General features: G+C 52.9%; 104 protein-coding genes (1 of these 104 cut by a window edge). 56 read left to right on the forward strand and 48 right to left on the reverse strand.

Annotated features, from left to right (window positions below):
* Nucleotides 1–42 precede the first annotated feature (42 nt).
* Nucleotides 43–333, forward strand: a complete 291-nt coding sequence (locus tag AACY82_RS02725) for a hypothetical protein (RefSeq protein WP_339615220.1) — start codon at nucleotides 43–45, stop codon at nucleotides 331–333.
* A 236-nt stretch (nucleotides 334–569) separates the two neighbouring features.
* Here AACY82_RS02725 and AACY82_RS02730 read toward each other — a convergent pair whose 3' ends face one another.
* Nucleotides 570–809: a DNA-binding protein gene (locus AACY82_RS02730; protein ID WP_339615221.1), complete on the reverse strand. Its 240-nt coding sequence runs from the start codon at nucleotides 807–809 to the stop codon at nucleotides 570–572.
* A gap of 129 nt (nucleotides 810–938) precedes the next feature.
* Here AACY82_RS02730 and AACY82_RS02735 point away from each other — a divergent pair, with 129 nt between their 5' ends.
* The 5 genes from AACY82_RS02735 (at nucleotide 939) to AACY82_RS02755 (ending at nucleotide 3,362) form a co-directional block, all read left to right on the forward strand.
* A complete protein-coding gene (locus AACY82_RS02735) occupies nucleotides 939–1,289 on the forward strand; it encodes a helix-turn-helix transcriptional regulator (RefSeq protein WP_339615222.1) in 351 nt (116 codons plus the stop codon).
* Between the two features lie 77 nt (nucleotides 1,290–1,366).
* Nucleotides 1,367–1,696 (forward strand): hypothetical protein, encoded by a 330-nt coding sequence (locus AACY82_RS02740; RefSeq protein WP_339615223.1) that lies wholly within the window; start codon nucleotides 1,367–1,369, stop codon nucleotides 1,694–1,696.
* Between the two features lie 150 nt (nucleotides 1,697–1,846).
* Nucleotides 1,847–2,500, forward strand: coding sequence for a hypothetical protein (locus AACY82_RS02745; protein ID WP_339615224.1), 654 nt, complete (start codon nucleotides 1,847–1,849; stop codon nucleotides 2,498–2,500).
* Nucleotides 2,501–2,545: 45 nt separating this feature from the next.
* Nucleotides 2,546–2,899 (forward strand): DUF2513 domain-containing protein, encoded by a 354-nt coding sequence (locus AACY82_RS02750; protein ID WP_339615225.1) that lies wholly within the window; start codon nucleotides 2,546–2,548, stop codon nucleotides 2,897–2,899.
* Nucleotide 2,900: 1 nt separating this feature from the next.
* Nucleotides 2,901–3,362 carry a hypothetical protein gene (locus AACY82_RS02755; RefSeq protein WP_339615226.1) on the forward strand — a complete coding sequence of 154 codons (462 nt, stop codon included), beginning with the start codon at nucleotides 2,901–2,903 and terminating at the stop codon, nucleotides 3,360–3,362.
* Here AACY82_RS02755 and AACY82_RS02760 read toward each other — a convergent pair.
* Nucleotides 3,354–3,746 carry a hypothetical protein gene (locus tag AACY82_RS02760; protein WP_339615227.1) on the reverse strand — a complete coding sequence of 131 codons (393 nt, stop codon included), beginning with the start codon at nucleotides 3,744–3,746 and terminating at the stop codon, nucleotides 3,354–3,356. The two genes, AACY82_RS02755 and AACY82_RS02760, sit on opposite strands and share 9 nt — an antisense overlap.
* Before the next feature lie 148 nt (nucleotides 3,747–3,894).
* Here AACY82_RS02760 and AACY82_RS02765 point away from each other — a divergent pair, with 148 nt between their 5' ends.
* From AACY82_RS02765 to AACY82_RS02910, 30 genes are all read left to right on the forward strand, one after another.
* Entirely contained in the window at nucleotides 3,895–4,275 is a 381-nt protein-coding gene (locus AACY82_RS02765) for a putative holin (protein WP_339615228.1), read from the forward strand.
* A 2-nt stretch (nucleotides 4,276–4,277) separates the two neighbouring features.
* The gene (locus tag AACY82_RS02770) at nucleotides 4,278–5,027 is read left to right on the forward strand and encodes a lytic transglycosylase domain-containing protein (protein WP_339615229.1); all 750 of its coding nucleotides are present in this window, start codon (nucleotides 4,278–4,280) and stop codon (nucleotides 5,025–5,027) included.
* A complete protein-coding gene (locus tag AACY82_RS02775) occupies nucleotides 5,024–5,434 on the forward strand; it encodes a hypothetical protein (protein ID WP_339615230.1) in 411 nt (136 codons plus the stop codon). The genes AACY82_RS02770 and AACY82_RS02775 overlap by 4 nt, the downstream gene beginning before the upstream one ends.
* A gap of 86 nt (nucleotides 5,435–5,520) precedes the next feature.
* Complete coding sequence (locus AACY82_RS02780; protein ID WP_339615231.1) at nucleotides 5,521–5,724, forward strand: hypothetical protein; 204 nt, start codon at nucleotides 5,521–5,523, stop codon at nucleotides 5,722–5,724.
* Complete coding sequence (locus tag AACY82_RS02785) at nucleotides 5,712–6,041, forward strand: hypothetical protein (RefSeq protein WP_339615232.1); 330 nt, start codon at nucleotides 5,712–5,714, stop codon at nucleotides 6,039–6,041. The genes AACY82_RS02780 and AACY82_RS02785 overlap by 13 nt, the downstream gene beginning before the upstream one ends.
* Nucleotides 6,038–6,352 carry a hypothetical protein gene (locus AACY82_RS02790; protein ID WP_339615233.1) on the forward strand — a complete coding sequence of 105 codons (315 nt, stop codon included), beginning with the start codon at nucleotides 6,038–6,040 and terminating at the stop codon, nucleotides 6,350–6,352. Before AACY82_RS02785 ends, AACY82_RS02790 begins: the two co-directional genes overlap by 4 nt.
* 3 nt (nucleotides 6,353–6,355) lie before the next feature.
* Complete coding sequence (locus AACY82_RS02795; RefSeq protein ID WP_339615234.1) at nucleotides 6,356–6,892, forward strand: DUF3486 family protein; 537 nt, start codon at nucleotides 6,356–6,358, stop codon at nucleotides 6,890–6,892.
* Complete coding sequence (locus tag AACY82_RS02800) at nucleotides 6,892–8,550, forward strand: hypothetical protein (RefSeq protein WP_339615235.1); 1,659 nt, start codon at nucleotides 6,892–6,894, stop codon at nucleotides 8,548–8,550. The genes AACY82_RS02795 and AACY82_RS02800 overlap by 1 nt, the downstream gene beginning before the upstream one ends.
* Entirely contained in the window at nucleotides 8,544–10,106 is a 1,563-nt protein-coding gene (locus AACY82_RS02805; RefSeq protein WP_339615236.1) for a DUF935 domain-containing protein, read from the forward strand. The genes AACY82_RS02800 and AACY82_RS02805 overlap by 7 nt, the downstream gene beginning before the upstream one ends.
* Nucleotides 10,106–11,335, forward strand: a complete 1,230-nt coding sequence (locus AACY82_RS02810) for a PBECR2 nuclease fold domain-containing protein (RefSeq protein ID WP_339615237.1) — start codon at nucleotides 10,106–10,108, stop codon at nucleotides 11,333–11,335. The genes AACY82_RS02805 and AACY82_RS02810 overlap by 1 nt, the downstream gene beginning before the upstream one ends.
* A 100-nt stretch (nucleotides 11,336–11,435) precedes the next feature.
* Entirely contained in the window at nucleotides 11,436–11,993 is a 558-nt protein-coding gene (locus tag AACY82_RS02815; RefSeq protein WP_339615238.1) for a phage virion morphogenesis protein, read from the forward strand.
* A 253-nt stretch (nucleotides 11,994–12,246) separates the two neighbouring features.
* Nucleotides 12,247–13,374, forward strand: a complete 1,128-nt coding sequence (locus AACY82_RS02820) for a phage protease (RefSeq protein WP_339615239.1) — start codon at nucleotides 12,247–12,249, stop codon at nucleotides 13,372–13,374.
* Between the two features lie 96 nt (nucleotides 13,375–13,470).
* Nucleotides 13,471–13,881 (forward strand): hypothetical protein, encoded by a 411-nt coding sequence (locus AACY82_RS02825; RefSeq protein ID WP_339615240.1) that lies wholly within the window; start codon nucleotides 13,471–13,473, stop codon nucleotides 13,879–13,881.
* A gap of 66 nt (nucleotides 13,882–13,947) precedes the next feature.
* Complete coding sequence (locus tag AACY82_RS02830) at nucleotides 13,948–14,841, forward strand: Mu-like prophage major head subunit gpT family protein (protein ID WP_339615241.1); 894 nt, start codon at nucleotides 13,948–13,950, stop codon at nucleotides 14,839–14,841.
* Nucleotides 14,842–14,933: 92 nt separating this feature from the next.
* Nucleotides 14,934–15,416: an HI1506-related protein gene (locus tag AACY82_RS02835; protein WP_339615242.1), complete on the forward strand. Its 483-nt coding sequence runs from the start codon at nucleotides 14,934–14,936 to the stop codon at nucleotides 15,414–15,416.
* 22 nt (nucleotides 15,417–15,438) lie between these two features.
* Entirely contained in the window at nucleotides 15,439–15,957 is a 519-nt protein-coding gene (locus AACY82_RS02840; RefSeq protein ID WP_339615243.1) for a DUF1320 domain-containing protein, read from the forward strand.
* Nucleotides 15,954–16,394 carry a hypothetical protein gene (locus tag AACY82_RS02845; RefSeq protein ID WP_339615244.1) on the forward strand — a complete coding sequence of 147 codons (441 nt, stop codon included), beginning with the start codon at nucleotides 15,954–15,956 and terminating at the stop codon, nucleotides 16,392–16,394. The genes AACY82_RS02840 and AACY82_RS02845 overlap by 4 nt, the downstream gene beginning before the upstream one ends.
* Before the next feature lie 2 nt (nucleotides 16,395–16,396).
* Nucleotides 16,397–16,549: a hypothetical protein gene (locus AACY82_RS02850; protein WP_339615245.1), complete on the forward strand. Its 153-nt coding sequence runs from the start codon at nucleotides 16,397–16,399 to the stop codon at nucleotides 16,547–16,549.
* A 36-nt stretch (nucleotides 16,550–16,585) separates the two neighbouring features.
* Nucleotides 16,586–17,527: a phage tail tube protein gene (locus tag AACY82_RS02855; protein ID WP_339615246.1), complete on the forward strand. Its 942-nt coding sequence runs from the start codon at nucleotides 16,586–16,588 to the stop codon at nucleotides 17,525–17,527.
* A gap of 72 nt (nucleotides 17,528–17,599) precedes the next feature.
* Nucleotides 17,600–18,073 (forward strand): hypothetical protein, encoded by a 474-nt coding sequence (locus AACY82_RS02860; protein ID WP_339615247.1) that lies wholly within the window; start codon nucleotides 17,600–17,602, stop codon nucleotides 18,071–18,073.
* 47 nt (nucleotides 18,074–18,120) lie between these two features.
* Nucleotides 18,121–18,381 carry a DUF1799 domain-containing protein gene (locus AACY82_RS02865; protein ID WP_339615248.1) on the forward strand — a complete coding sequence of 87 codons (261 nt, stop codon included), beginning with the start codon at nucleotides 18,121–18,123 and terminating at the stop codon, nucleotides 18,379–18,381.
* A 10-nt stretch (nucleotides 18,382–18,391) separates the two neighbouring features.
* Nucleotides 18,392–23,650, forward strand: a complete 5,259-nt coding sequence (locus AACY82_RS02870) for a tape measure protein (RefSeq protein WP_339615249.1) — start codon at nucleotides 18,392–18,394, stop codon at nucleotides 23,648–23,650.
* The gene (locus AACY82_RS02875) at nucleotides 23,650–25,083 is read left to right on the forward strand and encodes a hypothetical protein (protein WP_339615250.1); all 1,434 of its coding nucleotides are present in this window, start codon (nucleotides 23,650–23,652) and stop codon (nucleotides 25,081–25,083) included. The genes AACY82_RS02870 and AACY82_RS02875 overlap by 1 nt, the downstream gene beginning before the upstream one ends.
* Nucleotides 25,080–25,928 (forward strand): hypothetical protein, encoded by an 849-nt coding sequence (locus AACY82_RS02880; RefSeq protein WP_339615251.1) that lies wholly within the window; start codon nucleotides 25,080–25,082, stop codon nucleotides 25,926–25,928. Before AACY82_RS02875 ends, AACY82_RS02880 begins: the two co-directional genes overlap by 4 nt.
* A gap of 2 nt (nucleotides 25,929–25,930) precedes the next feature.
* Nucleotides 25,931–27,373, forward strand: a complete 1,443-nt coding sequence (locus tag AACY82_RS02885; protein ID WP_339615252.1) for a pyocin knob domain-containing protein — start codon at nucleotides 25,931–25,933, stop codon at nucleotides 27,371–27,373.
* Entirely contained in the window at nucleotides 27,373–27,945 is a 573-nt protein-coding gene (locus tag AACY82_RS02890; RefSeq protein ID WP_339615253.1) for a hypothetical protein, read from the forward strand. Before AACY82_RS02885 ends, AACY82_RS02890 begins: the two co-directional genes overlap by 1 nt.
* Nucleotides 27,942–28,649, forward strand: a complete 708-nt coding sequence (locus AACY82_RS02895; protein ID WP_339615254.1) for a hypothetical protein — start codon at nucleotides 27,942–27,944, stop codon at nucleotides 28,647–28,649. Before AACY82_RS02890 ends, AACY82_RS02895 begins: the two co-directional genes overlap by 4 nt.
* On the forward strand, nucleotides 28,649–28,999 hold the full coding sequence (locus AACY82_RS02900; protein WP_339615255.1) for a DUF1353 domain-containing protein: 351 nt from the start codon (nucleotides 28,649–28,651) through the stop codon (nucleotides 28,997–28,999). The genes AACY82_RS02895 and AACY82_RS02900 overlap by 1 nt, the downstream gene beginning before the upstream one ends.
* A 78-nt stretch (nucleotides 29,000–29,077) precedes the next feature.
* Complete coding sequence (locus AACY82_RS02905; RefSeq protein WP_339615256.1) at nucleotides 29,078–29,713, forward strand: hypothetical protein; 636 nt, start codon at nucleotides 29,078–29,080, stop codon at nucleotides 29,711–29,713.
* Between the two features lie 280 nt (nucleotides 29,714–29,993).
* On the forward strand, nucleotides 29,994–30,785 hold the full coding sequence (locus AACY82_RS02910; RefSeq protein WP_339615257.1) for a DNA adenine methylase: 792 nt from the start codon (nucleotides 29,994–29,996) through the stop codon (nucleotides 30,783–30,785).
* A gap of 50 nt (nucleotides 30,786–30,835) precedes the next feature.
* Here the strand turns inward: AACY82_RS02910 and AACY82_RS02915 are convergent, their stop codons facing one another.
* Nucleotides 30,836–31,165: a Plug domain-containing protein gene (locus AACY82_RS02915; protein ID WP_339615258.1), complete on the reverse strand. Its 330-nt coding sequence runs from the start codon at nucleotides 31,163–31,165 to the stop codon at nucleotides 30,836–30,838.
* A 272-nt stretch (nucleotides 31,166–31,437) separates the two neighbouring features.
* Here AACY82_RS02915 and AACY82_RS02920 point away from each other — a divergent pair, with 272 nt between their 5' ends.
* From AACY82_RS02920 to AACY82_RS02935, 4 genes are all read left to right on the forward strand, one after another.
* A complete protein-coding gene (locus AACY82_RS02920) occupies nucleotides 31,438–33,603 on the forward strand; it encodes a TonB-dependent siderophore receptor (RefSeq protein WP_339615259.1) in 2,166 nt (721 codons plus the stop codon).
* A 115-nt stretch (nucleotides 33,604–33,718) separates the two neighbouring features.
* On the forward strand, nucleotides 33,719–34,012 hold the full coding sequence (locus AACY82_RS02925; protein WP_339615260.1) for a DUF3649 domain-containing protein: 294 nt from the start codon (nucleotides 33,719–33,721) through the stop codon (nucleotides 34,010–34,012).
* Entirely contained in the window at nucleotides 34,009–35,667 is a 1,659-nt protein-coding gene (locus tag AACY82_RS02930; protein WP_339615261.1) for a PepSY-associated TM helix domain-containing protein, read from the forward strand. Before AACY82_RS02925 ends, AACY82_RS02930 begins: the two co-directional genes overlap by 4 nt.
* On the forward strand, nucleotides 35,664–36,023 hold the full coding sequence (locus AACY82_RS02935) for a DUF3325 domain-containing protein (RefSeq protein WP_339615262.1): 360 nt from the start codon (nucleotides 35,664–35,666) through the stop codon (nucleotides 36,021–36,023). The genes AACY82_RS02930 and AACY82_RS02935 overlap by 4 nt, the downstream gene beginning before the upstream one ends.
* A gap of 158 nt (nucleotides 36,024–36,181) precedes the next feature.
* On the opposite strand, the gene AACY82_RS02940 is transcribed toward AACY82_RS02935, so the two are convergent.
* Nucleotides 36,182–37,579: a cellulase family glycosylhydrolase gene (locus AACY82_RS02940; protein ID WP_339615263.1), complete on the reverse strand. Its 1,398-nt coding sequence runs from the start codon at nucleotides 37,577–37,579 to the stop codon at nucleotides 36,182–36,184.
* 369 nt (nucleotides 37,580–37,948) lie between these two features.
* Here AACY82_RS02940 and AACY82_RS02945 point away from each other — a divergent pair, with 369 nt between their 5' ends.
* From AACY82_RS02945 to AACY82_RS02955, 3 genes are all read left to right on the forward strand, one after another.
* Nucleotides 37,949–39,346, forward strand: coding sequence for an alpha-amylase family glycosyl hydrolase (locus tag AACY82_RS02945; protein WP_339615264.1), 1,398 nt, complete (start codon nucleotides 37,949–37,951; stop codon nucleotides 39,344–39,346).
* A gap of 150 nt (nucleotides 39,347–39,496) precedes the next feature.
* Nucleotides 39,497–39,934 (forward strand): thioredoxin TrxC, encoded by a 438-nt coding sequence (gene trxC, locus AACY82_RS02950; protein WP_339615265.1) that lies wholly within the window; start codon nucleotides 39,497–39,499, stop codon nucleotides 39,932–39,934.
* A gap of 497 nt (nucleotides 39,935–40,431) precedes the next feature.
* Nucleotides 40,432–43,266 (forward strand): TonB-dependent receptor, encoded by a 2,835-nt coding sequence (locus AACY82_RS02955; protein WP_339615266.1) that lies wholly within the window; start codon nucleotides 40,432–40,434, stop codon nucleotides 43,264–43,266.
* Between the two features lie 115 nt (nucleotides 43,267–43,381).
* Here the strand turns inward: AACY82_RS02955 and AACY82_RS02960 are convergent, their stop codons facing one another.
* Nucleotides 43,382–44,098, reverse strand: coding sequence for a GntR family transcriptional regulator (locus AACY82_RS02960; RefSeq protein WP_339615267.1), 717 nt, complete (start codon nucleotides 44,096–44,098; stop codon nucleotides 43,382–43,384).
* A gap of 420 nt (nucleotides 44,099–44,518) precedes the next feature.
* Nucleotides 44,519–46,165 (reverse strand): polysaccharide lyase family 7 protein, encoded by a 1,647-nt coding sequence (locus AACY82_RS02965; RefSeq protein ID WP_339615268.1) that lies wholly within the window; start codon nucleotides 46,163–46,165, stop codon nucleotides 44,519–44,521.
* Between the two features lie 68 nt (nucleotides 46,166–46,233).
* Here AACY82_RS02965 and AACY82_RS02970 point away from each other — a divergent pair, with 68 nt between their 5' ends.
* The 5 genes from AACY82_RS02970 (at nucleotide 46,234) to AACY82_RS02990 (ending at nucleotide 51,214) form a co-directional block, all read left to right on the forward strand.
* Nucleotides 46,234–46,494 carry a hypothetical protein gene (locus AACY82_RS02970; RefSeq protein WP_339615269.1) on the forward strand — a complete coding sequence of 87 codons (261 nt, stop codon included), beginning with the start codon at nucleotides 46,234–46,236 and terminating at the stop codon, nucleotides 46,492–46,494.
* Between the two features lie 448 nt (nucleotides 46,495–46,942).
* Nucleotides 46,943–48,388, forward strand: a complete 1,446-nt coding sequence (locus AACY82_RS02975) for an exonuclease domain-containing protein (protein WP_339615270.1) — start codon at nucleotides 46,943–46,945, stop codon at nucleotides 48,386–48,388.
* Nucleotides 48,389–48,715: 327 nt separating this feature from the next.
* Entirely contained in the window at nucleotides 48,716–49,624 is a 909-nt protein-coding gene (locus AACY82_RS02980; RefSeq protein WP_339615271.1) for a transporter, read from the forward strand.
* A gap of 281 nt (nucleotides 49,625–49,905) precedes the next feature.
* Nucleotides 49,906–50,433 (forward strand): YbhB/YbcL family Raf kinase inhibitor-like protein, encoded by a 528-nt coding sequence (locus AACY82_RS02985; protein ID WP_339615272.1) that lies wholly within the window; start codon nucleotides 49,906–49,908, stop codon nucleotides 50,431–50,433.
* Nucleotides 50,434–50,437: 4 nt separating this feature from the next.
* A complete protein-coding gene (locus AACY82_RS02990; protein ID WP_339615273.1) occupies nucleotides 50,438–51,214 on the forward strand; it encodes an AraC family transcriptional regulator in 777 nt (258 codons plus the stop codon).
* Between the two features lie 364 nt (nucleotides 51,215–51,578).
* Here the strand turns inward: AACY82_RS02990 and AACY82_RS02995 are convergent.
* From AACY82_RS02995 to glgC, 8 genes are all read right to left on the reverse strand, one after another.
* Nucleotides 51,579–52,666 (reverse strand): IS3 family transposase gene (locus AACY82_RS02995; protein ID WP_339615274.1). Its coding sequence is split into 2 segments (ribosomal slippage): nucleotides 51,579–52,414 and nucleotides 52,414–52,666, totalling 1,089 coding nucleotides; the frame shifts between segments, so codons are not numbered across the junction.
* A gap of 798 nt (nucleotides 52,667–53,464) precedes the next feature.
* Complete coding sequence (locus tag AACY82_RS03000) at nucleotides 53,465–56,020, reverse strand: EAL domain-containing protein (protein WP_339615275.1); 2,556 nt, start codon at nucleotides 56,018–56,020, stop codon at nucleotides 53,465–53,467.
* 146 nt (nucleotides 56,021–56,166) lie between these two features.
* The gene (gene uvrA / locus AACY82_RS03005; RefSeq protein ID WP_339615276.1) at nucleotides 56,167–61,803 is read right to left on the reverse strand and encodes an excinuclease ABC subunit UvrA; all 5,637 of its coding nucleotides are present in this window, start codon (nucleotides 61,801–61,803) and stop codon (nucleotides 56,167–56,169) included.
* A 227-nt stretch (nucleotides 61,804–62,030) separates the two neighbouring features.
* Nucleotides 62,031–63,059 carry a Solitary outer membrane autotransporter beta-barrel domain gene (locus AACY82_RS03010; RefSeq protein ID WP_339615277.1) on the reverse strand — a complete coding sequence of 343 codons (1,029 nt, stop codon included), beginning with the start codon at nucleotides 63,057–63,059 and terminating at the stop codon, nucleotides 62,031–62,033.
* Nucleotides 63,060–63,224: 165 nt separating this feature from the next.
* On the reverse strand, nucleotides 63,225–63,575 hold the full coding sequence (locus AACY82_RS03015; protein WP_339615278.1) for a PilZ domain-containing protein: 351 nt from the start codon (nucleotides 63,573–63,575) through the stop codon (nucleotides 63,225–63,227).
* A 39-nt stretch (nucleotides 63,576–63,614) separates the two neighbouring features.
* Entirely contained in the window at nucleotides 63,615–65,195 is a 1,581-nt protein-coding gene (gene malQ / locus AACY82_RS03020; RefSeq protein WP_339615279.1) for a 4-alpha-glucanotransferase, read from the reverse strand.
* Nucleotides 65,196–66,932 (reverse strand): glycoside hydrolase family 57 protein, encoded by a 1,737-nt coding sequence (locus AACY82_RS03025; RefSeq protein ID WP_339615280.1) that lies wholly within the window; start codon nucleotides 66,930–66,932, stop codon nucleotides 65,196–65,198.
* A 2-nt stretch (nucleotides 66,933–66,934) separates the two neighbouring features.
* Nucleotides 66,935–68,188 (reverse strand): glucose-1-phosphate adenylyltransferase, encoded by a 1,254-nt coding sequence (gene glgC / locus AACY82_RS03030; RefSeq protein WP_339615281.1) that lies wholly within the window; start codon nucleotides 68,186–68,188, stop codon nucleotides 66,935–66,937.
* A gap of 502 nt (nucleotides 68,189–68,690) precedes the next feature.
* Here glgC and glgB point away from each other — a divergent pair.
* Nucleotides 68,691–70,922 carry a 1,4-alpha-glucan branching protein GlgB gene (gene glgB / locus AACY82_RS03035; protein WP_339615282.1) on the forward strand — a complete coding sequence of 744 codons (2,232 nt, stop codon included), beginning with the start codon at nucleotides 68,691–68,693 and terminating at the stop codon, nucleotides 70,920–70,922.
* A gap of 82 nt (nucleotides 70,923–71,004) precedes the next feature.
* A complete protein-coding gene (gene glgA, locus AACY82_RS03040) occupies nucleotides 71,005–72,528 on the forward strand; it encodes a glycogen synthase GlgA (RefSeq protein ID WP_339615283.1) in 1,524 nt (507 codons plus the stop codon).
* Here glgA and AACY82_RS03045 read toward each other — a convergent pair.
* Together AACY82_RS03045 and AACY82_RS03050 are read right to left on the reverse strand one after the other, a co-directional pair.
* The gene (locus tag AACY82_RS03045; protein ID WP_339615284.1) at nucleotides 72,476–73,408 is read right to left on the reverse strand and encodes a M56 family metallopeptidase; all 933 of its coding nucleotides are present in this window, start codon (nucleotides 73,406–73,408) and stop codon (nucleotides 72,476–72,478) included. The genes glgA and AACY82_RS03045 overlap by 53 nt on opposite strands.
* Entirely contained in the window at nucleotides 73,405–73,887 is a 483-nt protein-coding gene (locus tag AACY82_RS03050) for a BlaI/MecI/CopY family transcriptional regulator (RefSeq protein WP_339615285.1), read from the reverse strand. The genes AACY82_RS03045 and AACY82_RS03050 overlap by 4 nt, the downstream gene beginning before the upstream one ends.
* Nucleotides 73,888–74,116: 229 nt before the next feature.
* Here AACY82_RS03050 and AACY82_RS03055 point away from each other — a divergent pair, with 229 nt between their 5' ends.
* Nucleotides 74,117–76,192: a TonB-dependent receptor gene (locus AACY82_RS03055; RefSeq protein ID WP_339615286.1), complete on the forward strand. Its 2,076-nt coding sequence runs from the start codon at nucleotides 74,117–74,119 to the stop codon at nucleotides 76,190–76,192.
* Between the two features lie 233 nt (nucleotides 76,193–76,425).
* On the opposite strand, the gene AACY82_RS03060 is transcribed toward AACY82_RS03055, so the two are convergent.
* From AACY82_RS03060 to rlmKL, 3 genes are all read right to left on the reverse strand, one after another.
* Nucleotides 76,426–76,779: a hypothetical protein gene (locus AACY82_RS03060; protein ID WP_339615287.1), complete on the reverse strand. Its 354-nt coding sequence runs from the start codon at nucleotides 76,777–76,779 to the stop codon at nucleotides 76,426–76,428.
* Nucleotides 76,780–76,917: 138 nt separating this feature from the next.
* Complete coding sequence (locus AACY82_RS03065; protein ID WP_339615288.1) at nucleotides 76,918–77,193, reverse strand: hypothetical protein; 276 nt, start codon at nucleotides 77,191–77,193, stop codon at nucleotides 76,918–76,920.
* A 20-nt stretch (nucleotides 77,194–77,213) separates the two neighbouring features.
* Nucleotides 77,214–79,427: a bifunctional 23S rRNA (guanine(2069)-N(7))-methyltransferase RlmK/23S rRNA (guanine(2445)-N(2))-methyltransferase RlmL gene (rlmKL, locus tag AACY82_RS03070; RefSeq protein ID WP_339615289.1), complete on the reverse strand. Its 2,214-nt coding sequence runs from the start codon at nucleotides 79,425–79,427 to the stop codon at nucleotides 77,214–77,216.
* 756 nt (nucleotides 79,428–80,183) lie between these two features.
* On the opposite strand from rlmKL, the gene rmf reads away from it, so the two are divergent.
* Nucleotides 80,184–80,390 carry a ribosome modulation factor gene (gene rmf, locus AACY82_RS03075; protein WP_339615290.1) on the forward strand — a complete coding sequence of 69 codons (207 nt, stop codon included), beginning with the start codon at nucleotides 80,184–80,186 and terminating at the stop codon, nucleotides 80,388–80,390.
* Nucleotides 80,391–80,603: 213 nt separating this feature from the next.
* Here the strand turns inward: rmf and AACY82_RS03080 are convergent, their stop codons facing one another.
* The 8 genes from AACY82_RS03080 to gyrA all read right to left on the reverse strand — a co-directional run bounded on the left by AACY82_RS03080 (nucleotide 80,604) and on the right by gyrA (nucleotide 92,358).
* Nucleotides 80,604–81,638, reverse strand: a complete 1,035-nt coding sequence (locus AACY82_RS03080) for a quinone-dependent dihydroorotate dehydrogenase (protein WP_339615291.1) — start codon at nucleotides 81,636–81,638, stop codon at nucleotides 80,604–80,606.
* Nucleotides 81,639–81,685: 47 nt separating this feature from the next.
* Nucleotides 81,686–81,931, reverse strand: a complete 246-nt coding sequence (locus AACY82_RS03085; RefSeq protein ID WP_339615292.1) for a DUF2835 domain-containing protein — start codon at nucleotides 81,929–81,931, stop codon at nucleotides 81,686–81,688.
* A 15-nt stretch (nucleotides 81,932–81,946) separates the two neighbouring features.
* On the reverse strand, nucleotides 81,947–83,431 hold the full coding sequence (locus AACY82_RS03090; RefSeq protein ID WP_339615293.1) for an NAD-dependent succinate-semialdehyde dehydrogenase: 1,485 nt from the start codon (nucleotides 83,429–83,431) through the stop codon (nucleotides 81,947–81,949).
* Between the two features lie 406 nt (nucleotides 83,432–83,837).
* Nucleotides 83,838–85,259 carry a sulfate adenylyltransferase subunit CysN gene (cysN, locus tag AACY82_RS03095; protein ID WP_339615294.1) on the reverse strand — a complete coding sequence of 474 codons (1,422 nt, stop codon included), beginning with the start codon at nucleotides 85,257–85,259 and terminating at the stop codon, nucleotides 83,838–83,840.
* 91 nt (nucleotides 85,260–85,350) lie between these two features.
* Nucleotides 85,351–86,262: a sulfate adenylyltransferase subunit CysD gene (gene cysD / locus AACY82_RS03100; protein ID WP_339615295.1), complete on the reverse strand. Its 912-nt coding sequence runs from the start codon at nucleotides 86,260–86,262 to the stop codon at nucleotides 85,351–85,353.
* A gap of 136 nt (nucleotides 86,263–86,398) precedes the next feature.
* Nucleotides 86,399–88,648 (reverse strand): bifunctional prephenate dehydrogenase/3-phosphoshikimate 1-carboxyvinyltransferase, encoded by a 2,250-nt coding sequence (locus AACY82_RS03105; RefSeq protein ID WP_339615296.1) that lies wholly within the window; start codon nucleotides 88,646–88,648, stop codon nucleotides 86,399–86,401.
* A gap of 11 nt (nucleotides 88,649–88,659) precedes the next feature.
* Nucleotides 88,660–89,763: a prephenate dehydratase gene (gene pheA / locus AACY82_RS03110; protein WP_339615297.1), complete on the reverse strand. Its 1,104-nt coding sequence runs from the start codon at nucleotides 89,761–89,763 to the stop codon at nucleotides 88,660–88,662.
* Between the two features lie 6 nt (nucleotides 89,764–89,769).
* On the reverse strand, nucleotides 89,770–92,358 hold the full coding sequence (gene gyrA / locus AACY82_RS03115; RefSeq protein WP_339615298.1) for a DNA gyrase subunit A: 2,589 nt from the start codon (nucleotides 92,356–92,358) through the stop codon (nucleotides 89,770–89,772).
* Between the two features lie 252 nt (nucleotides 92,359–92,610).
* Here gyrA and AACY82_RS03120 point away from each other — a divergent pair, with 252 nt between their 5' ends.
* From AACY82_RS03120 to AACY82_RS03135, 4 genes are read left to right on the forward strand one after another with little or no spacing between them, the layout of a single operon-like run.
* A complete protein-coding gene (locus AACY82_RS03120; protein WP_339615299.1) occupies nucleotides 92,611–93,948 on the forward strand; it encodes a TRZ/ATZ family hydrolase in 1,338 nt (445 codons plus the stop codon).
* Nucleotides 93,949–93,962: 14 nt separating this feature from the next.
* Nucleotides 93,963–94,712 carry a bifunctional 2-polyprenyl-6-hydroxyphenol methylase/3-demethylubiquinol 3-O-methyltransferase UbiG gene (ubiG, locus tag AACY82_RS03125; RefSeq protein WP_339615300.1) on the forward strand — a complete coding sequence of 250 codons (750 nt, stop codon included), beginning with the start codon at nucleotides 93,963–93,965 and terminating at the stop codon, nucleotides 94,710–94,712.
* Nucleotides 94,713–94,732: 20 nt separating this feature from the next.
* On the forward strand, nucleotides 94,733–95,440 hold the full coding sequence (locus AACY82_RS03130; RefSeq protein WP_339615301.1) for an HAD-IA family hydrolase: 708 nt from the start codon (nucleotides 94,733–94,735) through the stop codon (nucleotides 95,438–95,440).
* On the forward strand, nucleotides 95,437–96,204 hold the full coding sequence (locus AACY82_RS03135) for a YciK family oxidoreductase (RefSeq protein ID WP_339615302.1): 768 nt from the start codon (nucleotides 95,437–95,439) through the stop codon (nucleotides 96,202–96,204). The genes AACY82_RS03130 and AACY82_RS03135 overlap by 4 nt, the downstream gene beginning before the upstream one ends.
* Nucleotides 96,205–96,310: 106 nt before the next feature.
* Here AACY82_RS03135 and AACY82_RS03140 read toward each other — a convergent pair whose 3' ends face one another.
* The 21 genes from AACY82_RS03140 to fliM form a co-directional block, all read right to left on the reverse strand.
* Nucleotides 96,311–96,700 (reverse strand): DUF2802 domain-containing protein, encoded by a 390-nt coding sequence (locus AACY82_RS03140; RefSeq protein ID WP_339615303.1) that lies wholly within the window; start codon nucleotides 96,698–96,700, stop codon nucleotides 96,311–96,313.
* Nucleotides 96,701–96,728: 28 nt separating this feature from the next.
* The gene (locus AACY82_RS03145; RefSeq protein WP_339615304.1) at nucleotides 96,729–97,214 is read right to left on the reverse strand and encodes a chemotaxis protein CheW; all 486 of its coding nucleotides are present in this window, start codon (nucleotides 97,212–97,214) and stop codon (nucleotides 96,729–96,731) included.
* A gap of 198 nt (nucleotides 97,215–97,412) precedes the next feature.
* On the reverse strand, nucleotides 97,413–98,273 hold the full coding sequence (locus AACY82_RS03150; protein WP_339615305.1) for a chemotaxis protein CheW: 861 nt from the start codon (nucleotides 98,271–98,273) through the stop codon (nucleotides 97,413–97,415).
* Entirely contained in the window at nucleotides 98,270–99,124 is an 855-nt protein-coding gene (locus AACY82_RS03155) for a ParA family protein (protein ID WP_339615306.1), read from the reverse strand. Before AACY82_RS03155 ends, AACY82_RS03150 begins: the two co-directional genes overlap by 4 nt.
* 100 nt (nucleotides 99,125–99,224) lie before the next feature.
* Nucleotides 99,225–100,097 carry a flagellar motor protein MotD gene (motD, locus tag AACY82_RS03160; protein WP_339615307.1) on the reverse strand — a complete coding sequence of 291 codons (873 nt, stop codon included), beginning with the start codon at nucleotides 100,095–100,097 and terminating at the stop codon, nucleotides 99,225–99,227.
* Nucleotides 100,098–100,108: 11 nt separating this feature from the next.
* Nucleotides 100,109–100,849: a flagellar motor protein gene (locus AACY82_RS03165; RefSeq protein ID WP_339615308.1), complete on the reverse strand. Its 741-nt coding sequence runs from the start codon at nucleotides 100,847–100,849 to the stop codon at nucleotides 100,109–100,111.
* Nucleotides 100,849–101,931: a chemotaxis response regulator protein-glutamate methylesterase gene (locus tag AACY82_RS03170; protein ID WP_339615309.1), complete on the reverse strand. Its 1,083-nt coding sequence runs from the start codon at nucleotides 101,929–101,931 to the stop codon at nucleotides 100,849–100,851. Before AACY82_RS03170 ends, AACY82_RS03165 begins: the two co-directional genes overlap by 1 nt.
* Before the next feature lie 64 nt (nucleotides 101,932–101,995).
* Nucleotides 101,996–104,260, reverse strand: a complete 2,265-nt coding sequence (locus AACY82_RS03175; protein ID WP_339615310.1) for a chemotaxis protein CheA — start codon at nucleotides 104,258–104,260, stop codon at nucleotides 101,996–101,998.
* 11 nt (nucleotides 104,261–104,271) lie between these two features.
* Nucleotides 104,272–105,066, reverse strand: coding sequence for a protein phosphatase CheZ (locus AACY82_RS03180; protein ID WP_339615311.1), 795 nt, complete (start codon nucleotides 105,064–105,066; stop codon nucleotides 104,272–104,274).
* Nucleotides 105,067–105,103: 37 nt separating this feature from the next.
* Complete coding sequence (gene cheY, locus AACY82_RS03185) at nucleotides 105,104–105,487, reverse strand: chemotaxis response regulator CheY (RefSeq protein ID WP_339615312.1); 384 nt, start codon at nucleotides 105,485–105,487, stop codon at nucleotides 105,104–105,106.
* Nucleotides 105,488–105,626: 139 nt separating this feature from the next.
* Nucleotides 105,627–106,370: an RNA polymerase sigma factor FliA gene (locus AACY82_RS03190; RefSeq protein ID WP_339615313.1), complete on the reverse strand. Its 744-nt coding sequence runs from the start codon at nucleotides 106,368–106,370 to the stop codon at nucleotides 105,627–105,629.
* Nucleotides 106,371–106,373: 3 nt separating this feature from the next.
* Nucleotides 106,374–107,201, reverse strand: a complete 828-nt coding sequence (locus AACY82_RS03195; protein WP_339615314.1) for a MinD/ParA family protein — start codon at nucleotides 107,199–107,201, stop codon at nucleotides 106,374–106,376.
* Nucleotides 107,202–107,297: 96 nt separating this feature from the next.
* Nucleotides 107,298–108,674 carry a flagellar biosynthesis protein FlhF gene (gene flhF / locus AACY82_RS03200; protein ID WP_339615315.1) on the reverse strand — a complete coding sequence of 459 codons (1,377 nt, stop codon included), beginning with the start codon at nucleotides 108,672–108,674 and terminating at the stop codon, nucleotides 107,298–107,300.
* Nucleotides 108,675–108,694: 20 nt separating this feature from the next.
* Nucleotides 108,695–110,896 (reverse strand): flagellar biosynthesis protein FlhA, encoded by a 2,202-nt coding sequence (gene flhA / locus AACY82_RS03205; protein WP_339615595.1) that lies wholly within the window; start codon nucleotides 110,894–110,896, stop codon nucleotides 108,695–108,697.
* A 102-nt stretch (nucleotides 110,897–110,998) separates the two neighbouring features.
* Entirely contained in the window at nucleotides 110,999–112,135 is a 1,137-nt protein-coding gene (flhB, locus tag AACY82_RS03210; protein ID WP_339615316.1) for a flagellar biosynthesis protein FlhB, read from the reverse strand.
* A complete protein-coding gene (gene fliR, locus AACY82_RS03215; RefSeq protein WP_339615317.1) occupies nucleotides 112,135–112,917 on the reverse strand; it encodes a flagellar biosynthetic protein FliR in 783 nt (260 codons plus the stop codon). Before fliR ends, flhB begins: the two co-directional genes overlap by 1 nt.
* 4 nt (nucleotides 112,918–112,921) lie before the next feature.
* A complete protein-coding gene (gene fliQ, locus AACY82_RS03220; RefSeq protein WP_339615318.1) occupies nucleotides 112,922–113,191 on the reverse strand; it encodes a flagellar biosynthesis protein FliQ in 270 nt (89 codons plus the stop codon).
* Nucleotides 113,192–113,200: 9 nt separating this feature from the next.
* Nucleotides 113,201–114,061, reverse strand: coding sequence for a flagellar type III secretion system pore protein FliP (gene fliP, locus AACY82_RS03225; protein ID WP_339615319.1), 861 nt, complete (start codon nucleotides 114,059–114,061; stop codon nucleotides 113,201–113,203).
* Nucleotides 114,051–114,596 (reverse strand): flagellar biosynthetic protein FliO, encoded by a 546-nt coding sequence (gene fliO, locus AACY82_RS03230; RefSeq protein ID WP_339615320.1) that lies wholly within the window; start codon nucleotides 114,594–114,596, stop codon nucleotides 114,051–114,053. The genes fliP and fliO overlap by 11 nt, the downstream gene beginning before the upstream one ends.
* A 1-nt stretch (nucleotide 114,597) precedes the next feature.
* Nucleotides 114,598–115,038 carry a flagellar motor switch protein FliN gene (gene fliN / locus AACY82_RS03235; RefSeq protein WP_339615321.1) on the reverse strand — a complete coding sequence of 147 codons (441 nt, stop codon included), beginning with the start codon at nucleotides 115,036–115,038 and terminating at the stop codon, nucleotides 114,598–114,600.
* Nucleotides 115,028–115,343, reverse strand: the 3' portion of a protein-coding gene (fliM, locus tag AACY82_RS03240; protein WP_339615322.1) for a flagellar motor switch protein FliM. It continues 692 nt past the right edge of the window; 316 of the gene's 1,008 nt are visible here — the last part of the coding sequence; its start codon lies off the right edge, out of view; its stop codon occupies nucleotides 115,028–115,030. Before fliM ends, fliN begins: the two co-directional genes overlap by 11 nt.

Below are 115,343 nucleotides of genomic sequence, written 5' to 3' on the forward strand. Positions count from 1 at the left end.
TGCATAATGTTTCGTGTTAACTTTGACGACAGGAGCAGGAATATGGGTAATACAGTTAGTGCTGAAACGGCGGTGGTGTTGGCAGAGCTTCGAGATGCTAAAAGCAAACTGCTTACCATGGCCTTAATCAATCAAGAGATATCCGTTATGTTGGCGGCGGCTTTGTCGCATCACGGTCAAATTTATTCACATAAGCTATGCGAGAATCTTTTAGGCGTGGCCAGCGAGTTGGCAGAGAGTGACCATGCTTATGAGACGGCCCCAGAGATAGCTGAGGTATTTGCTGGTCGCTTGCAAGAGGTTTTGGGAAAAGCTGATTCCTCATGCGCCTAGCGGCCTCTAAGTGAGTCATGGTTTTTTTGCCCTGGGCCCGTGTGCTGGCCTTTACCAGCTCGGCGGACAAAGCTTGACCCATGGTTGGTGCATCCACTGGGAAGCCGTAATCGCCATAGCCCGGAAAGGTGATCGCTTGGCCGGCAAACTCGTTAACCAGCTTGGCGGCTTTTACGGGGCCTAGCTGCTCAACAAGGAGGCCAAAAAAACGGGTAAACGGTGTCATAATTGATCCCCTACGCTACGCGGCGGCTTGGTTGCTCAAGCGCCTTGGCTGGGTCTTTGGTGATGGTGCCGTCTTTCAGGCCGAGCTTTACGGCGATGTTATGTGCCTGACCGCGAATGCATTTTTTGCGGCCACCCAAAACCTCAAACACGAGGTTAGGTGAAAATTGATTGGCCACAGCCCACTGGGTAATAGAAACCCCGGCGGACTGTAGGGCTTCGCGTGCCTCTGCGGCGGTACGTAATGACATATTTGGCTCCTAAGGCTTACGCCTGTTGGTGTCTACTAAGTTGCTAACCGTGGGCGGTTGGTGTGAGTTAACTATAGGGGAACAATCGTTCCTCTGTCAAGATATTTGCGAGGAACAAACGTGCCTAATATGGGCGAACGCTTGAAAGAGGAGCGCGAGCGCTTAGGGTGGAGCCAACAAAAGCTGGCCGATACCTGCGGTGTGACTATGCGATCTCAGCGAAACTACGAGAAAAGTGAAAGGCACCCTGACGCCAACTACATTGCAGCGTTAGCCGCCGTTGGGCTCAATGTCATGTATATACTGACGGGAAAGCTAAGTTACGATCTGGCGCCTACAACAGAGCCATTATCGGTACGCGAGCGCCACTTACTGGACAACTACCGGGGCAGTAATGAGGAGGGACGCCGAGCCGTGGAGAGCACGGCGAGTGCTCTCGCGCACAGGGACAGTGCTAAACAAACAGGACGCGGCAAATGATGAATAACGACGGCAAGGGGCTGTTGTGACATATTATTAAAATTCTGCATATTAAGTTTTAACAACAAGGAGAGCCGATGAAAAAGCTACTGTGTATACCGTTATTAATGGCCGCGCCGGCTTTTGCCGACTATGTGTCACCGACGCAATATAAAGGGTGGTCGTGCCTAGAAATGAAGTATGAGCTGCAATACCAGCTTGAGCTTGGTTCAAAGCTATCTGGTGAAGCATTCGATGCTGGCATGAGCTTAGATAACGCGCCCACTGCTAAAAGAGCTGCCGATTATAAAGAGACGGTGCGCCAATCCAACGACGTTGATATGTCGCAGGTTGCACTTAAAGAAGCCATGCGCCGCGCTGGGTGCGAGGTCAAAGGTGCTAAAGCGCCGGTGGTACCAGAAGAATAAAAGCCGCTGCCCAGGCAATCCAATGCAAATCCCTGACTTCCCGCTCCATAGGGGCGTCGGTTGGGCAGCGGCTACCCCCAGTGTAGCCACCGCTATTCGGGTTGCATGTGGCAAATATCACCAGTTTTTGTAAGAGATGACTTACGGTAAATGACTAAATTACAAAAAATAAACACTTGGCTTGCTCTTCTCGTCGGCGTGCTCACCGCCCCGCCAGCGTTGTGGGGCTTTGTCGAGTGGTTAAATAAGAGCCTCGGGGTAGAGCTAAATTTATGGGAATACATAAAGGCCTACTACTCATTCATGTATGGCTGGTTGTTCATCTCATATAGCGTTCCTGCTTGGTGCTTCGTGGTGGCGTTCATCACAGCAGCTGCCGTGGCTTTTAGGTGGTTTCGTATAGAATATAAAAAAAGGAAAGTTAGTAAGCGCTGGAACGGTATAAACCAAGGACTAGAGCGGATGCTGGAGTCAGCGTCAAATAAACCAAGAGCTATAGACGTGCTGAATCGGCACCGGTCCATGATTTTTTTTGGCGCTAAATGGACATGGGAGTGGACGTATTCACCACCTCGAATAATGCATCTAAAGCCTTTTTGTACAAGGTGTGGTGAACAGTTAATTTTGCGCCCAGATGCAAACGACCCCGATCACAATTCTGAGCTAGTTTGTAATAGCGAGATTTGCGAAGGGTTTGTAGTCAATATTTTTGGTGGCTGGAGTGTCGAGCGTATAGAAAAGCAAATCAACAAAGACCTAGTGAGTAAAGCAATGCGAATGCTACACGATGCAAAGGTCGGTTAGTAACTGGGGCGGGGAATCTAAAACTCAAAAGGGAATAATTGCGACATGAAAAAAGATGCAGATTTAATAAGACGAATAGTTTTGAAAATGGCTTCCGATGAGCACAATGGAGCGCTAAAAGGGCTGGAAGGTGTAGACGCCGAAAAATTCGCGGACCACGCATTCTTGCTTGATGACGACGGATATGCGCTTACGAGAGACTTTAGCCCGACGGTTGGAAAGAGAGCGATTATTGAAAGGCTCACTAGCAAAGGACACGATTTTGCTGCTGAGCTAGAGGATGACACTCTATGGAATGAAGTAAAAGAAAAGGTTGTTAAACCCGGCAAAAACTGGTCTTTGGGTGTTCTGGCTGCTGTGCTTAAGGCTGCGGCTATTAAGCAAATTACGGGTTTCTGATATGGAAGGCCTATCTGTTTCAGCGGTCATTGGCGCTTGCTCGGCACTGGCGGGTGTTTTCCTGTCACAACTCTTTTCAATGCTGCAATCCAACGCCGAACGTAAAAACCAATACAAAGTTTTACAGCGGGAGAAGCTGGAGGAGTTGGCCGATCATCTTCAAAAAACGATTCTTTGGTTTGACGTGTGGCTTGGTCATGGGGAGTCGAAGAGTGTAAAACCTCATGCATCTTCCGGCGAGTCTCCGCGCTCAAGCGATGAGGCGCGTCGGGTTCATGTTTTATCGTTACTGTACTTCCCTCGTCTGAAACTCGAATCTCAACGTTTAATGAATGCACTTAATACCCTCTATTTTGGAGGTGTCACAGATGAAGAAATGGTGATGAAGGCCACTAATAAGTTTAGTGATTCCAAAGATGCTTTAGAGCGGCTCATCACCGAAGAGGCCGAGAAGCTAGGTTGATCTCGCTCGAGCTTCTTGCAGTATTAAGTCAGCTTTTGCTTTAAAGCTTTCAAATGATGTGCCTATTTTAATGCTGTGCTCCACGAGGTTTTTTAGGCGCTCCCACGCGTCTGGCTCTAAGAGCTTGTCAAGATCAAGGCTTGCAAACACATAGTCATATTTTGCCAACGCAGCTAATTCTTCTGCCTTGCGTTGCTTCTCTAGCGCCAGCGCGGCTCTATCACTTCTGCAAATATCCATCCCGGCATCGGGTGCAATACCTCCCTTAAGCACCACCCACACCGTCACACAGGGCACTAGGTTAATACACCACCGGCGGTTATAGCGTGAGTAATGCCCGCCGATCCAAAGGCTACCTGGCCGAAATAAAATACCTACCTTCATAGTTCACCTCCCATTTAAAGAGTCACCATGCTCGCGCCCACGCGTGCCCATGTAATTTGAAGCGCTTCAAATTACAACGCCAACCCCACTGGCTATTGTGGGGGCTCACGGTATTTATTGTTTTGCTGTTACCAACCGGAGCCCCGACATGGAACAACTCACCGCGCTGTTTACCCGCATTCGTCTGTTAGTGCCGCGCTTAACCACGTGGGTATTACTTACCGCTGCCTTGATTTTGGTGGTGTTTTTAACCGCACCGCACCAGCTTACTGTGGTGGTGTACAAGCTCGCTCTTGTGAGCTTAGCCGCCATTACTGGCTACTGGATCGACCGCCATTCATCCCCGTACGCCCGCCCTGATAGTTACTTGCGCGAGGATTGGCGCGTGTGGAAGGTGCCCCAAACCGGCCTGCCAAACGTTGTCGATTACCCCGTAATAACCGAATACCGCTGGGTGTTTGCCGCTGCCATGCTGCGCCGCGCCCTGATTATGACCGCCGTTATTTTGGCCATGGCGCTGGGGCTTTAGTGATGAATCACCCTCTCATGGAGCGAGCGCTAGGCCGTACGCCGCCCGAACGGCTGCGCTCTGATTTTCAGGCAGGGTCAGTGCCCTGCAGCGCAGGCGGCATTGCATCTATTGTAATTTTGGTGGGTGTAGCGCTGCTGATGTTAGCGCAGTGCCAGCCCGCAACAGCCTCCACCGTGAGCGCCCAAGAGCGCCCAACCCAGAGCGCCCCCGAGCGCCACAGGAACACCCTAGTGCGCGCCGCGCGCTTCGGCTTTGGCATGGATGCCCCTATTGCCACGCTAGCGGCTCAAGTACACCAAGAGAGCCGCTGGCAACCTAACGCAAAATCACCCGTAGGCGCGCAAGGCATCGCCCAGTTTATGCCTGCCACCGCCGATTGGATGGCCGAGCTTTACCCCAACACTCTTGGCCCTGCGCAGCCCTTTAATCCAGGCTGGGCGTTGCGGGCCATGGTGCAGTACGACAAATGGCTGTTGGCGCGGGTTAGCAGCCTCTGCGAGTGTGACCAATGGGCAATGGTGCTGGCCGCTTACAACGGCGGCTTAGGCTGGGTATATCGCGACAGCGATGCGGCGCGGGCTTTGGGTGCCCGTGAGCCACTCGCATGGCGCGACATAGAGCACAACAACGCGGGCCGAAGTGCGGCCAACTTTAAAGAGAACCGCCATTACGTCCGCGTTGTACTAACCCGCTTTGAGCCGCAATACAGCGGCTGGGGTCGTGGCGTCTGTGACGGGGTAACCCTATGACCAAGCTGCGTCTGTTTTTAATTGCCCTGGCATTAGCGGCCTTAATAGCCAGCCATACCTTTGCGTATTTTTGGGGTTACGAGCGTGGCGCCCACGCCGAGCAAACCGCCTGCCAAGCCGCGCAAATAGACCAACTGAACAACTTAATTACCGGCACGGCCGAGCTTACCCAGCAGGCCGGTGCGGCCAGTTTGGCGCTGGGCAAAAGCATTAACGCCCGCACAGCCGCCGATGCAAAAACAACACAGGAGATACGCCGTGCGCTGCAAGCCACTGCCCCTAAGCGCGTTACTTGCGTGTTTGACGATGGCGTCATGCGGATTATTGAGCAAGCCGCCAACGCCGCAGACCAAGCCGCTACCGGCGGCCTTAACGGTGATTTGCCCGCCGGTGGCGAGGCCGAGTGATAACTCGCAAGACGCGGCCGCCATCGCGCTTAAACAAATGTACGACCTATACGCGCTATGCGCAGGCCGCTTCTGGGAGCTAATTAATGAACACAACGGGCAAAACACTGCTAATTAAAAAGTGCAGCGATCCGCAGTACTGGTACGCGGATTTGGTCGGCACCCATGTGCCGTTTATACGTGAAGATGCTTTCGGTTACGTGAGCCGCGAGCCGGCGGGCTACACCAATTTTGTGCGGCGCGATGATGCGGTAATACAAAACAACGAGGGGGCAGCGTGCTGCAATTAGAAGCGTGGCAAGTAATCAGCATAGCGCTGACCGTCTGCGGTGGCCTATTAGCCGCCATTAAATTTTTGTTTTTACAGTTCAGCAAAACGCTGGATGAAAAGTTTGGCGCGTTTGATAAACGCTTTGGCACGCTAGAAGACGAGGCCAAGCAATGGCAACAAGTAGAGCGCGACCTACTTAAGCTTAAGGCCGATTTACCCCTGCATTATGTGCGCCGCGAGGATTACGTGCGCAACCAAACCGTTATCGAATCTAAGCTCGATGCGGTTGCCTTGAAGTTTGATAACTGGCAATTAAAAGAGGCCTCTAAACCATGAACGTTGATCACGCCAAGTCCCGCCGCGAATCTATGCGCTGGACGATTATGCTCACGCTTAACAACGCCCGGCCCGTATCTACCCACGAGAGCCTAGTGCTCGCCACCATTCAAGGCGTGTACCCCGATGCCACGCCAATGGAGGTACGCCGCGAGCTGGACTACCTAAACGATCGCTCGTTGCTGGTACTTAAAAAAGAGCCCAGCGGCGTGTGGTATGCCGACTTAACCAGCTTAGGCGTAGACGTGGCCGAGTACACAGTGGAATGCCACCCCGGCATTGCCCGCCCCACCAAATACTGGGCGGGGTGAGCTATGCCCCCGCGCAGCAAAGTGATGCAGCTACCCACAGAGGTAAAAAGCTGGCTGGATAGCGCCTTGGCCGAGAATAACTTCTCAGGCTACGAGGCGTTATCCGATGAGCTATCAGCCCGTGGCTTTGACATTAGCAAAAGCGCGCTTAACCGCTACGGCCAAGACTTTGAGGTGCGTTTGTCGGCACTCAAAATGGCCAGCGAGCAAGCCCGCGCCGTCGTCGATGCCGCCCCCGATGAAGAAGGCGCCGTTAACGAGGCACTAATGCGGCTGGTACAAGAGCATCTGTTTAAGCTGCTAATGAGCGATGAAGGCAAATTCGACTTACCCAAAATTGCCAAAGCCGTAGCCGAGCTAGGCCGCGCCAGCGTGACGCAAAAGAAATTCAGCATCGAGCAACGCAAAGCCATTGCTGAAGAGGCTCGCCTGCAGCAGCTCACCGAGCAAGAGGAGCGGCTGGAAGAACTACGCGGCACCGATGGCATGAGCGAGCAGCTTGAAAACCGCATTCGTAACGTACTGCTAGGCAAAGCATAATGAGCGATAAGCAAGGCAATTTAACGCCCACAAATACCCCGCGCAAAATCAACTTAGCCGAGGAGATGGAGCTGTACGGCGTAGTCGTGCCCGAGGATATCGCCGATGCGGTACCGGGCGGCGATGCCGTGTTTTTGCGGTACCAACAAAAGTGGTTTGAGGATGAAAGCCAGATCATGCTGGCCGAGAAATCCCGCCGTACCGGTTTAACCTGGGCCGAAGCTGGCCGCAACGTGATTAACGGCGCTAAGCCCCGCAAGCGTGGCGGCTGCAATACGTTTTACGTGGGCAGCAAGCAAGAGATGGCGCTGGAATACATCGCCGCCTGTGCCTTGTTTGCTAAAGCGTTTAATGAGCTGGCCGAGGCGGATGTTTACGAGCAAACCTTTTGGGACACCGGCAAAAAAGAAGAAATTCTCGCCTACATGATCCGCTTCCCTAAGAGCGGTTTTAAGATTCAGGCGCTAAGCTCACGCCCCAGCAACCTGCGTGGTTTGCAGGGCGACGTCGTGATCGATGAGGCGGCGTTCCACGAAAGCCTAGAAGAGCTGCTAAAGGCCGCGCTCGCTCTCACTATGTGGGGCAACAAAGTACGGCTGATTAGCACCCACAACGGCGTAGACAACGCCTTTAACACCTACATACAAGACTCCCGCGAGGGCCGCAAAGATTACAGCATTCACCGCATCACTTTGGACGATGCGATCGCACAGGGGCTGTATAAACGCATCTGCTACGTTACCGGCCAAACATGGTCACCTGAGGCTGAGGCCAAGTGGCGCAGCGACCTGTACAAAAACGCCCCCAACCAAGAAAGCGCCGATGAAGAGTACGGCTGCGTACCCAAAAAGAGCGGCGGCAACTACCTCTCGCGCGTGCTGGTTGAGGCTGCAATGGTGGCCGACCACAGCGTACCCATTTACCGCTATGAGGCCCCAGCGGATTTTGAAAGCTGGACAAGCCAGCAGCGCGAAGACGAGATCAGTAAGTGGTGCCTGGATAACCTGCTACCCGAGCTTAACGCGCTGAATAAAAACGACCGCCACGTGTTTGGTGAAGACTTTGCCCGGAGCGGCGATTTAACCGTGTTTGCCCCTTTGGCCATTAAACCCAACTTACGCAAGCGCACACCGTTTGTCGTAGAGCTGCGCAACCTGACTTACCAACAACAAGAACAAGTAATGAAGTTCATCATCAAGCGGCTGCCGCGCTTTGGCGGCGCCGCGTTTGATGCCACCGCCAACGGCGGCTACTTGGCCGAGCAAGCAGCATTAGAGTTTGGCACAGGCATGATTGACCAGGTGCAACTTAGCCAGGCGTGGTACGCCGAGTGGATGCCCAAACTTAAAGGCGAGTTTGAAGACTTTAACGTAGAGGTGCCTCGCCACCAGAACATCTTAGATGACTTGCTGCACATCAAGGTAGTTAACGGCATACCGTTGATTGATAAGGGCCGCACCAAAGATACCGAAACCGGCAAAGGCAAGGGCCGCCGCCACGGTGACTTTGCCGTGGCCTTGGCTATGGCCATCCGCGCGAGCTGGATGCAAAGCGGCGAGATAGATTGGCGGGCCGTGCCCAAGCACAGCCGAGGCTTTGATAACGCAGACGATCCTGATAACGACGACTTTTTAATACCGGAGCAAAGCGCATGGTAGATAGCCGCATAGTAGACGTAGACGGTAACCCGATACCTCTTAACGACATTAAAACCGCGCAAACCGCGCACGCGGTGGCGCTGCATAGAGAGTTTCAAGATCACCCATCCCGTGGGCTTACTCCCAGCAAGCTGGGCCAAATTTTAATAGCCGCCGAGCAAGGCGACATTATCGCCCAGTACGAACTGTTTGAAGACATGGAAGAAAAAGACGCCCACATCATGAGCGAAATGGGCAAGCGCCGGCGCGCGGTATCGGGCCTAGATTGGCGCATCGACCCACCGCGCAACGCCACCGCCAAAGAGCGCGATGCCGCCATGGCCGTGCGTGAGATTTTAGATGGGCTGGAGGATATCGAAGACATTATTTTTGATACCACCGACGCTATCGGTAAAGGCTTTGCTTGCCAAGAGTACGGCGGCTGGCACCGGGTAGATGGCGACTGGTTGCCTATTAACGTGCAACACCGCCCGCAAACATGGTTTCAGCTCGTGCGCGGTTTTGAGCAAAGCATCCACCTGCGCGGCGCGGGTAATGGCGAACCACTAAAACCCTTTGGCTGGATCGTGCACACCCACAAAGCCAAAAGCGGCTGGCTTGAGCGCTCGGCATTGTTCCGCGTGCTCACGTGGCCGTACCTGTTTAAAAACTACAGCGTGGGCGACCTTGCCGAGTTTTTAGAGATTTACGGCATACCCTTGCGCCTGGGTAAATACCCCAGCGGCGCGACTGAATCCGAAAAGATCACCCTGATGCGCGCGCTGGCACAAATTGGCCACAACGCGGCGGGCATTATCCCGTTGGGCATGGAGATCGAATTTGAGAACGCGGCCCAAGGTGACCCTAAAGCCTTTGAGCTAATGATGAGCTGGTGCGACAAGGCCCAGAGTAAAGCCATTTTGGGCGGCACGCTTACCAGCCAGGCCGATGGCAAAACCAGCACGAATGCTTTGGGCACCGTGCACGATGATGTACGCAAAGAACTGCGCGATGGTGATGCCAAACAAATAGCGAAAACCCTAAGCCGCGATTTAATTTACCCCATTGCTGTGCTCAATGGTTTAGTTGATAACTGGCGCCGCTGCCCGCGCTTGGTGTTTGACACCAACGAGCCCGAAGACATGGTCGCCTTTGCTAACGCGGCGCCCAAGCTGTTAAACATGGGGATGCGTATCGACCGCCAATGGGCACAAGAGCGCGTGGGCATACCCGAGCCAGAAGACGGTGCCGAGCTGCTCGCCCCGATCGCTAAGCAGGCCGTACAACAAAACCGGCAAGAGCAACAAGCCGCCGCCAGCGCCCAGTTAAACGTACCGGCCCCAGCGCCCGAGCAAATGCAAGCGCAAGCGCGCAACAACAGCGAGCCGGCCAGTAATGCCTGGATAAACCAAGTGCGCGAGCTGATGGATGAAGTAGACAGCCTGGACGAGCTGCGCGATAAGCTGCTAACGCTGTACCCCAACATGAGCTTGGACGATTACGCCAATGCCTTAACCGAAGCCACACTGGCCGCCGAGCTTGCCGGCATGAATGACGTAAGCGAGGAGCGCACGTAATGCCAGCGGCCACTTACGGCTCGGTACCCTTTAGCGAGCAAATAGAATTTTTTAAGCGCAAGCTAAACATACCTACCCGCGGCTGGACCGACATTTACGGCCGCCACCACGACTACGCGTTTATGGTGGCCGGTGCCAACCGCGATGCATTGCTGGGCGACTTTCGTACCGCCGTAGAAAAAGCCATTGCCGATGGCGGAACGCTTGAGCAGTTTCGTACAGACTTTGACGATATCGTGGCGCGCCATGGGTGGGACTATAACGGCGGCCGCAACTGGCGCACCCGCGTGATATACGAGACAAACTTATTTAGCAGCTACAGCGCCGGACGTTACGAGCAGCTGCAACAGTTTGAATACTGGCGCTACCGCCACAGCGATGCAGTAGAAACCCCGCGCCCGCAACACCAGGCGTGGGATGGCATGGTACTGCGCCGTGACGACCCTTGGTGGACAACGCACTTCCCGATAAACGCGTGGGGCTGCCAGTGCTACGTAGAGGGCTTAACAGAAGACGATTTAACCGACGAGGGCATTACCGTTGACCAGGCACCGGAGGTAAATATGGTGACCCACGTTATCGGTAAACGCAGCCCCAACGGCCCGCGCACCGTGCAAGTGCCCGAGGGCATAGACCCCGGCTTTGAGCACGCACCGGGGCGCAGTCGCTTACAAAGCCAAATACCACCCGAGAAACCAACACCGCCGATTGCCGGCTCGACCGGTGGCCGTGGCTTACCCAATGCCCGCCCGAGCGATGCGCTGCAAACACCGCGAGCTTTGCCGGACGCTATGCGTTTACCCAAAGACGGCGGCGAGGATTTTTACGCACGTAACTTTTTAGAGCCCTTTGGGGCAACGCTCACAGAGCCGGCCATTTTTAAAGATGTGCTGGGTGAGCGTTTGGTGATTGGCGCAGACTTGTTTCGCACCAAACGTAACGGCGCACTTAAAGCCGATAAAAACGGCCGAGGCCAATACATGCGTGTGCTGGCGGCGGGCGTTATTGACCCGGATGAAATTTGGGTAAGAATGGAATACCACGAGGCACTTAAAAAAACCGTTGTGCGCCGGCGCTACATTGCCCGCTTTACCTTGCCCGGTGAGCAAGTGCCCGTGTTAGCTGTGTACGAGCTTGGGCCTGATGGCTGGACGGGCGTAACGGTGTTTAAGTCAGAGGCGGATATAAACGATATGCGGGTAGGTGTAAGGCTATACCAAAGAAAGTGAACCCCACGGCCCGGCTACCGTGGGCACCCCGCACACCTGGTGGCCTTAACAGCCGGAGGCAGCACATGCGACGGAACGTACAACCAGTATAGGTACTATCATGGCAGGCGTAAAGGTAGAGATAACCAGCGACGTAGCGCCCAAGCTGCGCGGATTAATAGACGGCCTTGAACACCCCGCGCCGCTGTTTGGGCAAATTAACGAATACCTGTTACGCAGCACCCGTGCCCGGTTTAAAACGCAAACCTCACCCAGCGGTGTCCCTTGGGCGCCGCTATCGCCCGCCTACAAAAAGCGCAAACGCCGAAACAGTAACCGCATACTGGTACTGAATGGGTATTTGAGCGGAACCTTGCGCGGCCAGCACGATGACGAGGGCCTGGAGTTTGGTAGCGATCGTGTGTACGCCGCTATTCAGCAATTAGGCGGCACCATCAAGCGCAAGGCCAGTAAGCGCGATGTGTACTTTAAACAAAACCGCGATGGCAGCGTGGGTAACCGCTTTGTGAAAAAAAGCAAAAGCAACTTTGCCCAAAGCGTTAACGTGGGCAGCTACGAGATTAAAATACCCAGCCGGGAATTTTTGGGCACCAACGAGAAAGACGACAAACACATTATAAAATTAGCGCAACGCTTCTTAAAAAATACCATGCAGTAAAAGCGGCGATTTAAGCCGCTTACACCCCGCACTGGTCTATTCACCCGAGTTTTACCCCCGCCCACGTTTATAAACGTTTATGGAGGGGTTCACGCCGCTGCAAACCCCACAGCTCACACGCCCATTGCACAGACCGCTACCCACCCACCGCAAAAAGTGTTGAAGCGCTTCAACTGACCCTCAGCACCATCGCGCATAACCTGAGCACTGAATCGACAACAAACCTTAACCGGGCGATCAGTGAGTTAGGCGAATGAAGAAAAAAGCACTTTCAGTAGGAGTAGGCATAGCGCTATCGGCGTGCAGTTTTATGCTGCCTGCTAATGCCGAAAAACTCACCACTATTCAAGTGTGCCCCGCCGGCGAGTTTAAGCCCCGAGACGGCCGGCCAATGGCCGTACCCGCTTGGCGTATTGACCAAGCCAGCGCCCAGCACGTTATTGCGCGCTTTAACCAACGCGCCACTCCGTTAGTCATTGATTACGAACACCAAACCCTACGCAAAGAAGAGAACGGCCAACCCGCACCAGCGGCGGCATGGTTTCGTGCTTTGGAGTGGCGCGAAGGCGCCGGCTTGTTTGCCGAGGTAGAGCTAACCGACAGCGCACGGCAAGCCATTGCCAACCGTGAGTACTTATTTTTTTCACCCGTGTTTCGTTTTGACGCTAAGACCGGCGATGTATTAGCGATTGAAATGGGCGCATTTACGAACACCCCGGCAATTGACGGCATGGAGGCGATGAGCCTACGCGCTGCCGCTTGTTTTGGGGCGACCCTGGAGGACGACAGCGTGAACGAACATTTAAAGAAACTGCTCGCAAAATTTGGCTTGCAAGCAAACACCGATGCCGAGGCCGTAGTGGCGCTAAGTGCGCACTTTGACCAAGCCGAAAACCACAACCCACTTAAAGCCGTGTGCGGCGCGCTGGGTGTGGATGAAGCCACCGACGAGCAAACACTGGTAGCCGCCTGTACCGCGCTTAAAACCAAAGCCGATGCGGGCACCACCGATAACCCAGACCCAACCAAGTACGCACCCGTTGCCGCGCTTACCTCACTGCAAACGCAAGTGACCGCGCTTAGCGCCAGCCTACAAGCCCGTGATGCCGCCGATGTAAATGCGCTAATAGATGGCGCCCTAGAAGACGGCCGTTTAACCAAAGGGCTAGAGACCTGGGCGCGCGACTTGGGCAAAAAAGATGTGGCCGCACTGAACAGCTACCTGGGCGCGGCTAAGCCTTTAAAAGATGTGCTGGCCAGCCAGACAAACGGTACCGCCCCCGTTGCCGACAACGAGCACGGCTTAACCGCCGATGAGATTGCCGTGTGCAGCAACATGGGCATTACCCAAGAAGATTACGCCGCCGCGAAAAAGGTGTAACGAACCCCCAAGGGCGTGAGGTGTTTCCGGAGCACCCTGAACAAACCGGCTCGATTTTTTACTCGTTACTTTTAGCACTGCAGAGGAGATGCCGTCATGGCACTAGCACAAGACCGTATGACCAAGCGCCGGGCCGGTGATCGCTTTAACGATCCGGTAGCCGCAGCCACAACCATTTATACCGGCGCGTTGGTAGTGCTGGATGCCAGCGGCAACGCCGCACCGGGTAGCACCGCCACCGGTTTAAAAGCCCGAGGGCTTTGTACCGAGCGCGCCGACAACAGCAGTGGCGCTGCCGGTGATATTGGCGTGGAAACCGAAACCGGCGTGTTTTGTTTTGCCAACAGCGCCGGCGCTGATGAGATTGACCGCTCAGATATTAAAGGCACCGCTTACATCGTTGACGACGAAACCGTAGCGGCCACCGATGGCTCTAGTAGCCGATCGGCAGCCGGCGTGATTGAAGACGTAGACGACGCGGGTGTGTGGGTGCGTATCGGCGCCTAAGCCGAAAAACCACAAACCGCTTAACCCGCGCCCAGCGCGAAAACCTTTTTTACCAGGAGCAACACCATGATTGTTAACCGCCAAAACTTAAAAATGTTATTTACCGCCTTTAAATCCGCTTTTGACAAAGCGTTTGAAGGCGCCGTTATTGACCACGACCGCTTGGTGCTGGAAGTTAAATCCACCACTGGCGTAGAAGAGTACGCGTGGCTGGGTAGCACAACCCAATTCCGCGAATGGGTGGGTGATCGCGTTATCCAGGCGTTAAAGCAACACGGCTACAGCATTAAAAATAAATCGTTTGAGAACACCGTGGGCGTAGCGCGCGACAACATCGAAGACGACCAGTACGGTGTTTACACCCCGCTAATGGCACAGCTGGGGCAAGACGCTAAAGAGCACCCAGCGCAGTTGGTATACGCACTGTTAGCCGGCGGCTTTACCGGCAAGTGCTACGACGGCCAACCGTTTTTTGATACCGACCACCCCGTACTAAACGCCGCCGGTCAAGAAACCAGCGTAAGTAACTTTGCCGGTGGCTCGGGTACCGCGTGGTACTTGATAGACGATACCCGCCATATTAAGCCGCTGATTTACCAAAACCGTAAGCCCTACAACTTTGTGATGATGGACCAGGAGAAAGACGAAAACGTCTTTATGCGCAAAGAGTATTTGTACGGTGTAGATGCGCGTTTGAACGTGGGTTACGGCCTATGGCAGTTGGCTTATGCCAGCAAGCAAGAGCTAACCCCCGCCAACTTTAACGCCGCTTACGCGGCTATGCAGGGCTTAAAAGGTGACAACGGCCGCCCATTGGGTATTCGCCCTAAGTTGCTGGTGGTACCGCCATCGCTGCGCGCCAAAGCGCTTGATATCGTTAAAGCAGAGCGTGCGGCCAACGGTGCCACCAACATCAATCGCGATGTCGTGGACGTACTTAGCACGCCTTGGCTGCAGTAAGCCTTGGTTGTACTAACCAAAGCTGCCTATTGCTAACGCCGCTTAAAACAGCGGCGTTAACTAACCCCACTTTTTGATTTAGGAGTACTCCCATGGCCGCACGTAAAAATACCGCGCCTAAAGCACCTGCCTCTAAAGCCACGGCGCCAGCCAAAGCGGAAGAAGTAAAAGCCACGACAACTGACGCAACCACTACAGCTGAGGCGAAGCAACCCGACGCGCCTATTACCGGCGCTGAGGCATCGGTAACAACCGCTACCGATGACGCAGATGGCTCTGCAGCTGCCACAGCCGAAACCACCAACGGCAATAACGCTAAAGCGCCAGAGCCAAAAGAGCCGGAGAAAAAAGAGCCGGAGAAAAAAGAGCCTGAAACGGCAGCCGCGCCAAAAGGCGAAGCCCCTGCGCTGTTTATTAAATCGCGCCAAGCCACCGGCTTTAGACGTTGCGGTATGCGCTTTACGCCCGAGGGGCACGGTGTTGCGTTAGAGCTGCTGAGCGATGATCAGATCGACACGCTAAAAGCCGATGCGAATCTGATTGTTGACGAGTGCACGATTCCCGCTAGCGCTTAAACCTTTAACGTAGAGGCAGACCATGCAGTACATCACCACCACCGATCTGGCCGATTTACCCGGCGCGGTAGAGCTGGCCCAAGTGGCCACGGCCACCCACCAGCGGGTGGTGGCCGATAGCCTAATGGAAGCCACGCTACGCAACACCGACCGCACCGAATTTGATGCGGACGATATCGCGGTAGCCGACGATGCGTTGGCCCGTATTACCGCCGCCGTAGCGCAAGCCGAGGCGCTTATTGATGGTTACCTGGTAAAGCGAGGCTACAACGTACCGCTGGCCACCGTGCCCCTGTTAGTGACCGGCTGGACACGCGACATTGCCCGCTACTACTTGCACAAAGATCGGTTAAGCGCTGAAGGCACAGACCCCATTTTGCGCGGCTACCGCGATGCCATGAAGCTGCTGCAACAAATTGTCGAGGGTAAATTTAGCCTGGGCGGTAACGACCCAGTAGCCACCAGCCCTAACAAATTGGATGTGCGTTTTAACTACGACACCAAAGCGTTTAGCCGCCGCGAGCTAAAGGCTTTTAGATGAGTAACGAGCCGCTAAACACAGAAGTTATCGAGCAGCGCCTGCGCGATGAGCTTGCCCACATTGAAAACTTTCAAGTGGGCGGCGCGGCCGATTATGCGGCGGTTAAAGATTTAGGCAGCTTCCGTTGCCCCAGTGCCTTTGTTGTACCCACAAGAGAAAGCGCTACTAACGATGAAGCGCGCCACACCTACCAGGTAACCGCCGGCTTTGGTGTGGTGGTTGCGGTTAGGCATTACGGCAGCGTCAGCGGTACCAAAGCGATCGCCGAGGCCCGCCCGCTGATAGGTGCCATACGTACCGCGCTGGTGGGCTGGATGCCACAAAATCGTGAGTTTAGAGAATGCCTATGGCTAGAGGGTGATGTGCTGGATTACGACGCCGGCACGCTCTTGTGGGCCGATGCATTTAAAACCAAATTCTTTATTAACAGGAGCTAACCGTGACTAAAAAAACTGACGTTACCAGCACTGAGGGTGCAGCACCAAACCCCACACAGGCACCCAAAAAAACACCCGCTAAGCCGGTTAAAACCGACAACAGCAAAAACGGCTATTTAGCCTCGCGCCGCGCGGCACGCCGTAAAGCCAAGTAGCACCAACCCTAAACCCCACTGACCCGGAGAAACGACATGGGCGAGAAAATTTACGAACAGGACACAGTCTGTGTTGCCGGTGTAGAAACCACCTACGGCACAGATGCCACCCCAACCGCTGCCGCCAACGCCATGCGCGTAAAGGTCGATTTAACATTGCTCGATGGCGACCAAGAGGCGTTGGAGTACGACGCCGGCCGTGGTGGCAGTAAAGGCAGTATTCAGCGCAACAAACGCATTAGTGGCAGCTTGACCGGTTACCTGGCCGGCAGTGGCGAGGCCGGTGTAGCGCCGGCCATTGCACCCTTGCTGCAAATGGCCGGTTTGCTGCCCACCGTAACCGCCGATACCGATGTGACCTACACGCCGGTATCGACCGACCACGACAGCTGCACGCTGATTGTGTACCGGGGCAAAATCAAGCACGGCGTGCTGGGCGCGCGCTGCAACATGGAGATGAGCTTAGGCCCCGATGCACTGCCCAAAATTACCTTTAATAATTTGATGGGTTTGTACGTACCCCCCGAGCAAGTGGCTGGGTTCCAAAACGCTGACTTTACCGCCTTTACTACACCGCTGGTAACCGACCCGGTATCCATTACCACCATGACCTTTTTTGGCCAAAGCGTAAACATGAGCAGCCTGATGTTTAAGCAAGGCAACAACGTCGTGTACCGCAGCGTGACCAACGATGAGAGCGTGCAAATTACCGAGCGTAAACCGCAAATCGAGATCACCTTTGAAGAGCCATTGGTGGATGATTTTGATTGGTGGAGCAAGCTCAGCACCTACGGCGCGTTAGCGTATCAGTTGGGTGAAGATGTGACCGACGAGGGCAACATTTTTGAGCTGGCGATTCCCAACCTGCAAATTAACAGCATTGAGCCGACCATTATTGATGGCATTAGTCACCTAAAAATTGTGGCCGATGTGGTACCCACCGAGCGCGATAACGACTTTGAACTGATTTGGCGTTAAGCCGCGCCGGCAAAAACCTAACACCGGCAAGGATGCCGCCCCTTTACGCACACAGTAAGAGATTACCGCCCTATGAAAATGAACATTAAAGCCCTTGCCCAGCAGAAATTTAAAGCATTGGTAGAAGTGAAGTTCCCCACCGAGGAGTTGAACGAAGACAACCAGCCGGTATTCGGCACCGCCCGATTCATTGGCCACTATCGTTGCCTTAGCGTGCCTGAAGCGCGTGAGCATTTAACCGAGCTGGAGGCGCTGCGCGAAGCTGGTGATACCTATACCGCTATTAATCTCGGCGCAGACCAGGTGAAAAAGTTTTTTGTGGGCTTTGAGCCGGTAAAGGGCGAAGAGCTGCCCTTTACCGATGATGAGGACAAGCCTCTAACCAATACCCCCGAGAACATAGAGCTGATGCTGTGCAGCCGCGAAGTGCGCGATGCACTGCAAAGAACCTATACCGAGGCGCGTAAGGGAGACGTGATTGGAAAAAACTCGAAGCCGTCGCCCGCTGGTGGGCAGGCGGCGAAGTCAAAAACTCTAACCGCGTAGCCGAATCGCTAGAGGCAGCCGGCGCGCCGCCCGAGGTTGTCGCCAAGGTGCGCCAGGGCGATGCCTGCGGGCCAGAGATACAACCGTCCAACGAAATAACGGTAGCGCTGTTTTTTAAATGCAGTACCCAGTGGGTGTACGCCGGTATGAGCGGCACCCGAACAGGGTTGAACTACCCCGGTGTAGAAAGCCGGGCTCGTATATTTCCCGATTACCGAGACTTATCCATTGAGCTGCAAGACCGGGTATGGGACGGCCTGCAGCGCATGGAGCTGGCCGCGCTAAAACAATGGCAAAGCAAACGATGAGCGAGCAACGATGAGTGACCTGAAACTATCCATCAAGTTGACGACCGAAGGCGGCAAAGTTGTCGTTAAGGAAATCGACGGCGTAGAGCAAGCAGCAACCGATGCCGCCCATGCGCTTGATAAAACGGATAAGTCAGGTCGCAAAGCTAAGCAGGGTTTAGACCAGGCCGGCAAAGGCGCCCGCGAAACCGATAACGCCATTGACAGGCTAAACAAGCGCCTTACCCAAGCCGTGACGGTAGGCGCACTTTTTTACGCGGGCATGAGAGCATTCCAGGGTGTGCGGGTGATGGCGGATATCGCCGACGACACCAACGTATTGCGCCAGCGGGTTAGAACAGCCACCAAAGAAACGGGTGAGTTCTACGAGGTTTGGGATGCACTGTATACGAATGCGCAGGACAACGGCGCCGCTATGCAAAGCACCGTGGAGTTATTTCAGCGCCTAAGCATTGGTAAAAAAGAGCTGCAAGCCAGCACCGAAGAAATGTTGGTGTTTACCGATGCGGTGCAGCAACTCGGGGTTATAGGTGGCTCTAGCACTGAAGCCATGAAGTTTGGCTTGGGCCAACTTAGCCAAGCCATGAGCGGCGATATCGTTCGGGCTGAAGAATTTAACTCTGTTCTGGAAAACATCCCCGAGTTAGCCCAGCGTGTTGCCGAGGGCATGGGCGATTTGGGCGTGGGCGAATTGCGCCGCATGGTTCTTGAGGGTGAGGTGCTGAGTAAGGATGTATTTCAAGCAATCCTTTCACAAATTCCCGAGATAAACGCTGAATTTGAAGGCCTAGATCCTACGTTGCGGCGCACCCGCACGGCATTCGATAACGCCTTTGGCTCGGCTCTGGCACGCTTTGATGAAGCCTCTGGCGCAACTCAGGGTTGGATTACGCTGCTACAAACTGCCACCGATGCCTTAGACGGTATGGATACCGATGAGATGCAGGCGGCGTTATCGGCGGCATTGCAAACCGGCGAGCTGCTGGCTTATACCCTAACCGCAGTGGGTACTGTAGCGCTGGCAAAATACGCGGCGGCACAACTGCCTGTGATCCGTAACACCTTGTTTATGAATACCGCCTCGGTACGCACCGTAAACGCTTTGGGCCAAGTGCGCGTTGCCGCTGCTACCAGCACGGTATCGATGAACGCGCTGGGCATGGCGACACGGTTTGCGCTGGGGCCGATAGGTTTGTTAATAGCCACCGCCGGCTTGGCGGTAACAGCGTTTAGCAGCTACTACGATGGCGCCACTGACGCGCAACGTGTAACCAAAGAGTTGGCCACCGAGTTAGATGGCGCGACGCAAAATTTTAACGCGTTGTCCGATGCGACCATTGAGCAAGCCATTGCTGGTAACGCGGCCAAATTGGAAACCGCTCGCGAGAAGGTAGCGGACTTACGAGCTGAGCTTAAACAAGCTGAAGTTGATTGGCGCGCGCAGGCAGAGGCTGCACGCACAACCGGCGCAATGAATGCCTCAGCCGGACAGCAGATGATGCTGAGCGCGCTCAAACAAAAAGAGCGGATGGAGGAGCTTCAGGGCGCTGTGGCCAGTGCAGCGGGTGCTCACCAAGATTTACGCCGCCAAAACGAGAAGCTGAACGAGCAGTTAAAAAAGAACCGTGAAAACCGTGCCGCTGGGGAAGAAAAAGCCGAGGCAGAAGCGCTAACAAAAGCCATGCTCAGCCTTTATAACGCGCAGCGCTTAAACGCAGCGGCTGTAGATGAGCAAGGCCGTGCGCTTGACGGTATTGATTTAGAGCTGTTTAAAGCAGAGTTTGAAAAAGCCAAAGAGCTTCCAGAAGACGCCACGGCCGCGATACGTGAATTTGCCAAGGCCAGTGCAGCGGCGCAAGCGAGCTTGGCGCTAGACGCGCACTTAGACCAACTGCGTGAGCAAATAGGTTTGATGGACGTTCGCCTAGAAAAAGGCCAAGCCGAAGCCGACATACAAAAGCAACTTGCGCAGTACACCGGCGCCAGCCCTGAGCAGCTTGAAACACTGCGTGAAGAAATAGCGTTAATTACCCGCAAGCAAGCCCTTGCCGACGATCAAACCACGCTGGAATCGTTACGCGCTGAAACCGACCTACTGCGCATCCGCCTAGAACAAGGCGAAGACGAGTACGCCATTCAAAAAGCATTATTCCAACTTAAAGGCGGCAACCCCGACACCCTAGCCGCCATCGAGGACGAGCTGCGTGCCCAGCAAGAGCTTAACGAGCAAATCCGCATTACCGAAGAGCTAGCCGGTGGCGGCTTTGGCGACATGCGCGATGAGCTGGGCGAGATATCGGACGCGGTAAAAGAGCTTGGTGGTAATTTTGTCAACGCGTTTGGTGATGCAGCTGCGCTTCTGGATGCAATGACCGAGTCCCAAGCGGATTACGCAAAAGGATTGGAAAAAATTGCAAAAGAGCGAGTCGAGGTTAATACCCTTTGGGCCGATAGCGCGGACAAACAAGCAAAATTAAACGAACTCCAGCAGCGCGAAACCGCACTGAATCGCCAAAACTATACCGACCAAATAAGCCAATACGGCGCGCTTGCCGGCGCTGCCTCTGAGATGTTCGGTGTGCAATCACGCGAGCGTGAGAACCTGCACAAAATCGAGATGGCCTTTGGTGCGGTTGAGCTGGCTATGGCGTTGCAAAAAGCCTCGGCCAACGCGCTAACCGCCATCACCAGCAGTTTTGCCGCACCGTTCCCTGTTAACTTTGCGGCCGGCGCCGCTATGATCGGCATTATGGCCGGTTTGGGTGTGTTTAACGGTGGCGGCAACGTGAACATGAATCTCGCCGCTGACCGGCAAGACGCACAAGGCACTGGCACCGTGCTGGGTGACAGCACTGCAAAAAGCAGCTCGATAGAAAACACGTTTGACCGCATTGAAGAGCTAGAGCTAGACCAGTACCAAGAGCTGCGCCAGATTAATGAAAATATTAAGGCGTTAAGCGGCGGCATATCGCGGTTAGCGATTAGCCTGGTACAGGATGCCGGCCGCTTTAACGATGCATCGTATTCCGGGCAATTGGGTACCCGCAGTAACATTAACACCGGTGGGCTATTCGAAGACGCCGGTGTGTTGGGCACCCAGATGCTTGACCCACTTTTAGGCACCGCCCTGGGCAACTGGATTGGCGACCCACTGGGCGGCTTAATTGATGACGTTTTCGGCGGCTTTAGCGAAACCACCCGCGAGCTGATTGATAGCGGCATTACCTTTGATGCCCAAACGATGGGCCAAGTACTCGCCAGCGGCACGATAGAGGCCAGCTACTACAACGTTATAAAAGAGACCGAGAGCAGCTGGTGGGGCCTGAGTGAAGACAGCAGCCAAAACACCGAGTACAGCGGTATCAATGCCGCTGTGCGCGCAAGCATGGGCAAGCTGTTTGGCTACGTGGGCGGCTCGGTTACCGATGCGATCGACATACTCGGGTTAAACCCGCAAAACATGATCGACAACTTTGCGATCGACTTACCTAACGTTAGCTTTAAAGACTTAAGCGGCGACGAAATTGAGGCAGAGCTGCAAGCCATTTTTAGCCAGCAAGCCGACCTTATGACTCAGTACCTGGTGCCAGGCGTTGAGCAATACCAAAAAATGAATGAGGGCCTATACGAAACACTGTTACGCGTGGCACAAGAACAAGCCGTGTACAACGCGCAAATGGATGCGCTGGGTTTAACCATGGGCAGCGCAGCCGGCATTACCGCCGCTGCACAACTGGAGATATCGCAAAGCATTATCACCCTAACCGGCGGCATCGAAGCGTTTAGAGATGCGACGGCTGACTACCTAAATGCCTTTTACAGTGGTGCTGAACAGTTTGATTACTTGAGCGGCACCCTGCAGCAAACTTTTACTGACCTTGGCCAACCGTTGCCCGCTACGCGCGACGGTTTTAGGGCGCTGGTAGACGGCATAGACCGCACAACCACCAGTGGCCAACAACTGTTTGCCACGCTATTGCAACTTGCCCCGAGCATGGATGAGTTTTACAGCGTACTGAATGACCGCGCCGAGTTTGAGACCAGCATGGCAGGTGAGTTGACCGCCCTGGACGCGACCGCGCTGCAGCAATCGCTTACCGACTTAAACGCCTGGTACGACGAACAAATTGCGGCCGCTGAAGAGCTGGGCGCCGAGACCACCATGCTCGAACGTTTATACGGCCGCAAACGCGCTGACATTATTGCCGACGAACTTGCCGCGATTAACGAGCAACACACCACCGCTGCAGAAAAACTGGTAAGCGAATACGAGCAAGTGTTTGGTCGCATCGACAGTTTAGCCAGCAGTATTAGCGGTGACATTTTAAGCATCCAGCGCGCCGGCGTCGGCTGGAATGAAGTTGGGTACCAGAACGGCATTATTGGTGACTTGCGCGGCAACTTAGGTGTGGGCGACGCGAGCGACCAAATCGGCACTATTGAAGGTTTACAGAGCGCGATTATGGCGCGCTATGAAGCCGAGATGGCCCGCAATAGCGAATTGCAACAGGCCGAGCAAGCCCGTCACCAGCAGCTGCAAGCGGCCGCACAGCAGCGCTACCAAGCTGAAAAAGCCGCATACGATGCCATGCGCAACGCCGCCGACCAGCTGCTGCAAGCCGCCGATGCGATGCTGCTTAGTGCCGCTAGCCCCGCGTTATTGGGTAGCCAACTGAGTGAGGCGCAAAGCCAGTTCAGCAACTTATCTAGCAAGGCGCAAGGCGGCGATGCGGATGCAGCCGGACAACTGCAGGGCGTGGGCAGCAGTTACTTAGACATTGCAAAATCGTACTACGCACAGGGCTCTGACGAGTACAAAGCGATTTTTGAGCAGATCCAAAACGCGTACCGCAACGTCGGCGCAACGGTACCCGATGAGCCGCCCGAGCCTGTCGTGCCCAGCGTTGTTCGCAACTATCAAAGCCGCGATGCGAAGCTACAGCAAAGCGCCATTAACGAGCTGACCGAGCTGCAAACACTGCTCGATGACTTGCGCGAGCAAGAGCAAACCGCGCTGGAAGCACAGCAAGCCGAGATGCTGGCAACCCAAGAGGCACAGATTGCCGCCGTAAACCAATCCACAGCCGATATTGTTAACGCGATACAAACCACCCAGGCGCGCGAGACAGACCGCATGATTATGGAAATGCGTTTTCAACGCGATGAAGCCCGCAAGCAAAGCGCTAGCGTAGTTAAAGAGCTGGGCCGTGTGCGTAGTGAGCTAAACCGCACGCAAGACGTGATATATAACGACCGGAGAACTGGCTAATGCTGTTTAGTGAATGGCTAAAAACGCCGGCGCTCGATCGCTGTTATTTGATCGAGATGGACTACCTGCTGGCCGGCACCGAGTACACACTGCGCCGCAGCACGCACCCATACCGCACCGCCGCCATCGACACCCCGGCGTTAACGCCTTACCCGGATACTATTTTGAGTTTGCCGGAATTTGACCGCGAAATGAGCGAAGCCTTTATTGGTGTGAGCCGGGTTGCCATTGGTGAGCTTGAATTGTTTTTAGATGAAGAGCTACAAGCCTTGGTTGGCGCGGCCGTTTTTGGTGGCCGTGAATTTAGAATGTACGTAGGTGATGCCAGTTGGCCCCTGGCCGACTTTGGGCAAATTGTGGTTGGTCGCATCGAGCAATTAGAAGCCGCCAGCTACGACCACGCAAAGCTAACGTTTCGCGATCGTGCCGCGTTGTTTGACCGGCCCGTACAGCAAAACACATTGGCCACCGGCCCCAGCACCGGCAAGCCCATACCACTTTGCTATGGCCAATGTTTTAACGTAAGCCCAGTACTGATAGACCACACGATTAAAAAGTACCATGTACACGACGGAGCCGTGCAAGCCATTACTGATGTGCGCGAGAACGGCATGAGCATACCGTTTACCGCCGATGTAGCCACCGGCACCTTTACCCTGGCAAACAACGCCACCGGCCGGGTTACCGCTGACGTGGAAGGTGCTGTTGTAGGCGGCACTTATTTAGCAACGGCCGACGATTTAATGGCGCACCTGGTTACCGACGTAATGGGCCTAGCCGCGCCCATTGGCGATACGCTGCCGGCTTACACCTTGGGCTTGTACATAGTGGATGAAACCACGGTTGCGGATGCCCTGGACAAGATTGCCGCCAGCGTTGGCGCTGCATGGTTTTTTAACCGCTTAAACCAGGTCGCGTTGGTGCATTTTGATGGGCTTCAAATGACCAGCGACAGCCTAACGCCGGATGATATTGAGGATGAAAGCCTGCTACCGGTACGCCGGATTGCACCGGCCAAAACCATCACACTCGGCTACCAGCGCAACTGGACGCCCCAAGCAGACGGTTTAGCGGGGTCGATCCGTGAGAACGAGCCCGAGCTGGCCACGCTGTACGAGCAAACCGAGAGCGTTGTAGTGAGCACCAACGCGGGCATCACCACGAACTACCCGGACGCGGCTGACATTACCGTGAGCACGCTCATAGCAACAGAAACCGACGCCGCCCTCGAGGCCGTCCGCCGCGCCGGTATAGCAGCAACCCCGCACACAATTTTTGAGCTGGCCGCGTTTGCCAGCCCATTTGCGATGCAGCTGGGCCAGAGCATTAGCATCCAATACCCACAGTATTTTGCCGCCGGTGGCGATGCGCTTATTACCCGGTTAACGGACTTACCCGAAGAAAACAGCGTGCGCATGGAGGTATGGCAGTGAGCAATAACATGCGGATGTTGATTGATAATTTATGGGATGAAGCCACTTTAAGCGTGGCCACCGGCACCGAGGTGAGCAGCTTACCGGTGGCTAACTCGCAAGTGTACGGCCGCAGTAAAACTGCAGCCATTACGCCCAATGGCGCGGGTACCTCTCAGTTTACGTTTGAGCTAGACGCGCTCCAGCTGATTGACGGGCTGGTGTTGTACCGGCATTGGCTGAGTGACCTTGCGACGTGGCGAGTGGAGCTTTTTGATGACGTAGGGTTAACCGGCACGCAAGTCTATGACTCGGGCACTGTGCCCGCTGTGGCAACAAAAACGCTAGGTGAGCTTGACTGGTTAGTAGACACGCTTGTGGTGAGTGTATTTGGCAATTGGCCGTTTAAGTTTAGCCAGTGTTGGCTAGCACCGACGTTTGCACGCAGCGGGCGCATTACGATCACTGACAACGCTGCTCGAGACGGACTGCACGAGTTTGACCGCGTTTTTTTGGGCCGCAGCTTTAAGCCAACGTTTAACTTTAGTTACGGGCACCAGCACCAATGGCTAAGCGCGGAGGCGCAGCGCGTAACAGCCGCACAATCGGTTTTTAGCACTGATCGCCCGCGCAACCGACGTTTTGCTTTTGCCTTAGATTACCTAAGCGACCAAGAGCGTCCGCACATGAGCGAGGCATTCCGCACTGTAGGCATTACTAAGGATTTTTTTATTAGCATGTTCCCGCAGGCGGGTGGCCGCACAGAAATTGAATACGCCATGAGCGCAAAATTTGTCAGTAATCCAGCACTCACCGGCACCTTTTTTAACAATTTTACCGCACCTATTGAAGTGAGAGAGGCATAATCATGGCCATACCTGTACCTGGAGTAGAGTTTAACCAAAGTGATGTTGGTGGCCAGTATTTGGCAAAGCTGCAGGCGCTGGCGCAAGCGGTGGATGCCGCCGTCGGAGGCGTAAACTCTAACGCTGGTTTAGAAAGTGCGTTTGCTGAATATGTATCTATTGCCGTACCGGGTTATGTCGGACGATGGGAAGAGTTGACCGGGGCAGTCGCAGTAGATGATGTTGTCTATCACGCAGCAACGCAAAAATTATGGAAAGCGGTGCAGGTAATCGCTGATGTTACCGCTAGCGAGCCGGCTGGGGCTAATTCTGATTGGGAGATACTTTCCAGCACTATTAATATCGCCACTACAGCGGAAGCTCTGGCGGGTACAGCGGGCGCAATACTTGATGCCGCTCGCGGCCATGAAATGGTTGCATATTGGGGCATCCCTTTCCCTAGAAGTATTCCTAATGTAGACATAGATACTGTAACTACGGGCAGGAATTACACTTGTTACGGCTCGCTGCACCCTAACGCTAACGCGGGGGATAACCCATTTCCTAACAGCGGCGGCGCCTTTAGCTTGCGTGTCACTGGGGAAGGTCTTGGTGTGCCGGGTAAGTATTGCCTGCAAATTGCATCAGAACTTTCTAGCTCTAAGCCCGCGACAAAGGTTAGGTCTATTGCGGGCAATAACTGGTCTCCGTGGACTACGATCTGGACAGATAAAAACCTTGCTATGGCAGGCTCATCTACTGACATTACAGTGGGGAGTGTTCCTTTTGTGGGCTGGCTGGGGTTGGGTAACCCTATTGAATTAACGTCCTCAGATGACCTTTATGATCTTCCCTCTCTGGGGATTAACTGCACTGCGTATTACGACTATACCGGGGGTAACTCTCCGTCGAACACACCGGAACCCGGCGCGGCACAAGTTACTAGAACTTTTCACACAACTGTTTTTGAAAAACTAGAGGTGTACAGGCCCGGTAGTGGAAAAACCTTTGTTGATTATAAGGTTTCTGGCGTTTGGCAAGGTTGGCAAGAAGCGGGTTCATCCGGCTCTGGCGGTTTTGTAACAGACTCGGTACGTGCATTTACGAGCGCAGATGAGTCGAGCAACAACATTACAGTCGATCTCGACTGTAGCCAGTCCAATTTTTTCTTGCTCGACTTCAGTGACGGCTCTATTTCGACCAGCGGCACTATTACACTTAATTTAACTAACGTCCCAGATGGCACCGACGATGTGTTTTATGGGCACATCGCTGCGGTGAGGCTAGGACGTAAAGCCACGGCGTCAATTACCTGCGCGGGAAAGACAGTTAGCTGGATTTCTACGCCTAGCGCGTTTAACAACAACACAACCGGCTTTGACAACATTCACTTTTACACAATGCCGCTCAATCCATCCAAGCTACTGCTGTCACTCAACGACGGTAGATCGTCGGGGTATATGTAATGCTTAGCTTAAAAAAGTTGCAGGTTCAGATAGATGGTGACATATACGCCCGTGGCGGAGAGCTAATCATAGACTCTAGTGCTACGTTTGATGGTTATTTTATTGCAGATGTTTATCTCGGGGGTGCCGGACAAGGTAAAGGCGGCGATGCCGACGGCGCTTACGGCCAAAACTACGGACAATATGGCGACCACGGGAATAAAGTGGACGCAACTACACGGCACCTGTCTGGAGAAATAACCGTAAATATTGGCGCCGCCAGTGCTCACGGAGAAAGCGACTATATTGTCTCGGGGTCGGATGTGTACGGCGAGGACGCCGATGCTGGTGGTGACACTACGCTGGCCTCGTCAGGCGTAAGCTTGCTTGCGACGGGTGGTGGCGAATTAGGAAAAGGCGCTGTATCCGCGTTTGTTGCGGGTGGCGATAAGAGCTATGACAGAAACAGAAGAGCACTGTCATTTGGGTACAACCCGCTGGGCGGCGCGTACAGTCAAGGCGGCGGGTGGACGGGAGTGTTCGCGCCCAATGCAAACAACGGTGTTGTGCAGCTTATGGGGATTACATCATGATCAAAAAATACATTGATAATGCAGAGCAAACTATTTTAAGTGAGCGCGATGTAAAACAGCGCTTTGCGCCTGAGATTATTAACAGTTTGGACGCTCTCGACTCTGGTTGGCTAGCGAATGTTGGCGTTGAGGTTATCGATTACGTCGAAACCCCAAAGCCCGCAGTCGAAAAGTGGCAAACATTGGTTGAGGGGCCACTAGACAAATCGGTGCCCGGCAGGTGGAGCACGACGTGGGTAGTCATGAACCCAAGCGTAGATGAAGCTCTTGAAATGCGCAAAGCGATCATTGAGCGCGAACGTGATGCGCTGCGCAATGCTGCAGATGCCACTGTAACGCTAGCCGATGGCCGTGTTTTTCAAACTGACCCAGTAAGCCGTGATCTAATGAGCCAAGCAAAGTCCAATGCCGATTTAAACGGCGGCTTTGCGGTTGATGCAATTTGGCGCGGTGCCGACAACGTTAACTACCCACGTACAACAGCGTTGTTTGCTGAGATCAGCTTAAAGGAGGAAGAGCGCCAGGAACCAATTTGGTATTTGAGCTGGGTGCTGAAAGAAGAGATAAGAGCCATCGCGGCAAGTGAGCTGCTAACAGACGATGAAAAAGTAACAGCGATAATGTCGCAAACGTGGGCAGAGCCCGAACCCGAACCCGAACCCGAACCCGAACCCGAACCCGAACCCGAACCCGAACCCGAATAATGATCACGCTCTTTGGTGGGCCGTACCAGGGCGTAAAGGTTTGCCATCTTCCCGGTGGCAAGCGGGTACAGCTCCTCGAAGATATCCACCTCCCCAACGGCGATATCGTCCCCGCCGGCTTTACGTGCGATACCGACAGCGTGCCCCGGTTACTGGGACCACTGTATGCCTGGTTTAAAGGCCGCTCCATTCTGGGCGCCATCGTTCACGATTTTTGCTACCGCAAAAAGATTCCGCGAGCCGAGTGCGATGTACTGTTTCTGCAGGCAATGACATGGGAAGGAGTGAGAAAGCGCTACCGCTACCCGATTTATTACGCCGTCCGGGCGTTCGGTCGGTTTCACTATTGAAGCGCTTCAACTGACACAGCACGGCCCCCGCGTTTGAATAAGCGCTCTAACGACCGCTAACAACTACTGGGGAATATCATGCGCTTACTAATCTTCTTATCTCTCGCTCTTGCACTTGCAGGATGCGCCAGCAACCAACCCGACGATCGCTGGCTGCAGTGGGCGGCCGCCGAGCAAGCCCGGCAAGACAGGCTATCGATGCAAGCGGCAAGCTGTGAAACAGATTTATGTCGCGTCATGGTCGCCCAGGAAGGCAACAAAGTGACAACCCCGCAGCCCAGAAGCGACTACCACCCAGCCTGGGGGCTGCTGGATAAAACCCTATCAATGGCGCTGCCAATCTACGGCAGCTACATGGTTGGTCAGCAGTGGTCAGACGCGCTTGTGGGCGTGACCGGTGCGGTGACGGCGATGGATCGCAGCTATATCGATAACTCGTTATCAGTAGGTGGCGACCAGATTGGCGGCGATCGCATTAATGACAGCAGCTCATACGCGGGGCGTGATCTAGTCAGCGGCCGCCAGCTAAACGACAGCAGTACACAGATTGGCGGGGACAGCGTAGGTGGCGATCAGTGGCACGGTGACCGGTACGCCGATAGCTGCCTGGGTGACAGCTGCGCCAACTACTCGCCAGGGCCGGTGGACAACAGCGATAGCTCTGACAGCTACAACGATGCATCGGATAACCGGACCACCACACCAGTTCAGTAATAAAAGCGGCGACGACAACGGTGCTGTAACACCGCTGCCGACGTCGATTAGCAGTACAAGGCTGCAAACCGACCAAGGCCGCCCACTCTCGCGAGAGTAGGCGCATGTTAACAGAATGAAAAAGGTTTGCGCACGATGGAAGATGTTAGATGTTACGACTGCGGTCGTAAGTTGGCCGTGGCCGATTTTAAAGAGATACAGATCAAGTGCCCGCGCTGTAAAGCGCTTAATCATCATGTGAAGGCCACCGAGCCTCTGGACGGAAGCCCCGGAGGCAATAATGGCAAACCCAATCATTCCATGGATAGGCGGCAAGCGTAGGCTTGCAGACCGCATATTTCCACTGTTCCCCAGCCACAAATGCTACGTCGAGCCGTTTGCTGGAGGAGCGGCCTTGTTCTTCTTGCGGCCGAACCCAGCGGACGTGGAGGTGTTAAACGATATCAACGGCGACCTGGTTAACCTATATCGCGTGGTACAGCACCACTTAGAGGAGTTTGTACGGCAGTTTAAGTGGGCGCTGAGCTCGCGCCAGGTGTTTAAGTGGCTACAGGACACGCGGGTGGAGACGCTGACCGATATCCAGCGAGCGGCAAGGTTTTACTATTTGCAGCAATCAGCGTTTGGTGGGCTGGTGGAGGGCCAAACCTACGGCACCGCGACAACAACACCGCCTGGTCTAAACCTGCTGCGCTTAGAGGAGCAGCTCTCGGCCGCACACCTTCGGTTATCTAGCACGTTCATCGAGCACCTTAGCTGGGCTGATTGCATTAAGCGCTACGACCGGCCGCACACGCTGTTCTATATGGACCCACCGTACTGGGAGACAGCTGGCTACGGCGTGGAGTTTGGCTTTGAGCAATACGAACAGATGGCAAAGGTGCTGGCCGGCTTACAGGGTAAGGCAATTATCAGCCTGAATGACCACCCAGACATCCGCCGTTGCTTTTCAGACTTCCACACCGAGACAACCGATATCAAGTACACGGTGGGCGGTGGTGCAAGTAGTCAGGCAAAGGAGGTGTTGATATTTAGCTGGGATGTGAAGGCGGAGCCGGCTGGGTTATTCTAGTGTTTCAATAGGTGTGATTCCGTTCCGTTGTGCGTAACAGATAGCGCCACTCAATTATCGCGCTGGAAGCTGTGATTTATCGCGCGCGGCATCATAAAGGCGTCGATGCCGCGAATACTAAAGCCGGTACTCAGCGTACCGTGCACGTTGGGCACCTGAGCGACTAAGTCGTAAAAGCTCTCAATTTGTTGATCGGTCATGGCTTCTTCGGTTAGTACCGCCACACTGGCTGCGGTGTCCTGCAAAGATCGCGCGATCTTTTGACCGGTAACCACGAGCTCCTCAACTTTAGCGGGCTCGGTTTGAGCCTGTGCGTTAACGGTGATGATAGCCAGACTGAGCAAACCGCCGGTTTTGAGCATAAATGAACGAGCTTTCACGAGTTTAACCCCCAAGGTTAAATACAATTTAACGTTAATCTTAATGATAAGTATTATCACATCGTGTATTGGCTAGCGCAAGGCGTAAATCGCCACAAGCCTGACGCGTGCTAGGTTTAGCGCTGCGGGATTCGCGGGATTCGCGGGATTCGCTGCATTTGACTGTCTTAAACCGCAACTACAAATAAGCCAAGAGGTAATGACATATTGCAAATGGTAATCGTTGTCATTAAGATTGCAGGCCAAATGAACGTGACGACTTGGGGGTCACAATGTCTACTATTATTTATCTCAGCCGCTGGCGCGCCTTGCCTGGCTTTACCTTGTTGGCGTTATCAGCCGTGATTAGCTCGACGGTCTACGCTCAAACAACGGACGAAACGCACAAAGCCAAGTCTGGCGTTGAAGAAATTTTAATCACCACTAAGTACACCACCAACGATCGCCTGGATACCGCCACAGGTCTTGGGCTGACTCTGTACGAAACGCCTCAATCGGTCAGTGTCATGACCAGTCAGCGTTTGCAGGATCAGGATTTGCGCTCGTTAACCGATGTGATTAATAACGCCGCAGGTGTCTCGTCGGTTGCGACAGATAGCGCGCGTCATCGTTTTTCGGCACGCGGTTTTGCCATCGATAACTATCAGATTGATGGTGTTCCCATGAGCTGGAGTTCTGGCGGCGATGCCGGAGAAACTCAATCAAGCACCGCGTTGTACGAACGTGTTGAGGTTGTGCGCGGCGCCACCGGCCTGCTGACCGGTGCCGGCAACCCGTCCGCTTCGGTCAACCTAGTGCGCAAGCACGCCGACAGCAAAGTATTGACCGGCTCAGCTAACGTATCGGTGGGCACATGGGATACCTACACCGCTACCGCTGATGTGAGTACTGCTTTGAATCGCTCGGGCAGCGTGCGTGGCCGAGCCGTTGTTAACTACGAAGATGGTGATTCTTTCCGCGATCTGGCCGGCGATGAAACCACCGTATTTTATGGCGTGCTGGACGCCGATGTGACCGACAATATGTTGCTGCGCGTGGGGGCAAGCTACCAGGATAACCAACCCACAGCTTCTACCTGGGGCGGCCTAACTCCTTGGTTTAGCGACGGTGGCCGTACCGATTGGGAGCGTTCCAAAACCATTGGTGCAGACTGGACCTCGTGGGCCTCAACCGTACAAAATCAGTTTGCCGATTTGATTTACGATTTTGGCAACGACTGGCGCTTAAAGCTAAACGTTAACCGCAATGTGAACGAAGCAGATTTGATGCTACTTTATATGTCGGGCACCGTTGATCGCGAAACCGGCTTAGGCTTAAATCCCTCACCCTATAATGCCGAGACCGAGCGCGATCAGATCAGTTTCAGCGCGCAGCTGTCTGGCAGCTATTCACTGTTTGGCAATACTCACGATCTAACTGTCGGTGCCATCAGTAGCGAGCAAGATTTTATCTCGCAAACTCGCGCACGCTCGGATGTGGCGCCCGTGGGCAACTTCTTTGAATGGGATGGCAGCTATCCGCAACCGACGTGGGGCGAACAGTCCGTAGCCACCAACCTCAATACCAAACAAGAGGGGTTGTACGCCGCGACACGCTTAGAGGTCACCGATGCGTTTAAAGTGATTCTGGGTGGACGAGTGTCTAATTGGGAGCAAACCGATCACATCGACGGTTCTGGCGATTTTAGCGCTGATAATATTTTTACGCCGTACGCTGCACTCTTGTACGATCTGAGCGAACACCACTCGCTGTACACCAGCTACACGGAGATTTTCCAACCGCAAAGCGAACGCGACCGCAACGGCGACTACCTAGATCCGATTGATGGCATCAACTACGAGCTGGGCTTAAAAAGTCGCTTCTTTAACGATGCCCTGCACACCACGATCAGTCTTTTTAATGTAGTTCAGGACAATCTGGCTCAGCCCGATGGCAATATAACAATCCCTGGCACGGTGCCCGAAGAGCAGGCGTACCGCCCCGCTGAGGGCGCTGAAGCAACCGGCGTCGAGCTGGAGGTGGTGGGCCAAATAACCGATGGCTGGGATATTAGTGTTAGTTACACCAACTTCGATGCTGAAGATGCCAAAGGGGACGCGGTGAACACCAATCAGCCTAACGAGTTGTTTAAGTTGTACACCACGTACCAATTTTCCGGCGCACTCGATAAGCTAACGCTTTCTGGCGGTTTTAACTGGCAAGGTGGCAACTATACCGATGCGACTAACCCTGTGACAAAGGACCCCGAGCGCCTGGAGCAAAAATCCTACTCATTGGTCAGCTTGATGGCGCGCTACGACATTTCGTCGCAACTGTCGCTGCAGTTAAACGCGGACAATGTGTTGGATGAAACCTACTACAGCCAAATCGGGTTTTACAGCCAGCTAGAGTATGGCGAGCCGCGCAATATTACCGCATCGGTAAACTATAAGCTCTAACGCTCAGTTAGGTGTTGCGTATTAGCGTGACGACTTGACTCTATAGCCCTGCAGGTAGGCGCGATTGGCAGCTACCTGCGGGCTTTTTACGTTTAACGTTCTATTGGAATCCGTTATGGGCTTAACCGGTTGGCGCCTTGTTTCATTGATTGCCGCGGCATTATTGGGTGGCTACGCTCTGGCCAACTCCGTGGGTATTTTTGTTGCCGCTTTTTTACCTGCCAGTAAAAGCGATGCCGTTTTGGCGGGTAACCTGGTCAGTTTTGCGGTGTACGTCGCTGCCATTATTTGGGTTGGCGCGGTACGAAAGCCGATGCGCGCCTGGCTTGTCTTGTTGATTCCGGCGCTCATTCTGACAGGCCTTTGCCTGGCCAAGGGAGTGGATGTGTTAGCGAGTGTGGGCTTATGAGTCAATCGTCATCGAAGAATAAAAAAGCCTCCGTCTCACTCGATGGTGGCTTTCGCCAAGCCATGACTTGGTTGCACACCTGGGTCGGGTTAACCCTGGGTTGGGTGTTGTTTTTAATTTTTGTTACAGGTACGGCTGGGTATTTCGATACTGAAATTGATCGCTGGATGCAGCCCGAGCTCCCGTTCGTAGAGGCCCCGTTAAGCACGCTGGAGACGGCCAATGTGGTGCGTGCCCGTTTAGAGCAGGAGGCACCCCAAGCAGAGCGTTGGTACATTAGTTTGCCAGCTGGGCGCAACCAACTTTACCCCAGCGTGTTTTGGCAAGGCGCTTCTGAAGAGGCTGGTGCAAGCTCGGCCCGCGGGCGTTTAACGCTGGATGCTAAAACCGGTGAGACGCTTACCCCACGCGATACTGGCGGCGGGCAAACCCTATACCAGATGCACTGGCGCCTGCACTACCTTGGGCGCGGTTACTCCGATTGGATTATTGGCCTTGCCACGTTGTTTATGATGGTGGGGCTCATCACCGGCATCATTATTCACAAAAAAATATTTGTCGACTTTTTTACCTTCAGGCCCGGTAAAGGCCAGCGCTCTTGGTTGGATGCGCATAACTTTTTTAGCGTGTTTGCACTGCCCTTTCATTTAATGATCACCTATTCGGGTTTATTGTTTATGGGGTTTTCACTGATGCCTTTAATAGTCGCATCGCACTATGGCGATGAAGGCCGGCGGCAGTTTTATGCCGAAGTATTTGACCCGCCAGGCATCGTGGGCGCTGCTAACACCCCTGCCCCTCTGGTGCCCTTTGCCAGTGTTATTAATCATGCCGAACAGCGCTGGGGCCAAGGCCGGGTTCAGGTGGTTGATGTTCACCACCCACAAGATGCCAGCGCGCGGGTGGTATTGTACGAAAGCATCGATCAAACGGTTAGCACCAGTGGCGAGCGCTTGGTGTTTGATGGTGTAACGGGTGATCTTTTGCACATAGAGCCGGCTGATGCCTCTATGGCCAAGCATGTGCGCGATGTGTTTCTTGGTTTGCACGAGGGCTTGTTTGCTGGTACCACACTGCGTTGGCTGTATTTTTTATCCGGTGTGCTGGGCACTGGTATGGTGGCAACCGGGTTAATTTTGTGGACAGCTAAACGCCGAAAAAAAGCCGAGCGCAAGCCGGGCCGCACGCACATCGGGTTGGTGTTGGTCGAGAGATTAAACACAGGTACGATTAATGGTTTACCGGCAGGCATTGCTGTGTATTTTGCGGCCAACCGTTTACTGCCTATAGATATGGTTGGGCGCAGTGATTGGGAGATACACAGCCTATTTTTAACCTGGCTTGGAATGTTGTTATACGCCGCCCTACGGCCGAGAATCAGCGCCTGGCAAGAGCTACTGGCCGTTACTGGCGTGTTGTTCATTACCCTGCCCTTGTTAAACGCGCTCACAACGGAACGCAATGTGGTGCGCAGTGTAATGTCCGGCGACTGGGTCTTTGTGGGCTTTGATCTAACCATACTGGTTATCGGGTTCGCTTTTAGTTGGGCAGCTTGGTGTGTCTTCCGTATCAGGCAAGGCGCTTTGCCGAATCCAGAAAATTCCATTCTCACGCGGCGAAGCAACAACAAGCTAGGCCAAGGACGCACGCCATGATTACGCCTTATGCATTGTTTTTAACACAGTGGTTAATCGGGGTTGGTGCCTTGGCGAGCTTGTGTCTGGCAATGAACCGCCACGCATGGGAGCTAAGCAAGCTTGACGGTAAGTCGCGCTTAAGTTCGCCCCTGTTGCGGGTGTTGGGCTGGGGGCAAATCTCCCTCAGTTTTATCGTCAGTGTCGCCCTGCAAGGCTGGAGCTTCGGACTTGTCTCCGCGCTGGGCAGCCTTACGTTATCGGCCGTTATCGTGACAATGACAGTGACTTATTATTTGCCGTGGCTTACCAAACTCGGCGTCGTTAGCGCCACGCTTGGACTGCTTGTGTTGTCTGGCGTATTGATTGTTTTATAGCTCTTTTACGACACTCAGCTAAAACCACGGATGTGAACTTCCAGAATGTCTCGATAAAGCCAGCGGTAAGCGTTATTTAAATGTATAGAAGGCTGCGTCGCGCTGTCATATTGACAGGATGAAAGCGCGACGATGCTTTGTTAACTCATGTTAACTCACTATTGCGAGTCGCACGTCATTTGTGAAATGCAGCTTTGATCACTCTCCCAACCCCAACCAGACGACGTATTTTGACACACGGGATAAATCGAACCGTGCCAGTCACAACTGCCACCACTGCTACTATTATCGCCAGTGCTAACGGCAATGCATGATTGCTCGTTCTCCCAACCCCAGCCGTCACCGTCAGGATCAGAATTCGCGTCACAGCAGATGGGTGTGCCATCTTGCGTACCGCAGGCGGGGTTGTTATTACTGTTATTGCTGCTATTTGTTACTACGCAGCTTTGATTGTTTTCCCAGCCCCAGCCATCGCCGTCAGGGTCGGAGTTAACATCGCAACAAATTGGGTTGCCATCTTGCGTCCCGCAACTCGCATTACCACCATTGCTGTTGCCACCATTGTTACTATCACCACCGCTGTACACGCTGGCCGTCGCCGATGTGGCCGCTATACCATTGGCGCCATTGATGAGTGTTTGTCCCCAGCTTGTTAAATTGCTCGGGTTAAAGTTTTCCACGATATCGAGCGAGGCAAGATCACTGCTATTGCCTGACCACGACCAACCTAAATAGCCCACTCCGGCATTTTGTGCGGCTTGTAAAATAGCGCCTTCGGCCACGTCTTCTGCAAAGTGATCAGCGGCAAACTCCCCGACGACTAGTGGTAAACCATCGCTCACGAATCCATTGATATAGCTTTGTACCTTGTTGGCGGTGTCATACACCTGATACATGTGGACGCTAAAAACCACGTTGTTATCGACGTCTGCACTGAGTACCGCTGGGGCATTAGCGCGCATTAACCCTTGCCAATCCTGCCCCCAGTTTGGCGCATCCACCATCAACGTGTGAGTTAAGCCAGCACTGCGCAGGCGATTAATGGCGTTAGCGTGGCCGTTGATCCACTCAGACGCACTGGCACCATTACCAAACGGCTCGTTGCCAATGTTAATAATGACATAATCTTCCTCGCCCTGTAGGACGCTGGCAATATCCAGCCAGTAGTCAACGGCACCAGAAAGTGTTTGGGCTCCGGCCTGTTCGCCGTAACCGGTTGTATCATGCACTTCCAACACCGCGATTAAATTGTTGGCTTTGCAGGTATCAATAATAGCTTGCACGTCGCTGGCACTCGTGCGGCTCCAGCGAGAGCCGCTGGATAACACGACGCGCACAGAGTTTGCACCTGTGGCGGATATATCGGCCAGCGATTGGCTGGTTTGGCTGCTAAACCATGCGTGAGGAACATTAACCCCGCGCATAACAAAGGGGTTGCCATTGCCATCTTTTAAGGTGGCGCCATCGGTATAAAACCCCGCGTAGGCGGAGCTGCACAGAGCTGCGGCCGCCATTGCGGCCATTATGCGTTTGAGGTAGCGATGAAATTTAAGCATATGATGACTCCGATATTGTCTTTTATTAGATTTTGCAACCGGTTACATTTTTAGTCTACTGCATTTTCTTTACAATGTGTAGAACTACCTCATAAAACGGGAATGCACTTAAATATCGCTATTTATGGCGTGCGCAATACCGCTTACCTCAGGTCTACCATGTGTATCCGGTTACAAGTTTAGACTGAAAACCACAAAAGAATCACGCTACCTTAAGGGGGCAGCACTATGTACCGACAAACACACACGCTGTCACCTCACCCTAGCGCCCTCCATTTACATACGTATTCATTACGAACTTAAAATAGATTAACGATAAACTCGCCCTGTCGGATCTCATCGTTAACACTCTAATAAAGACGTACGATTATGAAATGTTTCCAGCTTTTCTCCTGCACAGTCTTGGCTGCAGTGCTTGTCCTTAACGGCTGCAGTGCGCCATTGCCGCACACTAGCAATCAAGATCTTAGCCGTTACCAGCCCCAACCCTATATTAAATTTGAACACCAAGACTGGACCAAAAATGCCAGTATTTATCAGATTAACACGCGTCAGTTCACGCAAGAGGGTACATTTCGCGCGGCGGCAAAAGAGCTGCCCCGTGTTAAAGCACTGGGCACTGACATTATCTGGCTGATGCCGATTCACCCTATTGGCCAGCAAAACCGTAAAGGTGAGCTAGGTAGTCCCTACGCGGTTAAAGATTACTTTGCGGTAAATCCTGAATTTGGCACGCTGACGGACTTTAAATATTTTGTTGACGAAGCACACCAGCTTGGCATGTACGTCATTATTGACTGGGTGGCAAATCATACCGCGTGGGACAATGTTATTCGGCAAGAGCATCCCGAATGGTACGCAAAAGATTACAAAGGTGACGTCCACCCGACTCCTTGGTTTGATTGGTTCGACATTATCGACCTTGATTACCGCTCTCCCGAACTACGCCAGTACATGAGCTCGGCACTAAAGTATTGGGTTAAAGAGGTAGGTATTGATGGCTATCGATGTGATGCTGCGGGCTTTGTTCCCCTCGACTTCTGGAACAATGTAAGTGCAGAGTTGCGCCAGATAAAACCCGTATTTATGTTGGCCGAGTGGGAGTCTCGTGATATGCACGAACACGCCTTTGATGCTTCTTATGCGTGGTCTTGGTGGGAGATCATGCACGATCTTGCCAAGGGCAAAGCGAGCCTAGGTGAGCTGGCCGGCTACTACGCCTGGAACGAAAAATTTTACCCTAAAGACAGCTACCGCATGACGTTTGTCACCAACCATGACAAAAACTCTTGGGATGGTACTGACCGAGAGTTGTTTGGTGAGGCTTTAGAGTCGGTAGCCGTTCTATCTGTGATCGGCGAGGGAATGCCGCTGATATACAACGGCCAAGAAGCCGGTAACAATAAGCGTTTAGAGTTTTTCAAACGCGACCCAATCCAGTGGAAAAAAGACCCAATGGGCGAGTTGTACCAACGTTTATTTGCGTTAAAGAAAGACAACACCGCACTCTGGAATGGCCACTGGGGTGCAACCATGATTAAAGTACCAAACTCTATACCAGATAAGGTATTTAGCTTTGTTAGGCAAAATGATAAAGATAAAGTCTTTGGTGTATTCAACTTTTCAGACATGCCAGTCACAGTTGATTTTGACGAGCAATTGTTTACCGGCCAATATCAAGATTTCTCCAGCGGCAATACTGTTAAATTAGAAACGAATAGCACGCTCGATATTGAACCCTGGGGCTACAGAGTGTTGCTGCAATAAACTCGCTACCACCAAAGTAAAACCCAAGGCCGTACCTTTTAAGGTGCGGCTTTTTTGCCTGTAAGCTTAAAGCCAATAGGCAAATATAGTCCTTGCGACCTAAAAGGTAATTCTTGATATACTCGTAACATTATTTTTTAGGGGGCCATTATGGCAATCATCCAAACGTTATGCTCGCACTGCTTAACCGCCAACCGTGTCGACGAGACCCGCCTTAATGACGGTCCAAAGCGTGGCAAGTGCCGCAATTCCTTGTTCGCAGCGCAACCAATAGCGGCCGATGATGCACAGTTCAGCCGCTGGCTTCACAATGAGCAACTACCCCTCGTGGTAGACTTTTGGGCCGAATGGTGCGGCCCCTGCAAAACCTTTGCCCCCGCTTTTGCCCGCGCGGCGAGCGGCTTAGAGCCAATTGCGAGATTCATCAAAATAAACACCGAGTTGGCACAACAAACATCCGCCCAATTTGGTATTCGTAGCATCCCCACGTTAATGGTTTTTCACGATGGTCAAGCCATTGCGCAACAGGCGGGCGCTCTACCCTACCCTCAGTTCTTGCAATGGCTGAATGGCGCGCTTAACCCCTAAGCCCACTTGAACAACACAAGAGGCCCAACAGGAGCAGCTTAAAACACTGTTTGCCATTTTATCTGGGGCAAATCGACGGCTGCCGCACCGCCCCGCATTTGCCTACCTAGCATGACCATTACTTTACACATGGCCGCCAACAGCGACTAACAAAACCCTCTTTTACGTTCAACGCAATTCTGGCGCGGCCACTCGTGCGCGCTTCTTGGTGCGCACTGTGACCTAATGCCTACAGTAAATTTGTGCTGTGCGGCGGACTAGCGCGGACCTTAGAGTGGCGCATTACTTCGCAAAGCATCAATTAGTCGACAAACAGCCTGCTTACGTGCCCGATTGCGTCACACTTTTTCTTATAGTCCATTTGACACAAAGATTTTCCAGGGCTAATATCACCCCAAGCTACAACTTGTATACTAGTGGCCAAGATGACCGCAGCACCTACAAAAAGCTAGAACAGGTGATAACAATAATTTATTAATGACAAGAGGATTGGGTTCATGCCTAACAAACCACAGTTTAAGCATTCAAAACTCGGACTGCTAAGCCTTCTGATTGCCAGCTCGACCACCGCCATGGCACAAAATACCGACGTACCTGAAAACGGCGCCGCTATTGAAGAGGTGGTTATTACAGGCTATCGCGGCAGCCTTTTAAATTCGACCATGGCAAAACGGAATTCGGTTGGTTTCTCGGACGAGGTGTTCTCGGACGACATTGGTAAAATGCCAAGCCAAAACCTGGCAGAATCCTTAAGCCGTATTCCCGGTGTAAATATCAACCGCGAGGTGACCGGTGAAGGCCAGCAAATATCCGTTCGCGGCTTGGGCCCCTCTTTTACCAAGGTGGTATTAAACGGCAACTCCATGTCGGTTGCCTCTATGGGTGATATGAATCAAAACGGTAGCGATGGTCGTCAGGTAAGTTTGGATATCTTTCCGCCCGAGTTGTTTAAAAGCCTAACCGTTAATAAAACGGCGACGGCGAAACAAATTGAAGGCGGTGTGTCGGGCTACGTAAATATGAAAACACTGCGTCCGTCAGACTTAGGCGAAGGCCACACACTCAATGTAGGTGTGGACGGCATTTATAAAGAAGCGACCAGTTCAACCAACCCCAAAGGCTCACTCACCTACAGTTTCTCTAATGAGACGTTCGGGGTGTTAGCGAGCGTGGTGGCGCAATCGAATGACCATGGTGTTGACGGTTATGAAGTTATCGGCAATGTCTTGCAAGGCGCTTGTCTGGGTGAGCCGGGTAGCAATGCCTGCGCCGATGGCAGTGGCGACGGATTACGTTACTCCAATATTGCGTCGGCCGACTACGCCGCTGCCCATCCGGGCGTTAATGCCGGTGATGTCATCGATATTAGTGGTCAGCAGTCAACGTTTGACGCGATGCAGCTGCCTTACATCGGGCGCATGGTGTCAACCAATGGCAAGAAAGACAGCGTCTCGGCGTTGGTGTCTTTAGAGTACACACCCAACGACGATATTACGGCGGCGTTAGACTTTTTGAGTGCCGACACAGCCAACGAATACACCCGGGATGAAATATCTCACTTTTATCGTCGCAACTATGTGTATCAGCCGATCCCCTCTGATATTCAACTGGACAGTAAAAACCAAGTGGTTTCAGGCACTTTTTATGGCACGTCGCCCTGGATTGGCTCGCAGGATTACGACGAAGAAACCACCTTTACCAGTATTATGCCCAGTGTCGACTGGCAAATATCCGACAGCTTTTCGATGGCGGCATCGGCCAGCTTTACCGACTCGGAGTTTTCTCGTTACAACCCCTACGGCTTAATGTTTGGCGCCTCGACTACGCTTGAGTACGCCAATGATGGCATTGTGCCCTCTGTTAATTATGGCAGCACAAGTGATTACGCCAATTACACAACCCATGACGGGGAAGACCGGATTCGCGCCAGCCACACCGAGCGTGAAACCAGCACCAAAGGTTTTCATGTTGATTTTGAGTACGGTGAAGATCCCGATCGCAACGGCTTTAAATTCGGTATCCATCACGATGAAATAGAATCCACCCGACAAACCTTCCTGCCAGTGTTTGGTATGGAGTACGACGGTAATGCCGACGGCTCTGTCACAATGGCCGAGTACCTTGAGGGCTCAGGGGCGACAGCTGAACTCAGCAATAATATTGAGAGCTATATCCGGACTGTTAATTTTGGCTCTAACATCGACGGTTGGAACGGCGTACAAAGTTTTGGTGCTACTGATTGGTCAGCTATGAAGGATCTAATTGGTTTTGACCAGTGGCAAGAAGAGCAGCAAAACCTAACCGATATCACCGAAGAAGTCACCGCACTGTATTTAGAGTTTAATACCGAAACAGAAGTCGCCGGCCGTATTCTGCGTACCAACAGTGGCGTACGTGCGTTAAAGACCGACCAATACGTCGAAGACCAAACCGGTGCTACCAACGAAAGTTACGACCGTATACTGCCCTCTTTTAGCGCTGTGTATGATTTAACCGATGATGTTAAGCTGCGCACCAGTGCTTCACGCAGCCTGACCCGTGCCAACCCCAGTGATATGTTCCCTGGCGCGCAGTGGGATGGCTCTGGCATTGATGTGGTACGTGTGGGTAACCCGGGGCTCGCGCCGTTTGAATCCACCAACTTTGATATTGGTGGTGAATGGTATTTTAGTGAGTTGGGCTATGTTGGTTTAACCTACTACAACAAAGACATCACCGGGTTTACGTATCAGGACACCATTTTAGAAAATCTGGACAACCTGGGGCAGTACGGGGTTGATCTTAATGAGCTGACACCCACTCAGTTAGAGGCAGAAGCAATTTGTAGCCCTAACTGCACCGTGCAAGTCATTACCCGGGTAAACACTCGCGAGGCCAGCACCCTGAAAGGCTTTGAATTAATCTGGGTTCAGCCACTGGATTTTCTAATTGAAGGGTTGGGCTTTAATGCCAGTGCCAACAAAATCGAGGACGACTCGCCCGAAGGTGCCGAAATTACCGGTGTGGCGGACTCGTACAACGTAACCGGCTACTACGAAAACGATGCATTTCAGGCGCGCGTAACCCTGTATCACCAGGAAGGCGCGGTAGCGTTTAACTCGTGGGGGCAAGATGTGGAAACGCGCGATCGCTCGCAAGTGGATGTGTCGGCCAGCTACCGTTTGCCCGTTATGCAAGATAACGATGTAACCTTAACCTTTGACGCCTACAACCTGAACAACGAGCCGCTTTCTACGCGCTTTGCCGGTGACGGCGTGTTAGAGGATTCTCAGTCTTACAATGTTTACTACCCGGGCACGACCTATACCTTAGGTGTGCGCGCCTCTTTCTAACTAACGTAAGGTGCCGCTCGCCGGCACCCTCTGTTTCTCACAGTGCTCTCCTGGCACGGCTTACTGCTTTGCCCCGCTACTGCGGGGCGTTTTTTTATCACAATCAAAGGTTTGGCTATTGAAAATACTCTGGGTGGTCTTTTGGTAACGTTGCCAGCACTTTGTATATCTCTCTCAGGTGAACACTCATAGCCGTTATCGCCTCTTCCTTTTTGCCCATTTTAATGGCTCGTACAATGGCTTTGTGTTGGGTAAGTACACGCTTATATTGCCCGCTCATGTGCAAGCTTAAGTTGCGCACCCTGTCCATGTGGGCTTTTTCTTCTTCTATTTTTTCAGCGACACGCTGGTGGCCAGTATGACCTGCCAACATTTGATGAAACTCATCATCCAACTGTTGAAATAACAGCGCATTATCGGCCTCTGCCGCAACTTTTTGTTCCCTGATAATCGCCTCAGCGGCGCTCACCAGATCATCGCAAGTATTTTCGGCAAGATAACTGACAACGGATACCTCTAAAGCTTCGCGAATAAAACGCGCTTCGAGAATTTTTTCCATACTAAACCGAGAAACATAAGTGCCTCGCTGGGGTAGCACATCGACAAAACCCAAATTAGCCAGTTTGATCAAAGCCTCTCTTACCGGCGTCCGACTTACGCCAAACTTAGCGGCAAGCGCGGTTTCCGATATCATCTGCCCTGGCAAAAGCTCCATACTCACTATTGCATCCCGAATAAAGCCATAAATCTGCCCGCTGGCCGGACGATCGTAAGTGATGTTTTTTCCGTACTCGGCCGCTCTCTCTAAATAGTTATTGGTTCGGGGGCTCAAAAGCATACATCCTTAGTATTTATTGATGGACAAAGGCACAACTTATTCTAATCTATATAATGTTTAACAACCATTCCAACTTTTTAATGGTATTTAAAGCGTAACACATCGAAAAAGAGGCCCCACGCTATCGCGCAGGAGCTGGGGAAGGTAGCCGTAGGTTGGGCGTACTTCTTGCCTCTCGTCTCAGCTAACGGCAATAAAGCGAGTATGGCCGGTGCAATAGCTTTAACTCTACCGCAGAGACTGAGGCAAGCGATTGCTAGCGCATCGCACAAGCGCGGTGCCGAGACTCACGTACTATCGTGTTTGAAACAGCCAAAACCAATCCCCACCCAAAATACGACAAACGCAAAAAAGCCCGCTCATAAAAGTATGAGCGGGCTGCGTGACGCTGATTTAATAAAGCGTCGGTTTTACTTAGTTTTCAATACGCTCGTAACTCACATTGGTCATGGTAACCGTAGATTCAGTAATGCCAAGCTCTTCAAAGCACTGCTCGAAGGAGTCAGAGTCACCAGACTCGCCACAGTCTTCGTTATTTGAAGTGTCTTGAGGCTGCAGGTAATTACCAAACTTAAAGTAAGAGGCGGAATCGTCTTCTACCGGAATGCCAAACGAGCTGCCCATCGCATAGACGTGTACATCGCCATAATCGTTCACCACCCTTAAGTCGAAGGTGTCACCGCTCTGGATCGTTCCCAGTGCGTACTTCTCTTCATTGCCACTGGTATTGCGCAAGCGTACGTAGACATCGAATATACCATTGCCGGCGACGCTATCATCAAACCCTGATTCCGACGAATCGGACACATAAAGCTTCATGATAGTTCCAGTGTCGCTGGCATGATGCTGCGCAACAATTGTCTTACCACCGTCGGACATTTCCACTTTAATGTCTGCCTCAAACATCTCGTAAGTGTCTGTCATAGCAATCCGGAGACCGGATTTTATTTTGTACTCGTGGCGCCAGCCGTTACCGTTTGGAGTCGTAACACGGGCCTCTAGCGGCACAAAGCGTAAAGTGCTGCTGTTTACCAATGGATCGGGGTCTTCGCCTTCTAAGTCAAATAAGCTCCCGTCTGTAATTGACGATGGAATATCATTGCCCGAGCCACCAGTACTGCTGGAGCTGCTAGAACTGCTGCTCGAGCTGGTACTACTTGAGCTCCCCGTGTCGGCATCACCACAGCCGTACACATCCGCCTCAAGCAAGCTGTTCCAAGCGTTTGCCGTATTGCCGTAACCGGTAATTCTTACGTAGCGGGCAGCGACATCAGCAATTGCGAGCGACTCAAGGTTTGCACTGCCTTGAGAATCAACGTTATACAAAACGGTACTCCAGTTGTTGCCGTTTTCTGACACAGCCACATCAAATGTTTGGGTGCGCTGATCGCCTTTAAACCACGCGGTTTGCAGCTCTGTCACCGTACTTAAACCACCAAGGTCTAACGTAATGGCTTTGCCATTACCCTGCGAAGACCAGCGGCTAGACAAACTGCCGTCAATGGCATTGCCAGGGCCATTGCCATCGTTGGAGCCATCATCACTGGCACCAGCAATGTTCAGGTTTATTGAATTGTTACAATTTCCTGCTCCCGCTGATGACGATGATGAGGACGAAGAGGAGTTAGAGCCACCCACCTCTACCAGTGAGAAATCATCAAACCGACCCGTTCCATTGTGGTACTTGGCAAATATTTCAGCTGATGTGTTCGAGCCAGAGTTAAAGTCTACCTCTACTTTTGCCCAGTCTTCGCTATCCGAGTCCACATCGAAAACAGCACCGTTTATGTTGACGCCGACGGTGCCGCTATCCAATACGTAAGCCGTAAGGCGATAGCTGGTGTTGGCACTGAGTGAAACTTGCTGGTCTACCCGCCCTGCGCTGCCGGTGATTTTTGCCGATTTACTGCCTGAATAAGCATCACTCGAAATGGCAGAGGGATCGTCATCGACCCAGCCCTCAAAGCTATTTTCAAAGCCTGGGTTGTCGATACTGACCGCGTGGGCGGATGCAGCCAACATACTTAAGACAAAAACAGAACTACTTGTAAGACATTTCATCATCGTTCTCCAGTGAAAGTCTCTACTCGCTAAAACACGGTGCAATTTATCTGCCGAGGCAAAAAATCGTGAATGTAAAAGTCGAGTTAGAGCTATTTGCGGTATTGCATGAATTTAATTTATCGGTTTTATGTCATGTCATTACGCCTTTGGGGCGCTACTGCTCGCGAACATACGCGCCTTACACCGCCCGCCAGAAGATTCGCACAATGCTGCCTGATGGCGGGCGTTGGGCTTTGCGTTTAGCAACGTTATTATTCGCAGACGATCCAGAGAGCTCATCAAGGCTTCTGCGCATTCGCAGCTCGGCCCGTCACCCTGGCGTCTAATGCTTGGTTTGCTGAGCTGACCTTTAGCCATGCAAGGCTTACCAAAACAGTGAACAAAAGATAGATCATAGGCCACCAATATGTAAACCAATATATCAACCGATATTGTGACCCCGTACTGAAAACCCACCAATAAAAGCATATCCCGCGAATTTTATTGCTCTATAAAACGATTTTCATAGCCAATCAGTAAAAAATAGATACTTTGGTATACCAATGTGAAGACCTTTTTAGTTTTGTAGCCCTTAAAGATATTGTCTTTTTGAATACAAGCTCACCTGCGGACAGCGTTCTGAACTCATGGCAGACTTGCTGCTACCGGTAGAGGCTAAGCAGCGCAGAGGGCAGCCTACAAGACTAAATGGAGCGCCGCTTAGGCGATGGGCATGCGATCTGTCTTGTGATCGTGCTAATGTAATACCGCAATATACTCACTCCCGGAGGCTATTTGTCAGACCATAATATCGCTACGCCCTTCCCCGGCCTGGATCGCCCGCTGGCCATTGTCGACATCGAAACGACAGGTGGTAACGTTACCCGTGATCGAATTACCGAAATCGCTATTATCGAAATTGACGAGCGCGGCGTGCGTGAATGGAGCACATTGATTAATCCGCTCGTACCGATACCTAAGATGATTCAAAGCTTAACCGGCATCACTAACGAGATGGTGGCCAGCGCACCGCGTTTTGAGCAAGTGGCCAAAGAAATTGTTACACGCCTGCAAAGTAAAACGTTTGTCGCGCACAATGTGCGTTTTGACTACGGATTTATACGCAACGCCTTTGCCGAATTAGGTTATCCGCTGTCGCTTGAATTATTGTGCACAGTAAAACTGTCGCACGCGCTTTACCCTGAACATAAACGCCACGGGCTTGAGGCCATCATCCAGCGCTTTGGTATCAACACCGATGCTCGACACCGGGCGCTGGCCGATGCGCGCGCCACCTATCAGTTTTTACGTATCGCCGCTGATGACAAACCCGGCGAAACGTTTATGACCGCGGTGCAAGCGCAAACCCGGCGGCCGAGTTTGCCGCCGGGACTCGACCCTGCGATTATCGAACAGCTTCCTACGGGCCCGGGGGTTTACTATTTTTACGGCGAAAACAACAATCTGTTATACGTAGGTAAGAGCATTAACATTCGCTCGCGTGTTTTATCGCACTTCAACGCCGACCGCGCCAGCGCTAAAGCAATGGCCATGTGTCAGCAAATACGTGACATTAGAACCGACAGCACCACTGGTGAGTTAAGCGCCCTATTACTTGAGTCACAACAGATCAAGACGCACCAGCCTCTTTACAACCGCCGCCTACGCCGCCTTAGCACGCTCTATACCATACAGCTGCACGAAGACCAACAAGGCTTGCTGCGCCCAGAAATTATCGATGTTCACGCAGCAGCGCGCACAAGTAAAATGTATGGCTTGTTTGCTGGGCAAAAAAAGGCGCGAGAGACGCTCACAAATACCGCTAAAGCGTTTGGTCTGTGTGATTGTGTAGTAACCACCCCAGGGCCTTTACGCGGCCCTTGTATGAGCCGGCAACTAAAGCGCTGCAAAGGTTTATGTACTAACGATTGGTCGATACTGCAACACAACACAGCGTTAATGGATGCACTAGGCAGCGAGGCCCTAAAAGCTTGGCCTTATCGGGGTCCCGTGGCAATAGTTGAACAACAGAATCCGAATGATAACGAGTCGCCACACACAGCCTTTTTGCTCGATAACTGGTGTCTGTTAGCATCCGCACATGGCACAGGAGAGCCGGATTGGGAGCAACTTAAAGCAACGTCAAATAACGAGGCGCTGCTCGATCGCGACATTTATCGTTATTTGGTTAAAGCCGTATTAAAGCCCGGCAAAGACTTAACGCTTATCCCTTTGCAATGACATATAAAAAGATTGTTGATAGTTGTAATGCAAGCCTTTATACGCAGTGCTTAATCATCAATCGTGTTAATGAGCCCGCCAAAGCCACGGACCAAAACATGTCAGGCTCTGCGGCCAGCTCGTAGGGTCTCTGCTACCAAGAGCGACAGGCGGTATACAAATTTTCGGCGAGCGGAATCTAGTGGCGTTGACGGCCACATTCAAAACGACACTTATTATATAGCCGTCAAGGGATCGTTTTTATGTCAGCTTTATTTTGCTAACAAATATTTAATTTCCTGCAGGCATAGCTATACTGTAACTGACCTCTTACAACAGGCTTGATCCATGCGGCGCCCTCTCAAGGATGTGATTTTTATACTGCTGATTTCGATTTTGGCGGCCCAAACCAAGGCACAAGAGTTGGCACCGAGAGCCTATTGGCCCGCACCAACGGGTACCAATGTGGTGGTAATGAGCTATCAGCACTCGCAAGGTGAGGTGCTCGTCGATGCCTCAGTGCCTATAGAAGGCGCCGAGGCCACTCTGGACTTCCTTTCACTGACCTATCAGCGAACTTTTGGCTTGTTTGATCGCACTGCCAGCCTGCAATTAAATTACCCACTGGTACAAGGCGATGCCTCGGCGATGGTTAACGGTGAGTTTAGAGAGCGCTCCATCAGCGCATCCGCTGACGCCCGCGCGCGCTTTGCCATTAACCTATTGGGCGCCCCCAGTATGGATGGCAAAGCGTTTCGGGAGCTGGTGGCAGACCCTGAGCCAATAATAGGTGCCAGCCTGCTGGTTAGTATTCCCACCGGGGACTACGACGGCGACAGACTGTTTAACGCCGGAACCAATCGCTGGGCCGTAAAACCCGCCTTGGGCTTTATTGTTCCAATCAGCCACGGCTGGTTGTTTGAAGGTGAAGTCGGCACCTGGTTTTATGAAGATAACGACGATTATCAGGGCAAAACCCGTACTCAAAAGCCTGTTCTTTCGTCTGAGTTTCACCTAGTTCATGTGGTAAAAAACGGTACCTGGTTCTCTTTAGACGCCAACTGGTATCAAGGCGGCGCCGCCACCGTCGGCGAAGGTGCCGAGCAAGCCGAACTGCAAAACTCTCGCGCCGGACTGACGTTATTGCACCCCCTTAACCGGCATCACGCCATCCGTTTCGCCGCCAGCACCGCCATAGAGTCAAAAATCGCCGGCGATTTTGACAGTGTTAGCGTGAGCTATATGTATATTTGGTGATTGCTCAGATTGTTTGAGTGTTGCATTAATACTCCCGACACCCTGCCCCCTAAATTTCTTTCCTCTAACCATTCAATTGATTGGGGCGAATCTTCATAGCAGTTTAGGAACGGACCTCACGGCTCAACAACCTCTTTGAATCCCATATTCTTCAAGACCTGTTTACACAAAGTATCAAAAAATAAATAAATTCAAAGATGTTGAGACTAATTGATAGTACTATTTCAGCCCAATCCTGTAAGATTTCATCTCATTAACCCATTAACAAAAAGGATGTAGCGATGAAACGTTTTAGCTTATTTGCTTTGCTGGTCGGTATTGCCGTGAGTACCCAAGCACTGGAGCTGAGTAGTAATGATATGCACGAAGGCCGCCTGCTAAGTAAGGCGCAGGAGTTTAATGGCTTTGGCTGCGCCGGCGATAATATCTCGCCTCACCTTAAATGGCTAAACCTGCCTGAGGGCACAAAAAGCATCTCCATTACCGCCTATGACCCAGACGCGCCAACCGGCAGTGGTTGGTGGCACTGGCTCGTGGTGAACCTTCCGGCTAACACCAGCGAGCTGCCCACTGGCGTTTCCGGAAAGTTGAAGCAGGGGCTGGAAGTAGAAACCGACTATGGTACGCCCGGCTTCGGCGGAGCTTGCCCGCCTCCTGGTCACGGTATGCACCGCTATCAGTTCACCGTGTGGGCGTTGAACACCGATAAATTGGATGTGAATGCCGACACCCCAGCGGCGATTGTCGGCTACATGCTCAATAACGCAGTAATAGCGAAAGACACCCTCACGGCGACCTACGCCCGCTAACTTTATGGAAAGTCGTAACGTCGTATATGTCAGCCACTATAAAGGACAGCGGCAACAGCCTTTGCGCAACGTATATATACCGGCACCCACACTGGCGCGGGTGCTGCGCGGCTCCAAGTTGCTACTGTGGCGTGGTGAGCGTGTAGAGGTTACACCAGAGCGCTGGCTTGCCCTCCCCGCAGGCCAGTCGCTTACCTTTGTAAACGAGCCCGGCGCAACGGGGTTCGAGTCAGTCACCTTGTCATTTTTGGTGCAGCCACCAGCGGACTGGCTCGCCAACGTAACCCTCACAGAAAAAGCCCCTTGCCTTTTTAGCGATGCAAGCTTGACCTTCTGCTTTGATGCACTGGTTAATGGCACAGAACACCAGCTAGCCGAAGCCACTCAACAACATCTCGCGATGGCCCTGCTGGCACAACTGCACGATACGGGAGCACTGAGTCTGCTGTTTCCCGGTAATAAAATGACCTGGCGTGATCGGGTTAGCCGATATCTGATGGCCGAACCAGGTGCGGAGCATTCACTAGAAAAAGCGGCCCAAGCATTGAGCGTAAGCCGGGCTACCCTGCACCGGCGCTTAAAAACAGAAGGCTATCCGTTTCGTCAAATCTTGGCGGATATCCGAATGGGTTACAGCCTAACCGTAATGCAAAAAGGCTGCACGGTTACAGAAGCCGCGCTCGCTAGCGGTTATGAATCCCCAGCGCGTTTTTCCGAGCGGTTTAAGCAGATATTCGGGGTAACTCCAACGCAGTACCGGCAGACAATAAAATCCTTCTGATGGTAGAATTTAATGATTCATAGTATCCAATGAGTCGGCTAGTAAGAGGTGGATAAATTAGGCGATATACCGCGAAATTGAACCCGCCCTATGCTAAACACCAGACAGTTCGCGTCTACGTTTATATTACCAACTTCGACTCCGTTTCGAGCTTGGTTGCCAGACTCATTTAAATAGCTTGTAATACCCTACGGGTAAATAAGCCCGTCACTGTACCGAGCGCCCATCCTCTTGTTAACTTCCTCAGGTTTATGCGTTTTCTCAGACATCGAAAATGCGTAGGCCAAAGCATTGTGAGATTGTCTAAAGTTTAGCTCGTCACTTTGTAATCCCCCCATTTTTAACCGAAGCTAAAAGTAGAAGGCTATGCGGCTAACGCCAGTTTTTGTATTGGCGTTATGCCACCCAAGGCCATGTTCGGCCTTTCGTTGTTATAAGTCCACAACCAGTTGGTAGCGTGTTGCTGAACCTCTTCGATGCAACTGAAGAGGTATTGCCCCAGCCAGTCATAGCGAACTGTGCGGTTGTAGCGTTCGATATAAGCATTCTGCTGTGGGTTGCCGGGCTGGATAAACTCCAACTCAACACCACGGTTTTCCGCCCAAGTTGCCAATAAACCGCTAATGTACTCGGGACCGTTGTCACAACGTAGCTGCTTGGGCTTGCCGCGCCATTCAATGATCTGATCCAAGGCGCGTATTACCCGCGCTGCCGGTAAGGAAAAGTCCACTTCGATCGCCAAGCCTTCACGATTAAAGTCATCAATCACATTGAATAGCCGGTAACTTCGACCATCTTCAAGCTGGTCGTGCATAAAGTCCATTGACCAGCAGTCATTCACAGCCTCGGGCACCGATAACGCTTCCGGTTTCTCTCTCACAAGCCGCTTCTTCAGCTTGATGCGCAGATTAAGTTCTAACGCCTTGTATATCCGGTAAACACGCTTGTGGTTCCAGCCATAGCCCTTGACGTTTCTCAGGTACAGATAACAGAGCCCAAAACCCCAGTTGCGCTGATTATGGGTTAACCGGATCAACCAATCGGCAATCTCGGCGTTTTCGCTGCTGAGTTTGGGCTGATAGCGGTAGCAGGTATCACTGATGCCAACGGCCGCACAAGCCACACGTATACTGGCGCCTTTGTGCTTAACTGCATCCTGCGCCACCTCTTTGAGTCGAGATGGCTTCACCACTTTTTTTGAAGCGCTTCCTGGACAATCTCGGCCTTCAGGCGCTCTTCAGCGTACATCTTCTTTAAACGCCGGTTTTCCTCCTGCAGCTCCTTGAGCCTGGCCATCATAGAAGCGTCCATTCCGCCGTACTTGCTGCGCCACTTGTAGAAGGTGGCAGAGCTCATGCCGTGCTCGCGACACAGCTCTGGGACCGGGGTTCCGGCCTCAGCTTGTTTAAGAATGGCCATGATCTGGCTATCTGAATACTTCGATTTTTTCATGCAAAATCTCCTGCGCAAATAATACGAGAAAATTCTACTTTTGGCCCCTGTTAATTTCTGGGGGGATTACCACTTCAACTAAGGTGCATCGAACGCTCATTCTTATTTGGTATATATCCGTTTTCGTTCATCAAACTTATTGCTGATCTACCGTCTGGCGGATTGCCAAAAAAGCAATCAACTCACCCTGAAATTAATAAATTTGTAATAACCATTACTCTACAAGTCACACTCTTCTTAACAACACTTAATGGGACCTTGGATCCGGTTTCTTGGTGTTTTCTTTGGTTCGCTCAATGACAGAATCAACCCTTCCTTCACAGCTGTTCATATTCTCATCAACTTTGGTGTGAACTTTTCCGCAAAACAGGTTTGTTGCAAAATCGTTGGTGGTGCAACCCCCACAAACCGCCAAGCAAAAACTCAATGAAAGCAGAGGACTCTTCATAAAACTGCCTCAATGTTATTGTGCATTGTAAATTATCCAGCCACCACAACATAAAACACTCAGGCTGCGCTGACAGCTCAACTGTAACCATACCTGCTCTTAGAAGACCAAATCTTGGTCATCAAAACTCTAGGGCTTTACCGAGCGAAAAAGCAACAGCCTTCTTTCGAGGGAAAATGAATGCGTCATCACTATGGGGGCCGGCATCTTGTTTTTAACCCACCCAGCGCGATCCTTGCAAAAGATTTATTCAACTTCTTGCAGCCTTAGATCGGCACCTCATTAAGGGAAATTTAAAGGGCACGAAAAATATAAAAAAGGGTTAAGTTGTAAAAAAGCGCCTTAACCCCCTATTCATCCTTAATGCTTTTATTCGCGGGATAATCTCGCGGGTGCTCAATTTGCTCACGCATCAGCTCGGAAAAATCACCGGACGAAATCGGACGACTAAAATAAAACCCCTGCGACTGGTCACAGGCGTGGTCGCGTAAAAAGCTTTCTTGCTCGATGGTTTCTACCCCTTCGGCAATAACGGTTAGGCTAAGGGTTCTACCCATGGCAATTATCGCCTCAGCAATGGCCCGATCCTCTGCATTCTGGGGCAAATCACGGATAAACGAGCGGTCGACTTTTAGTGTGTCAATGGGGAAACGTTTGATTTGCGCCAGTGACGAATAGCCAACGCCAAAATCATCAATAGCGAGGCGTACGCCAAGGTTTTTGATGGACTGCAAAATATGAATGGCTCGCTCGGCATCTTGCATGACCATGCCTTCGGTTATTTCCATTTCCAGTAGCTCAGGGCGAATACCCGACTCTTTTAATGCCGCGGCAACGTCATCTATTAAGTGCTCATCAAAAAACTGCCTGACGGATAAATTAACCGCCATACAAATAGGCGGAAAGCCTTGCTGTTGCCACGCCACACTTTGGGCGCAGGCGGTTTGTAACACCCAGCGGCCAATTAGCACGATCAACCCGGTTTCTTCGGCCAGCGGAATAAACTGATTGGGCGGTACCACTCCGAGCTCGGGGTGCTGCCAGCGTACCAGCGCCTCTACACCGGCGATTTCGCCAGTTTGTAGATCGCGTTTCGCTTGGTACTGCAAAAAAAACTCGTCCCGCTCCAAGGCTAATCGCAGGTTGTTTTCCAGTACTAGCCGCTCCAACGAGCGAGCTTTAATATCAGCCGAGTAAAATTGGTAGGTGTTTTTCCCTTCGTCTTTGGCGCGATACATGGCAATGTCGGCGTTCTTCATCAGGGTCTGTGTGTCTTCGGCGTCAACCGGGTAAATGCTCACCCCTACACTAGCCGTGACGCGGCACTCCTGCCCCAACACCATTACTGGGCTTACCGCCGCGCTCAACACTTTGCGTGCAACAGTAGCAATTTGCTCCGGCGTGTTGATCTCCTGTACCAAAATAGCAAACTCATCACCACCTAAACGAGCCACCACATCGCAAGAGCGAAGACTCTGCGAGAGCCTGGCAGACATCTCCGTAAGCAAAATATCGCCCGCATCGTGTCCGAGTGTATCGTTGATATTTTTAAAGCGGTCCAAATCCACAAACAGTACCGCTAGCTTGCGCTGATTACGGCGGGCAGACTCAATGGCCAAGTCCAGCATCTCGAAAAACATGGTACGGTTGGGCAGGTCGGTCAGGCTATCGTGCGTGGCCAGGTGGTGGGTGCGAGCCTCGGCCGTTTTGCGCTCAGTAATGTCGCGGCCAATGCCCCGGTAACCGCCAAAATTGCCAGCGCTGTCAAAAATAGGCAATCCGCTTAATGTTAGGTAGCGGCGCTGACCTTGAGCGGCCATCACCTGCAACTCTAAATCACGAAACGGCAAGTGCGAGGCAACGCTCTCTTCGTGCGAGCTCCAATCGCCACTGAGTACCTCAGCGTGGGGCAATTGTTGGATGGTTTTGCCTTCTACATCGGATCGGCTGTAGCCAGACTTGCCGTTTGGGTCAGCTAAATTGACGAAAGCTAGATTTTGATCTTGCTCCCAGTACCAGTCTGATGACAGCTCAGTCAAGCTGCGAAAACGCTCTTCGCCTTCGCGCAGGGCTTTTTCGGTAGCGCGGCGCTCGGTAATATCGCGGCCGATACCCACAACACCAACAACCTCGCCGTTATTGTTACGGACTGGTACTTTGCTGGTCATAACCCAGCTAATTTGGTTCTTTTCACGGTTCATGTAAGGCTCTTCTAGATGCACCGGCTCACCATTGTGAATAACGGCTTGTTCTGCATCAAAAAAGCCTTGAGCCATCTCCTGCGGGTAAAAATCAAAATCGTTTTTACCCAGCAGCTCATCGACGGTGGTGCCCATACTGCGTGCTATGGCTTGGTTGGCCAACAAAAACCGACTCTGGCTATCTTTGGCGAAGATATTATCGGGCAGCAAGTCCACTAGCGTACGCATTAGGTTGCGCTCGTGGGCTAAGGCATCGCTTATAGCCTCTAATTCTTGCGTGCGCTGCAATACTCGCTGCTCAAGCTCGAGGTTAAGCTCCTGAGCCTTTTTCTCAGCCTGCTTTCTGGCGGTTATATCGCGGGTAATACCCATAATGCCAATCACGTCGCCGTTATCGTCGTGCAAGGGGATTTTGGTCGTTGAGTGCCAGCGGGTTTGCTCGGTATCCGCATCAAGCATCAGCTCTTCGCGGTCAATAAGAGGCTGATTGGTGCGAATCACCTCTTGGTCATCGTCGTAATACCCTTGAGCTAATGCCTGAGGAAACAGATCAAAATCTGTCTTACCGATGATTTCTTCCGTAGTCGCAATGCCGGCTATATGGGCCAGCTTGGCATTAACATAAATAAAGCGTCCCTTTAGGTCCTTGGCGTAAATCAAATCATGGGTATTATCGCCTAGTGTGCGTAGCAGGTTGCGCTCCATATACAAATACTCGTTTGGGGCTTTATAGTTGTTAGGTAAAGTATATAGCTTGGCCAGAAGAGAGCAACCCCGCGCTAGGTGAGGCGCTTAAGTGCCCAACCAAGAATAGGAGGGTCTAGGCTGGCATGAAAAGCCAGCCTAAGTACCTACGCCCCCTTCAAAACCTCCGCCAAATACTTCCCAGTCTCTGACCGCTTGCGCTTAATAACGGTACTCGGCGTGCCCTGCGCCACAACCCTACCCCCACCAGAACCACCTTCTGGCCCCATATCAATAATCCAGTCCGCCTCGGCGACGACATCTAAGTTGTGCTCAATCACCAACACCGAGTTGCCGGCATCTACCAACCGGTGAAGTACGTGCAGTAGTTTATCCACGTCGGCCATATGCAAACCCACCGTGGGTTCATCCAGCACATATAAATTGTGTTGGTTTACGCGGCCTTTGGCGTCTTCGGGGGTCATGTTCGCTTTGGCGAGTTCGGCCACCAGCTTAATGCGCTGGGCTTCGCCGCCACTTAACGTCGGGCTTTGTTGGCCCAGCGTTAAATAACCAAGGCCGACGTCTTGCAGTAGGCATAAAGCGTGGTGGACTTTGTTGATGGGCTGGAAAAATTCGGCAGCTTCGTCGATGTTCATGGCGAGTACATCACCGATGTGTTTGCCCTTGTAACGTACAGTTAGAGTTTCGTCGTTAAAGCGCCAGCCGTGGCAAACATCGCAGGGTACGCGAACATCGGGTAAAAAATTCATCTCGATTTTTTGCATGCCTTGCCCGCCGCAACCGTCGCAGCGGCCATCGCCGGCGTTAAACGAGAAACGTGCGGGGGTGTAACCGCGCAGGCGCGCGTCTACTGTGCCGGCAAACAGTTTGCGGATTGCATCCCAGATGCCGATGTAGGTAGCCGGGCACGAGCGTGGAGTTTTGCCAATGGGGGTTTGATCTACCTCTAAAACTCGGTCTATGCCCTGCCAGCCGCTAATGCTGTTAACCCCTTGCCAATTGTGCTTCTTTTTGCGCACGTTGGCGATGGCGGTTTTAACGTTGGGGTACAGCACGCCGCGCACCAGTGTACTTTTGCCACTGCCGCTTACGCCGGTAATGGCCACCAGTTGCCGCAGGGGGATATCGACACTGACGTTGGCGAGATTATTTTGGCTGGCGCCTTCAAGGCTAAGCTTTTCGGGCGACCATAATTTGCGCATCTCAATGTTACGCAAGTCGGGCATAGGGTGGCGCAGCGGGTTGGCGAGCATTTGACCGGTGAGTGATGCTTTGGTCTTCATGATTTTAGCAACGCTGCCAAAGGCCACCACCTCACCGCCGTTAACACCGGCCCGTGGACCCATATCAATTAAATAATCGGCCTCGCGCATGGTGTCTTCATCGTGCTCGACCACGATGACGGTGTTGCCCTGTTGCTGTAATTCGCGCAGGGTCTCGATCAGTTTGCGGTTGTCCCGCGTATGCAGGCCAATAGTCGGTTCGTCTAACACATAGCACACGCCCCGCAGGCTGGAACCCAATTGTGCCGCGAGGCGAATACGCTGCGCCTCGCCGCCGCTTAAGGTAGGCGCGGCGCGGTCGAGGGATAAATAATTAAGGCCGACTTTTTGCAAAAAATGCAGTCGGCTGTGCATCTCGGTAAGTAAATCGCGAGCAATGGCTTGCTCGTTACTTTTAAGTTTAAGTTTGCCAAACCAACTCTCGGCATCGTCTACCGGTAACGCGGCCAGCTGAGCAATAGAACGATCGCGAAATCGTACCGCTAATGCCGTGGGGTTTAAACGCTGGCCATCGCATTGGCGGCAGGTTTTTTCAACCCCTTCTTCATCGGGTTGCCACGTGCGCTCTTCGCCGGTTTGCTCTTCATCAAAACCGGCAATGACTTTACCGGTGCCAAAACAGCCGGCACACCAACCGTGTTTGGAATTGTACGAGAACAACCGAGGGTCCAGCTCGGGGAAGCCGCAGCCACAGCTAGGGCATGCCCGCTGAGTCGAGAACAAACGCTCTTTGGCTCGACTTTTATTGGCGGACGCGACTATAACCACACCGTTGCCAAGGTTGAGGGTTTGCTGTAATGCATCGAGCAGCGCCGTATGATTTTGTGGCGCGATTTTAAGTGTTGCCAGCGGAAGCTCAATGTCGTGCTCTTTATAGCGATCTAGCGTAGGCCAATCGGCGGTAGGTTGATATTCACCGTCGACTCGCAGTTGCTCATAACTGCGCTCCGATGCCCACTGGGCCAGCTCGCGGTAAATGCCTTTGCGAGCGACAACCATCGGCGCCAGTAAGGTGACCTCTTTGTCGCGGTAGTTTTTTTGTAGGCGCGCGGCAATCGCATCGAGGGTTTGCGGCTCAATGGCAACGTCGCAGCTGGGGCAATGTTGCGTGCCGAGCTTGACGTACAGCAGGCGCAAATAGTGATAAATTTCGGTTAGGGTTGCCACGGTGCTTTTGCGGCCCCCGCGACTGGTGCGCTGCTCGATAGCTACGGCCGGAGGAATGCCGTAAATGGCGTCTACATCTGGGCGCGAGGCCGGCTGCACAAACTGCCGGGCATAGGCATTAAGCGACTCTAAATAGCGCCGCTGGCCTTCGCCAAAAATAAGATCGAACGCCAAGGTGCTCTTACCGCTACCACTTACGCCAGAAATAACGGTGAGTTTATCGCGGGGGATACTGACGTTAATATTTTTAAGGTTGTTCTCGCGGGCGTGATGCACGCTAATTTCGCGCACGGCATTGGCTGTGCGCTTTTGCTTGGAGGACTTAGTGATAGCGGCTAAATTGGCGCCTGCCTTTAATGACTGTTCGTAATCGTGCAACGCCTGGGCGGTAAAGCCGCTATTGCTATTGGTGCTAGCCCACTGGATAAACTGCGCCGGTGTGCCCTCGCCTATTAATTGCCCGCCGGCATCGCCACCCTCGGGGCCAATGTCTATCAGCCAGTCGGCGCTGCGGATAACATCGAGGTTGTGCTCGATAATCAACAGCGAATGGCCGGCGTTTTGCAATTGCCTAAACGCACTCATCAAAGTGGCGATATCGGCAAAGTGTAAGCCGGTGGTGGGCTCGTCAAACATAAACAGAATATGATCTTGAGCTTTGGCCTGGCTCGCGGCTAAGTGCCCGGCCAATTTTAAGCGCTGAGCCTCACCGCCACTTAAGGTGGGTACGGCTTGCCCCAGTTGCACATAATCGAGCCCAACATCGGCCAACGGTTGGAGGCTGCGCAATACCTCGGGGCGATCAGCAAAAAACATCAGCGCCTCGGCCACGGTCATATCCAACGCATCGGCAATGGATATCGCGTGAGTATCGCGCAGTAGTTTTACCTCTAACACTTCACCCCTAAAGCGTTTGCCATCACACTCGGGGCAGCGCAGGTAAACATCACTTAAAAACTGCATCTCGACGTGTTCAAACCCGTTGCCCTGACAGCTTGGACAGCGGCCATTACCCGAGTTAAAGCTAAAGGTGCCGGGTTTGTAACCACGCTCTTTGGCCAGTGGCGCGGCGACAAATAATTTACGGATGGCATCAAAGGCACCGACGTAAGTGGCGGGCGTACTGCGAGTGGTTTTGCCGATGGGGCTTTGATCGACCATAACCGCACGGTCAATATTCGCGAGGCCTGAAATAGACTTGTGATCGCCCGGCGCTTCGGTTTGCTCACCGTGGTGTTTAAGTAATGCAGGATACAATATTTGCCGCATTAAGGTGGATTTGCCTGAACCACTCACGCCGGTTAAGCACACCAGTTGCCCGAGCGGAATCTTCACGTCGATATTTTTAAGGTTGTGCTCGCAGGCGCCGCGAATGGTTATTGAGCCCAGCGCACTTTTTAGGGCCGGTAAACTAGCACTGGCCGCCTGGCTTTTAGCTAAATACTGCGGCGACATTTCGGCGACGCCTAGCTCGATGTTTGGCGCTAACGCTTCTACTTGATCCAGGCCGCTTAGATAGCGCGCGGTTCTATTCGTTTTGCGTTTTAATAATGCGCTCGGTGTACCAAAAAATTCAATATTGCCGCCGCGTTTACCGGGCCCTGGACCTATGTCTAAAATACGATCGGCGGCCAGAATTACTTGCGGGTCGTGCTCGACCACCAACAGCGAGTTGCCCGCGTCGCGCAGGCGCGTCAGCACATTCACTAAACGGCCGATGTCGCGCGGATGTAAACCGGTGCTGGGTTCATCGAGCACAAACAAGGTGTTGACCAGCGAGGTACCCAACGCGGTGGTGAGATTAATGCGCTGCACCTCGCCGCCACTTAGGGTGCGCGATTGGCGATCGAGGGTTAAGTAATCGAGCCCGACCTCGCATAAATACCCAAGGCGCGAACGAATTTCACTAAGCAGTAATTCGGCGGCCTCATCAACAACCGACCCGCTGTTTTGGTTGTCCTCTTGGCAACTTAAACCATTAAAAAACTCCAGTGCATTTGCCAGCGGCAAGCGCATCGCATCGGCAATGTTTAAGCCGGGCAACTGGTTAAAGATTTTATCGGGCAGTGTGGCACCCACCGGCTTAAAGCGCGGGCGCCCCGCCAACGCCTGTTCTGCGGCATCAAAATTGCCGATGCGCCACCAGAGCGAATCTGGCTTTAAACGAGCGCCGCCACAACTTTGGCACGGTGTGTAGGCGCGGTATTTAGATAACAACACCCGTATGTGCATTTTGTAGGCTTTGCTCTCAAGCCACGTAAAAAACTCGCGAATGCCGTACCAAACCCCTTGGCTCCAATCGCCCTCGCCGTCTAACACCCACTGGCGCTGCTCGGCGGTTAAATCCATCCAGGCGGTGGTGATGGGTATGCCCCGCTTTTTGGCGTATTTAAGAAGGTCGCGCTGCACTTCATCGTAGCTTGGGGTTTGGATAGGTTTAATGGCGCCGTCTTTTAAGCTTTTGCGCTCGTCGGGCACCACTAAGCCCCAATCGACCCCGATAATACGGCCAAAACCCTTGCAGCTGGCGCACGCGCCAATCGGCGAGTTAAACGAGAACTGCGCGGGCGTGGGCTCGGGGTAGCTAATGTCGCAGCTAGGACAATGGTGGTGGCTGGAAAAACGCAAGGCACTGCCAGCGGATTTGTCATCGCTTAAGGGGTAAACCAGTACATGGCCTTTGCCATAATGCAGAGCGGCCTCTAGGGCCTCGGTTAAGCGTGATCGATTGTCCTCGTTTAAGCGCAGGCGGTCTTGCACTACCTCGACTCTGCTGCCTTCGCGCGTGTGGATACGGGCATAACCTTGTTGGTTAAGCAGTTGCAACACATCGTCATCGCTGAGCTGCTCGGGCACGTTGATGGGCAGACACACCATCAAACGCTGATCACTTGGTAACTGTTGGTAAAGCGCTGCAAGAATACTCTGTGGTGAATCTGTGGTTACCGCTTGGCCACAGCCGGCGCAATATAAATGCGCTAATCGGGCGAACAGCAGCTTAAAATAGTCGTTAAGCTCGGTCATGGTGCCCACGGTGGAGCGCGAGGTACGCACCGTGTTGCTCTGCTCGATGGCGATGGCAGGGGGAATGCCGTCAATACTGTCGACTGCCGGCTTATCCATGCGGTCGAGAAACTGCCGGGCATAAGCCGAAAAAGTCTCGACGTAGCGCCGCTGGCCCTCGGCGTAAATAGTGTCAAAGGCCAGTGTGGATTTACCCGAGCCGCTTACCCCGGTCACCACGACCATCTCCCCTAGGGGGATATCAAGATCGAGGTTTTTGAGGTTGTTTTGCCGAGCGCCGCGGATTTTAATGGCATCGAAGGACATAAAGACTGCACCTGAGCGTAAAAGACTGGCTAAATATACAGGAGTTGGCGGGTGTGTCCAAGGGCGTATTGCCCGGAGTTAACGGCAGGTATCACACCGGTTGTTTATAAACGCAGCAGAGCCTAACTTAGATCACCTGATGCGGGGGCTAGAGTATACGAATGGAGTTGTATCTAATAATACGCGTTGAAGTATCCCGCGGCTGTGATTGATGATTACCCGCAGAGCTACATCGACTCGTTAAACAAAATAACAACGCTGCCGCCGCTTAAGTCGCTATCGATGTTAAGCGATAAACCCAAGCCGACATTCTGCAGCCAACTAATGTCGTTTTTAGTTTCGATAAGCCAACCTGCGCCTACCTCAAAATAGTGATCGGTGCCCATAGGCTCTACGGCATCGGCGTCTAGGTCGATGCGGCGCGCCAAAAGCCGTACCTGACTGCGCCGATTGTAAAAATCAGGCGTGTCGTAATGTAATACCAAAGAATTACTCAGGCGCCCAACCTCGGGCGAGACACGTTGCGCGTGTGAGTCGACATTAAATGTGCGCCCCACCGCGTAGCGATAGTTGGCTGAGTACTCCCATTTGTGCCCGTACACCTTGCCGGTGTAACTGATGGCGATACCCGGGTCGAGCATCCAGGCGTCGTAGGAGGTGTTAAATAACGAGCCATCCAGCAAGGGCTTAAGCGCTTCTAGCGCTTCTTCTCGGTAGGTGAAATCATTGTTGTAATGCAGCAGGTCTAAGCCCAGGCTAAGATTGGCACGCCAGTGATCATTAACGCGGTACTCCCACGTATTTTCGGCGTAGCCGATGTAAGTCGTGTCACGCATGGTGTTTAATGTTTGCACGTCGTCTTCAAAGGCGAGTTCTTGCTTGGTGGCGACGTAAGACAGCCGCAGTACGGCCCGGGTACGCCATTTATCTGTGACGGTTTGCCATTTACCAACCCACGGTAAGGCATAGCTGGTGAGTGAACTGCGTTGCTTTAAGGTCTCTGCGTCGCCGGTATTGATGTTGCCCAAATCGACAAATTCGTTAGGGTCAAAATCGACAATCCCCAAAGTAATCAAATTCGCATCGGAGATAACAATAGAGCGCGCAAGGTATTGCGCGACAAAATCACTGACTAGCTGATCATAGGCATCAAACTCTTGAGCCTGAACCCTAGCTGAGCCTGCCGCAACTGCTATCAGGGCAAAAAGGCTGACGAGTATAGCGCGAGCAACGCCCGCCAAGGTGCTAAATGCCATAAATGTGATCTACTATCATCCGTGCTCGGGGAACCCGCAAGCCCTGTCGCGACCTACGAATTAACTAGACCATAATTTAGCATAGTTGCGGCACCTTGGCGGTTGAAAAGTACGGAGCCAAACCCCGTTAGTCAACTAAATATCTTAGCGGCGCAACTCAGGGTACTAGCCTAGCTGACGCTGCTGGGCGCGAGGTGCCTGTAGCTGTTTTAAAATATCGATAAAATTTAACGCGCTCTGGGTGGGGACATGGGCCGCTTCGAGCTCTAGTGCTATGTAATTTTCGCCCTTGCGCACCACGCGACCGTCAAACACAAACGTGTAGGCATTGCCATCGATATCCCGCAGGGCCACGTCAACGGCTACCCGTTGGTGGAGCGCGTATTCGAGCCCCTCGGTACTAATATAAAAGCCTAGGGTACTGCAGTTAAGTAGACGGCCACTGCGCTGTTGTTTTTGGTGGCGCAGGCGAACTTTAAGGTCGGTTGTTAAACGCGGACTACAACGGTGCTCCATAGGTCGTTCCCTCTTGGTTTGAAATCATCAGTGCAATCGTTATGTAGGCATATATTCAAGTTCGGGCAATGGGTCACCGGTGCGGTCGTAGCGTTTAACCTCGCGGGCGATCTCATCAGCCAGCGCATCCGTTAGTGCGCTCCACTGCAGCTGCCAGGCCCAGTTGTTGTGGCACGTTCCGGGAGTATTCATGCGCGCATCAGACCCGAGTGCCAGCCAATCTTGCATGGGGACAATGGCCATGCGCGCCACCGAGCGCAGTGCGGACTTAATCAGTGTCCAGTGACTAAGCTCCCCCGCCTTGGTGGATACGCCAAAATACTCCACAATCATCTGTTTTTGCTCGGCACTAAGCGTGGCGAGCCAACCACAGCTGGTGTCGTTATCATGGGTGCCGGTATAAATAATATTGATCGGCTCACAATGGTGCGGGGCGTTAATATTTTTGGGTTCGCCATCCAAGCCAAATTGCAATACCAGCATGCCCGGTAGCGCAAAGCCGGTGCGCAGTTGTTCGACCTCGACGGTGATTAAACCTAAGTTTTCGGCGACGATGGGCAGCTCATCAAACTCGGCAAACAGTGCGGTTAGTAGCGCCGCGCCTGGCGCCTCTACCCAACGGCCAGAGCTGGCGTCGGCACTGCCGGCGGGAATCTCCCAATAGGCGCTGAGGCCGCGAAAGTGATCGATGCGAATTAAATCAAACTGATCCAATTGACGCCGCAGGCGATCTTTCCACCACTGAAACCCGTCGCCCTGCATGGCGGCCCAGTCATAGTGGGGGTTGCCCCAGTGTTGCCCGGTTTTGGAGAAGTAATCGGGTGGTACACCGGCTACGCTGGTGGGGTTGCCCTCACGATCGAGTTGAAACTGATCGGGGTTGGCCCATACGTCGACGCTGTCGCTGGCCACAAAGATAGGAATATCGCCAAACAGCGCGATACCCAAATGCCGGGCATGTTCGCGCAATTGGCACCACTGGGAGTAAAATGCAAATTGCTCAAACTGCGCCTGAAAAATATCGTCTTGGCGCTGCTCGCGCACCACGGCAAGGGCGGTGTTGGTACGCAGGCGTAAAGGCGTGGGCCAATGGTGCCAACTGGTGCCACGCTCTTGTGCCCGAATGGCGTAAAACAGCGAGAAGTCATCAAGCCAGTAGTGTTGCTCGGCGACAAAAGTGTCAAAGTCTTTTTTAACCGCGCTACCCGCCGACGACGTAATAAAGTCGTTAAAAGCGCTGCAGGCCATTTGTCGCAATTGGGCCAGCTCGGTTTTACTGAGCGGCTCGGGTGAGGCCTCAACCTTAAGCTTAGCCGGCGCGACCCAGCCCCACTCGCACAAACGCTCGAGGCAAATTAAATCGGGATTGCCGGCCAACGCTGACCAAGAGTGATACGGCGAGCCGTCATCGTGGGTGGGGCCGGTGGGCAACATTTGCCACACCGTTAGCGAGGCGCGGGCTAAAAAATTTAAATACTCTTCGGCCATCGCCCCCAGATTGCCGGCGTTGGGCTGGCGGTTGTGAATTGCTCGCGCAGGCAAAGAGCTAGGGTGCAGTAATACCCCAGCGGTGCGGACATTAAAAATAGCGGCCGGTTGGTAGTGAGTGGCGGCCGTCATTTATTGGTGCCCCTGACGCATCACACCGCCGTTGGCTGGCGCCCCGCTACCGGTGCTGATGGGCGTGTCGAGAGAGCTTGGCGGGACTAACCCTAAACTCGTATAGAGGTTACTAACGTGTTGCCGGTATAAGCGGTCAAAGTCTTTTACGCTATCTGAGGGGTTGTAATCACCAAACCACCAAAACCAGTCGGAGCCTTCACACAACGCAAGCTGCAAACTGGCTTCGGCAGATTGTTGTTGGTCAAGTGCGCCGCTGTCTATAACTTGATCGTAAGCGCGCTTCACCTCACACAGGATGTCCCACGCGTGGTTTTTTTCGGCCTCACCGATCCAGGTAGAAAAGGTCCCGTAAACCCAGCTGCCGGCACACAAGTGTTCGAGGGGTATGGTGTTTAAAGGCGCTTGGTTATCGGCAAGCTCAAGCACCTCAGAGTAAGTGCGAGTGGTTAAGTAAGGGTGCGCCTCGATTTTTTTGTAGAGCGCGTCAATAAAGTACCAGGCGTTTTCGGGGTAATACTCCCAGGCATTTTCACCATCCATGATAATCGAAATAACAGTGTGGTTATCTGCCGGCGCGGCCTTGGCAATGTTCTCTAGGTGGTGAACAAAATCCCCTACGGCGTCATCGGCGTGCCAGTTGGCGTACTCAAAGCCGATCTTGTCGGATAACCCGTCGTCACGAAAGAACACGTGTACATCACCCTCCCCCACTTGAAACGCGGTGTGACGAGTATCTGGCTCACTTTTGATTTTGTCTGCGGCCGTATTGTTGGCACTATTTTGTAAACTGTTAAACAGCACCGAATCACCGGTGGCCGTCCAACGTATGCCGTGCTCGCTTAGCACCTTTAACGCCGCATCGCTTAACGCCCCCTCGGATGCCCAACATCCTTTTGGCATGTTGCCAAAATGCTGCTTAAAAACGTCGAGCCCTTTTTGCATCTGCCAGTGCGCCCGCGCCTCACCTCCGGGGTACTCGCCCGAATTAGGCAGCGGTGCCGCCGGCATAGCGTCGTGGGTGCTGTTAAAATCCAGTAGTAACGGCAAAATCGGGTGTGCGTAGGGGCTGGTAATCAGCTCCGCCTGGCCAGATTCGGCCAGCTTTTTATGCCTTGGGATAATACCGCTAATGGCGCTATAGATAACTTGCAACAAGTCACGGCAGTGATCGGCAGTGTAATTAAACGACTGTTGTTGCAGGCGCTCGATGATGGGGTTATCGCGGCGGACAGTTTCGCCCAGCCAACCCAGATGGTACCAAACGCATAGGTCGGTTAGGTATTGCTGATTAAAGTAACGATCGGCCCCTTCAACTTCTTGCGCGTTATCGTACAGACCCATTAGGTGCTGGTAGGGCTCAAACCGATCGATAATACGCTCGCGATTGGCGCGAGTACACTTTTGCAGTAAATCGGCAAAGCGCTCGCTGCCCGGCTCGGGACGCTCGGCGTTGGTAAGCAGCGCCAGCAAAGGGTCGCTTAATAGCTCGCCTTTGGTTAGGTAGGCGTTTAATTGCTGGTCGTAGTCGACCAGCTGCTCAATTAAAATCGGAACATAGTTAAACACCGCTTTACTGCCGGGGTTGTTCTCCAGGTGCGCGGCCATATCGGTGTAGTCTTTAATCGCGTGCAAATACGTCCAGGGAAAATAGTATTCGCCGGTTAAACAGTCGCGGTAATCGGGCTGGTGCATGTGCCACAAAAATACCACTGATGTTTCGGGTACACCACTCATTGCTAGTCTCCTGACAGCATGGCGGGGGTTACTAGTACCACCCCGCCGGGGGAAACATAAAAACGTTCTCGGTCGGCGTCTGCATCAAAGCCAATTTCGGTGCCCTCGGGGATGACGCAGTCACGGTCAATCAGGGCCTTTTTGATATTGCAATTGCGACCGATCTCGACCCCGGGAAACAATACCGAATCGGTCACCTCGGCGTAGGAGTTGACCCGCACCCTAGGAAACAACAGCGAGTGCCGCACAATAGCGCCCGAGACAATGCAGCCGCCAGCCACCATTGAATCGACCGCCATACCGCGGCGGCCCGTGTCGTCAAAAATAAATTTAGCGGGTGGCACGTGCTCTTGGTAAGTCCAGATCGGCCACTCTGAATCGTAAAGATCAAGCTCCGGGGTTATACCGGTTAATTCTAAATTTGACTGCCACAACGCATCGACTGTACCCACATCGCGCCAGTAGGCCTCGCCACCGCTAACAGGATCCTGAAACGGGAAGGCAATAACTTTGTGGGTTTTTAACAGAGAGGGAATAATATCTTTGCCAAAGTCGTGGGAAGAACCCTCGGACAATTGGTCGCGCTCTAGCTCTTCAAACAAGACGTCAGTTGAGAAGACGTAAATACCCATGGATGCCAAAGAGACGCCAGGCTTACCCGGAATGTGCTCCGGCTCGGGGGGTTTTTCGGTAAACTTTACAATATTGAAGTCGGTGTCTACATCCATGACCCCAAAAGCGGTGGCGGTTTCACTGGCGACCTCGATACAACCGACGGTGATGTCTGCACCGCTTTCGACGTGGGCACCAATCATGGTGCCGTAATCCATTTTATAAACATGGTCACCCGCCAAGATCAACACATAACTTGGATCGTGGCGCTTAATAATGTCTAGGTTTTGACGCACCGCATCGGCGGTGCCCGCGTACCAAGATTCACCCAGGCGCTGCTGCGCCGGCAGTAGCTCGACAAACTCCCCCATCTGGCCGCCTAAGAACCCCCAGCCGCGCTGGATATGACGGTTAAGTGAGTGTGACTTGTACTGTGTTAATACACTGATGCGGCGAATGCCCGAGTTAACACAGTTGGATAATGGGAAGTCGATAATGCGGAATTTGCCACCAAAGTGCACCGAGGGTTTCGCGCGCCATTCCGTCAGATTTTTTAGTCTTGTGCCTTGTCCGCCAGCCAATACCAACGCGAGGGTTTCGCGGGTTAAGCGACTGACAAAACGTCCTGAAGCGGGGTTGGTCATACTGTGTTGCTCCTTGCTTAAGTGTCACCGTGTAGGGTGCGATTAACGATAATCGCTTGGCTCTCGGCGGTATCCGGCCGTAAGCTTTGTAGTTGTTGCCTGTCTATATCGCTCCGATAACGACTTGGTTGTCGTCCATGATTACCTATCGGGATATGACAGAAATATTTAATAGCAAGTTGAGTGCCATAGGATGCTGTAAATTGACTTTGGTATGCGTGCATAACTCACAGATCTGTCACGGGCCGACGTTACACTAAAATGCCTAACGTAACCGCAATGGTTTTTGCCATAACGAGTACTAACAATAGTCGCTGACAATGGATGTGGGTAGTCGTTCCATGAGTCTGTGGCACCAAACGTGCTACAAACGTGCTGTTAGTCATAAATAGTGCAACCACTTTATTACTCGTGCTAAATCAGTGGGCACGAATAGCCAAAACTATAACTAAACTGTGTTACGGTTTTGTGTTTAGCCACTGGCAAAAGGAATAAGCAGCTTATGCCGCGCCCCAAAGGATTACAGCTTAGTACCGAAATGCAACGAATTAGTGCAGCCACAAGCCACGACCCCTTTACGGTGCTGGGTTTACACCCAAGCACAAGCTCGCCCGCCACCGTAAGCGGCGCTAACAAAAGCAGCTGGACGCTGGTCGCTTACCTGCCCCACGCCCGTGGCGCGGTAACGGCCGAGGTGGACGACATTGAGGTTGCGCTAACCCAACTGCCCAATAGCGACTTTTATGTGCTCGAGCACTTGGCCGAGCGACCCACTCGCCCCTATCAGTTGCATTGGCGCGACGAATACGACAATGCCTTTAAGCAACACGACCCTTACTGGTTTGCGCCGCAAATATCCGACTACGATTTGCACCTGTTTGCCGAGGGGCGCAACTGGAATATTCACCAGGTTTTAGGTGCGCACCCTAAAACCATCGATGGCGTAGCCGGGGTTTTGTTTGCCACCTGGGCGCCGGGCGCCGAGCGCGTCAGCGTAGTCGGTGACTTCAACCGTTGGGATGGCCGCTGCCATGCCATGCGCTCGCGCGGTGGTAGTGGCGTATGGGAGATTTTTATCCCCGGCTTGGCACTACACTCGGTGTATAAGTTTGAGCTGCGCGCCCGCAACAATGGCGCAGTAAGCGTTAAAACCGACCCTTATGGGCGCCACTTTGAAGTTCGCCCTAATACCGCCGCCAAAGTTTACAGTCCCGCCCAAGAAAACCCCTGGAACGACGATAAATGGATGAACGAGCGCCGTTTATGGAACTGGCAGCAGCGGCCTTTTAGCGTCTATGAAGTTCATTTGGGGAGCTGGCAGCGCAGCGACGACAACCAGTTTTTAAACTACCGCGATTTAGCCCACCGCTTGGTCGACTACATTACCCCCTTAGGGTTTACTCATATTGAGATTTTACCCGTAGGAGAACACCCGCTGGACGATTCCTGGGGCTACCAAAGTACCGGCTATTTTGCCCCCACCAGCCGGTTTGGCACGCCCGATGACTTTCGCTACTTTGTAAACCATCTGCACAATCAAAATATCGGCGTTATTCTCGATTGGGTGCCGGCGCACTTCCCCAAAGATGCCTTCGCCCTTGCCCGCTTTGATGGCACTGCCTTGTACGAGCACGAGGACATTCGCTTAGGTGAGCACAAAGATTGGGGCACGCTAATTTTTAATTACGGCCGCAACGAGGTGCGCAACTTTTTGATCGCCAGCGCGCTATTTTGGTTGGATGAATTTCACCTTGATGGCTTGCGCGTGGACGCCGTCGCCTCCATGCTTCACCTCGATTATTCGCGTGAGCCAGGCGAGTGGGTACCCAACCGTTACGGTGGCAATGAAAACTTAGAGGCGGTTGAGTTTGTTCGCGAGCTAAACGTGCAGTGCCACGGCCAGCACCCCGGCGTGTTAGTGATTGCCGAAGAGAGCACCGCCTGGCCGCAAGTTTCCGGGCCAGTGTACTTAGGAGGGTTGGGGTTTTCATTAAAGTGGAACATGGGCTGGATGCATGACTCACTGCAGTTTATGAACAAAGACCCGATATACCGTCAGTATCATCACGACAACCTAACCTTTGGCATGATGTACGCGTTTAGCGAAAATTTTCAACTGCCTTTTAGTCACGATGAAGTCGTACACGGCAAAGGTAGCATGATTAACAAAATGCCCGGCGACGACTGGCAAAAATTTGCTAACTTACGGTTGCTTTACACCTATCAGTTTACCTACCCCGGCAGTAAATTATTATTTATGGGGTGCGAATTTGCTCAATGGTCCGAGTGGAGCGATAAGCGCGCCCTAGATTGGCCGTTGTTGCAATTTGAGCGCCACCAACAGTTACAGCAATCGGTTGCCGATTTAAACGGACTGTACCGCGCGCAACCAGCGCTGCACGAACGCTGTTATAGCGACAGCGGCTTCGACTGGATTGATTGTCACGATAACCGCCAGTCCGTAATTAGTTATGTGCGTCAAGGTGAGCACGAGCGCGTTATTGTTATTTTAAACTTCACCCCGACGCCGCGACACGATTACCGCGTGGGCGTACCAGACGCCGGTCACTATCAAGAGATTTTTAACTCTGATTCGGTGTACTACGGCGGTAGCAATGTGGGTAACGGCAACGGTTTGATTACCGACGCGGAGCCGTGGATGAATATGCCCTACTCACTCTCGCTAACCTTGCCGCCGCTGGCGGGTATTGTGCTTAAGTGTCGCGATGTATAATGCCGTCAGCAAGACCTAAAGGCGGCGCCAAAAACGGATAACTCACATAATGTCGTAAACCACACATCTAAAGGAGCTTTGTGTGAAAGTACTGTTTGCGTGCTCGGAGGCGTACCCTCTGGCAAAAACCGGTGGTTTAGGCGATGTGGGCGGCGCCTTGCCTCGTGCTCTCGCGCGCTTGGGCGTGCAGGTTAGATTACTCTTACCTGCCTATAAAACGACACTGGAAAAAGCCCGGCCGCAGGGGCTGAAGCTACTGCGTGAGTTCGAGGTTAACCAAGTGCCGGTTAAATTGTGGCAGTCGCGCTTGCCCGGCAGCCGGGTACCGGTGTGGCTGGTGGATATTCCCGAGTTTTCTGATCGCGCAGGCAGTTTGTACGGCGACGACTCTGGCACTGACTGGCCAGATAACCCCTACCGTTTTTATCTGTTTAGTAAAGTTGCCGAGCACATCGCCTTAAACAAGGTCGGTCTACACTGGCGGCCCGATGTAGTACACAGCCACGATTGGCAAGTCGGTTTAGTACCCGCCCTGTTGGCAGGCCAACAAAATGCCCCCGCCTCTGTCTTTACGATTCACAACCTTGCCTACCGGGGAATTTTTGATTACCAAACATTTGTCGATTTACAGTTACCCGAGCACTGGTGGCATTACGAGCGATTAGAGTTTTGGGGCAACTTTTCATTTCTAAAAGCCGGGCTGGTGTACGCCGATGCAATAACGACAGTGAGCCCGAGCTACGCCCAAGAGATTCAGACCGAACAGTTTGGCTGCGGCCTAGAGGGCGTACTGGTTAATCGCGCCCGCCAGTTAACCGGCATTGTTAATGGTATTGATACCGATACCTGGAACCCCGGGGCCGATCCCTACCTTGCCGTGCCATACAGCCGCCGGACGATCAAACGCAAAGTTCACAATAAACTGGCGTTACAGCGTGAGCTGGGCTTACCAGAAGATGAATCCGTCGCGCTTGTGGGGTTTATTGGCCGTTTAGTAGAGCAAAAAGGTGTTGCCCTGATACTAGGCGCGTTACCTGCGCTGTTATCTCAGGCGCGCTGTCAGTTTGTGGTGATTGGCTCGGGGCAGCCAGAGTTTGAGGCGGCTTTGCAAGAGTTGCGCTCGCGCTACCCACAGCGGGTGTCGGTGACCATTGGCTATGACGAGAGTCTATCGCATCGTATTGAGGCCGGCAGTGACATCTTTTTAATGCCCTCGCTGTTTGAGCCCTGTGGCCTTAATCAAATGTACAGCCAGCGCTACGGTACGATACCCGTGGCCAATTTTGTCGGCGGGTTGCGCGATACTATTGTCAACTTCTCGAATTTTTCGGATGCGATAGATGCCGCCAGCATGAGTGCGTTAGTAAATGTTGACGAAACCGGCTTTTTGTTTTCTGAAGCGTCAGTTACGGCGCTTAGCGAGGCACTACGTCATGCTTTAACGTGTTTTGACAACAAGCTTCTCTGGCGCAAATTGCAAGACAATGCCATGAGCCAAGATTTTGCCTGGGGTAAAAGCGCACGAGCTTACCTAGAGCTCTACCGTCAAACTGTTAGTAGAACCACTCAATCCAATGATGCAGAGGATCAAGCAACAGCGTTATAGCCATTAATGTGCTACCCCCGGTGATTAACGCACGGCGCCATCCCGCATCCTGTGGGTAATCGTTTTTAATGAGTGCGTTAACGCGCTCGCGCACATGGCTGCGACAAAAAAAGCTCGCACTGTAAAGGTTTTTAGCATCGGCAAAGTCCCTATTCAGGCGCGCGATCTGGACAATACTGGCGGCCACCTCATGGGCCTCTAGGGTACCGGTCGCGTACCAGTCGCAGGCTTGCTCGTGGGTCAAATCTAGTCGCTCAAGCAAGCGCCCCACTCCCCAACAAAAAGGCAGCGTGGCTAGCTTTGCCACAAACAGCCGCAAATTGTCGTGGCGCAATTGGTGCGCCCGCTCGTGCTCGATGACGCTGCGAATGCTGTTTTCGTCACACACCTCAAGCAAGCCTTGCGATAAAAAAATACGTGACCGCCAGTAACCGAGTGTAAAAGCCAAAGGGGCGTCGCTGGGTAGAATATAAACATCGCGAATTTCGTGAGCATCGGCCAAGGCAATAAAAGTCGTTAAAGTTTTTTGCGCGCGCCACAGCCGGTAAAGTAACCAAACAACAAGACCGGCCGCCAACACCGATGCTATCGCGAGCAGTACCGGAATATGTGGAGTAATAGGCGCATGCTGACCGCAGGCAAGGGATTGCCGCAGCTCATGACAATGACTGGCAATAAACCAGTGCGACCAAGCTGGCGATGCTAACTCTAACGTTATTAACGTAGCCGCCAGTAACGGTAATGTCAGAATAACCAACAGCAATAAACTCGACTCATTGGGGTGTAGTTGGCCGAGCCAACGTTCTAATAGTGGCGCGCACAAGCGCAATAGCGCCAAAAGTAGCAGCCAGATAAAAAAGCCTACCAGTAGCAATATCACGATTGATCTCCGGTCGTGTCGCGATTCGTACTTACCTCGCCTGTTACCACTTCGTTCGCGGCGCTTTGGCTGCCATCGTTACGCTTGCCGCGCCGCGCGTTAATTAACCGCTCAAGCTCATCGAGTGATTGGTGATCGATCTCATCGGCAAAATCCACAAACCCGCTCAATATCGGCGTCATGCTGCCACTGTGCACTTGGCTAACAACGCGACCTATCAGCTGCCCTAAAAATTCACCGCGCCCAACACTGGCGCGGTAAAGATAGGCACGCCCCTGTTTGTTACGGTCAATTAAATCTTTGCGGTGCAGCCTCTCAAGTGCCGATTGCACTGTATTTAAGCTGCTCTTTAAACGTATCGGCAGCTCACACTGCAGGCTTTTAGCGTCGCGCCCTGGCGCGTCCCAAAGCGCGCGCATTAATGCCAGCTCCAGCTCGCCTAGTTGTGGCAGGGTATTGCTTTGCGAGCGCGGCTTCATCGGCTAGGTTGCTCGCGCTGGGTGGTTACGGGCTGATCCATCGTTTTGTTAACACCGATTGGCAATCGGTGTTCGCCTCCTGTTAAAACACGGCCAAAATGGCTCGTAAGTATCTGATATGTATAAAAATATCATTTTGTGATTGGTATTTATAGATACGCAGTTGATCTGTATTTAGATCAGTCTCGAATATAGTACTACTTACTGAATAACCACAAAAGGATGCCTCATGCTGCCACAATCAAAGCCACGGCGCGCGCGCTACTGTCACCGCCTAACTCCCCTGCTTGTATTGCCTATTGCACTACCGTTGTTCGCCCATGAAGTGGAGGAAATCACCGTATCGGGCCACCGGGTCAACCTCATTGGCGAGAGTGTATCGGCCTCACAAGGCGTTGTCTCACAGCGTGACATAGAAACTCGCGCGCTGTTGCGCTCGGGGGAGGTATTGGAGCTGATTCCCGGGATGGTAGTCACCCAACACAGTGGTACCGGCAAAGCTAACCAATACTTTTTGCGCGGCTTTAACCTGGATCACGGCACTGACTTTGCCACTTTTTACGATGATATGCCCATCAATATGCGTAGCCACGGTCATGGCCAAGGCTATACCGATCTAAACTTTATGATCCCCGAGCTGATTGCCACTCTGCGTTATCAAAAAGGGCCTTACTACGCCGACGTTGGCGATTTTAGTGGTGCAGGTGCCGGCTTTATTAACAGCAAAAGCCACTTTAATGAAGGCCAATTAAAACTAACCGCAGGCTCTGATGAGTACTATCGTTTATTGGCTGCCGATTCATTTCATGCGGGTGAGACGGAACTGATGTGGGGCTTTGAAGCCACCGGTTACCAGGGCCCCTGGACGGATATCGACGAAGATTTAGACGAATACAACGGTCAACTTAAAGCCACCCGTGCCTTAGGCAGTGGCACCCTTAGCTGGGGGCTGATGGGTTACAGCAACGCCTGGAACAGCGCAGATCAGATTCCAGCCCGTGCGGTTGATGCGGGTTTGATTGACGAACTAGGCTCTATCGATAACACCACCGGGGGCGAATCCTCACGCTACAGCGCCAATATTAGCTGGGAGAACGACAACTGGTTAGCCAGCGCTTACGTCATTGATTACGATTTAACCCTTTGGTCAAATTTCACATACTTTCTTGATGACCCGGTCAATGGTGATCAATTTGAGCAAGTGGATGAGAGACAAATATTTGGCGGTAAACTGCAGTACCAACACGACCTGACCCTGGGCGGTCTAGATGTTCATAATCGTTATGGCCTAGAGACACGTATTGATGACATTAATGAGGTAGGCCTATATCACACTCAAGCGCGTCAACGTTTAGGGACAGTGCGCAGCGATAGCATCACCGAGAGCAGCATCGCAGCCTTTACCGATACCGAGATTAACTGGACCGAGCGCTTTAAAACAGTGTTGGGCTTGCGCTACGACTTTTACGACTTTGATGTCAATGATCGCGCTGGCAGCAACAACGCCGGCATTAACTTATCGCCCAACAGCGGTACGGCAGACGACGGGATCGCATCGGTTAAAGCCAGCGCCGTGTACCGTTTATCGCAAAACTGGGAAGGCTATCTGTCGGCCGGCACCGGGTTTCACTCCAACGATGCCCGTGGCACGACGATTAAAATTGATCCGGCAGACGGCAGCGCCATTGATGCCGTAGACCCCTTGGTGCGCTCCTTTGGCAGCGAGCTGGGGTTACGCGCCAACTTCAACGAGCGTATTAATATTTCCGCTGCGCTCTGGTATCTAGAGCTTGACAGCGAGTTACTGTTTGTCGGTGATGCCGGCAACACCGAGGCGAGTGATAAAACCGAACGCGCGGGGCTAGAGCTTACCGGTTACTACCGCTTAAACGATAACTGGACTCTGGATTTAGAGTATGCCTACACCCACGCCCGGTTTGTTAACGAGCAACCTGGCCGCTATGTACCGGGGGCAGTAGAGGACGTTTTACAGCTTGGGGTAAGCGCCGATTACGCCAGCGGCGTGTTTGGTAGTTTGCGCCTACGTTACTTTGGCCCACGGCCATTAGTAGAAACCAATGAGGTCAGTTCAGACGCCAGCACTTTGCTAAACGCTAAACTGGGCTATCGCTTTAAGCCGTTTACGCTTAGCGTAGATGTACTTAATTTGCTGGATAGCGACGACCACGATATTGATTACTACTATGCTTCGCAGTTAGCTGGGGAAGCATCGCCGGTTGAGGATGTGCATTACCATCCGTTAGAGCCGCGTAGCTTGCGGGTAACGCTTGAGATGGCGTTTTAGCGGTTAAAAAATCCCAGACTTGTCTGGGATTTTTTTTGGTTTATAAGCCGCACCTCACTGCGTTACGCGCCCCTTGAATGGGCTTTGAGACGCTTTTGATGCCGCCTATAGAAAGTTACTTTTATTTTTTGGCAAAGCAAACTAACGAAAAGAATACCCAATCTAACTTTAGATCTCGGGAAACGATTAATCCACAACCCATGCTTTAGAATACTAATTTAAACCGTGATTTATTAAAGATATCTTTCCGATACATCATCAAAAAAATTATTAAAGATATAGCGCCACGGTAAAACCAACGGTGTCAACACCACACCAGCCATGCAGGCAAACGCCACTGCAGCAGCATAGTCATCCAGTGCAGTGTTCAAATGAATTGGCAGCACAAAAAAGGATAACCATATTGCTTTCCATAGTAGTTCGAGTATTAGAACCGGAAACCTTTGCAAAGGATAGAAAACGCCCACCAATGACAAAATCATGAAGCCAAAAAGCATCACATTTATCACTGCATATGGCCCTGCTGATACACCCACTGAAGATAATGCCGGGCGCCGAGGGGCGTTCTCGGGAATTGCTTGCCACATCGCGACAAGTAACTCGTCCGCCCCCAGCGACCGTGGGAAAGTAAATCGAACGCTGGACTATTGTAAGTCCGATGGCGATGCTCTATAGCGACGAGGTCAGCCGTAATAAAATAGCCTGAGCCTCACCAAAGGCGCGCCCTACCTTCGCCACAAGCGATCATATATTAACAACCATAACCCCACCACAAAGCCCACATGCGCTACCGCTGCACCTAAAGCAAATAGCCACGCCAGCTCGGTCCGTGCGTTAGTCAGCCAACCCAACGTAACGGCTGCGGCGTAAGGCAATGCGGTGGCAAGCACCAGCATTAGGCTCAGCGCAATAATTTTTAAACCGCGATCGGCGCGGGCATACACAACCCGGGTGATTGGGTTGCGCCGCCACAGGTAGTTTGCCCCGCGTTTTAGCCACATAGCATTACCTAGCCCAATTGCTAGAGTGCGGTAATACGCCAGCACTGATGAATTTTTTGATTGCGTGAATAGTCCTGATCGATAGTCGCTTTTGATATATCTTCCAGCTGATAGCCCGACAAAGCTTCTTCATCGAGTTTAAAGCTGCGTAAATTGTTAGAAAAATACAACACACCGCCCTCGTCTAGTAGATTCATCGACTGATGAATCAAGCTAACGTGGTCGCGCTGAACATCTAACACATCCAGCATTTTTTTCGAGTTGGAAAAGCTAGGCGGATCAAGCATGATTAAATCAAATTTTTGCTCGGCGCTTTTTAACCAAGCGACACAGTCGGCTTTCTCTAAACGGTTGCGCGATTCGCTTAAACCGTTCATGGCCAAGTTACGACTCGCCCAATTAAGGTAGGTTTGCGACATATCCACACTCAACGTAAAGCGCGCACCACCTAAGGCCGCCTGTACTGAGGCGGCCGCCGTATAACAAAACAGGTTTAAAAAGCGTTTACCTTTCGCCTCGGCGGCGATACGCAAGCGCAAGGGGCGATGATCTAAAAACAGGCCGGAGTCTAAGTACTGCCACAGGTTGACCAGCAACCGAGCATTACCCTCTTGCACTTGCAGCAATTCACCCATGGGCTTTTCATGAAGTTTTTCATACTGCATAACCCCGCGATTACGGCGGCGCTGTTTAAAACTGACCGATTCAGAAGCGACATCCAAGGCAATAGGCACCGCTGCTTCAATTTCTTTAAAGCGCTCTGCCGCGCCTTTTTCATCAATAGAGCGCGGTGGCTGGTACTCTTGTACGTGCACTTGGCGGCGAATGGTGTTGGTGCCGTCAACCACCCCCTCGTAAATATCGATAGCACAAGCGTACTCGGGCATGTCCGCATCGTACAAGCGGTAACAGGTTGCGCCACTGCGTTTACGCCATGATTTAAGTTTTTTGGCATTTTTTTGCAAACGGTTTAGCAGCATTTGTGCACCATTTGACAATACAACCTCGCCTTGCTCGTTAAGTTGTTCTGATGGCCCTACTGGCGTGGCACGGTTTTGCACCGTGTATTCCGGCTCAATCGCAAACATTAATAGCTCGCTGGCGATCGTGCCGTTAAACAGCTTGTACTTCTTTTGTGCGCGCACGCCCATCTGTTTGCCCAGCTCGGGGTTGCCGGTAAAAACCGCCGCACGCCAGCCGGTAAATTCCTCACGCATTCGCTCGCCCAGGTGACGATACAAACTTTTCATCGCTTCGATTTCACCCAAACGCTCGCCGTAAGGTGGGTTAGTTACAATAATGCCGTGGGGCATGGCTTTATGTGTGGGCTTAACAAACTCGCGCAGCTCTTTACGGCTTACTCGCAACCAGTCGTCAAAACCGGCGCGGGTTATATTTTCTTCTGCCGCGCGAATGACGCCGAGGTTAGCATCGTAACCGCGAATTTCCGGAAGTTCACGCTCAAGTCCATGGCGTTTTCTCGATTGCGCTTGCTCGCGCAACTCTTGCCAAGCATTAGTATCGTGGGTGGGCCAGCGCTCAAAGGCAAAGCCCGAGCGCATCAAGCCCGGTGCGACATCGGCGCTTATCATAGCGGCTTCAATCAAAAAGGTACCCGAGCCACACATAGGGTCAAGCAACGCTTCATCGTGGTCGGCTTTGCCCCATCCGGCACGTATTAAAATAGCGGCGGCAAGATTTTCTTTTAGTGGCGCCTCACCTTGCGATTTACGATAGCCACGGCGGTGCAAACTCTCACCACATAGATCCAAGCCAATGGTTATATTGCCCCGTGACAACCGGGCGTTAATGCGTAAATCCGGGTCGCGTTTGGCAACGTCTGGTCGCTCGCCAGTATCGTCGCGAAAACAATCCACCACCGCATCTTTAATTTTTACCGCACCGAATTGCGTGTTGCGAATATTGCGGTTCTCGCCTGAAAAGTCGACCATTAAAGTGCCGCAGGGCTTTAGGTACTGCTGCCAATCAATCGCGCGCGCTACACGATACAAGTCGTCGGCAGTATCAGCGCGGTCTTGCACTAACGGCATAAGCACTTTATTGGCCAGACGCGACCACAAGCATACCTCGTAGGCTTTTTTTATATCGCCACTAAAGTACACCCCGGCCACAGTCTCACGCACCTCTTGTGCCCCTAGAGCTTTCAGCTCATCCAGTAATAGTGATTCTAAGCCTTTGGGGCACGTGGCAAAAAATTGGGTTTCGGCAGTCATGACTTACGCTATCTCAACACTAGTAGAAACAAGCTTTATGCCTGTTTATTTGGCCGACGAGACATTCAATGCGCTCGGCGGTTCCATAAAATGACGGTTTTGTTAAGACCCTTGCGATCTATTAACGTCTACCGCTATAAAAATTAATTCGTTCACAGCGCGGCTGGATTTTGTTGTACTGGCTATCCGCCGCTGAAAATCATACAGCGCATGTTGGTAAATTCCTACCGGCAACGGCGGATAAGCACATCAGCCAAACGGCGCTATGCGTCAAGCGAGACGCCCGACTCAGTGAGTGAGCGTCAAGGGGATTTGCGCCCTGCAACCAATGGCCTCAAGGGCTCCCCCGGCGATATTAGCGCGGGGGATACGCGCCACAACGGCGCACAGGCCGCGCAACCCAAGTCAAAGGCTAGCAGCGCTTAAGTTTGCTAAAGCGCCTATCGTATCCAACGGCGTTCACGCTAAGGAGGTAAGCACCATTGGCAGCCCGCGACGCACCACGCTTGACGAGTAAACCGCTTGACTGATCAAGGCCCCACCGCCAAAGCAATAGCAAATGTGTTGTGCGGCAGTGGCTCTTTAACCCTAGGCCAACACCGCAATATCGGCCGCAAACCTAAGGAGATGGTGGTTTTCGCAATTTGTCATACACAACCCGCGAGCATGGCGAGTGCGGCAACTAAACTGCCGATGAGCACGTAACGGTGCTCTAACTGGCCCGCTCAGTTTATAACCGATGAGGTATTGCAAAGCATGAAACGCCAAAAACGTGATCAACTTGAACGAGCATTCGGTAAAGGCTACAAAGCCGGTATTGACGGGCGATCCAGAAGCATTTGCCCCCATGAAACCGGCTTAACACGGCAGCAATGGATGAGCGGCTGGCGCGAATCGCGCACCGATCAATGGGACGGGTTTAATCGCGCGGCGCAGGTACAAAAGCTGAGCAACCTCCATTAACCACTGAGGCACCGAGACAACGACGTATTTGAACATAGCTTGGAATGACACAAACTTGAACAAACGCTCATTGTGATAAGACTCAGGATCTGCCACCCGCAGATCAAGCCCGCCTAGTGCGGGCTTTTTAATCTATACCCTTTATGTCCTCACGAGGCTCAGCCAACCGATCAACACGTCACGGCATTTACCCTAACCCCGTTCGACCGCCACCTAACTTTTTGGATGATTGCGTCTATAGGCCGCCACCGCCTCGGCACACTCTTTAATTAACGCAGGCCCTTTATATATAAAGCCCGAGTAAATCTGCACTAAGCTCGCACCGGCGGCTATTTTTTCGACTGCGGCGTCGGCGCTATCGATACCACCGACACCGATAATAGGGATTCGGCCACCCAAAACCTTGGCCAGAGCGGCAATAACCGCCGTACTTTTGTCGCGTACCGGTGCACCGCTTAAACCACCCGCCTCGGTGTGCTGCGGGTCGGTCTCTACTCCCTCGCGGCCGATCGTGGTGTTTGTGGCAATAACCGCGTCTATTTCTAATGCTAGCAAGGTCTCAGCAACGGATGCGATCTCGGACTCTGTCATATCGGGGGCAATTTTTACGGCAATAGGCACGTAGCGCTCTTGCTCTTGCGCTAGCTTGCGCTGCTCACGCTTGATTCCGCCCAGTAGCTCCGTCAGGCTTTCACCAAATTGCAGGTTGCGCAGCCCCGGAGTGTTGGGCGATGAGACATTGACGGTGATGTAATCTGCCCAAGCGTAGACCTTACGAAGACACACACGGTAATCATTTAGCGCATTTTCGACCGGAGTTTTGGCATTTTTGCCAATATTAATACCCAGTACACCATCATAGCGACGGGTTTTCACCTGATTCACCAGGTGCTCGACGCCCTTATTATTAAAACCCATGCGGTTGATAATGGCGTTATTACCAGTCAACCGAAACAGGCGCGGCCTAGGGTTTCCCGGCTGCGATAGCGGCGTGATGGTGCCAATCTCGACAAAACCAAAACCCAGCGAGCCGAGCGCGTTAAAGTAATCGCCATTTTTGTCCAGCCCTGCCGCCAAGCCTATGGGGTTGGGAAAGGTCAGCCCCATCACCTCGACGGGATCGTCGGGGACTTTGCTTAGCAGCCGGGTTATCCCCAAACGCTCCCCTGCACCAATGCACTCAAGGCTAAGTTCGTGTGAAGCTTCGGGGTTGAGGCGGAACAACAGGTTGCGCACAGCTGTGTACATGGCAATTTCTCGCTAAAAACGTCAAAACGGCGGCAAGGATACTGAAATTAGCGCCCTACGTCGATTTTTTCGAGCCGCTCGCAGCGCATTGATTGATCAAAAACAATCCGAAACCAACCCTGCACGCCGCTGTGGCTTACAAACGGCCGCAGCAACGACAGCGGAAAACGCACCCGGCGACCGTCGATGGTATGAGCCAGCACCTCTCGCACCCTGCCGCGATAGTAGCGCTCGAGTTGCGCCGCACTAATGTCTAAACTAAATTCCAGCTGATTCAGCTGTGTCCGGGTCATCGCCGCTGCCGATTATTATGACCTTGCCGGGCCATAGCAAAGGTATTTAAGTTGCTGATATTCTTGAATCCCCTGGCGCCCTCCTTCACGGCCAAAGCCAGACTGATCGACACCGCCAAAGGGTGCCATAGCGTTAGAGATACCGCCTTCGTTAACCCCCACCATGCCAGACTCCAGTGCCTCGCCCACGCGCCAAGAGCGATCTACATCTTGGGTATAAAAATACGCCGCCAAACCGAAAGGAGTAGAGTTGGCCAGCTCAATGCCTTCTTGCTCGGTGGTAAATTTCATAATTGGCGCCACTGGCCCAAAGGTTTCTTCTTGCCACAACTGCATTTTAGGGGTTACCCCCACCAGCAAAATCGGCGCGACGCGATTGTGCGGCAAGCTACCCGGCACATCGCCCAACACACACTCAGCCCCTTTTGCCAGAGCATCATCGTAGTGGCGCTTTACTTTATCGACGGCACCGGCATTGATAAGGGACGTTTGTTTAACGCTCTCGTCAAAACCATCGCCGACCTTTAACTCACTCATTGCGTGTTTTAGCGCTGCGACAAACTTATCGTGAATACCCGCCTGCACCAAAAGGCGATTAGGACAAACACAGGTTTGGCCCGAGTTTCTGAATTTAGAGCCAATGGCACCCTTCACCGCAAGGGCAACATCTGCATCATCAAACACCACAAAAGGCGCATTGCCGCCCAGCTCTAATGAGAGCTTTTGTAAATTGGGCGCGCACTGCGCCATTAATTTGCGACCCACGGAGGTCGAACCGGTAAAACTTAATTTTTTCACCAGCGTCGATTCGGTAAAGGCTTTACCTACTGTCTCTGAGTCGCCAGTCACCACGCTAAACACCGACTCTTCAATACCTGCTTGCTGGGCCAAATAAGCCAGCGCCAGCGCACTTAGGGGCGTCATAGAGGCGGGTTTGACCACCATTGAGCAACCCGCCGCTAGCGCTGCCGCCGCTTTACGGGTAATCATCGCAGCGGGAAAGTTCCACGGAGTGATCGCGACGCTGACCCCGATCGGCTCAGGCCGAACCAAAAGATGCTGTCCCGGCTTTGATGCGGGAATCATCTCGCCGTAGCCACGCTTTGCCTCTTCAGCAAACCATTCAATGTAAGACGCCGCATAATCGATTTCGCCACGTGACTCTGCGATGGGCTTGCCCTGCTCGGCAGTCATGATGCGGGCTAAGTCCTCTTTGTGCTCTTGCATCAGCTCAAACCAGCGGCGCAATTTAGCCGATCGCTCTGGCGCGCTTAATCCGCGCCAGAAGATAAAACCTTGGTGGGCGGCCGTTAATGCATGATCGAGGTCCTTTGCTGACAACTTAGGAACCCGCGCTAAGATTTCATCGGTGGCCGGGTTGACCACCTCGATGGATTCACCAGAGCTACCTGCAGACCAGGTTCCGGCAAAAAAACACTGTTCGCGCCACAACTCGGGGCACTCTAATTTAAAGGCTGGAGTATTTGCGTTACTAGTCATTGCGATTCCTCAAAGTTTGTTTGCTGAACATACAATTTACGCTAGCGCCCTGCCCCCAAAACGTCAGAGCTAAACCGGTAGCTTAGCAAACGTGCATTGCCTAAACATACCTTATTGCGGCGGGCCAAAAACGGTGGGTAACAGAAAATTTGGACTATAAACATCATAACACCGCACGCCATCGACGGTTCAAGCCCCTGTCACAACCTCGACAAAAGTGCCTCTGCAACACCCTGCCTACTAACGTCAGGCTACGCCTGAACAAACGGTTACTGATGTTTTTATAAAGTGTCACGATCCATTCAGCGCTTGGCTCAGAAACCCAAAACGAAAAAAGCGAGCCCGGTCAGGGGCTCGCTTTAACGCGCGTAAGGTAGCCAGCGGCGCCGGGCGCCAGCAGATTATCTCACTTTAGTAATTTACTAATATCGCGCGCTTGCCAGTGAGGAAAGTGCTTGCGCACCAAGGCGTTTAGCTCGACTTCAAACTCGCTGTAATTCGCGTTTTGCGTATCAGCATTGTAATCGAGCGCTTCCATTACCATACCCGCGCCAACAGTGATATTTGTCAGTCGGTCAATCACAATAAAGGCACCCGTGGCACGGTTGTGCTGATAATTATCAACGATAACATTTTGGCTCAATGCCAAGTTGGCAACCGCAATATCATTTAGCTCAAGGGCCGTGGTCGGATGATGCTCTTGGGTGTTTACGTCAATCTGATAATCGAGGCCATCAAAGTGGCCACTGATGACACGACTGGCAAACTTAAACAAATACTCATCGCCCACTTTACCGGCGTTAGCGTTCATCCAAACAACATGCGCTTTGAGGCTGTTGGTTTGTTTGACCTCATCATTAGCCAGCACCAGCATATCGCCACGGCTAACGTCAATTTCATCATCTAAGGTCAGGGTGACCGCTTGCCCGGCAAACGCCTGATCTAAGTTCTCGTCATAGGTCACAATTGCTTTTACGGTACTGCTGGTGCCGTTAGGCAACACTTTAACCGCATCGCCGACCTTAACCACACCGGAGGCAATTGTGCCGCAAAACCCACGAAAATCTAAATTAGGACGGTTGACATACTGCACCGGGAAACGGAAGTCATCGAAGTTTTTATCGGCGGTAACCGGCACCGACTCCAAAATTTCCATTAACGTTGGGCCGGTATACCACGCCGAGCGCTCTGATGCATTGACCACGTTGTCGCCATCAAGGGCCGAGATCGGCACAAACTGCACGTCTTCCATGCCAAGCTTTTGCGCAAACGACAAGTAATCGGATTTAATTTTGATAAACGCCTGCTCATCAAAATCCAACAAGTCCATTTTATTGACGGCAACGACGATGTTTTTAACCCCCAGCAAGGAGGCAATATAGCTGTGCCGACGGGTTTGCGTCACCACGCCGTAACGGGCGTCAATAAGAATGACGGCCAAATCACAGGTCGAGGCGCCGGTGGCCATATTGCGAGTGTACTGCTCGTGGCCCGGGGTGTCGGCGATAATAAACTTGCGCTTAGCCGTTGAGAAATAACGGTAGGCCACATCAATGGTAATACCTTGCTCGCGCTCAGCTTGCAAACCATCTACCAGCAGCGCCAAGTCGACGGTGTTGCCTGTCGTACCGTGCTTTGTGCTGTCGGAGCGCACGGCGTCGAGCTGATCTTCATAAATCATTTTCGAGTCGTGCAGCAAGCGACCGATTAGTGTGCTTTTACCGTCGTCAACGCTACCGCACGTCAATAAACGCAATAATTCTTTGCGCTCGTGCTGAGCGAGATACTCATCAATATCGCTAGCGATAAGTTCTGATTGGTGAGACATAAACTTTTAGCCTTTGGCGTTTTCGGTGCCTAACAAATTGGTGACGCGCCCTGCGCCACCGATTCAGTGCAAATACGTTATCCGCTATTACTTAGAAATAGCCTTCTTGCTTTTTCTTTTCCATCGAGCCGGAGCTGTCATGATCAATCACCCGCCCTTGACGCTCGGAGGTCGTCGTTAACAACATTTCCTGAATAATCTCAGGCAGCGTTGTCGCATCGGACTCAACCGCGCCGGTCAGCGGATAACAACCAAGGGTACGAAAGCGAACCATTTTCTCTTGGATCTCTTCGCCCGGCTCTAACGGCATACGGTCATCGTCGACCATAATCAGGGTGCCGTCACGCTCAACCACAGGCCGCTTAGCGGCAAAATACAAGGGCACGATAGGAATGCCTTCTAAATGGATGTACTGCCAGATATCCAGCTCAGTCCAGTTAGACAGGGGGAACACGCGAATGCTTTCGCCTTTATCTACCCGGCCGTTATAAATATTCCACAACTCGGGGCGCTGATTTTTAGGATCCCAACGGTGATTGCGATCACGGAACGAGTAAACGCGCTCTTTGGCTCGCGATTTTTCTTCATCCCGACGGGCGCCACCAAAAGCGGCGTCAAACTTATATTTGTTAAGCGCCTGCTTTAGAGATTGCGTTTTCATGATGTCGGTATGCTTGGCGCTACCGTGGGTGAATGGGCCAACCCCCATATCGACACCTTCTTGATTGATGTGTACCAGCAGATCCCAGCCGAGATCTTTAATACGCTGGTCACGAAACTCAATCATTTCCTGAAACTTCCAGGTCGTGTCTACGTGCATTAAGGGGAATGGCGGTTTACCCGGTGCGAAGGCCTTCATGGCCAAGTGCATCATTACGGCAGAATCCTTGCCCACCGAATAGAGCATAACAGGGTTATCAAACTCAGCCGCGACTTCGCGAATGATATGAATACTTTCAGCTTCAAGCTGTTTTAGGTGCGTCTGTGTGTATTGCTCGGACATGCCACTCACAATTTGTTGGTCAATTTGGGGCCGACCCAGTGTCGGCGGCGCGTATTATAGGTGATCTGGACGAATTTCACTAATCCACTCCACCCAGCACTAGCGTTGGCAACGGTAGCGGTTTTCTAACGGTTTGTTAACAATCAATTGCTTCTATGGTTATGCCCAATTGTTTGGCTTGCGCCACAAAGCCCGGGAACGACGAGGCAATGCACTCAGCGTGATCAACCGTCACCGCCCCGTCGCAACACAATCCTGTCAACGCCAGGGCCATGGCAACCCGGTGGTCGCCCGCCGAATCTACCTCGGCGCCCTGCATGGCCGAGCCGGTAATGCGCAAACCATCGGCATGGGTATCCACGCTAACGCCCAACGCTTTTAGCCCGGCCGCCATATTCGCCAGCCGATCACTTTCTTTTACCCGCAGCTCCGCCGCACCCGAGAGCTCGGTGACACCCCGAGCACTAGCGGCGGCGACAAACAGCGCGGGAAACTCATCAATCGCTCGGGAAACCAGCTCCGGCGGTATGCTAATACCGTGTAACTGGCGGTAGCGCACCCGAATATCGGCCACGGGTTCACCGCCTGCCGTATCTTCGTTAAGTAGCGCTATGTCGGCGCCCATAAGGCGCAAGATGTCCAGCGCACCCGTGCGCGACGGATTTACACCAACGTGTTCCAGTAAAATATCCGAACCTGGGGTGATACTCGCAGCGACGATAAAAAATGCCGCTGACGAGAAATCGCCTGGCACATCAATATGGCACGCCTGCAGCTCACTGCCGCCATCAATGGCGAGCCAGCCCTCGTCGCAGCGAGTCACCTGGCAGCCAAAACCGCCCAACATACGCTCGGTATGGTCGCGCGTTACCTGAGATTCCCGCACCCGTGTGACGCCATCAGCGTACAAACCGGCCAGCAACAAACAAGATTTTACCTGGGCGCTCGCCAGTGGCAGCTGGTAATCAATAGCGGCAAAGCGCTCAGCCGGGGCAAACGTCAACGGCAGGTTCTCTGACTCCGAATGGATGTTGGCACCCATTGAGCTCAAAGGTTCGATAATTCGCCCCATGGGCCGGGCCGACAAAGAGGCATCACCTGTGATGGTGGAGCTAAAGGTTTGTGCGGCCAGAATACCGGACAACAATCGGGCGCTGGTGCCGGCATTACCCAAATACAGCGGCTTTTGTGGTGCCTTAAGCCCGTGCAGCCCGACGCCGTAAATGGTCACGCGCTCCTCACCGGTGGCGTCATTGTTAGCACCGTCAATCACTACGCCCATATCGCGAAACGCCTGCAGCGTGGCAAGCGAGTCTTCGCTCTCCAATAATCCGGCGATCGTAGTTTTGCCGTTTGCCAGCGAGCCGAGCATGATCGCGCGATGAGAGATCGACTTGTCGCCCGGTACGCGTAACCGGCCCTGTAAGGGCGCACCTGCAACGACACGAAATTTGATAGGCGTTAACGCTGCAGAGTCTTTTAAAGTGCGCCCGGCTAACATCCGGGTAAAGTGATCTCGAGCCGCTTTAGCGCGGGTAAATACGCCCAGCAAATACTCGCCGTCTTCGCGCTCAATGCCGTCACGCAAACGCAGTAGGTTATCGACAAACTTATCCAGCGAGTGAAGCACAGCGCCACGATTGGCGCGCATAATATCGTGCCACATAATCGGATCACTGGAGGCAATGCGGGTAAAATCACGAAACCCGCCCGCGGCGTAACGAAAGATGTTGGGGTTGCCAATATCGTGCGCCAAGGTGTCAACCAGCGAGTACGCGATAACGTGAGGCAAGTGACTGGTCGCCCCCAGCACCTCATCGTGCTCGCTAACCGACATGGACAAAACCTCGGCGCCAAGCGCTTGCCACAGAGCCGTCACTCTGGCGATATGCGCCGCGCCGGTCGACGGCTCGGGCGTTAAAATAACACGGTGTTTTTGGTATAAAGAGGGGTTGGCTGCGGCAACGCCGCTTTGCTCCGAGCCGGCAATCGGGTGCCCCAACACTAAGTTGCTGGGCACTTCACCAAACGCGGCAATAGCCGCCTCACGCACACTGCCTTTTACACTGGCGCCGTCGGTTACGGTAACCTCTGGACTGACAAGCGCATGAATATCGCGCAATACCGACTCAATGGCCAGTGTGGGCACAGCGACAAAGATAACATCGCCCTCGCCCAACTCGGCCGCCACTTCTTGCAGTGACAAACAGGCGCGGTCAACCACGCCGCGCTCTAGCGCTAATGCCGCGTTTGCTTGATCGCGAACAATGCCAATCGCCTCTTGGCACGCATGGCGCTGGCGCAAACCAGCACTGACGCTACCGCCAATAAGCCCCAGGCCAATAACCACCAATTTTCCAACCGCTTTAAACTCGGGCTCCGACACGGCCGACATCCCTAGAGTACGGCCTTGGGGTAAGAACCCAGAATTTTTAAGTCGGACACTCGTGCCGAGACTTCGTCTAACGTAGCGCGGATGACGGGGTCGTCCACATGCCCGGTAAAGTCCACGAAAAACACGTAAGTCCACACGCCAGAACGCGAAGGCCTGGTTTCGACCCGTGTTAAATCGATATCGTGAGCGTGAAACGGCGCCAGCAAATTGTGCAGCGCCCCGGGCTGATTGCGCATCGCAATTAACAGTGAGGTTTTATCGACGCCGCTGGCGGGAACCGCTTGGGTGCCGATAATTAAAAAGCGGGTGCTGTTGTCCGGCTGATCTTCGATCTTCTCGGAAACCACCTGTAAATCGTATAGCTCGGCGGCTTTTTCTGGCGCTATAGCCGCCGCATTCCACTCACCCTTTAAACGACGGGCCGCTTCAGCGTTGCTCGACACGGCAATTCGCTCGGCTTTGGGGTAATGTGCATCCAGCCACTTGCGACACTGTGCCAACGATTGTCCGTGGGAATAGATACGAGAGATGCTTTTAACATCGGTGACAGAGGACACCATTAAATTATGATGTACCCGCAGCTCGACCTCACCGCAAATTTTTAAATTAGAATTCATAAAGTTATCGAGGGTATGACTCACCACACCTTCGGTAGAATTCTCGACCGGTACCACGCCATAATTAACAGCGCCTGCCTCGACCTCGCGAAAAACTTCATCGATTGCCGAAAACGGCATGGCAACGGCGGAAGCGCCAAAATGTTTTTGCGCCGCCTGCTGTGTAAACGTACCTTCAGGACCTAGGTACGCCACCTTAATGGGACGTTCCAAGGCCAAACACGCCGACATAATTTCACGAAACAAGCGCGCCATCTCTTCATCACTAAGCGGCCCTTCATTGCGCTCCATCGCCTTGCGCAATACTTGTGCCTCGCGCTCAGGCCGATAAAACAAAACATCGCCCTCAGTGCTGGCCGACTTTACCTCGGCCACTTTTTGCGCGCAGCCGGCGCGCTCAGAAATAAGCTTGCCGATGGTCGCGTCGATTTCGTCGATGCGATCACGCAGCGCCAGCAGTTGCTCGCGCTCGTTGTGGGTATCGCTCATAACGCCTTATTCCTCAGCTGCCGGTTCATCCGACGCGGCTTCGCCTTCAACGTCAGTGTCATCCTCTTCTGGCTCTTCAATGCGCGCGACGCCACTCATATGTTCATTGTCGCGCAGCTTAATAAGACGCACGCCTTGAGTGTTACGGCTCAGTACCGATACCTCATCAACGCGGGTGCGCACCAAAGTGCCCTGATCTGAAATCAGCATTAGCTCTTCGCCATCAAGCACCTGCACGGCGCCTACGAGCGCGCCGTTACGCTCGCTGGCAGTCATCGCAATAACACCCTGACCACCGCGACCTTTAGCCGGAAACTCTTCGACGTCGGTGCGTTTACCGTAGCCGTTTTCACTGACGGTGAGCACTTTACCGTGCTCGACAGGCACTACCATGCCGATAACCGATTGATCGTCAGCCATGCGGATACCGCGCACCCCGCGACTAATACGGCCCATGCTGCGCACCGCCGATTCGTTAAAGCGTGCCGCCTTACCGTTAGAGGCAAACAAAATAATATCTCGCTCACCGTTGGTGATGGCGGTATAGACTAAGTTGTCGCCCTCGTCTAAAGCGATTGCCCGTAAACCGACACTGCGCGGACGCGAGAACTGATCCAGCGGTGTCTTTTTAACGGTGCCTTTTTCGGTCGCCATAAAGACGAAGTGATCGGCATCAAACTCTTTCACCGGCAAGATCGAGGTGACCCGTTCGCCTGCCTCCAGCGGCATTAAATTTACCACCGGGCGCCCCCGAGATTGCCGGCCCGCAACAGGGATTTGATACACCTTTAACCAATACACTTTACCGACACTGGTAAAACACAAGATGGTGTCATGGGTGCTGGCAATAAGTAGGTGCTCAACAAAGTCTTCGTCTTTAACCGACGTCGCTGACTTGCCCATACCACCACGTTTTTGCGCCTGGTAATCGGCCAGCGGCTGACTCTTAGCGTAACCACCGTGGGAGAGCGTCACGACGCGCTGCTCTTCGTTAATCAAATCTTCTTCGGTCAAATCGAGCGTCGACGCCATAATCTCGGTGCGGCGCTCATCGCCGTAGTCTTTAACAATAAGCTCAAGCTCTTCGCGAATCACTTCCATTAGCCGGGTGAAGTTACCTAAAATTTCTAAGTACTCGGCAATTTGCAGCAGTTTTTCGTTGTACTCGGCCAGCAGCTTGTCGTGCTCCATGCCGGTTAAACGGTGCAGACGCAATTCCAAAATGGCCTGTGCCTGCGCCGGCGACAAATAATATTTGCCATCGCGCAAACCAAAGGTATCGGGCAGATCTTCAGGGCGACAGGCGTCTTCGCCGGCGCGCTCTAAAAACGGTGCCATCTCGGCGGCATCCCAACCACGGGCAATTAGCCCTTCTTTGGCCTCTGCCGGTGACGGAGAGCTTTTGATCATCTCAATCACTTCGTCGATATTGGCAATCGCAACCGCTAAGCCCTCGAGAATGTGCCCGCGCTCGCGCGCTTTGCGCAGCAAGTAAACCGTACGCCGGGTGACCACCTCACGGCGGTGGCGAACAAACGCCTCAAGCAATTCTTTAAGGTTTAATATTTTAGGTTGTCCGTCGACCAAGGCGACGATATTAATACCAAACACGTTCTGCAGCTGCGTCTGAGAGTAGAGGTTGTTGAGCAACACCTCGCCCGACTCATTGCGCTTAACTTCGATTACCACACGCAAACCGTCTTTGTCCGACTCGTCGCGCAGCTCGCTGATGCCTTCGATCTTTTTCTCTTTTACCAGCTCGGCAATACGCTCGATCAGACGCGCCTTGTTAAGCTGGTAGGGAATTTCGCGAATAATAATGGTTTCGCGGCCCGTCTTGTTATTAACCTCGACCTCGGCTCGGGCGCGAATGTAAATACGCCCGCGACCGGTGCGATACGCCTGTAAAATACCGGCGCGACCATTAATAATGGCGCCCGTAGGAAAGTCAGGCCCGGGAATAATCTCCATCAGCTCATCGATGGTGATGTCTTCATTATCGATCAGTGCTAAACAACCTTTCACCACCTCGGTGAGGTTGTGCGGCGGGATATTGGTGGCCATGCCCACGGCGATACCAGAGGAGCCGTTCACCAGTAAGTTGGGCACTCGGGTCGGCAAAACATCAGGGATTTGCTCGGTGCCATCGTAGTTGGGGATAAAATCGACGGTCTCTTTGTCGAGATCGGCCAGCAGCTCGTGCGAGATTTTCGCCATGCGGATTTCGGTATAACGCATCGCCGCGGCGTTATCGCCATCGACCGAACCGAAGTTACCTTGACCGTCTACCAGCATATAGCGCAACGAGAATGGCTGCGCCATACGAACAATCGTATCGTACACGGCGGAGTCGCCATGGGGATGGTATTTACCAATCACATCACCGACCACACGAGCCGATTTTTTGTACGCTTTGTTCCAATCGTTATTCAGCTCACTCATGGCAAACAGTACGCGCCGGTGAACAGGCTTTAAACCATCCCGAGCATCGGGAAGTGCTCGGCCAACGATCACACTCATGGCGTAGTCGAGGTAAGACTGCTTGAGCTCATCTTCGATACTGACGGGTAATACTTCTTTCGCTAAATCGCCCATGGATTAACGCTTTCCTTATTGTGTTGACTGCTGTCAGAGCCGGGTTGGCGCCCGCGACACACGTATGCCCCGCAAGTGCGTCTCGCGTGGACTTAAAGGGCGTAATATTACCATAAAATCAGACGTATAGGTGTGCTAGGCTGCCATCGGTATAAGTGTGGGCCTCACGCCACCTGCAGGGTTTGAGTTATACTGCGCCGCGACGGGCCAAGCAGTGGCCCATCAGGATATTGCCATCGTCGAGGAGCCTCCATGCCCAACCAGCAAGCCGTTCGATTAATGATCAAAGCCCGCTGGATCATACCGATCGTCCCCGCCGGACGCGTATACGAGGACTGTGCCATTATCGTCAATGGGCAGCAGATCGAAGCCTTACTGCCTATTGCCGAAGCCGAGAAACGCTACCGTGCCGAACAAACCCTCACCTTAGATCGCCACGTCCTGATGCCCGGCCTGATCAACACCCACGGTCACACGGCAATGTCCCTGCTGCGCGGCTTTGCCGACGACCAACCGTTAGACACTTGGCTGAATGAGCATATCTGGCCCGCCGAGGCGCGGTTAGTCGACGCCGATTTTGTGCGCGATGGCACCGAGCTGGCACTCGCCGAGATGATCAAGTCTGGCACAAGCTGCTTTGCCGACATGTACTTTTACCCCGAACAAACCGCCCAAGTGACCCGCCGCGCCCACATGCGCGCGCAGATCGCGTTTCCCGTATTGGACTTTGCCACCAATTGGGGCGATGACCCAGATGACTACATCAACAAAGGTCTCGCACTGCACGACGACTACCGCGCCGACGACTTGATTCGCATCGCTTTTGGCCCCCACGCCCCTTACACTGTGAGCGATGAGCCACTCAAGCGTATTGCCGTGCTGGCACACGAACTACAGGCGCCTATTCACATCCATGTGCACGAAACCGCGCAAGAAGTCGCCACCTCTATTGAGCAGCACGGCAAGCGCCCCCTAGAGCGCTTGCGCGAGCTGGGTGTACTATCGCCTCTTGCTCAGTGCGTGCATATGACCCAAGTTGACGACAGCGATATTGCCACGCTCAGCAGCACCGGCAGCCATGTTATTCACTGCCCAGAATCAAACCTTAAGCTCGCCAGCGGTTTTGCGCCGGTGGCCAAGCTCACCGCCGCCGGGGTTAATGTCGCTCTGGGCACCGACGGCGCCGCCAGCAACAATGATTTATCTATGTTAGGCGAGCTGCACACCGCCGCCCTGCTCGCCAAAGCAGTCGCCGGTGATGCCGCAGCGCTAGACGCCCATCAAGCACTCACTATGGCAACCCTAAAAGGCGCGCAGGCTATGGGTATCGACGACATTACCGGCTCGCTGGAGCCCGGCAAGGCCGCCGATATCGTCGCTTTTGAGTTGGACGATCTGTGCGCCCAGCCCATCTATGATGTGGCGGCAACGCTGGTTTATAACAATCGCGCCGTAAAGGCGTCGCACCTGTGGGTGGCGGGCAAGGCACTGATGCTGTCGGGTCACCTGCAAACACTCAACGAGCGAGACATCGCCATTAAAGCTCGTCACTGGGCGCAAAAAATCGCGCAACAAAATCCGTCCAGCTGAGACCGGAGTAATTTATGACTCAATCCCATGACAATACCGAGCAGCCCCAAGCCACGCCAAATACCGATGCGGCTGAAATCGCCAAATTTGAGCAATTAGCCGACAAATGGTGGGACTTAGAGGGGGAATTTCAGCCTCTACACGGCATGAACCCGCTGCGCGCCAACTATATCGACCAACACTCTCCGGTCGCCGAGCGCGAGCTATTAGACGTTGGTTGTGGCGGTGGTATTTTGGCCGAAGCGCTAGCCCAACGCGGCGCGCGCGTTACCGGTATCGACATGGGCGAAGCACCGCTGAGGGTCGCCCGCGAGCACGCTAAGCAAAGCGGCCTGCAGGTGGATTACCTGCACAGCACTGCCGAGCAGCTCGCGGCCCAGCAACCAGGCCACTACGACATTGTCACCTGCCTGGAAATGCTGGAGCATGTCCCCGACCCCGCTTCGGTGATTTCCGCTTGCGCGGCGTTGGTAAAACCCGGTGGTACGGTTTACTTTTCGACCATTAACCGCACGCCTAAAGCGTGGGGTTTAGCCGTGGTTGGGGCCGAATATGTATTGGGTTTACTGCCCAAAGGCACCCACGATTACAAAAAATTTATTCGCCCCTCTGAGCTTGCCAGCTATGCCCGGCGCGCGGGGTTACAGCTTGAAGATATCGCGGGCATTCGCTACAACCCGCTCAGCAAACAGTTTTCACTGGCGCCCCACGACGTCGATGTCAACTACATTGCCCGCACTCGTAAAGCCCCCGAGACTGCCTAATATTGAAATCAGGAGATACCGTGAGCCCCAATCCTCTGCCAATCCGTGCCGTCGTTTTTGATCTTGACGGCACACTGCTGGACACCGCCGGCGATTTTATCGTTGTGCTCAACCAGCTGCGCCGCGAGCATCAACTCCCCGAGCTTACTGATGAAGCCATTCGTCGCACCGTCTCTAACGGCGCGCGTGCACTGATAGAGCTAGGTTTTAATGTCACCGAGAGCGACCCTGAGTTTGCGCCACTACGCAGCCGCTTGCTAGAGCTGTACATGCAACATATCGCGGTTTATACCCAGCCGTTTAGCGGTATTATTGAGCTGCTACACGATATTAAGCGCTGCGGTTTAGGCTGGGGCATCGCCACCAACAAGCCCGAGCTATACACCCAGGCACTACTCGATAAGCTCGCCTTAAAACCGGCGCCCGAGGTCGTGATTTGCCCCGACAACATCACCCATCGCAAGCCCGACCCTGAATCGCTATTATTTGCAGCGCGCCACTTTGAGTGCGAGCCCAGTCAAATTATTTATCTCGGTGATCATATTCGCGACATCGACTGCGGCCGGCGCGCCGGCGCTATCACCATCGGCTGCGGCTATGGCTATATCGATGAAGGCGACGACCCCAAAAACTGGCAAGCCGATTACCTCGTCAATCACAGCCTTGAGTTAGCGCCATTAATTGCGCGATTGATTCAAGCGCGACAAACAGCTGAGCAACCTGCATGAACCATCCCAACATAAATACCCTGCCAGATGGCTACCAACCATCATCCGATTTATTAGCCGATAAAATTATTTTGGTGACCGGTGCCGGCGATGGCATTGGCCGCACAGCGGCAATGACGTTTGCCGCCCATGGCGCCACCGTGATCTTACTGGGCCGCACCATGAGCAAGCTAGAACAAGTCTACGACGCTATCGAGGTCGCCGGTCACAAGCAGCCCGCTATTTACCCGATGAACCTTGAAGGCGCCACGGAAAAAGATTACCGCGATATGTGCGACACGCTAAATGAAGAATTTGGCCAGCTCGACGGTATATTGCACAACGCCTCAGAGCTGGGCGACCGGACCACCATCCGCGACTATGCCGCCGACACCTGGAAGCGCTTAATGCAGGTAAACGTCAACGCCCCGTTCATGATGACCCAAGCCCTGTTGCCACTATTAGAAAAACCCGAGCACGCTGCCATTGTCTTTACCGGCTCCAGCGTTGGCCGCCAAGGTCGTGCCTACTGGGGCGCTTACGCCGCCAGTAAAGCGGCACAAGAAAACATTATGCAAACGCTGGCCGACGAGCTCGAAGGGGTAACCGGTATTCGCGCTAATAGCATCAACCCAGGCGCCACCCGCACCGCCATGCGCGCCGTTGCCTACCCGGCCGAAAACCCTAACGAGCTTAAAACCCCCGAGGATCATATGCCGCTCTATTTGTATTTGATGGGAAAGGACAGCCGCGATATAACCGGGCAATGTTTTAACGCTCAGTAGCGTTGCCCCGCAAGGTTATCGCGATAGCACCTCTGTTTGTGTTTATCGCGGTAATGCCTGCCAAAAGAAAATACGATAGGAAAGTAAAGCCGGCGTGACGAATTATTTACTGCGGTTTGCTGCGCAAGGCATCCAGCAATGATGCCTCGGCGCGTGACAAGCCGCAGCGATTAGCGACCTCGTCACGATCCACGCCCAACGATAACAAGTGTGTTGCCTCGGAGTAAGGCTTAAGGCGAGTGTCGCCACTTGAGGTGTCGATCTGGGTGTTTTTCTGCGATTCCATAGCCAGAATTCGCTGCCCCATACCCACGGCACCACTTTGCAGTAGCGCCAACTCGCGTTCAAACTTTTGCAGAGCCTGCTGGCTTTGTTGCTGTGCACGCTTTATTTTAACCAAAGCCGTAAAAGCCAATAAAAGTGCGAACACCGCCACGCCAAAAACAACAGCAGCGGCTATTAAGGTCTCAGTTGCGACACCGGCAAACGCACCCATAGTTTTACATCCCTACCCCAGCACTGCCTTAAATATCGTCGAGTTCGGCCCACTCTTCATTGGTGAGCAGCTTATTCAGCTCAATCAAAATCAGCAGTTCATCGTTTTTGTGACAAACACCCTGAATAAACTTAGCGCTCTCTTCATTGCCAACGTTGGGGGCCATCTCGATCTCGGACTCGCGCAAGTAAACCACCTCGGCAACACTGTCTACCAAGATACCAATAACGTGGCTGTCGGTCTCGATAATCACGATGCGCGTATTGTCCGTCACCTCACCGGCGGGCAAGGCAAACCGGTGGCGGGTATCAATCACCGTCACCACATTGCCGCGCAAGTTAATAATCCCCAAAACGTAAGCGGGGGCGCCAGGCACGGGGGCGATCTCTGAGTAGCGCAGCACCTCTTGAACCTGCATAACGTTAATGCCATAGGTTTCACCGTCTAGGCGAAAGGTGACCCATTGCAATACCGCATCGTCTGAGTTTTTTTGTTGATTGGCATTGTTCGCCATGGTTGCTCCTCGCACAAGAATATTAGGCGCTTGTTCAATGTGGCCCCGCTTAAGCGGCACCGGTTAAACCCTTTACCTATTAACAGTAGTCTTTACTATGACGCTATCGGCCGCGCTGCCAATTTCTTCAGTCTAGGCGATAACCCGCCCTTAACCCAAGTTTACTACACTCTGGCGAAGCCAGACGGGCAAAACCGTCTATTTACGGCTATTGCGATCGGCGTCGGTCAAAAGTTTGCCCATCATCGGTATATCGATCAGTGCGCACATATGCTCTTTAACGGTTCCGGCCAGCCAGGGCCGCTTGGAGCGTGAGCTACGCCACTTTACGTCGTCCGGGGCGAGCCGCATAGGTTGCTCTACCCGATCCACCGCTAGTCCCCACGGCACACCGTTAATGGACACCACATACTGGGCGGATTCAACAAAACTTGGATCGTAGCGTTCAGGCATGACAAATTTTGCGGTATTCACCGTGCGTACTTTGCCCGAGCTGGTGGGCTGTAGCCCCATAAACCAATCAGCCTGGCCAAATAGCGGCGTAAGCTCATCGGTCAGCGGTTGAATTTGCCCCAGTGCGATAAGCGGCACGGCCAAGGTTAGACCACTGACCGTAAATAAGAGTACCTCAAAGGGCTCCTGAGCCCAGCCCGGACGACCGTTTTTATGCCACTGCAGCGCTTCATCCAATACCGCCTGGGGTTCTGCCGCCGGTGTTTCACTGACGGCCACCTCGGCGGTGGGCGTGGCGCGGGGCAAAGGCGCTACATCCGGCGTAGCGATTGGCGCGGGCGTTTCTTTTAAAGCGGTTGGTGCAGGCGCGGCGTCAGGCTCTGGCGTCATATGCTGCGTTACCGAGGCGCGCGCGCTGTACAGCAGCTGTTGTAATTGCTCGCGGCGGTCGTCGTCATCCAACAGCGGCGCGACTGGTGTCGGGGGTGAACGCAACTCCTCTGTAACGGCTTGAGGCTTTACCTCTGAGCCGGGGGCTGGTGCAGGCGCGTCACGCAGCAACTCATCAATGTAGCCCTGTAACAAATCATTGCCACCCGCGGTCATAGTACACCTCTGCTTGCCGGCGCTTTTGCAGCGGTTACGCTGCCTGCTGCTTGTGTCGAGTGCGTGACCTCGCGCTGACGCAACCACTTATAGAGCGAGCGATACGCCTCGACCCCGCGACTTTGCGGCTCGTACAAGCTCGGCGGTACCCCGGCTTTGCTGGCATCGCGAAACTTGGTATCCACGGGGATCTTACCCGGCCACGTGCGCTCGGGGTAATCGTAACGAATCGTCCGCATGGTGCTTACCGACGCCTGGGTTCTGCGATCAAACAGTGCCGGCACTATGGTGTAATTAAGCCCTTGGCGGCTGGATTTTGCCATCATATTTAACGTATTAACCATACGCTCTAAGCCTTTAAGAGCGAGAAACTCGGTTTGCACTGGAATAAGCAACTCGTCACACGCGGCGAGTGCGTTGACCATTAAAACGCCCAACAGTGGCGGCGTATCGATAATCACTAAGTCGTAATCGTCAGCCAGCAAGGCCAGCGCTCGTTTAACGACCAACCCCAAACCATCGGGCCCGAGGGATCGCCGCTCGAGGGTTGCCAAACCTGTTGCCGCCGGTAAAACCTCAAGGTTGGGGTAGTCGGTCGCGCAAATCAGGGATTTTACAAAACGTCGGCCACCGCCTTGGGGCTCACTTAAACGCTGACGATCCGAAAATAACGTATACGCACTGCGGGTCAGGGTGTCGGGATCTTGACGGAAATAGCTGGTCAAGGAACCGTGAGGGTCGAGGTCCAATAGCAATACGCGCCCGTGCTCGGCGGCTAAACCGCCAAGCGCGACACTGGTAGTCGTTTTACCCACACCACCTTTCTGGTTTGCTACGGTCCAGATTTTCACAAAATCCTCTCAAGTACAGCGATAGCGTCAATCTAGTGTTAATCGGCTCTGATTAGCAAACCTTGAGCAAGTATCGTGCCTCGCCCTGGGTTAGATCAGATTAAGGCGTACCGTTCGTCCGGGGTAAGTCTGGGTCGCTACTGTAAAGTAGCTCGCCGTCGTTCAGTTCTACCGGTTTAATATCGGCACTGCCGGCGCTGGAACGAGTCGCCGTAGTTTGCGCTCCAGCCGACGCTTCGGGCGCCGCCGCTTGGGGGCGCACTCGGTGATCGCGGGCAATCATAATCGCCACCCGTCGGTTTTGTGCCCGACCATCGGCGCTATCATTAGAGGCCACTGGCTGATACTTACCATAACCCACTGCCGCTAACCGACTCGGCCCGACACCGGCATCAATAAGCCACTTAACAATCGCCGCCGCTCGCGCCGAGGACAACTCCCAGTTGCTTGGGTAGCGGCTGGTTTGAATCGGTACATTATCGGTAAAACCTTCGATCTGAACCGGATTATCGACATCGGCAATAATTTCAGCGACCCGGGTAAAAATCTCGCGGGCGGTATCACTTACCTCGGCGCTACCGGATGAAAATAAAATACTGTCCCGCAGCTCTACTTGCAGCCACATCTCGTTACTCGACACCTGCATCAGCTGATCGTCAATCAAGCCGGCGAATTCCGCTTTAAACGCTTGTTCAAGCAAATCAAGGTTGCCCTTGTGATCGCCAACAGGGCTCGAAGGTATTGGTGGTACCAGGGCTTCGCCCTCGAACTTGCCATCTGCTCGCTTCGCGTGTGACCGCGAATCAAAAGCGTCGGTCAGGGTCGAGGACAAGACTCGATATTTGCTTTCATTAACTTGCGAGATCGAGTACATCACCACAAAAAAGGCAAATAAAAGCGTAATAAAATCCGCATAACTCACCAGCCAGCGCTCGTGATTAACGCTCAATTCCCGAGATCGACGCCTAGGCATAACACAACCTATTAATCGACATAACCACTTAACCGCACCTCTATCGCTCGCGGGTTTTCACCGTTGGCGATGCCGAGAACTCCTTCGATAAACATTTCGCCGTAGCGTATTTCGCGATCGACGCACATACGCAACTTATTGGCGATAGGGAGTAAAAATAAGTTGGCTAATGCCACACCGTAAATTGTGGCCACAAACGCGACCGCAATACCGGGGCCAAGCTGTTCGGGGTCGGCCAAATTGCGCATAACATGTATCAACCCCATAACCGCACCGAGAATGCCGATCGTTGGCGCATAGCCACCCATACTCTCGTAAAATTTAACGGCGTCTAAATGGTTTTGCTCAGAGAGAATTAAATCCCCTTCCATGACGCGCCGGATAGTATCTGGTTCATTACCATCGACCAGTAAGGTTAACGCTTTTTGCGCAACCGGATCGGTTTCTTCATCGGCAAGTTTCTCGAGTCCCAGCAGGCCCTCTTTACGGGCGGTGACCGACCAAGCGGTAATTTTTTCGATACCCTTTTGATAATCAAAATGCGGCGGTCGAAACACCCAGCGGATCATCCGCAAAGAGCGCACTAAACAGGCTTTAGGGGTTTGCAACATCGCGGCGCCGGCGGTACCGCCAAGCACTATAAACGCTGCCGGAAAATTTGCCAGCGACGATAAAGTACCACCCTCGATAAAATTACCGCCAATAATCGCCGCAAACCCAATGAGTACCCCGAGTATGCTTAAGATATCCATCAGCGCACCTCGGCAGCCAACGCCGGGCCAATATCTTTTAAACTCAACACACGATCGGTTAAGTTTTCACGGGCAACCGCCATGGGCATACCGTAAATCACACAGCTGTCTTTATCTTGCGCCCAAATTTGTGCGCCGCGCTGCTTTAGCAGGCCGGCGCCTTTACAACCATCGGAGCCCATACCGGTTAACACCACACCCAACACCCGATCTGAGTAGGCATTAGCGGCGGCACCGAAAGTAATGTCGAGACTCGGTTTGTAATTAACTCGCTCGTCGTCGGGTAAAATTTTCACCACGCCGCGCCGGTCAATCATCATTTGTTTTCCGCCGGGGGCCAACAGCGCCAACCCGGGCTTAATAAGATCGCCATCGACGGCTTCGCGAACCTCCAAAGCACACTGCTTATTGAGGCGCTCGGCAAACGCTCTGGTAAAGTTCTCGGGCATGTGCTGCACCAACAACACAGGAACGCTAAAGTTTGCCGGTAAGCTAGACAACACTTCGGTCAGCGCTACCGGACCACCGGTAGAAGCGCCGATAACGACTAAACTGGGTTTTGCATAACTTTTACGTGGCCGGGGCTTCAGTTCAGCCGGTGTCGGCTGACGGGTAAAATCAATATCTTGCGGCTTTGCCGGCTCGGAGGGCCTACGCGCGCTACTTGCGGGAGCACCACTCGCTGCGCCGCCGGCCAGAGTAAGTAAACGCTCGTGCAACTTTTGTTTTAAAACAACCGAATTGCGCGATACCTCGGCAAAGTCCTTGGGTATAAAATCCACAGCCCCGGCCGCTAGTGCGTCCAAGGTAATACGCGCACCCTCGTAGGTAAGCGACGAAAACATTAAAATAGGAAGTGGCCGTTCGGCCATAATGGTTCGCACAGCGGTAACGCCATCCATCACCGGCATCTCAAAGTCCATGGTGATGACATCTGGTTTTAGTGAGCGCGCCAACTCAACGCCCTGCTGGCCATTGCTTGCGACACCAACCACTTCAAGCCGGGGGTGCTGACTAATAATGTCTTTGAGACGAGATTGAAAGAACTGCGAGTCGTCTACAATTAACACCCGTACGGGCATGCTGTTACTCCATTAAATTAGGCGCTCAAAAAACGCGAGTAAGGCTGGCTTTTTAGGTCAGCCGTTACGAGTTTGAGTAATGCGCAAGTAAGCTTGGCACATCAAGTATAAGCGCAATCGTGCCGTCGCCGGTAATAGTGGCACCGGCCATCCCAGGCGTCCCTTGCAGCATTTGCCCCAAAGGTTTGATCACGACTTCTTCCTGGCCAATAAGCTGATCGACGACAAAGCCGACGCGGCGGGTGCCAACAGTCACAATAACGACATGACCTTCGTCCATTGAGCGCGCATCAACCCTGGCGCCACGAACCAACCAGTTCTTAAGGTAAAAAATAGGGATCGCTTGATCGCGCACGGCAACGCACTCTTGACCGTCGACCACATGGGATTTTCGCAAGTTCATGTGAAAAATTTCATTCACACTGACCAAGGGTAAGGCGAAGGTTTGGTTCTCCAGCATGATCATCAAGGTCGGCATAATGGCGAGCGTTAACGGCACCTTAATATTGATGCGAGTGCCCTTGCCCATCGTCGATTGAATTTCGATTGAGCCATTCAGCTGGTTGATTTTAGTCTTTACCACGTCCATGCCGACACCGCGACCAGACACGTCCGAGATCTCTACTTTAGTTGAGAAACCCGGCGCAAAAATTAAATCAAACGCCTCCGCGTCCGTCAGCCTTTGCACGGCATCTTCGTCAAATAGCCCTTTGTTGACGGCAATTTGGCGCAGCTTATCCGGGTCCATCCCGCCGCCATCGTCGGTAATCGACAGCAATATATGATCGCCCTCTTGCTCGGCGGCCAACACCACACGGCCTTGACGGGGCTTGCCATTCGCTTCGCGCACCTCGGGCAACTCAATGCCGTGATCGACCGAGTTACGCACCAAGTGAACCAGCGGGTCGGCCAATGCTTCTACTAAATTCTTATCTAGGTCGGTCTCTTCACCCACCATTTCTAAGGTAATATCTTTTTTCAGGCTGCGGGCTAAGTCACGCACCACCCGAGGAAACCGCCCAAACACTTTCTTAATGGGTTGCATCCGGGTTTTCATCACCGATGACTGTAGGTCGGCCGTCACCACATCCAAGTTGGCAACGGCTTTACTTAACGGTTCATTCTGGGCGCTGTCACCAAGACGAACAAGGCGATTGCGAACGAGCACTAGCTCGCCCACCATATTCATAATTTCATCCAGCCGCTGCGTATCCACCCGCACCGTCGTTTCACCTTGGGCTGCGCTTTTGGCGTTAGCGTCTTGCGCTTGTAACGCCGGCGCGGCTTGCGGTTTGACCGCTGCGCCGGCCCCAGCGGGCTTTGCCGCAGGCGCTGCCTTGGCTACTGGCGGTTGTTCAGGGGGCGCTTGCTCGGGCTTATCACTTGCGCCCACCTCGGCAGGCGCCGCCGCGGACGATTGCGCTGAACTGGCGCCAGCAACGCTAGGCGCTTTGCCTTTGCCGTGCAGCTGATCGAGTAGATCTTCAAACTCATCATCTGAAATTTCATCACCAGCGGCTGTGGCGCCAGAGTGAGATGCGGCCGATTCGGTGGCTGAGGCCGCAACCGTGGGCGCTTTGCCTTTGCCGTGCAGCTCGTCAAGCAACGCCTCAAACTCGTCGTCGCTGATATTGTTATCGTTTGAGGTTGCACTCGTCGGTGCCGGGGCGGCAACGCCTGGGCCCTGCCCTTTACCGTGTAATTGATCCAGCAGCGCGTCAAACTCATCTTCACTCATATCGTCGCTTGCCGAGGAAGACGTTTGGGTCGTACTTTCACCACTATCGCCAGCCGCCGCGCCCGCTGAATCTCCACTTAAGGCATCCAACAAGGTTTCAAACTCGTCGTCGGTAATATCATTGCTGGCGCGAATTTTACTGGGGGCGCTTACGGCAGGGGGTTCTGGCTCTGCGGTTGCCGGAGCTGGCTCGCGCAGATCTTCACAGGCCACCAGTCGTTCTAAGGTAGCAATCAACTCTGGGGCCGGCGCGTTTAGCGGCTGACCTTGCGAGACGTGATCGAACTGCTGGTTAATAACGTCAAGCGCCTCAAGCACCACGTCCATCAGCTCGGGGGTCACGGTGCGCTTACCGTTTCTTAAAATATCAAATAGGTTTTCAGTAACGTGACAGCACTCAACCATTTCGGTTAGCTGTAAAAAGCCAGCGCCACCTTTTACCGTATGAAAGCCGCGAAAAATAGCATTAAGAAGGTCGGCGTCATCGGGCTGACGCTCGAGCTGAACCAATTGTTCAGAGAGGTTTTCAAGTATTTCTCCCGCCTCTACTAAAAAGTCCTGGAGAATTTCTTCGTCTTCACTAAACCCCATTTACGAAACCCTCAAAAGCCGAGACTGGAAAGCAAGTCATCCACATCATCTTGACTGGAAACCACATCGTTTTTACTGGTATCTATCTGTGGACCTTCACCGTTAGCACGATCAGTAACTCGCGCTCTACCCTCGTTATCGGCATCCACTTGCAAACCTGTAATCTCTTCTACCTGGCCCGCAATTCGCACCAGACTTACCAAGTCTTGCTCGACCTCAGATATTAATGCCATTACGCGCTTTAGCACCTGGCCGGTTAAATCCTGAAAGCCCTGTTCCAAAATAATTTCTTGCAGGTTACGTCCCAACAACTCAGTGCCGGAATCCATCTGACCAAGAAAATCATCCATCCGCGAATAGAGCGAGCGAAACTCCTCAGCGCTCATGTCACCGTCTTTTAGACGAACCCACTCGGTACGCAGCGACTTCGCCTCTTGCCCAAGGTTCATGGCAATAGGAGCGGCCTCTTCTACCATGTCCATGGTTTTGTCGGCCGCCTTTTGCGTCAGCTCAATTACGTACTTCAATCGATCGGAGGCATCGCGGATTTCGGAGGTTTCAATCGAGGGGGGCTCGCCATCAAGGTCGCCTTCAACGTTAAAGTTTACGATGGCGTTATGCAAACCGCGCGTCAAACGACCGACGGACTGATACAAATGTTTATTGCGAGACTCTGTAATGGACTCAATTAGCCGTGAAGCCTCGTCAAAGTCATTGCCTTGTAATTTTTCAACCAACAGGCCGGCACTTTCTTTGATCTCTTTGACAAAAAATTCATTGTCCTTTTCTTGTATATCAGAAGTCATCGCTGTGCCTTATTGTTTACAACGTAACGAGCGGAGTTTAACCGACACGTTCGAAGATTTTTTCGATCTTTTCTTTCAAGGCCGCAGCCGTAAAAGGTTTCACCACATAGCCATTCACACCCGCTTGAGCGGCCTCAACGATCTGATCGCGCTTGGCCTCGGCGGTTACCATAAGCACCGGTAAAGAGCCGAGTTTTTCATCGCCACGCACAGCGCGCAGCAGTTCAATACCGCTCATGCCCGGCATATTCCAGTCGGTAATCAAAAAATCAAACCCACCACCTTTTAGCATTGGCAGTGCGGTAACACCGTCATCTGCCTCGTGGGTATTGGCGAAACCTAAATCGCGCAACAGGTTTTTAATGATCCGTCGCATTGTCGAAAAGTCATCGACAATGAGAATCTTCATGTTTTTATCCAATGCGTCCTCCGTCTACCCGCCCGGGAGTGTATTTAACTCAATATTCGATGGTATCACCGGCAGTGCACCGATGCTCTTACAACAAACGGTAACGCTAATTGCCAGCGAGCCGAGAAATTACTGGGAATTTCTCCATTGGTCAATCAGTTCTACCCCAATCTGACAACCTTGCTCGCAGTCGCGCAGCCGCCTGAGAGTGTATCTGGCTAACCCGAGACTCACTAACGCCTAAAATTTGACCAATCTCTTTAAGGTTCAGCTCCTGATCATAATACAGGGCCAGCACCATCTTTTCTCGCTCCGGCAATAGGGTTATCGCCTGCGCGAGCGATTGCTTTAGGCTGGATGAGGTAAAAGTTTCTTGGGGATTGGCAAATTCACTGGTTGTGGCGATATCGACCGCGCTCGCGTCGTCATCAAACGTCTCTTCGTAGCTAAATAAGCGGCTGGCGTTGGTGTCATTGAGAATACTGTGGTACTCATCGAGCTCGATCTCGAGTTCGGCGGCCACTTCGGCATCTTCGGCGTCGCGCCCTTCGCGCCCCTCTACCCGGCTAATCGCCTCGGCTACCCGGCGGCTGTTGCGGTGAACTGAGCGTGGAGCCCAGTCGCCGCGGCGCATCTCATCGACGATTGCGCCGCGAATACGAATACCCGCGTAAGTCTCAAAGCTTGCGCCTTTGCTACCATCGTATTTTTGCGAGGCCTCCAGTAGTCCAATCATGCCAGCCTGAACCAAATCATCAAGCTGTACACTGGCAGGCATTCTCGCCATCATATGATAGGCGATTCGCTTGACGAGATCGGCGTAATCCTCTATCCGAATCTCAGTGCTCTGCTCTTTTGTCTCCGTGTACATAGATAACCCGTTTGCCGCGTTCATGGATCAATACTCCGGGGCTGTTACCTGCAACAACCGCTCGACAAAAAACTCTAATCGCCCACTTGGCCCAGCGGGTAACGGCCAGTTATCGACCCGCTCGGCCAGCACCCGCATGGCTTGCGCCACTTTTGAGTGAGGCGCGTATTCCAGTACCGCCTGCTGACGCTGCACGGCCTTGCGTACAGACTCGTCAAACGGCACCTGCCCTACATACTGTAGCGCAACATCTAAAAAGCGTTCACAGACACCGCTTAGTTTATTAAACAGCTGCTGCCCCTCAGCGGCGGTACGAGTCATATTGGCCACCACTCGAAAACGCTGTACATCGTACTCTTTGTTAAGCAGTTTGATTAAGGCGTAAGCATCGGTGATTGACGATGGCTCATCACACACGACCACTAAAACCTCATTGGCCGCCCGCGCAAAGCTCACCACCGAGTCAGAGATGCCCGCCGCCGTATCGATAACTAGCACATCAATTTGGTTGCTCAGCTCGCTAAACGCGGTAATTAAGCCGGCGTGCTCTGCCTCGCTTAAATGTGCCATACGCTGCACGCCAGAGGCCGCCGGTACAATTTTGACGCCGCTGGGGCCGGTAACCAGCACCTCTTGAAGGCTGTGGGTACCTGCGAGGACATCCGCCAGTGTGAAATTGGGGGTAATACCTAAAAGTACATCGACGTTCGCCAGGCCCAAGTCGGCATCCATTAGCACTACCCGGCGCCGCATCTGTGCTAACGCGATACTAAGGTTTACCGAGATATTGCTTTTTCCGACACCGCCTTTACCACCACTCACCGCGATTACTTGAACTGGGCGACTTTGGCTCATGTTATTGGTCTCTTTATGTACTAATTGCGCGCATAACACGCACTCGTTGTCTGCTGAGGCTTATCGGCACCACCGATCGCCCTGCGCCACGCGCCGTTAGCCGCGCGCTTGCGCGCTGTGTTGACTGAGTTGCGCCAACTGTACCGCTGTCGCTACCAATTGATGGCCTCGCGCCGGCGCGATATCGGCGGGAATGTCCTGCCCATTGGTAGTATAGGCGATTGGCAGGTTTGACCCAATGGCGCAGCTCATCGCCTCGCCCAAGCTGGCAGTCTCGTCCAACTTAGTCAGAATACAACCACTCAAGCCGGCCGCACTGTACGCGTGACGAGAGGCTTGCAGCATCTGCGCCTGGCTGTTGGCCGGCAGCACTAATAAACTTTGAATTTTGGCAATACCAGCCAATTGCGCCATCTGTTGTTTTAACTCCGGTGCGCCGTGGCGCAGCCCAGGGGTATCGATCAGTACCAGATCGCAGCGACGCAACGATCGCAGCACGCTCGACAGTGAATTATTGTCATCAACCACTCTGACAGGCACCTGTAAAATCGCTGCCAGCGAGCGCAGTTGATCGTGCCCCGCCAGGCGATAGGTATCCGTCGTTACCAATGCTACCTTGTCGGCACCGTGCTCAAGCACGTAACGTGCGGCAAGTTTGGCGATAGTGGTCGTTTTACCTGCACCAGTGGGGCCAACCAGCGCAAACACGCCGCCGCTCGCCGTAAAATCCTGATCGATTACAGGTACCGCTTTCGCCATTCGCGCCATGGCCTCGGGCCAAGCTTTTGCCAACACTCGGCTTTTAAACGGTTGCTTTAACAGTGGCTCGCAGACATTGGGCGCAAAACCCATACGTTCAAAGCGGCGGATTAAACTCGCCACTTGACCACTGTTGGGGCCAGAGGGGGGCGCCCCAAGACGGCTAAGCTGTTCTTCTAACAGCTCACGCATTTGCGCAATTTCCTCGTGCAGCTGGCCAATCTCATCACTATTTTTGCTGGTGTTAGTGCTGCTGGGGGCAACGTCGTCAAGCAAGCCGTAGCGCTCGGCTGCGGTTTGTACTCGCGCCGGTGCCGCATTTTGCGGCTCTGTCTGGGCCGCGTTTCGCCGGGCAATACCGGCGTTGACCACTTGATTACTCCCCAAGAATTCGTCAGCCGATGCCTCCGCCTGTTGTCGGGCCATTCGCTGGCGGCTGGCAAGCGCGATTTCGTCGTGAATCTCGCGGGCACTCAGAGCTGACTTGTTGCCGCCGACGCCTGCGAACACGGCGGCCTCGGTTGCCGCTGCTGGCGCCGCCGCAGAGACCGCAGGCGCCGCGTTGGTAACGGGGGTGTTCGCGGCGCTGGTTAAGATCTCGACCCCTTCGCGCACCCGACGGCTCGATAAAATAACAGCGTCTGAGCCCAGCTCTTGACGCACCAACTCAAGGGCGCGCCGCATATCTGTCGCAACAAAACGTTTTACCTGCATGTTTTACCCTCTTCCCGCACTTAGCGATCAGCCGTAACTGACGCTTCGATCGTAATTTGTTTGTTATCCGGTATTTCTGTGTAAGCCAGTACCGGCATGTCTGGCAAGCTGTGGCGACAAAAGCGCGAGAGCATCGGACGCAGAGGAGCTGCGACTAATAGCACCGCCGGCTTACCGGCCGCTTCTTGCTTCTGTGACGCCTCCAGTAACGAGCGCTGTAGTTTTTCCGCCAGTGCGGGCTCTACATACGCGCCGTCATCAGCGCCAGCTTTTTGAGCTTGTACTACGGTATTCAGCAATAACTGTTCCAGCTCGGGGCTTAAGGTGATAACCGGCACGCTAGGCGCCGTCCCTACGATGTTTTGGACAATTTGGCGACCCAGCGCGGCACGCGCCGCAGCGGTTAAAGCGGCGGGATCTTGACTCTTATTGGGATGCGCCGCCAAAGCTTCGGCGATTGAGCGCAGATCGCGAATGGCAACTTTCTCGCGCAGTAAGTTTTGCAGCACCTTAAGCAGGGTGTTCAGGCTTAAGGTATTGGGCACCAACTCTTCGACTAATTTGGGCGATGACTTAGCCAGCATATCCAGCAACTTTTGTACGTCTTCATGCCCCAGCAGCTCGTGCACATGCTGCTGCAATATTTGATTCAGGTGCGTTGCGACCACGGTGCTCGCGTCCACCACTGTATAACCCAGAGTTTGCGCTTGCTCTTTTTGCGAGCTGGCGATCCACACCGCATCCAACCCAAAAGCTGGGTCCTGCGTTTTAATGCCCTCCAGCTCGCCAAACACTTGACCGGGGTTAATGGCCAGTTCGCGATCCGGATGCACCTCGGCCTCCGCCGCCGTTACGCCCATCAAGGTCAGACGATAACCATTGGGCACCAGCTCCAAGTTGTCACGGATATGAACCGTGGGAACTAAAAAGCCCATATCTTGCGACAGTTTTTTGCGTACCCCTTTAATACGCCCCAGCAGCGCCCCGCCTTGACTTTTATCGACCATGGGAATCAAGCGATAGCCTACCTCTAGGCCGATAATATCCACCGGTTGCACATCGTCCCAGTTAAGCTCCACCGCTTGCTCGCCTGGCGGCAAGGCCGTGGCGGGCTCGGCGATTTGAGCTTGGCCACCCGAAGTTGGCGCACTGGTTGCGCGGCGATTTTGATTTTTGGGGATATAATCATCATCCAGCGCTTCAGGCTGACCTTTGCGCCAGTGAATAAAGTACGCCAGCGCGCCACAGATAATAGCGAGCCCTAAAAAGGCGACATGAGGCATGCCGGGAATCGCCCCCATAATGAACAAAATCCCAGCTGCGATCAGCAAGGCTTTGGGAGAGTCAAACATTTGGGTCAGCACTTGCGTGCGCATATCCTGCGCACTATTGACCCGGGTTACCAAGATAGCCGTCGCAGTCGACAACAACAGCGAGGGGATTTGCGCAACCAAGCCGTCACCGATGGTTAACAGTACGTATTTTTCCAGCGCATCGGAAAACTCAAGGCTATGCTGCACCATGCCGATACCGATACCGCCGATAATGTTAATCGCCAGAATCAAAATACCCGCGATAGCATCGCCGCGCACAAACTTACTGGCACCATCCATTGCGCCGTAAAAGTCTGCCTCACTGGCGACATCTTCCCGACGCCGGCGCGCCTCTTCCTGATCAATCAGGCCAGCATTCAAGTCGGCGTCAATCGCCATTTGCTTACCCGGCATGGCATCCAACGTAAATCGGGCGCTTACCTCAGAAATACGGCCAGCACCTTTGGTCACCACGACAAAGTTAATGATCATTAAGATCAAAAACACCACCAAACCTACCGCGTAATTACCGCCAATGACCACCTCACCAAAGGCTTGAATAACTTTACCAGCGGCATCGCCACCCTCGTGCCCATTGAGCAAGACGACGCGAGTAGAGGCAACATTGAGAGCCAAGCGCATCAAGGTGGCGACCAATAAGATAGTGGGGAACGCGGCAAAATCCAGCGGCCGCATGGCGTAAATACCAACCAACAGAACAACGATGGACAGAGCGATATTAAAGGAAAAGAAGGCATCCAGCATAAACGCCGGCACTGGCAGAATCATCATGCCCAACAGCATGATCAACAACACCGGAATGCCAATATTGCCTTGGCCCATTCCCTGCAGTTGCAGCAACGCGTTTTTGCCGTTCTCTTTATTAAACTGTCCGAGTGATATGGCCATATGTACGGTTTTTTGACGCCCCAAGTGAATAACACCAGGGGTATCGCAAGAAGCGTACCTGTTTTACGGAAGAGGTAGAATAATTAGTAAAAGCAACCGAGTTTAATCGTAGCGCAAGTCTCGCGGCACATTGACCCGTGGATACGGCGGCCGCTCGCCTTGCCCCCGGCGGTAATTGCGCAAGCCAAAAACATAGGCTAATACCTGGGCAACCGCCACGTACAGCCCAGTGGGGATTGCCTCATCGATATCGGTGGTGTGAAAAATAGAGCGCGCCAACACCGGCGACTCGATAATCTCCACGCCGTTGGCCTTGGCAATTTCACGTATTTTTAGCGCTATTTGATCACCGCCTTTGGCTAACATAACCGGGGTTGCCATTTTCTCGGGGTCGTATTTTAGCGCAACGGCATAGTGGGTCGGGTTGGTAATCACCACATCGGCATCAGGTACTTGGGCCATCATTCTACGTTGCGCCATCTCGCGCTGCAGCTGCCTGATTCGGCCTTTTACCTCGGGTTTACCCTCGCTATCTTTGTGCTCGTCCTTTATTTCCTGTTTAGACATCTTTAGCTTTTTACTGTGGTCCATAATCTGAAACGGCACATCAACCAACGCAATTAATATCGTTACCGCTGCCATCAAAATTGTGGTAATCCCACTGATTTTTAACGATTCCACCACCGCAGACTGAGTTTCTTCGCCCGCGAGCTGTAAAATATCCTGCTGCCACAGCTTTAACGCCAAAATGGCCGCCGCCATAACGGTGGCCACCTTGCCCAGCGATTTCGCCAATTCGACCAGAGCCTTAAAAGAGAACATTCGTTTAAGACCAGCGCCTGGATTCATGCGGTTAAATTTGGGCGCCATAGCTTTGGCGCTCAGCAGCCAGCCACCTAACGCGATAGGCCCAACCACCGAGGCAATCAAAAGTAAAATAAACAGAGGGATAAGCGAGAACAAGCCTTCGGCAAAGGAGCTGACTAAATGGGCAAACATTGCCTCCGTATCAAACACCTCGACCCGACTGAGGCTAAAATTATTTTTCGACAAGCCCATCATGCTGCCAGAAATGGACTCACTAAAACTATAAAGGCCAATGGTTCCGGCCAGCAGAATAAACGTCGTCGTTAAATCACGCGAGCGCGGTATTTGGCCGTCCTCCCGGGCTTTCTCAAGTTTTCGGGGGGTTGCCTCTTCCGTTTTTTCCTGACTGCTGTCGTCGCCACCTTCTGCCATCAGCGAAGCCTCAACAGGTGCTCGGCAAAAATCGCCGCTGCGTCAAAAACATTGCGAAAGTAAGGGATAAAAGCCACCAAGCTTAGCCACATAAAAATCAAGCCAAAAATCAGCGCAATCGGAAACCCTACGGTAAACACGTTAATTTGCGGTGCTGAGCGGTTCATAATGCCAAACGCCATATTGATCACCAGCAACGCGGTAAACAGCGGCAAAACAAACACCAAGGCCGCGTTAAACAACCACGACCCCATACCGGCAATCATGGCAAACTCACCGTATCCGATACCCGTACCAATAGGAATGCTGTCAAAGCTGCGCACAATTAAATCAATCACCAGCAAATGACCGTTAAAAATCAAAAACAATACCGTAGAGAGCAATAAATAGAACTGCGACAGCACCGTAACTGAAATCCCGTTGCTAGGGTCATTCATTGACGCGAAGCCCAGCCCCATTTTCATGGCGACTAACTGCCCCGAGAGCACGAAGATATGCATGACCACCTGAAAACTAAACCCCAGCGCCAGCCCTATTAACACCTCTTGTAATACTCGCAGCATCGCCGGCATACCCAGCAGCTCTATTGTCGGCGCCGGTGCCAATAATGGGCTTACCAGCGCCGTCACCAATAGGGCCAACACTAAGCGCACGCGAGCGGGAACGGTGCGGGCGCCAATGATGGGCACCGCCATAAACATCGCGCCAATGCGCATAAAGGGCCACAAATATTGCCCAATAAACTGATAAAGGGCCGTCTCACTGAGTACGAGAGGCTCCACCACGCTACCCGATGAGTTGCGGAATGGCGTTAAACAGACGGTTGAACAGATCACTGAGGCGAATCACCATCCAGTGACCAGCAACCATGATGGTAATCAGCATCACAATCAGACGCGGCAAGAAACTCAAGGTTTGTTCATTAATTTGCGTCGCGGCCTGAAACATACTCACCACCAACCCAACGATCAAACTTGGGCCGACAATCACCAGCACCATCAATATGGTTAAGTACAAGCCATCGGCAAATAAACTGAGTGCGATTTCGGGAGTCACGTCTGCCTCCTACACGCCAAAACTTGCGGCTAAGGTGCCGATAATCATAGCCCAACCATCGACCAGGACAAACAGCATGATTTTAAACGGCAATGACACAATCAGCGGCGACAACATCATCATCCCCATGGCCATCAACACGCTGGCAACCACAATATCAATGACCAAAAAGGGAATAAAAATAATAAAGCCAATTTGAAACGCGGTTTTTAGTTCACTGGTGACAAACGCCGGTACCAGTATCGAAAACGGTGTGTCTTGCGGTGTGGCGATAGGCTCGTTACCGGCAATACCGACAAACAGGGCAATGTCACTCTCGCGAGTTTGCGCCAACATAAAGCTGTGAAAAGGCTCCGAAGCCGACGCCAGCGCCTGCTGAGCGTTAATCTGGCCGTTAATATAAGGCTGCAGCGCTTCGGCGTTAGCCTGCTCAAAAACCGGCTGCATAATAAATAGCGTTAAAAACAGCGATAGGCCAATCAGTATTTGGTTAGACGGTGACTGCTGCAACCCCAACGCCTGGCGCAAAATAGCAAAGACGATAATAATGCGTGTAAACGATGTCACCATCATCAACAGCGCCGGGAGAAACGTCAGCATCGTCATGATGCCAAGAATCTGTAGTGTTACCGAATACTCTTCACTGCCATCGGGCTGCGTCGTCACAGTAAATGCCGGTAAACCAGGTATCGCAGGAAGCGCACTGCCGGCAATATCAGCCGGCTGCGATGGCGTAGGTGCGAGAGGTTCGGGGTTTTGCGCCTGCGCCTGAGTGCTCAGCAACAAGGCAGTAAACAGGAGTAAAAATAGCAGCAAATAGCGCGCAGAAAAAAAACCAGCGTAGAATTCTAAAGGCCGATTAGTGTGCATTTTTATGGCCTTGTTGATCGTTATTCTCAGTATGGTTTTGCTCGCGGCCCGATCCGGCACCAACCCCCTGTCCCTTCATAATACTTTTTAGTTTTTGGCTAAAATCCGAACTGGCAGTGCCATCGGTATTAATGACGGGCTCGGTAAACACATGCAGCTGATTAATGCTTTGCGCCGTCACACCCAACAAAATTTGCGTGTTGGCAACATCGACCACTAACAACCGCTCGCGGGTGCCTAGCGCTAAACTCGCCACCACCTTCATATCCCTGGAGCGCGACCAGCCAGTTGCACCAGCCCGTTTGGCAAACCAGGCAAGCGCCAATATCAAGGCAATAATACCCAGTAATCCGAGCAGTACGGATACCAGAGTATCGGCACCAACGGGCGCAACAGCAGCCGTGCTGACGGCACTACTGCTACTAGCAGCAGTAATAGTGGCCGTACCGGTGGCCGATTCCACGGCCCAAGTGACGGGCGCCACAAGTACGCTAATCCCGGCACCTGCGAAGCCCCACGTAAACAGCTTCTTCATGTTAGCGTAACTTTTTAATACGTTCGGAAGGGCTGATAACATCCGTCATGCGGATGCCAAACTTTTCATTCACCACCACCACTTCACCGTGAGCAATCAAGGTACCATTTACTTTTACGTCCAATGGCTCGCCCGCAAGGCGGTCCAGCTCAATCACCGAGCCCTGATTTAGCTGTAGCAAGTTACGAATGGTAATGGCGGTGCTGCCTACTTCCATAGAGATACTCACAGGAATATCTAAAATTAAATCTAACTCAGGGCCCAACTCCCTTGGTGCGCCTTCATTTTCCAGCTCATTAAGTGCCATCGCGCTATCGTCAGCCGCTGGCGCCTCAACCTCTTCATCGACTGTTTGTTGCTCCTCCATCGCAGCCGCCCACTCGTCGGCCATCGCCTGTTGATCGAGATCTTCACCGCCGCCTGTTTCGTCATCATTTGCCATTGGGGCCTCCTTCGGCGACACTGATATTGTGCGCACTGCTATGATCGATAAACTCTTTAATTTTTAAGGCAAGGTTGCCTTTGCGCTGGCCTAACTCGGTGCGAAACACCGGCACGCCGTTCGCGGTAAGCACATGATGCGGCGGAAATTCGACGGGTATAATATCCCCCACATCTAAATCAACGATATCCCGCAAGGTTATCTCACGGTTAACCACTTCACACTCGAGCTCTACCCGAGCCGATAACACATCTTCCCGCAACGCTTTTACCCAGCGATCGTCTTGCTCATCTGAGTCACTTTGT

This window comes from uncultured Gilvimarinus sp., assembly GCF_963972205.1.
GTDB classification, from domain to species: domain Bacteria; phylum Pseudomonadota; class Gammaproteobacteria; order Pseudomonadales; family Cellvibrionaceae; genus Gilvimarinus; species Gilvimarinus japonicus.

Excerpts from the sequence above, each read along its gene's own strand:
- AACY82_RS02840 (WP_339615243.1), top strand. The coding sequence starts at position 15,439 with ATGCAGTACATCACCACCACCGATCTGGCCGATTTACCCGGCGCGGTA.
- malQ (WP_339615279.1), bottom strand. The coding sequence starts at position 65,195 with ATGACGGCCGCCACTCACTACCAACCGGCCGCTATTTTTAATGTCCGC.
- AACY82_RS03080 (WP_339615291.1), bottom strand. The coding sequence starts at position 81,638 with ATGTACACAGCTGTGCGCAACCTGTTGTTCCGCCTCAACCCCGAAGCT.
- AACY82_RS02875 (WP_339615250.1), top strand. The coding sequence starts at position 23,650 with ATGCTGTTTAGTGAATGGCTAAAAACGCCGGCGCTCGATCGCTGTTAT.
- AACY82_RS02985 (WP_339615272.1), top strand. The coding sequence starts at position 49,906 with ATGAAACGTTTTAGCTTATTTGCTTTGCTGGTCGGTATTGCCGTGAGT.
- AACY82_RS02770 (WP_339615229.1), top strand. The coding sequence starts at position 4,278 with ATGAATCACCCTCTCATGGAGCGAGCGCTAGGCCGTACGCCGCCCGAA.
- AACY82_RS03140 (WP_339615303.1), bottom strand. The coding sequence starts at position 96,700 with ATGGGTGCGTTTGCCGGTGTCGCAACTGAGACCTTAATAGCCGCTGCT.
- AACY82_RS02945 (WP_339615264.1), top strand. The coding sequence starts at position 37,949 with ATGAAATGTTTCCAGCTTTTCTCCTGCACAGTCTTGGCTGCAGTGCTT.
- AACY82_RS02805 (WP_339615236.1), top strand. The coding sequence starts at position 8,544 with ATGGTAGATAGCCGCATAGTAGACGTAGACGGTAACCCGATACCTCTT.
- AACY82_RS02905 (WP_339615256.1), top strand. The coding sequence starts at position 29,078 with ATGCGCTTACTAATCTTCTTATCTCTCGCTCTTGCACTTGCAGGATGC.
- AACY82_RS03120 (WP_339615299.1), top strand. The coding sequence starts at position 92,611 with ATGCCCAACCAGCAAGCCGTTCGATTAATGATCAAAGCCCGCTGGATC.
- AACY82_RS02825 (WP_339615240.1), top strand. The coding sequence starts at position 13,471 with ATGGCACTAGCACAAGACCGTATGACCAAGCGCCGGGCCGGTGATCGC.
- gyrA (WP_339615298.1), bottom strand. The coding sequence starts at position 92,358 with ATGGGCGATTTAGCGAAAGAAGTATTACCCGTCAGTATCGAAGATGAG.
- AACY82_RS02755 (WP_339615226.1), top strand. The coding sequence starts at position 2,901 with ATGGAAGGCCTATCTGTTTCAGCGGTCATTGGCGCTTGCTCGGCACTG.
- AACY82_RS02965 (WP_339615268.1), bottom strand. The coding sequence starts at position 46,165 with ATGAAATGTCTTACAAGTAGTTCTGTTTTTGTCTTAAGTATGTTGGCT.
- AACY82_RS03090 (WP_339615293.1), bottom strand. The coding sequence starts at position 83,431 with ATGACTAGTAACGCAAATACTCCAGCCTTTAAATTAGAGTGCCCCGAG.
- AACY82_RS03010 (WP_339615277.1), bottom strand. The coding sequence starts at position 63,059 with ATGGCATTTAGCACCTTGGCGGGCGTTGCTCGCGCTATACTCGTCAGC.
- AACY82_RS02935 (WP_339615262.1), top strand. The coding sequence starts at position 35,664 with ATGATTACGCCTTATGCATTGTTTTTAACACAGTGGTTAATCGGGGTT.
- glgB (WP_339615282.1), top strand. The coding sequence starts at position 68,691 with ATGCCGCGCCCCAAAGGATTACAGCTTAGTACCGAAATGCAACGAATT.
- flhA (WP_339615595.1), bottom strand. The coding sequence starts at position 110,896 with ATGGCCATATCACTCGGACAGTTTAATAAAGAGAACGGCAAAAACGCG.
- AACY82_RS03050 (WP_339615285.1), bottom strand. The coding sequence starts at position 73,887 with ATGAAGCCGCGCTCGCAAAGCAATACCCTGCCACAACTAGGCGAGCTG.
- uvrA (WP_339615276.1), bottom strand. The coding sequence starts at position 61,803 with ATGTCCTTCGATGCCATTAAAATCCGCGGCGCTCGGCAAAACAACCTC.
- AACY82_RS02735 (WP_339615222.1), top strand. The coding sequence starts at position 939 with ATGGGCGAACGCTTGAAAGAGGAGCGCGAGCGCTTAGGGTGGAGCCAA.
- AACY82_RS03085 (WP_339615292.1), bottom strand. The coding sequence starts at position 81,931 with ATGACCCGGACACAGCTGAATCAGCTGGAATTTAGTTTAGACATTAGT.
- rlmKL (WP_339615289.1), bottom strand. The coding sequence starts at position 79,427 with ATGACTGCCGAAACCCAATTTTTTGCCACGTGCCCCAAAGGCTTAGAA.
- flhF (WP_339615315.1), bottom strand. The coding sequence starts at position 108,674 with ATGCAGGTAAAACGTTTTGTTGCGACAGATATGCGGCGCGCCCTTGAG.
- AACY82_RS03180 (WP_339615311.1), bottom strand. The coding sequence starts at position 105,066 with ATGACTTCTGATATACAAGAAAAGGACAATGAATTTTTTGTCAAAGAG.
- AACY82_RS02860 (WP_339615247.1), top strand. The coding sequence starts at position 17,600 with ATGAAAATGAACATTAAAGCCCTTGCCCAGCAGAAATTTAAAGCATTG.
- AACY82_RS02830 (WP_339615241.1), top strand. The coding sequence starts at position 13,948 with ATGATTGTTAACCGCCAAAACTTAAAAATGTTATTTACCGCCTTTAAA.
- motD (WP_339615307.1), bottom strand. The coding sequence starts at position 100,097 with ATGCCTAGGCGTCGATCTCGGGAATTGAGCGTTAATCACGAGCGCTGG.
- AACY82_RS02895 (WP_339615254.1), top strand. The coding sequence starts at position 27,942 with ATGATCAAAAAATACATTGATAATGCAGAGCAAACTATTTTAAGTGAG.
- AACY82_RS03015 (WP_339615278.1), bottom strand. The coding sequence starts at position 63,575 with ATGGAGCACCGTTGTAGTCCGCGTTTAACAACCGACCTTAAAGTTCGC.
- AACY82_RS03060 (WP_339615287.1), bottom strand. The coding sequence starts at position 76,779 with ATGTGGCAAGCAATTCCCGAGAACGCCCCTCGGCGCCCGGCATTATCT.
- ubiG (WP_339615300.1), top strand. The coding sequence starts at position 93,963 with ATGACTCAATCCCATGACAATACCGAGCAGCCCCAAGCCACGCCAAAT.
- AACY82_RS02900 (WP_339615255.1), top strand. The coding sequence starts at position 28,649 with ATGATCACGCTCTTTGGTGGGCCGTACCAGGGCGTAAAGGTTTGCCAT.
- trxC (WP_339615265.1), top strand. The coding sequence starts at position 39,497 with ATGGCAATCATCCAAACGTTATGCTCGCACTGCTTAACCGCCAACCGT.
- AACY82_RS02910 (WP_339615257.1), top strand. The coding sequence starts at position 29,994 with ATGGCAAACCCAATCATTCCATGGATAGGCGGCAAGCGTAGGCTTGCA.
- AACY82_RS03170 (WP_339615309.1), bottom strand. The coding sequence starts at position 101,931 with ATGCCCGTACGGGTGTTAATTGTAGACGACTCGCAGTTCTTTCAATCT.
- fliP (WP_339615319.1), bottom strand. The coding sequence starts at position 114,061 with ATGCACACTAATCGGCCTTTAGAATTCTACGCTGGTTTTTTTTCTGCG.
- fliO (WP_339615320.1), bottom strand. The coding sequence starts at position 114,596 with ATGAAGAAGCTGTTTACGTGGGGCTTCGCAGGTGCCGGGATTAGCGTA.
- AACY82_RS02725 (WP_339615220.1), top strand. The coding sequence starts at position 43 with ATGGGTAATACAGTTAGTGCTGAAACGGCGGTGGTGTTGGCAGAGCTT.
- AACY82_RS02835 (WP_339615242.1), top strand. The coding sequence starts at position 14,934 with ATGGCCGCACGTAAAAATACCGCGCCTAAAGCACCTGCCTCTAAAGCC.
- rmf (WP_339615290.1), top strand. The coding sequence starts at position 80,184 with ATGAAACGCCAAAAACGTGATCAACTTGAACGAGCATTCGGTAAAGGC.
- AACY82_RS02745 (WP_339615224.1), top strand. The coding sequence starts at position 1,847 with ATGACTAAATTACAAAAAATAAACACTTGGCTTGCTCTTCTCGTCGGC.
- AACY82_RS03145 (WP_339615304.1), bottom strand. The coding sequence starts at position 97,214 with ATGGCGAACAATGCCAATCAACAAAAAAACTCAGACGATGCGGTATTG.
- AACY82_RS02815 (WP_339615238.1), top strand. The coding sequence starts at position 11,436 with ATGGCAGGCGTAAAGGTAGAGATAACCAGCGACGTAGCGCCCAAGCTG.
- AACY82_RS02775 (WP_339615230.1), top strand. The coding sequence starts at position 5,024 with ATGACCAAGCTGCGTCTGTTTTTAATTGCCCTGGCATTAGCGGCCTTA.
- AACY82_RS02925 (WP_339615260.1), top strand. The coding sequence starts at position 33,719 with ATGGGCTTAACCGGTTGGCGCCTTGTTTCATTGATTGCCGCGGCATTA.
- AACY82_RS02940 (WP_339615263.1), bottom strand. The coding sequence starts at position 37,579 with ATGCTTAAATTTCATCGCTACCTCAAACGCATAATGGCCGCAATGGCG.
- AACY82_RS02800 (WP_339615235.1), top strand. The coding sequence starts at position 6,892 with ATGAGCGATAAGCAAGGCAATTTAACGCCCACAAATACCCCGCGCAAA.
- AACY82_RS03150 (WP_339615305.1), bottom strand. The coding sequence starts at position 98,273 with ATGACCGCGGGTGGCAATGATTTGTTACAGGGCTACATTGATGAGTTG.
- cysD (WP_339615295.1), bottom strand. The coding sequence starts at position 86,262 with ATGTCCGAGCAATACACACAGACGCACCTAAAACAGCTTGAAGCTGAA.
- AACY82_RS02845 (WP_339615244.1), top strand. The coding sequence starts at position 15,954 with ATGAGTAACGAGCCGCTAAACACAGAAGTTATCGAGCAGCGCCTGCGC.
- AACY82_RS03190 (WP_339615313.1), bottom strand. The coding sequence starts at position 106,370 with ATGAACGCGGCAAACGGGTTATCTATGTACACGGAGACAAAAGAGCAG.
- AACY82_RS02810 (WP_339615237.1), top strand. The coding sequence starts at position 10,106 with ATGCCAGCGGCCACTTACGGCTCGGTACCCTTTAGCGAGCAAATAGAA.
- AACY82_RS03165 (WP_339615308.1), bottom strand. The coding sequence starts at position 100,849 with ATGGATATCTTAAGCATACTCGGGGTACTCATTGGGTTTGCGGCGATT.
- cysN (WP_339615294.1), bottom strand. The coding sequence starts at position 85,259 with ATGTCTCACCAATCAGAACTTATCGCTAGCGATATTGATGAGTATCTC.
- AACY82_RS03065 (WP_339615288.1), bottom strand. The coding sequence starts at position 77,193 with ATGTGGCTAAAACGCGGGGCAAACTACCTGTGGCGGCGCAACCCAATC.
- pheA (WP_339615297.1), bottom strand. The coding sequence starts at position 89,763 with ATGAGCGATACCCACAACGAGCGCGAGCAACTGCTGGCGCTGCGTGAT.
- AACY82_RS02885 (WP_339615252.1), top strand. The coding sequence starts at position 25,931 with ATGGCCATACCTGTACCTGGAGTAGAGTTTAACCAAAGTGATGTTGGT.
- flhB (WP_339615316.1), bottom strand. The coding sequence starts at position 112,135 with ATGGCAGAAGGTGGCGACGACAGCAGTCAGGAAAAAACGGAAGAGGCA.
- AACY82_RS02870 (WP_339615249.1), top strand. The coding sequence starts at position 18,392 with ATGAGTGACCTGAAACTATCCATCAAGTTGACGACCGAAGGCGGCAAA.
- AACY82_RS02820 (WP_339615239.1), top strand. The coding sequence starts at position 12,247 with ATGAAGAAAAAAGCACTTTCAGTAGGAGTAGGCATAGCGCTATCGGCG.
- AACY82_RS02760 (WP_339615227.1), bottom strand. The coding sequence starts at position 3,746 with ATGAAGGTAGGTATTTTATTTCGGCCAGGTAGCCTTTGGATCGGCGGG.
- AACY82_RS02890 (WP_339615253.1), top strand. The coding sequence starts at position 27,373 with ATGCTTAGCTTAAAAAAGTTGCAGGTTCAGATAGATGGTGACATATAC.
- AACY82_RS02855 (WP_339615246.1), top strand. The coding sequence starts at position 16,586 with ATGGGCGAGAAAATTTACGAACAGGACACAGTCTGTGTTGCCGGTGTA.
- AACY82_RS02795 (WP_339615234.1), top strand. The coding sequence starts at position 6,356 with ATGCCCCCGCGCAGCAAAGTGATGCAGCTACCCACAGAGGTAAAAAGC.
- AACY82_RS02740 (WP_339615223.1), top strand. The coding sequence starts at position 1,367 with ATGAAAAAGCTACTGTGTATACCGTTATTAATGGCCGCGCCGGCTTTT.
- AACY82_RS02780 (WP_339615231.1), top strand. The coding sequence starts at position 5,521 with ATGAACACAACGGGCAAAACACTGCTAATTAAAAAGTGCAGCGATCCG.
- AACY82_RS02955 (WP_339615266.1), top strand. The coding sequence starts at position 40,432 with ATGCCTAACAAACCACAGTTTAAGCATTCAAAACTCGGACTGCTAAGC.
- AACY82_RS02765 (WP_339615228.1), top strand. The coding sequence starts at position 3,895 with ATGGAACAACTCACCGCGCTGTTTACCCGCATTCGTCTGTTAGTGCCG.
- AACY82_RS02920 (WP_339615259.1), top strand. The coding sequence starts at position 31,438 with ATGTCTACTATTATTTATCTCAGCCGCTGGCGCGCCTTGCCTGGCTTT.
- AACY82_RS02750 (WP_339615225.1), top strand. The coding sequence starts at position 2,546 with ATGAAAAAAGATGCAGATTTAATAAGACGAATAGTTTTGAAAATGGCT.
- AACY82_RS03195 (WP_339615314.1), bottom strand. The coding sequence starts at position 107,201 with ATGAGCCAAAGTCGCCCAGTTCAAGTAATCGCGGTGAGTGGTGGTAAA.
- AACY82_RS02990 (WP_339615273.1), top strand. The coding sequence starts at position 50,438 with ATGGAAAGTCGTAACGTCGTATATGTCAGCCACTATAAAGGACAGCGG.
- AACY82_RS03135 (WP_339615302.1), top strand. The coding sequence starts at position 95,437 with ATGAACCATCCCAACATAAATACCCTGCCAGATGGCTACCAACCATCA.
- AACY82_RS02980 (WP_339615271.1), top strand. The coding sequence starts at position 48,716 with ATGCGGCGCCCTCTCAAGGATGTGATTTTTATACTGCTGATTTCGATT.
- AACY82_RS03175 (WP_339615310.1), bottom strand. The coding sequence starts at position 104,260 with ATGGGGTTTAGTGAAGACGAAGAAATTCTCCAGGACTTTTTAGTAGAG.
- fliN (WP_339615321.1), bottom strand. The coding sequence starts at position 115,038 with ATGGCAAATGATGACGAAACAGGCGGCGGTGAAGATCTCGATCAACAG.
- AACY82_RS02930 (WP_339615261.1), top strand. The coding sequence starts at position 34,009 with ATGAGTCAATCGTCATCGAAGAATAAAAAAGCCTCCGTCTCACTCGAT.
- AACY82_RS03000 (WP_339615275.1), bottom strand. The coding sequence starts at position 56,020 with ATGGAGCGCAACCTGCTACGCACACTAGGCGATAATACCCATGATTTG.
- glgC (WP_339615281.1), bottom strand. The coding sequence starts at position 68,188 with ATGACCAACCCCGCTTCAGGACGTTTTGTCAGTCGCTTAACCCGCGAA.
- AACY82_RS03055 (WP_339615286.1), top strand. The coding sequence starts at position 74,117 with ATGCTGCCACAATCAAAGCCACGGCGCGCGCGCTACTGTCACCGCCTA.
- AACY82_RS03025 (WP_339615280.1), bottom strand. The coding sequence starts at position 66,932 with ATGAGTGGTGTACCCGAAACATCAGTGGTATTTTTGTGGCACATGCAC.
- AACY82_RS02790 (WP_339615233.1), top strand. The coding sequence starts at position 6,038 with ATGAACGTTGATCACGCCAAGTCCCGCCGCGAATCTATGCGCTGGACG.
- AACY82_RS02730 (WP_339615221.1), bottom strand. The coding sequence starts at position 809 with ATGTCATTACGTACCGCCGCAGAGGCACGCGAAGCCCTACAGTCCGCC.